This window comes from Pseudomonas sp. (genome assembly GCF_051660785.1).
Taxonomy (GTDB): domain Bacteria; phylum Pseudomonadota; class Gammaproteobacteria; order Pseudomonadales; family Pseudomonadaceae; genus Aquipseudomonas.
This window is the reverse complement of record NZ_JBOFQE010000043.1, coordinates 115,344-202,441: the sequence shown is the minus strand read 5'-3', so window position 1 is coordinate 202,441 and position 87,098 is coordinate 115,344. Positions and strand designations below refer to the sequence as shown.

The following is an 87,098-nucleotide window of genomic DNA, read 5'->3' as shown; positions in this document are numbered from 1 at the left end:
GGGCTTGCCCGCGATAGCAATCTGTCTGGCACATAAATGTTGAATGTGCCGACGCTATCGCGGGCAAGCCCGCTCCCACAAGTCTGTATTTGCGACCTGAAACCTATACATATCCGATGTCCAGCTAACACTGGGAGCCCCTTCCTACGCCTCCTCGCTGCAAACCCAGTGCAAAATAGTATCGATTCAAGTGCGACGGATGATTTGTCTCTTCCTCGATTGAAGGCTGTAATCAGTGCACATTCTTCCCTCAGCAGGAAGACACAAAAACAATAACTGTCCTTCTGTCCCCGTCGGGTGCAGAAAAGGAGTGCTCGATGCAACCTTCTGTAAAAGCTCTGCTTGCCTTCACCTGCATGACCCTCAGCAGCGTCAGCTTCGGCGCTCAAACCCTGACCATCGCCACCGTCAACAACAGCGACATGATCCGCATGCAAAAGCTCTCGAAAACCTTCGAGGCCGAGCACCCGGACATCAAGCTCAATTGGGTGGTGCTGGAAGAAAACGTCCTGCGCCAACGCCTGACCACCGACATCGCGACCCAGGGCGGGCAGTTCGACGTGCTGACCATCGGCATGTACGAAGCCGCACTCTGGGGGGCCAAGGGCTGGCTGGAGCCGATGAAGGATTTGCCGGCCACCTACGCCCTCGATGATGTATTCCCTTCAGTACGTGAAGGTCTTTCGGTCAAGGGTTCGCTCTACGCCCTGCCGTTTTACGCGGAAAGCTCCATCACTTATTACCGCACCGATTTGTTCAAGGACGCCGGGCTGACCATGCCCGAGCATCCGACCTGGACCCAGATCGGCGAATTCGCCAGCAAACTGACCAACAAGGACAAAGAACAGTACGGTATCTGCCTGCGTGGCAAGGCCGGCTGGGGCGAGAACATGGCCCTGATCACCACCGTCGCCAATGCCTACGGTGCGCGCTGGTTTGATGAGCAATGGAAGCCGGAATTCACCGGCCCCGAGTGGAAAAACGCCCTGAACTTCTACGTCGACACGATGAAGAAGTCCGGCCCGCCGGGGGCTTCCAGCAACGGCTTCAACGAAAACCTGGCGCTGTTCAACAGCGGCAAATGCGCGATCTGGGTGGATGCCAGCGTCGCCGGTTCCTTCGTCACCGACAAGACCCAAAGCAAGGTCAGCGAGCACGTCGGCTTCACTTATGCGCCGCATGAGACCACCGATAAAGGTTCAGCCTGGCTCTATTCCTGGGCCCTGGCGATCCCGACCAGTTCCAAGGCGAAGGACGCGGCGAAAACCTTCAGTGCCTGGGCCACGTCCAAGGAATACGGTGCGCTGGTCGCAGAAAAAGACGGCATCGCCAACGTGCCGCCCGGCACTCGGGCCTCGACTTACAGCGAGGCTTACATGAGCGCCGCGCCGTTTGCCAAGGTCACGCTTGAATCGCTGAAAGCGGCAGACCCGAGCAAGCCGACGCTCAAACCGGTGCCTTACATCGGCATTCAACTGGTGACCATTCCCGAGTTCCAGGGGATTGGCACTCAGGTGGGCAAGTCGTTCTCGGCGGCGCTGATCGGTCAGACCACGGTCGATCAGGCCTTGGCTGCCGCCCAGCAAACCACCGAACGTGAAATGAAGCGCGCGGGTTATCCCAAGTAACCCGCCATTTCATTGTGGGAACCGCTTGTGTGGCGAGGGAGCTTGCTCCCGCTCGGCTGCGAAGCAGTCGCAAAGCTTTTAGGGTCGCTTCGCAACCCAGCGGGAGCAAGCTCCCTCGCCACACAAGCCCGTTCCCACAGTTAGATCTTCATTTGTCTGTTCCCAATCGGTTTTAACGCCATGAATATTTCAACTGCCAAAGCTCATATGGACATTCCCCAACCGGTGCGTAAAAGCCGGCTGGCCAATCCCGGCTGGTTTCTGGTCAGCCCCTCGGTGGCGTTGTTGCTACTGTGGATGATCGTGCCGCTGGGCATGACGCTGTACTTCTCGATGATCCGCTACAACCTGCTCAATCCCGGTGAAAACGAGTTCGTGGGACTTGAGAACTTCACCTATTTCCTGACGGACTCCGGCTTCATGCCCGGCGCCACCAACACCCTGTTGCTGGTGGGCAGCGTGCTGCTGATCAGCGTGGTGCTGGGCGTGTTGATCAGCGCCTTGCTCGAGGCCAGTGAATTCCTCGGTCGCGGCATCGTGCGGGTGATGCTGATCTCGCCGTTTTTCATCATGCCCACCGTCGGTGCCTTGATCTGGAAGAACCTGATTTTCCACCCGGTGTCCGGAATCCTCGCCTACGTCTGGAAGCTGTTCGGCGCGCAACCGGTGGACTGGCTGGCGCACTACCCACTGCTGTCGATCATCATCATTGTGTCCTGGCAATGGCTGCCCTTCGCGATCCTGATTTTGATGACCGCCATGCAGTCCCTCGACCAGGAACAAAAAGAAGCCGCGCGTCTCGATGGTGCCGGTCCTGTCGCCATCTTCTGGCACCTGACCCTGCCGCACCTGGCGCGGCCGATTGCGGTGGTGGTGATGATTGAAACCATCTTCCTGCTCTCGGTGTTCGCTGAAATCTTCACCACCACCAACGGCGGCCCCGGCTACGCCTCGACCAACCTTGCGTACCTGATCTACAACCAGGCGCTGGTGCAGTTCGACGTCGGCATGGCCTCCGCCGGCGGGTTGATCGCGGTGGTGATCGCCAACATCGCGGCCATCGTGCTGGTGCGCATGATCGGCAAAAACCTGACAGACAAAGCCTGAGGCCTGCGCCATGACCCTTCAACAATCCCGCCGTCTGCAAAGCCTGCTGCTCGGCACCCTGGCCTGGGCCATCGCGATCCTGATTTTCTTCCCGATTTTCTGGATGGTGTTGACCAGTTTCAAAACCGAAATCGATGCCTTCGCCACGCCGCCGCAGTTCATCTTCACACCGACGCTGGAGAACTACCTGCACATCAACGAGCGCAGCGATTACTTCAGCTTCGCCTGGAACTCGGTGGTGATTTCGTTCAGTGCCACGGCCCTGTGTCTGCTGATCGCGGTGCCGGCGGCGTATTCGATGGCGTTCTACGAAACTCAGCGCACCAAAGGCACTTTGCTGTGGATGCTCTCGACCAAGATGCTGCCGCCGGTGGGCGTGCTGATGCCGATCTACCTGCTGGCCAAGAGCTTTGGCCTGCTCGACACGCGCATCGCGCTGATCGTGATCTACACGCTGATCAACCTGCCGATCGTGGTCTGGATGATTTACACCTACTTCAAGGACATTCCCAAGGACATCCTCGAAGCCGCGCGCCTCGACGGCGCCACGCTGTGGCAGGAAATGGTCCGGGTGCTGCTGCCGATCGCCAAGGGCGGCCTGGCTTCCACAGTATTGCTGTCGCTGATCCTGTGCTGGAACGAGGCGTTCTGGTCGCTGAACCTGACCTCGTCCAAAGCCGCGCCACTGACCGCGTTGATTGCTTCGTACTCAAGCCCCGAAGGGTTGTTCTGGGCCAAGTTGTCGGCGGTGTCGACCCTGGCTTGTGCGCCGATCCTGATCTTCGGCTGGATCAGCCAGAAACAATTGGTCCGCGGCCTGTCGTTTGGCGCCGTGAAATGAAGATCGCCAACCCAACGCGATCCACTGGGAGCGAGCCTGCTCGCGATAGCGGTAGATCAGTCAGCATCTTTGTTGAATGTGAAGCCGCCATCGCGAGCAGGCTCGCTCCCACAGGGATCAGTGTTGAGCCTGAAATTGCAGGCACAAAAATGCCCACCCGGCTCAACTGAATAACAACAAGCGGAGGCCCATCATCATGGCCAACCTGAAAATCAAGAATCTGCAAAAAGGCTTCGAAGGCTTTTCCATCATCAAAGGCATCGACCTGGAAGTGAACGACAAGGAATTCGTGGTTTTCGTCGGCCCGTCAGGCTGCGGCAAATCCACCCTGCTACGCCTGATCGCCGGGCTCGAAGAAGTCAGCGGCGGCACCATCGAGCTCGATGGCCGCGATATCACCGAAGTCAGCCCGGCCAAGCGCGACCTGGCGATGGTGTTTCAGACCTACGCCCTGTACCCGCACATGAGCGTGCGCAAAAACATGTCGTTCGCCCTCGACCTCGCCGGTGTGCCGAAAGCCGAAGTGGAAAAGAAAGTCGGCGAAGCGGCGCGCATCCTTGAGCTGGGGCCGATGCTGGAGCGCAAACCCAAGCAACTGTCCGGCGGACAGCGTCAACGGGTGGCCATCGGCCGCGCCATCGTGCGCAACCCGAAAATTTTCCTGTTCGACGAACCGCTGTCCAACCTCGACGCCGCGCTGCGGGTGCAGATGCGCCTGGAATTGTTGCGCCTGCACAAAGACCTGCAAGCGACGATGATTTACGTGACCCACGATCAGGTCGAAGCGATGACCATGGCCGACAAAGTGGTCGTCCTCAACGGCGGCAAAATCGAGCAAGTCGGCTCGCCGCTGGACTTGTACCACCAGCCGGCCAATCTGTTTGTCGCCGGGTTCCTCGGTACGCCGAAAATGGGCTTCCTCAAAGGTAAAGTCACCCGCGTCGAGGGCCAAAGCTGTGAAGTCCTGCTGGACGCCGGCACCCGTATCACCTTGCCGCTGACCGGCGCCAGTTTGAGCGTCGGCAGCGCGGTGACCCTGGGCATTCGACCGGAACATCTGGAACTGGCGCAAACCGGCGACTGCACCTTGCAGGTCACCGCCGACGTCAGTGAACGCCTCGGCAGCGACACTTTCTGCCACGTCGTGACCGCTTCCGGGGAAGCGCTGACCATGCGCGTTCGTGGCGACCTGGCCAGCCGTTACGGCGAAGCCTTGAGCCTGCACCTGGACGCCGAACACTGCCATTTATTCGATGCCGACGGCGTGGCGCTAACCCGCCCGTTGCGCGCAGCGGCCTGATTCGAGAACTTGCGATGAAACTCAACAAACAGAATCTGCATCACCTCGCCCCTGAGGTGAGCCTGCCCGCCTACGCCCTGAGCGATACACGCCACGGCATTGCCCACATCGGCGTCGGCGGTTTTCACCGCGCCCATCAGGCGTATTACACCGACGCCTTGATGAACACCGGCGAAGGCCTGGACTGGGCGATCTGCGGGGTCGGCCTGCGTGCCGAAGACCGCCGTGCCCGGGACGATCTGAAAGAGCAGGATTACCTGTTCACCCTGTTCGAGTTGGGTGACACCGACGACACCGAAGTGCGGGTCATCGGCGCCATCCGCGACATGCTGCTGGCCGAAGACGGCGCGGCGGCATTGATCGACAAGCTCGCCAGCCCCGAGATCCGCATCGTCTCGCTGACCATCACCGAAGGCGGTTACTGCATCGACGACAGCAACGGCGAGTTCATGGCCCACCTGCCACAGATCCAGCACGACCTGGCAAACCCGGACGCACCGAAAACCGTGTTTGGCTTTCTCTGCGCCGCACTGGCCAAACGTCGCGCCGCCGGCACGCCAGCCTTCACCTTGATGTCGTGCGATAACCTGCCGCACAACGGCGCGGTCACCCGTAAAGCCTTGTTGGCCTTCGCCGCTTTGCGCGATGCCGGTCTGCGCGACTGGATCGACAGCAACGTCAGCTTTCCCAACGCCATGGTCGATCGCATCACGCCGATGACCAGCACCGAACATCGCCTGCAACTGGCTGACAAACACGCGGTCGACGATGCCTGGCCAGTGGTCTGCGAACCGTTTGTGCAATGGGTGCTGGAAGACAAGTTCGTCAACGGGCGTCCGGCCTGGGAAAAGGTTGGCGTGCAGTTCACTGACGACGTCACGCCGTATGAAGAGATGAAGATCAAACTGCTCAACGGCAGTCATCTGGCCCTGACGTACCTGGGGTTCCTGAAGGGTTATCGCTTTGTCCACGAGACCATGAATGACCCGCTGTTTGTGCGGTACATGCGTGCCTATATGGACCTGGATGTCACCCCGCAGCTGTCGCCCGTGCCGGGGATTGATCTGGCGGAGTACAAGAACACGCTGGTCGCGCGTTTCTCCAACCAGGCGATTGCCGATCAGCTGGAGCGTGTGTGTTCGGACGGGTCGTCGAAGTTTCCCAAGTTCACCATTCCGACGATCAATCGCTTGATTGCCGATGGACAGGAGACCAAGCGTGCCGCATTGGTGGTCGCGGCCTGGGCGTTGTATTTGAAGGGGGTGGATGAGAATGGGGACACCTATTCGATTCCCGATCCGCGGGCGACGTTCTGCCAGGCCCTGGTGGCGGATGATGTGTTGATTACCCAGCGATTGCTGGAAGTCGAGGAGATTTTCGGGACTGCGATTCCGCGCTCGCCGGATTTTGTGGCGGCGTTTGAATGGTGCTGTAACAGCTTGCGGGATGTGGGTGTGACGCGGACGCTGGAGCGGGTGCTTGCGGATGTTAGTTGAGTGTCAGGGGGAACCACCCCTCACCCTAACCCTCCCGAAACGTCGGACCGCCCCAAGGGGTAGAGGGGACTGACCGAGTTGATTATTCGGAATACTGCGACCTGAAATTTCAGTAGTACTCAGGTTTAGAAAACAATCGAGATCGGCCCCCTTTCCCCCTCTCCCCACTGGGGAGAGGGCTGGGGTGAGGGGTGGTCTTCAGATTAATGTTACAAACCAGCAGGACCGCCCATGACAAACCAACAACTATTCCTCGGCATCGACTGCGGCACCCAAGGCACCAAAGCCATCATCCTCGACGCCGTCAGCGGTCAGGTGCTGGGCCAGGGTGCCGCCGCGCACAGCCTGATCAGTGGCGCCAATGGCCGCCGCGAGCAAGACACCGCCCAATGGCTGGAGGCCTTCGCGCTTGCCACCCGCCGCGCATTGCTCGCGGCGAAGGTCGACGGTCAAGACATCCTCGGCATCGGTGTATCCGGCCAGCAACACGGCCTGGTTCTGCTCGATGATCAGGGCCAGGTGCTGCGCCCGGCGAAATTGTGGTGCGACACCGAATCCACCCCGGAAAACGACCGTCTGCTGGCCCACCTCGGCGGCGAAAAGGGTTCGCTGGAGCGCCTCGGCGTGGTCATCGCACCGGGTTACACCGTTTCCAAACTGCTCTGGACCAAAGAACAGCACCCTGAAATATTCGCTCGAATCGCCCGCATCCTCCTGCCCCACGACTACCTCAACTACTGGCTCACCGGCCGCAGTTGCAGCGAGTATGGCGACGCGTCCGGCACTGGCTATTTCAACGTGCGCAGCCGCCAGTGGGATTTGCAGCTGCTGCGCCACATCGACTCCAGCGGACGCCTGCAAGCCGCGTTGCCGGAGTTGATCGAAGCACATCAAGCGGTCGGCACGATCCTTCCCGGCATCGCCGAACACCTGGGCATCAACCCTCAGGCGCGGGTCTCCAGCGGGGGCGGCGACAACATGATGGGCGCCATCGGCACCGGCAACATCAAGCCCGGCGCGATCACCATGAGCCTCGGTTCTTCGGGAACGGTGTACGCCTATTCCGACCAGCCGAAGGTCAGCCCGGATGCATCGGTCGCGACCTTCTGTTCTTCCATCGGCGGCTGGCTGCCGCTGATCTGCACCATGAACCTGACCAACGCCACGGGGGTCATCCGTGAGCTGTTCGACCTCGATATCGAGCAGTTCAACGACTTGGTCGCGCAAGCGCCCATCGGCGCCGAAGGCGTGTGCATGCTGCCGTTCCTCAACGGCGAGCGCGTCCCCGCCCTGCCCCACGCCACCGGCAGCCTGCTGGGGTTGAATATGACCAACCTGACCCAGGCCAACCTGTGCCGCGCGGTGGTGGAAGGCACGACCTTCGGTTTGCGTTATGGGCTGGACCTGCTGCGCCAGAATGGCTTACAAAGCCGCAGCATCTGCCTGATCGGCGGCGGCTCGAAAAGCGCGGTGTGGCGCCAGATCGTCGCCGACATCATGAACACCCCGGTCATTTGCACCGAACAAAGCGAAGCCGCGGCCCTCGGCGCGGCGATTCAGGCGGCGTGGTGCACGTCCTGGGCAAACGGCCACGAGGACAGTCTGGCGGACCTTTGCGAGCGCTGCGTAAAGCTCGATCCGGCCAGTGAAACCTTGCCGATTGCCGACAATGTGGCGGCCTGTCAGCAGGCCTATGAACGCTATCAACAGCATGTTGCAACCCTTTAAAGAGCGAACAATTATGTATCTGGTGTGTGGCGAAGCGCTGTTCGATTTTTTCAGTGAAGACGACGCCAGCGGCCTGGCTTCAAAAGTGAATTTCAAGGCAATTGCCGGCGGTTCGCCGTTCAACGTGGCAGTCGGCTTGCGCCGGTTGGGTGTCGAGTCGGCGTTGTTTGCCGGATTGTCAACCGACTACCTTGGCCGGCGTTTGCAGCAGGTGCTTTCAGATGAGGGCGTGCGTTCCGACTATCTGGTGGATTTCGCCGCACCGACCACGCTGGCGATGGTCGCCGTCGGTGCCAATGGCTCGCCGCACTACAGCTTTCGCGGCGAAGGTTGCGCGGATCGCCAGCTCAAACCTGAGCACTTGCCTGAGCTGGGGCCTGAAGTGCGCGGTTTGCACATCGGCTCGTTTTCCCTGGTGGTGCAGCCGATTGCCGACACGCTGCTGGCGTTGGTACAGCGGGAAAGCGGTAAACGCTTGATCAGCCTTGATCCGAATGTGCGACTCAATCCTGAGCCGAACATCGATTTGTGGCGTTCGCGGATTGCGACGCTGGTTGAGCTGGCGGACCTGATCAAGGTTAGCGACGAGGATTTGAGCCTGTTGTACCCCGAGCAGGATCCGCAACGAGTGATTGAACGCTGGCTGCAGCATCGCTGTCAGTTGGTGTTTTTGACCCGTGGTGGCGAGGGGGCGACGGTGTTCAGCCGCACTCATGGATCGTGGTCAGTGCCAGCCTGCTCGGTGAAAATCGCCGACACCGTGGGCGCGGGCGATACGTTCCAGGCGGCGTTGATTACCTGGTTGACGGAGCAGGTGCTGGATTCAGTTGAGGGTGTGCAATCGCTTGAGCGCGGGCAAATCGACGGGATGTTGAGGTTTGCGGTACAAGCAGCGGCGCTAACGTGCAGCAAGACCGGGCCGGATTTGCCGTATCGGCAGCAGTTGGAAATGCGCTGAAGCGGATGGCCTCATCGCGAGCAGGCTCGCTCCCACAGTTGATCTGCGGTGTACACAGGTACTGTGAATGACAACGATCCATTGTGGGAGTGAGCCTGCTCGCGATGGCGGTCTAACACACGCCGCCAATCCAACGGTCACACCACCGAAAGTCCGAAAAGACGTCGATTGCGCATCGCAGTAAAGGTATGTCGCTGTCATGTTCAGGAACAGATGACGAAGCATCCCCCGCAATCATTGGCCGAAACCCTGTTTCTAAGGGTTTTCCCGATGCCGCAAGGCATCCACCCATACGCCATTTGCGCCTTGAACGGGGCGGTTTAATGCTGCACCATCCGCACCAGCTTATTCAAAGGACGGAATTAAAGGCATGCTGGACGCGAACGCAACCCATATTTCCCTGACGCTGGAAGGCGTTTCCGTTGACCTGCAAGTGCTCAGCTTCGTCGGTCGCGAAACCCTCAATCAGCCGTTCTGTTTCGACATCGAACTGGTCAGCGCCCGCCCCGACCTGAAACTCGAAGAATTGCTGCACAAGCCTGGCTGCCTGACTTTCGGCGCCACCGGCAAGGGCATCATCCACGGTCTGGTCTATCGCATCGAGCAAGGCGACTCCGGTAAAAGCCTGACGCGCTACAGCATCAGCCTGGTGCCGCAACTCGCCTACCTGCGCCACAACCATGACCAGCAGATCTTCCAGCATCTAAGTGTGCCGAAGATCATCGCCCAGGTACTGGAGGCGCGCGGCATTCTGGCTGACGCCTACAGTTTCCAGCTTGGCGCGATCTACCCCGAGCGCGATTACTGCGTGCAGTACGACGAATCCGACCTGCACTTCATCCAGCGCCTGTGTGAAGAGGAAGGCATTCACTTCCACTTCCAGCACAGCGCCAGCGGCCACAAACTCGTCTTCGGCGATGACCAGACGGTGTTCCGCAAACTCGCCCCCGTGGCCTACCAGCAAGACTCCGGCATGGCTGCCACGAAACCGGTAATCAAGCGCTTCAATCTGCGCCTGGAAACCCGTACTTCTCGCGTCAGCCGCCGCGACTACGACTTCGAGAAACCGAGCATCCTGCCCGAAGGCGCCGCCAAGAACACCTTCACGCCGGACCTCGAAGACTACGACTACCCCGGCCGCTTCACCGACCGTGCACGCGGTAAACAACTGGCGACCCGCGCGCTGGAACGCCATCGCAGCGATTACCAACTGGCCGAAGGCAAAGGCGACGAGCCCACCCTGGTCAGCGGCCACTTCATGGCCCTGAGCGAACACCCGCGCGCCGAGTGGAACGACCTCTGGCTGTTGCTCGAAGTGGTGCACGAAGGCAAGCAGCCGCAAGTGCTCGGCAAAAACGTCACCAGCGACGTCACCCACAACAAAGACGATTTCCATCAGGGCTACCGCAACACCTTCCTCGCCACCCCGTGGGACGCGCACTTCCGCCCTGCCCTCGAACACCCGAAACCGAAAGTCCTGGGCAGCCAGACCGCCATCGTCACCGGCCCGCCGGGCGAAGAAATCCACTGCGACGAATACGGTCGCGTCAAAGTGCAATTCCACTGGGACCGCGACGGCCAGGCCAACGACAACACCAGTTGCTGGCTACGCGTCGCCACCGGCTGGGCCGGCAGTGCCTACGGCGGCATCGCCATTCCACGCGTCGGTATGGAAGTGCTCGTCACCTTCCTCGAAGGCGACCCCGACCAACCGCTGATCACCGGCTGCCTGTTCCACAAGGAAAACGTCGTCCCCTACGACCTGCCGGCGAACAAGACCCGCAGCACCTTCAAAACCCTCAGCTCACCGGGCGGCAAGGGTTACAACGAGTTCCGCATCGAAGACAAGAAAGGAGCAGAACAGATCTACCTGCACGCCCAGCGCGACTGGGATGAAAACATCGAGCACGACCAGAAAATCCGCATCGGCAATGAACGCCATGACACGGTCGAGGCCAATGTGTTCAGCGAGTTCATGGTTGAAGAACATCGGATTACGCAACTTGATCGCAAGACTGAGGCGCGGGCGGATGATCACCTGACGGTGGCGGTGACCCAGCATGTGAAAGTGGGGACAGCGCAGTTTGTCGAGGCGGGTCAGGAGATTCATTACCACGCTGGTGAGAAGGTGGTGATGGAAGGCGGGATGGAACTGACGGCCAAGGCTGGCGGGAGTTTCGTCAAGGTGGATGCGGGGGGTGTGACGATCAGTGGGGCTGAGGTGAAGGTGAATACCGGGGGCTCGCCCGGGGCGGGTTCAGGTATACAAGCGTTAATCCCTTCGATTCCGCTCGCTGCTGCAATCGCTAGTGCCGGCCAACTTTTAGAGCGAAAAATAGTCCCGGAGAAAACGGATCACGATCTGGATTTTTTGATTACTGATCAAACCTCAGGTTTGCCGTTGAAAAATTTCCCTTATGTGATCAAAACGTCTTCCGGTAAAAGCCTCACGGGACGCACCAACGATGAAGGTAGAACGGCAAAAATCAAAAGTACAGAAGCAGAAATGGCTGTAGTTGAGATTTATGACGACATTCCCCCAATCAACCCAGGATGGGATGCTTGATATGCCCAAACAAAAACCTCTGACCACAAGTCAAAAAGCGTTGACTCCGGCAGCTGACAAAAAACCAGCCTTAGTCATGGTCGATGATAGTAAGCGCCTGAAGGAAATCAGTGCGCTTGTTGAAGCCAATAACAAGTCAACGATCGATACAAACACTGTCATATGCCAGATTTATATGGAGTCGCGCTTCGATGCAAAAGCTGGCGCGGGCCATAATGCTCGTGGTCTGCTGCAGATGCAGCTGGAGGGAGTACAGCAAGTTTACAAATATCGAAAAAAGAAAGAACTTGGTCATATGCCGAGCGACCCTCTGACAAAAAAGGCTTTCGCTGATGGCGAGGCTTTTTACAAAAGCGGCGCTCTTTTCGATGAAGCCAAGAATATTCAAATAGGTACTGAGTACATGCAGTACTGGATAGATATTTCCAGCTCAATCGAGGAAGCCTATAAAAAATATCGCGGCCTTTCCAACGGCGTTTATTATAAAAAAATAAGTGCGTGCGCAGCAAAGCTCGCGGCCAAGCCTGATTCAATGCAAGTGCTTAGGGACAACTTAAAGTGAACAAAGCATGGTTTTTTTTAATCGCCGCATTGTCAGGGCCTACCGCCTATGCGGGACAAAGCAAGTCTATTCTCAACTGCCCCTTGTCTGACGGGACAAGCGTATCTTTACTGGCCGAGACAGACGCTGAAGGCCAGCGATTAAAAGTCAACGTCGATAAAAAAACACAAATTGCTTTCACCGACATGCCTGACTCCGATTTTGTCGGGGAAGTCGTCATGGCTAAGTGCGCGTCCTCGAGCTTGATATTTGTCATGAGCTACGGCTCTCCGTATTTGAAGGGCGTCGTTCTACGCAAAAATCCGGCCACCCATTCAATCGAGCGAATCGATTTTGCCGAGAAAGCCCTGCCCCGTTATCTCTACCTGGGACAGCAGCAGATGCGACTGATCATTCCAAATATCGGGAATGAAGTGTCTACGAAGTTTTTGGTTTATGACTATGTGTCAGGCAAAGGTCAGCCGGACGAGGCTGTCGGCAGTGACGTCATACCTAATGGCCGTGGATTCAAGGTCGTACGCCTCAAGTAGACATCAAATTCGGACATCACGCTTGATGCTCTGCGCCAAGCAGACTGGGTGCAGGTGTTGATTGATGCGGGCATTTTGTCGACGCAAAATCAAGCAAGCCTCTGAGAAGCTTCGCGCAGCTCCCAATTCGATGCAAATATTAAGAGACATGGTCAAATGAGAGCCTTTATTTTTGGCATCGGTCTTTTTACTTTTTGCATTCAGGCGCTTGCTGTTCAACCTCATTTGAGCACGGTGATCGATTGCGAATTAGAAGGTCCAAAAAATACGATTTCGCTGCTACGCGGATCACCAATAGTCGACACCTATATCTACAAAGTTCGCCACGCCCAAAAAGCCAGCTTCATGTATGAGGATGCAGAAGCATCGCGAGGCGGAAATGTGAAATGGCAATGTGCGTCCGACCAACAAAATCTAAACGTACTGGTGGTTTCCGGCGAGTTCAGCTCAAACTTTCTGCAGGGTGTTTTGTTTTATTTCGATTCAGGTGATGGACACATAGAGCGAATTAACTTCGCCGAAAGAAATCGCCCTCGATGGGTAAGAATCTCTGCACAGGGAGCTCAAGTGATTTTTGAGAATACGTGCAATGAAAGCTCGCACAAATATTTGAGCTATGGGAGAAACGGGGCTTTTTTGGAGTTAGACGAACTTCCCGTAATCTCAAGTTCAGACGGTGACAGATTAATAGAGCTCGACACCTCCAAACCGTGAAACGTTAAAAAATCCAGCACCGACGGGCCCTGGATTGTTTGTGATTTTCAGACGTCAGGCAGGCGCCTTCCATCCCATCATCCGCTGCTGAGCCACTTGCAACAGATCAGAACCGTCCTGAGTCAGCAGGTAAAGCGCGTGGGTAATGTGCGGGATATCTTGAACGTCGCCGTGCTTGAAGCATTGGCAATGTAGGGTTTCAAGTAGCTGACTGGAGGCCCGGACCCGCTGTAGGGCGGCTTCGAGAATGTCTTGGGGATTGGCTTCGGTGTCGATCACCAAAGGACTTGAATCGGTAACGCTGCTGTTGATTGAACGATATCGATCAGGAAACGGGTTTAGCGTTGGCATAGTAATTACTCGGGTATTAATTAGTAATCGCCAGCACCGTGACCAAACGGTGGGAGGCGGCTGTGTGCAGGCTTGGTCAACCGACAACACCCAATCGGCTCGCCCGAAGGCGTCCCGCACACAGCCACCATTACAGCGCACTACGAGGACGTAGAAGTCCGCAGCGCGAATGAGGGCACATATATGTGCGGTGTCATCAGGTGACCAAACCTGTCCGCTGATTTTGCAGCGAGCCCAAACAGTAAACGCCGCACCCCATCAGGCGAAAGTCGACAAGGCGTCTGACCTTGTAGGACCCAGCCGAAGATCCCGTAGATCGTTTCCCACATGAAACCTCTGACAGAAACGCCCCGCGACAGGCGGCGTTCAGCCGGGTTAACCAAACGTTAACCCCGCGGTCCAAAACTTTACTGGACCGCACGCCCTCAGGTTCTTCTGACGCCCAGTGCGGCAGGTTCGACGCCCAATCCGTCGAGCTGACTCTACGTCTGCACTGGAGATCGTCACATGAACATCCGCACGCTGCTGATCACTTCCGCCCTCGCCTGCACCGCGTTTACCGGTCTTGCGCAGGCCAACGACACGTCGTCCTCGCAAGCCGTGCCCTATCACTACGGCATGCCTTTGAATATCGGCAAGGTGGTCGCCCTGACCGAGCCGAAGACGCTGGATTGCAAAGTGATCACGGCCGACATGAAGTACATCGATACGTCAGGCAAACCTGAAGAAATCAGCTATCGGAAGCTTTCTGACGCCTGCAGTTATCAAAACTGACGGAAAGTTCTGATTTTGCACTTTGCGGTACTCCTGTGAGGGCTCAGGCGCTATGCTTTGGCGCCTCCCTCACTGCCGCAAGGATTCGCTATGCAGTTCTCGTTTCGCACCCTGTCGACCTTCACTTCCCTGCTGTGTGTTTTGCTGGCCCTGGTCTGGGGTCTGATGCCGGACCGGTTGTTGGCGATCTGGAGTATTGAGTATTCGTCTGCGGCAGGGTTTGTCGCGCGGCGCAGTGCGGTGCTGTTCGCAGCGTTGGCCGTGATGTTTTATCTGGTACGAAATGAAGCGCCGTCCGGAACCCGCAACGCGCTAAGCACCGGGTTTACGGTTGGGTGTTTCGGGCTGGCAGCACTCGGTTTCGGCGAATGGCTCAATGGCCATGCCGGACCAGGCATTTTGCTGGCGGTGATGGTCGAGTCGGCGCTGGGACTGGGGTTCGTCCAGACCCGGCGCGTGTCAGCAGAACTCGAAACTGCTGGTTAAAGCGCTTTCTTGTCGGGGTGCAGTGTCTGATTATCTTCCCGATGCTGCATCTCAGAGCGAAGACCTGCAATCAGGTCGTTGATTTCACGGCATCCGTTCAAGTGCTTGGCATTGATCCCGGTCACCATCAGATCGAGGTGATCGGTTTCACGGTTCGAATACACCTTCACGGTCATCGACAGGTCCGGCGACAGCGTGCACTGGCAGCGTTTTGGCAGAAAACTGCTTTCAACGATATTGCGAAGTTCCAAGGCAGAAAGAAACATGGCGACCCTCCTGAGATAGCCAAAATAATCAACGTCAGTCGGGGCTGAAATCTCCCGCTTTTCTTCCTTTTGCGGGGCTTCCACGTTTCAAACACCAGACCGCTTTCTAGTTCAGAGCTGACTCGAAAATGTCCCCGGTCAACTTAAGATCTGATTGAGCATAAAACATGCCGAAAATTTCGCCGTGCAGTTCATCGGCAAATCAATGATTTAATGAATTTGCCTCTAAACGGCCTCATGCAATTTGCAAGAAAGGCTCGCTTAAGCCCTGCAATTTGCACTCGTCCCCGAGCGAATTTGCATTGGCGGTTGACGGCGATAAGAATGCGTCCACTCTTTCGAGTATCCGCTTACCCCACATACACGCAAGGAGGCATCATGGGTTCTTTGACCTTTATCACTACCGTCGGGCTGATTGTTTGCGGCGTGTCGGGCGTCGCCCACGCAGCGAAACTCGACGAGGTCGCGCCGTTTCCCAAGCCTGAGAACGGGTTTATCCGCCAAGTCATTCATGTTGCGCCGCAACCGCAGGAAGGAAACTTCCAGGTTGAGGTGTTGGCCGGCAAGACCCTGACCGTGGACTGCAATCGCCAACGCCTGGGCGGTATCCTCGAAGAAAAAAACCTTGAAGGTTGGGGCTACCCTTTTTACCGCCTGGAAAAAGTCATCGGCCCAATGAGCACAATGATGGCCTGCCCCGACGGCCAGCGCAAAAATGAGTTCGTGCCGGTTGTCGGCGACGGTTTCATGCTTCGTTACAACAGCAAGTTGCCGATCGTGCTCTACGTACCCAAGGACATCGAAGTCCGTTATCGGATCTGGTCGGCGTCGAGCAAGGTCGAGAAAGCCGTTCAAGAATAAACAGTTCCTCACTCATGCCGGGACGCCACTCAACGCGGCGCGCTCGGCGACATGTCGCAGACTGTCAAAGTTGATATTGGCGCCCGAGTCGATCGCTACCAGGGTCTGACCACGGGTGCCGGTTTCGGCGATGTACTTCTTGATTCCGGCCACCGCCAAGGCACCGGAAGGTTCGGTGATCGAGCGGGTATCGTCGTAGATGTTCTTGATCGCAGCGCACAGTTCGTCGTTGCTGACGGTCAACACCTCATCGACGCAAAACCGACACACTTCAAATCCACAGGCACCGATCTGCGCTACTGCCACGCCATCGGCGAACGTTCCCACGTTAGGCAGCACTACCCGCTCGCCTGACTGTAATGCGGCGTACAGACAAGCGGAATGTTCTGACTCGACGCCAACGATGCGCACTTCCGGGCGCAGGTATTTGACGTATGCGGCGATGCCGGCGATGAGGCCTCCACCGCCCACCGGGACGAAGATAGCGTCCAGCGGACCTTGATGCTGGCGAAGAATCTCCATGGCCACGGTGCCCTGCCCCGCGATCACGTCCGGGTCGTCGAACGGGGAAACGAAGGTGCGACCGGTTTGCTCGGCCAGGCGCAGTGCGTAGTCAAGGGCGAACGGGAAACTCTCGCCGTGCAACACCGCGTCAGCACCGCGACTGCGCACCCCGTGCACCTTCAATTCCGGCGTCGTGCGGGGCATGACGATGGTGGCGACGATCCCCAATTCACGCGCCGCCAACGCCACGCCTTGGGCGTGATTGCCCGCTGAAGCCGTGATCACGCCGCGAGCTTTTTGCTCGTCACTCAATTGCACCAGCTTGTTGTACGCGCCACGGATCTTGAATGAAAAGGTCGGCTGCAAGTCTTCGCGCTTGAGCAGGATCCGGTTGCGCAAGGCTTCTGACAGCGCGGATGCGGGTTGCAACGGCGTGCGCACGGCCAGTTCATACACCGGCGCGGCGAGGATCTTTTTCACGTAGTGCTCAAGCAAAGCCTGCTGGGCGGGGGTGCTGCTCATGGTCGTCTCCTGACATTTATCGGGGCCCGGGAGACAGAAAGTAAAAACCCGCCTCTAGGGCGGGTTGGGTGCTGCAGTCGTGAGCTAGCCCGCCAGATAAGGAATGGCGGTAATAATGCTTGGCTGGCAGCGCAATACGGTGGAAGTCATGGCTGGAAATTAGCCGGGCGTTGCAGGCAAGTCAATGGCCAATTTTCTCCGGCCTCTGTAGGCTGGCGCCACCGCTCATTGTCCCAAGGAAGGAAACCATGAAGTCCGTCGCCCTGCCCCTCATTGCCCTGATTGCCTTTGCCGGTTACACCGTTTCAGTGATGCTGCAGGCCGAGCAGTCGTTGATCGACTTCGGCATCAGCCTGATGTCGCGCCCGGATACTGCGCAGGTGGTGATTGATCTTTATCTGTTGGCGACGCTGGTGGGAATCTGGATGTACAGGGATGCGCGCAAGCGTGGGCAGTCGGCGATTTCGGTAATGCCGTATTTGTTGATTACGGCGGTTTTTGTGTCTGTCGGGCCGTTGTTGTACCTCGTGGTTCGTGGGTTAAAGAACCGTAAAAGTTGCGTTGATGCAGGCCAGCAAGCCTGATCCAGAAGTTACTGTGATTCTGATAAAGCCATCGCGAGCAGGCTCGCTCCCACATTGGATCTTCACTGAATGGAGATTTCGTATTCAACACAGAACCCATGTGGGAGCGAGCCTGCTCGCGATAGCGGACTGAATGCCAACGCATCTACCTCGCCAGCCGCCTGAGCCCAAGCACCATCGCCCCCGCCCCAATCATCATCGCCGTCAGAAACAACGGATACGACACCCACCACGGCGTGTCCCCGGTCATCATGCTGAACTCGGACATGCCGCCAATACTCGCAATCAGGTTCAGCGGCAAAAACACTACGTTAATTAATGTCAGTTTGCGCAGCAGGTTGTTCATGCTGTTGTTCATCAGGTTGCCCCGGGCGTCGATCAGGCCGGAGAACACCGTGGAGTAGATTTCCGCCTGTTTGTAGCACTGGTTGTTTTCGATGATCAGGTCGTCGATCAGGCTGATGGCTTCAGCGCTGAAGTGTTCCTTGGCTGCGTGGTTGCGCAGCCGCGTCAGCACCGCGCCGTTGCTGTGAATCGCGTTGATGTAATAGATCAGGCTTTCACTGAGGTTGAACATCTGGATCAGGTGCTGATTCTGCATCGAGGCGTTGAATTTCTGCTGCAACTCCCGGGCGACCAGCTTGATCACCTTCAGGTGCCCCAAATAGTGATGGATGTTGTTGAACAGCAGGTCGAGCAATACATCCAGCGGCGTGTTCAACCGCTGCCGGGTGCCGAGCCCGTGCAGCGGCGCATCGTCGGTGGCGATCACCAGCAGGCGATCCGCCGAGAACAACAACCCACAGGACGACACTTCAAAGGCCAGGCTGCCAACGCCGGAGTAATTCTCCGGACGCTTCCAGATCAGGAAAAGATTGTCGGGGTGGAACTCGATGCGCGACACCTCGTCAGGGTCCAGGGCAGAGGCCAAGGCATGCTCATCGAGCTTGAAGTGGCTGTGCAGCAAATCTCGCTCGGCGGCATCGGGGTTGCTGAACAGCATCACTTCGGCGTCCAGTCGTTCGACTGATTGCAGGGCGCCACCGGCCAGTTGAAAGCATTTGATCATCGGCCGCTCACCAGGCCTGGCCGCGACGTTTCAGTTCCAGGCGTCGGACGAACTCCTCCAGCACCAGCGAATACAGATCGTCCTGCAAGTACGCGTCTTCGATGCCGGCGTCCATGTTCGGATTGTCGTTGACTTCAATCACCACCACCTTGTCGCCAGACTGCTTGAGGTCGACGCCGTAGAGACCGTCGCCGATCAGGTTGGCGGTTTTCACAGCGAGGTCGACCACGGCGCGCGGGGCTTCGTGGACCGCTAGGGTGCGGCATTCGCCGTTGATGTCCTGGCCCTTGGCCTTGTGGTTGTAGATCTGCCAATGGCCCTTGGACATGAAGTATTGGCAGGCGAAGATCGGTTTGCGGTTGAGTACGCCGATGCGCCAGTCGTATTCGGTGTAGAAGAATTCCTGAGCCAGCAGCAGCACCGAATGTTCGAACAGTTCGGCCGTGGCTTCGAGCAAAGCCTGCTGACTTTCGACCTTGATCACGCCACGGGAGAAACAGCCGTCGGGGATCTTCAGCACCAAGGGAAAGCCCAGGCGCTCACCGACCCGTTCGAAATCTTCCGGTCGATCCTTGTAGAGAATTTCGGTGGCGGGCATGCCGAGTTGATGGCTCTTGAGCAGATCGGTCAGGTACACCTTGTTGGTGCAGCGCAGGATCGACGCCGGATCGTCCATCACCACCAGCCCTTCGCTCTCGGCTTTTTTCGCGAAGCGATAGGTGTGGTTGTCGACGCTTGTCGTCTCGCGGATCAGCAGACCGTCGTATTCGGCAATCCGCGCGTAGTCCTTGCGCTCGATCAGCTCGACATCAATGCCCAAGGTCTTGCCGACGCGGACGAAATTATCCAGCGCCTTCGCGTTGGAAGGCGGTAATGCTTCCTGTGGGTCATGCAAGATGGCCAGGTCATAACGCGCCAGGCGTCGTGAGCGTGGCACACGCCAGATCTTTCGACTGAAACTGTCCAGAGAGTTGGCAAATTGATCTTCCTGGTCCTCGCGCAACTTATGCAAGGTGCCGGACTTTATCCCTTCGATGTGCCAGCCATTAGTTCGGCGAAATTCAACTAATAATATTGGGCAGGGAAACACTTCAAACAACTGACGCGCCAGATCCTGCAAAGGCTCAATATTGGTTTTTCCAAAATACAACGTCAGGGTAAAGCCTTCGGTGTCGCTATAAAGGTGATTGCTGAGGGCTTTTTCCAGGGGTTTGTCCAGGTCGTCCAGCGCCAGGCCGTACAGGGATTTTTTGGTCAGCTCACTGATGGTCCGCACCGACGGAATGACCTTGTGCCCCCGCGCTTCGGCCAGCAACGAGCAGTAATAGCCGTGCCCCAGGTACTTGTAGCTGCGGCACAGGTTGATCACCTGGACCCGTTTTCCCTGATCGTGGTCCCGGGTCTGCTCGAGGTATTCCTGGGCGCTGACAATGTCTTCGCTGGGGAAATACGAGGCCCAGTCTTCCTTGCGTTCGACGATGATAATCAACTGACTTGAAGTTCTGCCTGCGTCATTTAAATAAGTTGCTGCCGGCAAAGTTTGCTCGGATACTTCGCGCCAATGACCTTGTACCGCTGACATAGTGATTGATCCGTTGGAGAACAAGACCTTTCCTATTAAGCACGAACTTTTTCGAAAGTCCCGTTTCGTTACGCAACTTTTACGGCGGTCATATGCACACTGTCTTTCGCCTGGCGGTAGTTGAAGACTTACCCGAGCTGCTGGAACTCGAACAGCAATGTTTCACCACGGATCGGCTCAACAGTCGCAGCTTTCTGTGGATGATCACTCGGGCTCATGGCCAGCTGCTGGTGGCCCAACGTGGCGAGCAATTGGTCGGTTATGCGGTGGTGCTGTTTCACCGGGGCACTTCGCTGGCGCGGCTTTACTCGATTGCCATCGCAACCGGCGCGCGCGGCAGTGGACTGGGCAAGCAACTGCTCGAACGCAGCGAGTCCTGCGCCCTTGAACATGAGTGCGCCTACTTGCGGCTTGAAGTGCGTGTCGACAACCCGGCGGCGATTGCCTTGTATGAACGCAACGGCTACCGCCGTTTCGCGCTGATCCATGATTATTACCAGGACCATGCCGACGCGCTGCGCCTGGAAAAACGCATCCTTGAGCACCGCGATTCGCGCAATATCAAAGTCCCCTGGTATCAACAAACCACCGAGTTCACCTGCGGCCCGGCCTGCCTGCTGATGGCCATGGGCGCGCTGCACGCGGACCGGGTACTGGAACGCCGCGAGGAATTGCAGATCTGGCGTGAGGCGACGACGGTGTTCATGACCTCGGGCCATGGCGGTTGCAGCCCTCAAGGCCTGGCGCTGGCGGCATGGCGTCGGGGTTTTCGGGTGCGTCTGCAACTGAGCATGGAAGGGCCATTGTTCCTGGACGGCGTGCGCGATGAGCATAAAAAAGACGTAATGCGTTTGGTGCACGAGGAATTCACCGCACAGCTGGAAGAGACTGATGTGGAGCGAGTGATCGGTCGCCCGCTGGACCTTCCATGGTTACTGGGCGATGGCGGACAACCGCTGGTGCTGATCAGCAGCTATCGCCTGACCCGCTCCAAGGCGCCGCACTGGGTGATCGTCACCGATTGCGATGACGAATTCGTCTACCTGCACGACCCGGATGTGGACCACAGCCAGCATCGCCAACCGATGGATTGCCAGCATTTGCCGGTCAGCCATGGGGAGTTCGAGAGGATGTGCAGTTTTGGTCGGGGCAAGCTTCGGGCCGCGGTGATTATCTACCGCCGATAATAACCCTGTGGCGAGGGAGCTTGCTCCCGCTGGGCGCGTAGCGCCCCCAGACAGGCGAGTGCTTCGCACTCGAACGGGAGCAAGCTCCCTCGCCACAAAAACCCGGGGCAGGTCGAATCAAGTTACTTCAGGCCGATCTTGTACAGCCCGCCATCGTCCTCATCGGTCAGCACATACAGGTAGCCATCCGGCCCCTGGCGCACATCGCGAATGCGTTTGTTGAGTTCGCCAAGCAAGCGTTCTTCGTGAACCACTTTGTCGCCATCAAACTGCAGGCGGATCAACTCCTGGCTCACCAGCGCACCGATGAATACGTTGTGCTGCCAGACCTTGAAGCGATCCGCATCGTAGAAAGCCATGCCGCTGATGCCGGGGGATTTTTCCCAGACGTGGTGCGGGTCCACCGTGCCTTCAGCTGTCTTGCCCTTGGCTTCCGGGATCGGCTGGCCGGAGTAGTTGATTCCGTGGGTCGCCAGCGGCCAGCCGTAATTCTTGCCGCGTTCGATGATGTTGATTTCATCACCGCCCTGCGGGCCATGCTCGTTCTCCCAGAGCACGCCGGTCCACGGATTGAGCGCTGCGCCTTGCGGATTGCGCTGGCCATAGGACCAGATTTCCGGGCGCACACCGGCCTGACCGACGAATGGATTGTCGTCTGGCACTTTGCCGTCGGGGTAGATGCGCACAACCTTGCCTTGCAACTTGTCCAGGTCCTGTGCCGTAGCCCGGTCATTGTTTTCCCCCAGCGTGATGAACAGATAGCCGTCGCGATCAAACACCAGGCGTGAGCCGAAATGGTTGCCGACCGACAGCTTGGGCTCCTGGCGGAAGATCACTTTGAAATTCCTGAGGGTTTTCAGGTCCTCGGACAATTGCCCTCGCCCTACCGCCGTGCCGGCTTTGCCGCCCGCGCCACCGCCCTCGGCGTAAGACAGATACACCGTGCGGTCCTGCTTGAAGTCGGGCGACAGCACCACGTCGAGCAAGCCGCCCTGCCCCTTGGCCCAGACCTTTGGCACGCCATCGATCGGCGCCGACAGCTTGCCGTCGTAACCGACCACCCGCAGGTTGCCGGGCCGTTCGGTGACCAGCATGCCCTTGCGATCGGGCAGGAACGCCAGCGCCCACGGATGTTCCAGGCCCTTGGCAACATGCCAGACCTCAAGGGTGCCCTGCTCGCTTTTCATGTCCTGGGGCGGCGCCGCAAGAACGGGTGCCGTGGCGGTGATCAGTACGCTGGCGCAGAAGGTGGCCAAGAGGGTTTTACGCAACATGCACGATTCCTTTTGTCGTTCGAATGGCTGGCAAGAACGTTGTCCTGCCGTTCAACGGTTGCTGGTGTCTGCGTCTCGATGTGGCGGATTGGGTATGAATTTGGGAGGACTGGCGGGAACCGTTCGGTCCTGCGGATAGCGATTGCCGATGCCGCCGTTATCAAGCGTCGGCGGACGCGGAACTGGCACGGTGTTTGGCCCGCGAATGGCCGGGGCACTCGGTTGCGTGCCCTGCATGCTATTGGGATTGGCCCGGCGAATCGGGCTGTTGTAAGGGTTGTTATTGCCGGAGCCCGTCGGACTTTGGGCCAGCAGTAAAGAGGTAACGTCGGCTTGGGCCAGATTGCTCAATAGGCCACTGAATGCCAGTGCAGTGCAGACGAGCACGAATCGGTTCATGGGAGGCCTCCGGGCGTCAGCGTGGACAGGATCTTCGATAGCACGCTACGCCGGGGGTTCGGATTTGTTAACTAAAACCTCCTTCACAAGATGTAACACCAGTTGACGGCTCAACAGGACCGGGCCGCATCCCGCTGAAACTTTTGCGCCGCGCGGCGTGTCACCTGAACACATCACTTGCGAGTAGACGACCATGGCACGGGCAATCTGGAAAGGCGCAATCAGTTTCGGGCTGGTGCATATCCCTGTGGCGCTGGTCTCGGCGACCTCCTCGCAAGGCGTAGACTTCGACTGGCTCGACAGCCGCAGCATGGAGCCGGTGGGTTACAAGCGCGTCAACAAGGTCACCGGCAAGGAAGTCACGAAGGAAAATATCGTCAAAGGCGTGCAGTACGAAAAGGGTCGCTACGTGGTCCTCAGCGAGGAAGAAATCAAATCGGCGCACCCGTTGTCCACGCAGACCATCGACATCTTTTCCTTTGTCGACGCCGAACAGATCCCCCTGCAAAACATCGACACGCCCTATTACCTGGCGCCGGATAAACGGGGTGGCAAGGTCTATGCCCTACTGCGTGAAACCCTCAGCAAAACCAACAAGGTCGCCCTCGCCCACGTTGTCCTGCACACCCGTCAGCATCTGGCGGCGCTGATGCCGCTGGAATCGGCGATGGTGCTGGTGATGCTTCGCTGGCCCGCCGAGGTACGCAGCCTGGAGACGCTGGAGTTGGGCACCGAAGTGACCAAACCTGAACTGGCCAAGGGCGAACTCGACATGGCCAAGCGCCTGGTGCAAGACATGAGCGCGGACTGGAAACCTGAGGATTACCGCGACAGTTTTGAAGACAAGATCATGGCGCTGGTCGAGAAGAAAGCCAATGAAGGCAAGATTGAGGATGTGGAAACGGCGACGGGTGAAGAGGAACGCAAGACGGCGGATGTTATCGATTTGACCGAGTTGCTTAAACGCAGTTTGGGGGGCAAGGCTGGCGGGAAGACGGCTGCGAAACCGAAGGCTGCGCAGAAACCGGCAGCAGCGAAAAAAGCCACAAAGCGGTCGAGTGGTTGATCGATTACAGAGTGTCTGAGCGTTTTTCGGAGAATCTACCGGCCCCATCGCCAGCAGGCTGGCTCCCACAGTTGGAATGCATTTCATTGTGGGAGCCAGCCTGCTGGCGATGGCGTAATAAGCGGCGACGCAGAATTTAGATCCAGACAAAAAACGCCAGCAACCCACCAAAAATCGCCCACTTCTCAAGGTAATAAAGTTTGCGATTACGCTTCTTCAGCGCCTTGCCCCGCAGGCGAATCGTGTAGATTTTGGCAAACAGGCGGTTGATGCCGCCGGTCTTGTCCCCCGCATCGTTCGGAGCGCCCGCCGCCGACATCACGTTACGGCTGAACCAGCCGTTGAACGCCGCCGCCCAGCGATACTTCATCGGCCGCTCGACGTCGCAGAACAGAATGATGCGGTTCTGCTGAGTGGTGTTTTCGGCGTAGTGAATGAACGTCTCGTCGAACATCACCGCTTCACCGTCGCGCCAGTGGTAGTTCTCGCCATCGACGTTGATGTAGCAACCGGCATCGTTCGGCGTCTCCAGGCCCAGGTGATAACGGTAAGAGCCGGCGTAGGGATCGCGGTGGCGCACCAGCTTGGAACCCGGCGGCAACTCGGCGAACATCGCCGCCTTGATCGAGCCGATGCTTTGCACCAGTTCAGTGGTGCGCGGGCAGAGTTTCGTCGCCGAAGGATGGCTGTCGCCGTACCACTTCAGGTAGAAGCGCTTCCAGCCCGTCTTGAAGAACGAGTTAAACCCAACGTCATCGTACTGGTTCGAACGCTTGATCTCCCCGGCCCTGAGCAAGTTCTGCCCTTCGGCGCGAATTTCTTCCCAATGCTCCTGCAACGGACTCAGGTCCGGGAAATCGGCCGGATTGAGGTAAGGCTTGTTGGGGATTTTAGAGAACAGATAAAGGAAGCAATTGATCGGCGCGAGAAACGACGAGTGATCGCTCAGTTGGCGGCCCAGCTTGTGGCGCACCCGACCGCGCAGGTGGACGTAGGCAATGGATATTACATAAATAGCGGCAATGATCAGTTTCACAGAAATCGTCACACGTCAGAAGTGAACAAACTGCTTCCCCCGCCAGCTCAGCGGCCCAGGGGTCTTGTGCAGCGTCTGAATACGAAACAGCGGTCCGGGTGGCGCGTCCTTGAGCCTGCGCCGAGGTCGGCGTCTGATGAAAAGTGGCATTTTAGTCTCATTTTGTAACTAATAGTTAACCTTCAAATGTGAAAATCTGTCCGCTGGTGCCACCAAAGCGCCCGCGTGGCCTCAACGCCCTATCGTTTAAAGAGCCAGACCAGTACAATCGCCGCCAAACATTACGCGCCCCCCTTGGTTGATGACGGGAATGAACCCCGTCTCAGCGCACTTCGACTCGGGCCAAGCGCTCCACATGCTGCTGTCCACTTATTGCCAGATGGACCTTCCGCTTCTGACCGGGATGCATTTCCCGTGGTTTGAAAACCGGAAACGGGTACTGAATCGGTACTGCCGCAACCCTAGCTACTCTGAATGCTTCGCAGGAAAAACCTTTGATCTCTACAGCTAACATCACGATGCAGTTCGGCGCCAAGCCGCTATTCGAAAACGTTTCGGTCAAATTCGGCGCGGGCAACCGCTACGGTCTGATCGGCGCCAACGGCTGCGGCAAGTCGACCTTCATGAAAATCCTCGGCGGCGACCTCGAGCCGTCCGGCGGCCAGGTCATGCTCGAGCCGAACGTACGTCTGGGTAAATTGCGCCAGGACCAGTTCGCCTACGAAGAATTCACTGTCATCGACACCGTGATCATGGGTCACGAAGAGCTGTGGAAGGTCAAAGCCGAGCGCGACCGCATCTACTCGCTGCCGGAAATGACCGAAGAAGACGGCATGGCTGTGGCCGAGCTGGAAACCGAATTCGCCGAAATGGACGGCTATACCGCCGAATCCCGTGCTGGCGAACTGTTGCTGGGCCTGGGTATCGGCATAGAGCAGCACTTCGGCCCGATGAGCGAAGTGTCCCCAGGCTGGAAACTGCGCGTATTGCTGGCCCAGGCGCTGTTCTCCGATCCTGAAGTGCTGTTGCTCGACGAACCGACCAACCACCTGGACATCAACACCATCCGCTGGCTGGAAAACATCCTGACCCAGCGCTCCAGCCTGATGATCATCATCTCTCACGACCGTCACTTCCTGAACAGCGTGTGCACCCACATGGCTGACCTGGACTACGGCGAGCTGCGCCTGTTCCCGGGCAACTACGACGAGTACATGACCGTGGCGACCCAGTCCCGCGAGCAACTGCTGTCGGACAACGCCAAGAAGAAAGCACAGATTTCCGAGCTGCAATCGTTCGTCAGCCGCTTCTCGGCCAACGCCTCGAAAGCCAAGCAGGCCACTTCCCGCGCCAAGGCGATCGATAAGATCCAACTGGCCGAAGTCAAGCCTTCGAGCCGTGTGAGCCCGTTCATCCGTTTCGAACAAACCAAGAAGCTGCACCGTCAGGCGGTCATCGTCGAGCGCATGGCCAAAGGCTTCGACGGCAAGCCACTGTTCAAGGACTTCAGCTTTGTCGTTGAAGCTGGCGAGCGCGTCGCGATCATCGGCCCGAACGGTATCGGTAAAACCACCTTGCTGCGTACCCTGGTCAACGAACTGACCCCGGATGCCGGCACCGTGAAGTGGACCGACGCCGCGGAACTGGGCTACTACGCCCAGGACCACGCGCACGACTTCGAAGACGACTGCAACCTGTTCGACTGGATGGGCCAGTGGACCCAGGGCGGCGAGCAAATCGTTCGCGGCACCCTCGGCCGGATGCTGTTCTCCAACGACGAGATCCTCAAGTCGGTCAAGGTCATCTCCGGTGGTGAGCAAGGTCGCATGCTGTTCGGCAAGCTGATCCTGCAAAAGCCGAACGTGCTGATCATGGACGAACCGACCAACCACTTGGACATGGAATCCATCGAGGCGCTGAACCTGGCGCTGGAAAACTACCCGGGCACGCTGATCTTCGTCAGCCACGACCGTGAGTTCGTATCGTCGTTGGCCACCCGCATTATCGAACTCAGCCCAAGTGGTGTGATCGACTTCAGCGGTACTTATGATGACTACCTGCGTAGCCAGGGCGTTGTGTTCTAAGTAGGCCTGCTTCAATAGAAAGCCCTGTCCTTGTGATGGGGCTTTTTGCATTTCAGGGCCGAGGGATGTTTTGGTGCTGAAAAACCAATCGCGAGCAGGCTCGCTCCCACATTGGATCGCGGTCCCCTGTAGGAGCGAGCCTGCTCGCGATGAAGCCCTTGAGTGCAACGAATATAGTTAGCCTGCTTTCTTTTATTTCACGCCCAAGCCATGATGCAGCTCTCCCACCGCCGCCCGCGAACGAGCCCTCATGTCTGCGCAGCAACTGCCACCGCAAAGCTCCACGGCGATCACCCTGCAGATCGTCTCCATCGTTTTCTATACCTTTATTGCGTTCCTCTGCATCGGCCTGCCGATTGCGGTGTTGCCGGGCTATGTCCATGAGCAGCTGGGTTTCAGCGCGATCATCGCCGGGTTGACCATCGGCTCCCAATACTTGGCTACCCTGCTCAGCCGCCCCATGGCCGGGCGTATGTCGGACACCATTGGTACCAAACGGGCGATTGTTTACGGCTTGTCGGGGATCGTGCTCAGTGGCGTGCTGACGTTGATTTCAACCTTGCTGCAGAGCTTTCCATTGCTGAGCCTGATGATCCTGATTGCCGGCCGTTTGTTGCTCGGCATCGCTCAAGGCTTGATTGGCGTGGGCACGATCAGTTGGTGCATGGGCCAGGTCGGTGCGGAGCACACCGCGCGTTCGATTTCGTGGAACGGCATTGCCTCTTACGGCGCCATTGCGATTGGTGCACCGCTGGGCGTGGTGATGGTCGCCGAATACGGCTTTGCCAGCCTGGGGATCGCGCTGTCGCTGTTGGCGCTGGCTGCGCTGGTGCTGATCCGCAACAAGCCCTCGGTGCCGGTGATTCGCGGCGAACGCCTGCCGTTCTGGGCAGTATTCGGGCGCATTGCGCCGTTTGGCGCGAGCCTGAGCCTGGCCTCCATCGGCTACGGCACCCTGACAACCTTTATCACCTTGTATTACGTCAACCGTGGCTGGACCGGCGCCGCCTGGTGCCTGACGGTCTTCGGCATCTGCTTCATTTTGTCGCGATTGCTGTTTATCTCTGCGATCAGCCGCTTCGGCGGTTTCACCTCGGCGATTGCCTGCATGAGCATTGAAACCGTGGGCCTGGTGCTGCTGTGGCTCGCGCCCTCGACCGCTTATGCGCTGATCGGCGCCGGGCTGGCCGGGTTTGGCCTGTCGCTGGTGTACCCGGCACTGGGTGTGGAAGCGATCAAGCAAGTGCCCAACTCCAGTCGTGGCGCAGGCTTGAGTGCTTATGCGGTGTTTTTCGATCTGGCACTGGCGATTGCCGGGCCATTGATGGGCGCGGTGGCGTTGAATCTGGGGTATTCGTGGATTTTCTTCAGTGCGGCGATGTTGTCGGTGACCGGACTCGGTTTGACCCTTTTGCTGAAACGCCGCGCAACAACCTGACACCACAATCCACTGTGGGAGCGAGCTTGCTCGCGATAGCGGTCTGTCAGGCGACTGATGTATCGAATATCCTGCCGCAATCGCGAGCAAGCTCGCTCCCCCAGGGGAATGTGCATTTTGAGTGGGGACGTGGTTGCCCCCACTCGCCACACTTCCGTTAATTGACCGCTGGAAAATCAATATCCGTGTCATTGATGCGATTGAACGTATTGGTAAAAATCGTCATGGCGATAGCCAGCGAAATTTCAACCAACTGCGCGTCGGTGTAGCCAGCCGCCCGAATCGTTGTGTATTCATCCTCGCCGATCGTGCCACTGGTCTTTTGCAAGTTCAGTACAAAGTGCACCAGTGCGTCGCGCTTGGCATCTCCTGTACGTTGGCCACCCCGAATGCTTTTGGTTGCTTCAGCGGTCAAACCCACCATCTTGCCCAGCATCACGTGGGCGGCTACGCAGTAGTCACAACCGGTCTGCTCGCTGATCAATAACTTGATGGTTTCCAGATCCTGTTTGCTGAGGCTGCCGGCTGCCAGTGTGCCTTCGGCGTCCAGAACGGCGGTAAGGGTTGCCGGGGAAAGATGGCCGACAGCAGCGAACAGATTAGGAACGCTGCCCCCCGCGATTTTTTTGACTTCGGCATAGACGGTTGCCGTTGCGCCGGTGGCATTGGCGATCGCTGGAATGGTGATACGGCTCATGGCTTGAATCCTTTGACAATGGTTGGGAGTCACCACTCTAGGCCAGGACAATGAGCTTGTTCAGGTCGATAAATCTCAATACAGTGCTCAAAAGTATCAACAGAGAGCATCCATGCCGCCTCCATTAGATTGGCTCAGTCGCCTGCTGAGCATCATTACGGTCCAGGGTCAGCTGGAGATCCGATGCGCTTATGGCGCCCCCTGGCAAGTAGTCTATGAGGACTCCCGTCCCGGCGAGATGCCCTATCACGTCGTGCTTCGCGGAACGGCTGTGCTGGAGACACCTGGTAAAGGGATATCGCACCACCTGCGCGCGGGCGACATCGTTATGGTTGCGAACGGCTCCGGGCATGTGCTTCATGACGGTAGTGGTGTAACGCCGATGCCAGCCCACGTTCGTGACGGGCTCAACCTGACGTTCAGCGAGAACACCGGGACTGGCGAGCGTCTGGAAATGCTCTGTGGGCGCTTTGTCCTCGCGCCACCTCATGACCGGTTTATCCGCGACTACTTGCCTGCACACCTGATTGTCCAGACATCGACCCGTGACGATTCGACTCTTACAGAAACGTCAGCTCAGTTGAACGGTTTACTCGCGTTGATGCGCACGGAATCCAATGCAAACAGCTTGGGCGGCAATGCCATGCTCAATGCGCTCTCGGCGGCGCTCTTCACGCTGACGTTGCGCATGGCGAGCGAATCCGCCGAAGCGCCTGTTGGGTTGCTGGCGCTGGCGGGGCATCCGCGTCTGGCGCCTGCGCTGATGGCCATGTTCAATGAACCCGCGCGCCCCTGGACACTGCCTGAGTTGGCCACACTCTGTAACATGTCCCGCGCGACGCTGGTTCGCCACTTTCAGGAAAAGGTCGGACGCTCGGCCAATGACTTTTTAACCAGCGTCCGTATGGCACTGGCCGCCAATGAACTGAAAAAACCGAACCTCTCAACCGAAGTTGTGGCAGAAACAGTGGGCTATCAATCGGTCGCGGCGTTCCGGCGAGCCTTCTCCCAGCACATGGGCATGACTCCGGGAGATTGGCGCCGGTTAACACTTCAAAAATAAAAGTTAACCACCGGCACATGCCCTTCCAATGCTCATTTGAGACGAATGAGCATCAGTTTGAGCTGGAACGATCCTTATCAACTCAATGTTTCGGCATAAAGTAGCGCCGCCATTCCATGGCAACGCTCATCAAAAATATCCAGACATTTGAAGTAAACCAAGGAAGTGCACGCAATGAATTCGCTTTTTAAACAGCTCGCCGGTTCCAGCTTACTTAACAAAGACACTGACTATCATCTCGTCCGCACCTCCATGGTCATCATGTTCTTGTTCTTTGGTTATCAAAAGTGGTTCCAATACGAGGCTGACATACTGATTCCCTACATCAGCAACGGTCCATTGATTTCGTGGATGTACCCGGTCTTCGGAGTCCGCGGTGCAAGCTGGTTCCTGGGCGTGGCAGAGTGGTCATTCGGTCTATTGCTGTTTGCAGGCTTCTGGAACAAAAAACTCGGGGCACTCGGCGCGTTGGGCTCGGTCGCCACGTTCCTGGGCACAGTCACGATCATCCCGTTCATGCCCAATGGCTGGGCCGAATCCGCGGGCGGTTTTCCAGCCATGGTGGGTAACGTTCCGTTCCTCATGAAGGATGTCGTTCTGCTCGCTGTTTCTTTCTATTTATTGAAGGAAGACGTACAGCGAGTCGCCTGAACCGCGAGCAATGGTCGCTTCCAAAAGGGCCATCATTGATCCGCGGTTTGCATCCCGGCCCGGGTCGGCTTGCCCAGCGCACGGGAGAAAAACCGTCCGGCCTCGGAGACCATGTTGCGATGGATGTCCTCGCGGTCGACGCCGTCGGCATCGGTGCACAGCGCCGGCATGGCGGCGATCTGCTCTTCATTGCACGGCGCCATGAAGACGAAGTGCCCTGCCCCGGCCAGCAATTTGAAGTCTGGGGCAATCGGCAGTTTTCGCGCCAAGGCAGCCGCGTTTTTGTCGAATGCCACCAGTTTGTCGCCATCGCCGCTGTAGAGCAGCACCGGCACGTGCACGTCAGCCAGTGTGTGGCGACCGAACTTCAGGCTCAGCGGCGCCATCAGCAGCAACGCGTGCACGCGCGGGTCGGCCACGGGTTGCAAGTCATCACGGTCGACGATCAACTCGCCTTGGGTGTTGCAGGCATCACGGTCATCCGGACGTTCCTGGCAGTAGCGGCGCAGACGATCCAGGTCAGGCGTCGCGCCGGACAGGATCAGCGCCGTCTCGCCACCCGCCGAATAGCCGATCACGCCCACCTGATCGGCGTTGACAAAAGGCGCGAGCATCCGATCGCCCAGGGTCGCGGTGATGGCTTCGGAAATCTGGATGGGCCGGCCATAAAGGTTACTCAACGTACCGAGGCGGCTGTGGTCTTTGGAGTTGTCACCCGGATGAATCACCGCCACCACCACAAACCCTTTGCGCGCCAGCGAGGTGGCAAGATCGTGCAGCGCCAGCGGGGTTCCGGTGTTGCCGTGGGACAGCATCAGCATCGGGAAACGCCCCATCGCTACACGGGTGTCCTCGCCTGCTTCGACGTTGTAACCCTCGATTTTGCTGGTGTGTTCCCGGTCGCTGGAGGGATAGAACGCGATGGCGCGCATCGGCTGCAAATCCAGCGGGTCGAGAAAACTCATCTCGTGGAAGCCGACGCTCCAGTGAGGATGCGGCGCAGGCGCGGCGTGCACTGAATTCAGGCTGCTGAGCAGGCAAATCAGAAACGTTGCACAAAGACGCACCATGGGATGCCCCACCTTGTTACTGGACCGGAGTCGGTAACCCTCGACTGCATAACCCGGGCCACAATCTGTAATGACCAGAAACAAAAAACTCCGCATCTGGCACTTGCGTGATCAGAATACAGAGTTTTTTAGGTGGTGCCTGAGCTGTTTGAGCTCTTTACGCAAGTCTTACGCAGCGGCGAACAACTGCTCACTGATTTGCGTGTGAGCGTCGCTCATGGCTTTGGTGCGCACTTCGTCACCGTAGGCCAGGCCATGGGCGCGAACAAACTCAATGTCGGTAATGCCAATGAAGCCGAACAGCACCTTCAAATACTCTTCGTGGGCAACACCCGTGGCCTGACCGGCATGCAGACCGCCGGAAGTCGAGACGATCACCACTTTCTTGCCACCGCACAGGCCTTCTGGACCGGCTTCGGTGTAGCGGAAGGTCTGGCCGGCAACGGCAATGCGGTCGATCCAGGCCTTGAGTTGAGTCGGGATGGTGAAGTTGTACATCGGCGCTGCGATCACAACAGCATCGGCAGCGAGGAATTCGGCCAGGGTGGTGGCGCTCAGCTCGGCTTCGTGCTGCTGTGCGGCGTTGCGCAATTCAGCAGTGGTGCCGGCGGCAACCAGTGTGGTGGCGGAGAAATGGCTGATGGCATCGGCGGCCAGGTCGCGGTATGTCACGACGGCGGTTGGCTCGGCGGCTTGCCAGGCTGTGACGACTTCGCTGCTCAGCAGACGGGAAGCCGAGTTGTCACCAAGAATGCTCGAATCGATATGCAACAGTTTCATAAGGGATCTCCAGGTGAGGATCGCCACCGGGCGATCTGATGGGGAGGATCCTACAGATGAAACCAATAGCTGATTAGCCCGCAACAATGCGATAGTTCGTCCCACTGATAGAACAATCGGATCCCCCCCTCATGCAAGACCTCAACGACCTCTATTATTTCGCCAAGGTGGTCGAAGCCGGCGGCTTCGCAGCGGCCGGGCGTTTGCTGGGGATTCCCAAGTCCCGGCTGTCGCGACGCATTGCCGAGCTGGAAGAACGCCTCGGCGCACGCCTGCTGCAACGCACCACCCGCCAGCTCAAGTTGACAGCGGTGGGCGAACGCTACCTGCGGCACTGCCAGGCAATGCTGCTGGAAGCCGAGATGGCCGATGAAGCCGTGGCCAGCATGTCCAGCGAACCCCGGGGGCGCTTGCGGGTGTCCTGCCCCGTGGGCCTGGCCCACGAAATGCTGCCAACGGTGATCAGCAAATTCCTGGAAAAATACCCTCAGGTTCAACTGGAAGTCATGCTGCTCAATCGCCGGGTCGATCTGGTCACTGAAGGTGTCGATGTCGCGCTGCGGGTCCGTGATTTGGGCGATGAGGATCCGCTGCTGGTGACCCGCCGCTTGCGCCAGGCACAGATGGCGATGGTCGCCAGTCCGGCGTTCCTGCACGAACGTGAGATCAACCACCCCGAAGACCTTAAAGCCTTGCCGGTGCTCGGCGCGCTGGAAGCCGACCGCATGGTGCACATTCGTATGCTCGATCAGCAGGGTAAAAGCTATGACTTGAGCCTGGAGGCACGACTGGGCATCGATGATTTCATCGTACGCAAGGCCTGCACCCTCGCCGGCCAAGGCTTTACGATGCTGCCGATGATGTATTGCGAACAGGAACTGGAAAATGGCTCGCTGGTGCAGTTGCTGCCCGACTGGTCATTGCCTGGCGGCTGGCTGCAAGCGGTCTACCCTCATCGGCGCGGGGTGATGCCGGCCGTGCGGGCCTGGATCGACCATCTGATCGAATCATTCAATGCCTGCGGGGACCGATTGATATGAAGGCTGGACGCATGAGCGAAGAGGACGTCGCGCAATTCTGCCTCGCCCTGCCGGGCGCGCGGGAAGACTATAAATGGGGAGGCGTTCGGGTGTTTTCGATCGCCGGGAACAAGATGTTCGCCTTGCAGAACCTGCGCGGCGACTCCCTGGCGTTCAAGGTCGACAAGGACCTGTTCCTCGGGCATTGCGACCGCCCGGGCATCCACCCGGCGCCGTATCTGGCGCGGGCCCAGTGGATCATCATGCAGACGCCCTACCCGCTGGGATCCGAAGAGCTGCAGCAATTGTTGAAGCGTTCCCACCAACTGGTGGTGAGCAAGCTGCCCAAGCGTACCCAGGTCAGCCTGCTGCTTTAAAACAGCGCAAACAGATGGGCGCCGAGGAACAACTGGTCGATCCAGAACACCTGGTGCATCAGCACGATGATCCAGAACACCAGCTGGAACGAAACCTTGCGGGTCTTGTGCCGAAACACTTGTTGGGCCAGCAAGGCCCCCGGCCAGCCACCCGCCAACTCGACGGCGTGCAAGATGTTCTCCGGAGTGCGCCAGCTGTCGGCGCGAGCCTTGCGCTTGTCGCTCCAGTACAGAAAGAACGCCAGCAGGCTGACGACGCCATAAGCCGCCAGCGGAATCAGCGAAACCCCGCGCAACCACAGCGACACCGAGCCAATCAGCGGCAGCGCGCACAGGATCGCCAATACCAGAAGCTTCAACCGTGGATGCTGGACCCGCTCTCCCCCGGACCGGCGTCCGGGGTTATTGCGCGCGCTGGCGTCACTCATGGCTGGACTGCGGTCCAGTCAACCCAGCCAAACTGCCAGGTAGCCAGGATCACCAGGCCGAATGCGATGCGATACCACGCGAATGCCGCGTAGCTGTGACTGCCGATGAACACCAGCAAGGCTCTGACGGCAATCATCGCGAAGATGAAGGCCGTGACGAAGCCGATCGCAAACACCGGAAAGTCAGACGGCACGAACAGATCGCGGTACTTGTAACCTGAGTACACCGCTGCCGCGACCATGGTCGGCATCGCCAGGAAGAACGAGAATTCCGTGGCCGTCTTGCGCGACAACCCGAACAGCAAGCCGCCAATGATGGTCGAGCCGGAACGCGAAGTCCCGGGAATCATGGCCAGGCATTGGGCAAAGCCGACTTTCAGGGCGTCTTTCCAGGTGATTTCATCGACGGTGTGGGCGTGCACTTCGTGCTGGCGCCGTTCAGCCCAGAGCATGATGATGCCGCCCACAACCAATGCCGTGGCCACGGTGATCGGGTTGAACAGGTAGTGGTGAATCAAATCGGAAAAAATCACCCCCAGCACCACGGCGGGCATGAAGGCAATCAGCAGGTTCGCGGTAAAGCGTCGAGCGCTCGGCTGTGACCGCAGGCCGGTGACCACATCGAATATCTTGCGGCGAAACTCCCACACCACGGCCAGGATCGCCCCCAGCTGGATAATGATGTTGAAAGCGATGGCCCGCTCGCCACCGAAGTTGAGCAAGTCCGCCACAATGATTTGGTGCCCGGTACTGGAAATGGGCAAAAACTCCGTCAGCCCTTCCACAACTCCTAGAATCAGCGCCTGAAAGGCGGTCCAAAGATCCATCAATCCCCCAAAGGCGATGCGCCAAGGCATGCCCCGTCAGTTTTTTTAAGTTTCACCGCGCCAAGCGTAGCTGAAGTCCCGCGCGCACAGGATCCAGACGAAACCGTAAAAATTCCGTGAAAAATCGACTTGGATTCAGGTTTTTCCGCGCGGGGCCGAAATCCTATCAGACAAGCCCCGATAACGCTGCCGCGGAATAGGACTTGGGTCGCATAGGCCCCGACCGGCAAAGCGTGGTTGGATGCTGGCAATCGTTTATTACAAGAAAAAGAAAATCGGAGTGACAGCGTTATGAACAGCTTGCGCAGTGTGTCGATCAGCCGACGCTTGTGGCTCATCTTGATCGTGTCGGTGGTGATGTTATTGACGTTGGGCGTGTTGATGCTCAAACAGATCCATGAAGACCTTTACCAGGCGAAGGCCCAAAAAACCCAGCACGTGGTGCAGACCGCCAGCGGCATTCTGACTTACTACCATGGCCTGGAAACCGCCGGCACGCTGACCCGCGATGCTGCGCAAAAGCAGGCACTGACGGCCGTGCGCGGGCTGCGTTATGACCAGAACGACTATTTTTGGATCAACGACCTGACGCCGGTGATGGTGATGCACCCGGCCAACCCTAAACTCGATGGCCAGAACCTCTCGGCGATCCGTGACCCGGACGGTTTTGCGCTGTTCAACGAGATGGTGGCCGTCGCCAAAGCCAAGGGCGCCGGCACGGTGAATTACCGCTGGCCTAAACCGGGCGCCAGCGCTCCGGTCGAAAAAACCTCCTACGTCAAATTGTTCGAGCCTTGGGGCTGGGTGATTGGTTCGGGCGTGTACATCGATGACATGCAGGCCGAGTTCTATGGCCAGGTCTGGAAGGCTTCTTTTGTTGGTCTGGTCATTGCGATGATCATGGCGTTACTGGTGATCATGATCGCGCGCAGCATCGTGCGTCCGCTGCAGGCCACTGTGAATGCCATGGCCAATATCGCCAGCGGTGAAAGCGACCTGACTCGCAGCCTCGACACCCATGGTCAGGATGAAGTGACCCAGCTGGCCCGGCACTTCAATGCCTTCACCGCCAAACTGCGTGGGGTGATCAGCGAGCTGCAAGTGTCCGCCAGCGCCTTGGGCCAATCGTCCAGCGAACTGGGCAACGACGCGGCCCAGGCCCAGCAACGCAGCCAGCAACAGTCCCAGCAAATGGAGCTGGTGGCGACCGCGATCAACGAAGTGACTTACGGTGTGCAGGACGTGGCCAAGAATGCCGAGCATGCAGCCAGCGAGATGCGCGATGCCGAATCCCAGGCGCAACAGGGGCAGGTCAACATTGATGGCAGCTTGCAACAGATCGACAAACTGTCCGGCACCATCGATCAAGCGGTTGGAGTGATTCGTACCCTGGCAGCTGAAAGCACCCAGATTGGCAGCGTGCTGGAGGTGATCCGCTCCATCGCCGAGCAAACCAACCTGCTGGCCCTTAACGCGGCTATCGAAGCGGCCCGGGCCGGTGAACAAGGTCGGGGTTTTGCGGTGGTCGCTGATGAAGTGCGGCTATTGGCGCAGCGTACGCAGAAGTCCACGGCGGAGATCCAGTCAATGATCGAACGCCTGCAAACCCATTCCGAAGCGGCGGTCAAGGTGATCGGTGACAGCAGCCGGGCCTCGCAACTGACCATCGAACAGGCCGGTCTGGCCGGCGCCAGCCTGAATGCGATCGGCCAGGCGTTGCGCAACCTCAACGGGCTGAACGCGTCGATTGCCAGTGCGACCCTGCAGCAAGCCCATGTGGTGGAAGACATCAATCAGAACGTCACCCAGGCCGCGGGGTTGTCCCACAGCACTGCCCTGGCGGCGGAGCAATCGAGTGTGGCCAGTGTTCGGCTCAAGGACTTGAGCGAACAGTTGAACGGCCTTCTCAAACAGTTCCGCGTGTAAAAGTAAACACAGAACCTTATGGCGAGGGAGCTTGCTCCCGCTGGGCCGCGAAGCGGCCCTGAAAGCGGTACCCCGTTTTTCAGGTAAACCGCGATAGCGCCTTTTCGACTGCTTCGCAGCCGGGCGGGAGCAAGCTCCCTCGCCACAATGGTGTTTCAAATTCCAGCCTCAGGTCGCCAATGGTGTTTCAAATTCCAGCCTCAGGTCGCACCTTGCCTTCCCTCTGGGTACAATCCAGCCCCTCTCTCGTCTTCCCCAAGGAACCCCCATGTCCGGGCTTGAACTGTTTGCCGCCACCCTCGGCGTGATTGCCGTCTGGTTGACGGTCAAACAGAACCCCTGGTGCTGGCCGATTGGCCTGGTCATGGTGATGCTTTATAGCTGGATCTTTTTTGAAGTGAAGCTGTATTCGGACATGCTCCTGCAAGTGATCTACGCCGCACTGCAGCTTTACGGCTGGTGGCAATGGACCCGTGCGGGAGAAAAGAATACCGGCCGACAGGTCAGCAGGCTTGAGGGGAAATCGATAGTCGCGGGACTTGCGGCCGGCGCCATCGGCAGTCTGCTGCTGGGTGCCGCCATGGCGCACTGGACCGATGCCGCCCAGCCATGGCTCGACGCTGCACTGACCGGGTTCAGCCTGGTCGCGCAACTATGGATGGCACAAAAACGCGTGCAATGCTGGCCGCTGTGGATCGCCGTCGATGTGGTTTTTGTCGGGCTGTTCATCTACAAAGGCATGTACCTGACTGCCACCCTCTATGCCCTGTTCTTGTTGCTCGCCATACAAGGCTGGCGTGAATGGCGTGACGATCCGGCGTTGCGCGCATGAAAGTTCTGGTGCTTACAGGCCCGGAATCCAGCGGCAAAAGCTGGCTTTCGAATGAGATTCACGCCAACTTTGGCGGCATATTGGTCAATGAGTACGTTCGGCACTTTATCGACAGCGAAGCTCGAGAAACCCGCTACGATGACATCACATCCATAGCGAATGGCCAGCTGACTTGGGAGGATGAAGCACGCGCCAGACAACCGTCACTGTTGATTCTCGATACGCACCTTTTAAGCAATATCCTTTGGAGTCGCTATTTGTTCGGCGCTTGCCCGATGTGGATCGAGCAAGCATTGCTGGCACGGCACTACGACCTGCATTTGCTGCTGAGCCCGGAGACCGTGGCCTGGCATGACGACGGGCAGCGTTGCCAACCGCAACTGGTAGAACGCCAGGCGTTTTTCCAGGCCAGTCGCCAATGGCTTGACCTGCACCACCAGCCTTATCAGGTGCTGCAAGGTGACTGGATACATCGCAAGGACGCAGCCTTCGAGGCAGTGACTCGCTTGCTCACCGCCTGACAGGGGTATTGCGCTCCTGTCACAACTGTCCATTCCTGAAACACCCGACTTTGCGCAAAGCCGCGAGCTAAAGCGGCGCGAGCACGCCAGCAAGAAAATGTTAAGCCACTGATACAACCTGCCTTAAGCGCCCATAACGAGCACTGCTGCCCGCATGGACGGCGCTTTTGCGTGGCTCTGTCTCGGCGGTGTTACACAATTTTTTTGACTACCCCGACAAATAAAGCCAACCCACTGGTTTCAAAAGAAAAACAAATTCCGGCACACCTTCTGCTCTCTACCTCGCAACGCTGATAAGGGCCAGCGTTCCAACTACAGAAGGAATTGCCGCCGTGGGGAAATTTGATCGAAGTATTTATAGCCTCCTGCTGATCGGATGCGCACTGGCCTCAAGTGTTTGCCTGCCCGTACAGGCTGACAACGGCATCATTACTATCAAACGTGACGTCCAGACGCGCAACGCAACGATTGCGCCGCTAGCCCCCGACCCGAACCCCACCACCGTCAGTGCCAACCCGTCCCGACAAATCCTCCAGCAAACGAACGAGTTGAGCGATGGCGACTTTGCCAATGTCGCCAGTGGTGCAGGCATCAACCGCCTGGTCACTCAAAACACCAACAACCTGGGCGGCAATATCAGCAACCAGACCCAACTGTCCAACCTCCCCGCCGGACGCTCGGGAAACTCGGGCAACGGTATTGCCAACATGGTCAATTCAAACATCCAGCAAGGCCTGGGTGCTCTGAAAATCATAACGGGAGACCGTTAAGATGAATCGTACGCTGCTGATGATCGCCATGTTTTGCAGTGCATCGACCTTTGCCCAATCTCCCGTCATCAATAACGCCGACATCGACGGTTCGGGCTCGCAATACCAAGGCAACCTCGCGGTCAACCAGGCGGCCGGCGACCTGCAGCAACAGGCTAACGCCCGGGCTTTCGCCAATGGCCATGGCGCCAGCGCGACCACCGAGATTCGCCAACGGTTGCGTACCATTGTCGACCCCAGGATGGATGCCCGCTCCAGCATTCAAGGCGACTCCTTCAGCCATGGCAATGGTGTGCTGGGCGTCAACCAGAGCGCGGGCGCCAGCACCCAGCAGGCCAATGCGCTGCGAATCAGCACCAGTACACAGCCGCAAAGTATCGACGACAGCGTCCTCAGGCAACAGAACGTGACGCTGCTCAACAACTCCGATCCGACTGACTCTGCACCAGGCTATCGCCAGGTTACTACCAGTGACCAGGCATTCACCGGTAGCCGTGGGGTGATCCAGTTGAATCAGAGCGCCGGGGTGGGAAACCGCATGGCCAACACCCTCAGCGTACGGGTCGTGGATTGACCCAAAAAGGTAGGAAACAACACTTAACCTAAAATAAGTACGGAGAATCACCATGAAACCTTCGATGGCACTAAAGCCTCTGGTTTTCGCAATTGCTGCGGTCATGGCTGTTGCTGTACAAGCTGGGCAAAACGATCGGCGTGGCAACCATCACAACGGTGGTAACAACACCCCTCCTCCAAAAATGGTCCCTATCAGTGCGACTGCCAATGCTAACGACAGACAGAGCAGCACTAACAACCGCATCTGGAATGAAGGGGTAGAAAACTCGGCCGAGATGAGCAGTTCGGCCGCAGGCGCAAGCGGCAACGTCGGCGTCAACGTGGCGGCAGGTAACGGCAACCAGCAAGATAACGCCGCCGCCATCGCCAACGCAGCCTCCGACAACGCCGCGATCGATAACAGCTTCGTGTTCGGCACTGCCACTGCCACCGCCGACGTGAGGCAAACCAGCAACCGAAACGTCGTCAATAACTTCGGCGTAACCAACTCTGCCGTGATGAGTGGATCCGCCGACGGCAGCAGCGGTAATGTGGGTGTCAACATTGCTGGCGGCGATCTGAACCAGCAGAAAAACACCATGGCAATTGCCAACACCAATGCTCCGCTGGGTAGCGCAAGAGCCACCGCCTCCGCCAATCAAGACGGTCCTGGCCTGATTGTGAACAACACCGCCGACCGGACCTATCGCGTCGATACCATTACGGTTACCAAAACCGCTAGCGGTAGTGCCTCTCGCGAGAAGTCCTTCGAGGCCAGCGGCAGTCAAAGCGCTTCTTCGAGCTGGGCTAAAGCCGGTTCCAGAAGCTCTGATGCCAGCGGTTCTTTGAGCATTGATGTAAGCGGCTCCAACAGCAGCAGTGCAAGCGGTTCCAACAGCAGCAGTGCTAGCGGTTCCAACAGCGTTGCTGCAAGCGGTTCCAACAGCAGCAGTGCAAGCGGTTCCAATAGCAGCAGTGCAAGCGGTTCATCGAGTGCTTCTTTGGATGCTTCCTTGGGCGCTACCCTGGACGCTACGGCGGCGTCTTCCAGCTCCACTACCGTCAACAACGGTTTTGGCGATCGCACCCGCAGCAGAGAGTCCGACGCATCGCTTAACGCTTCGCTTGACGCAACGCTGAACGTGTCGGTAGACAAATCGTTCGACAAATCGCGCGAATCCTCGTTCGACAGAACTCGCGATTCCTCGTTCGACAAGTCTTACGACTCCTCGTACGAAAAATCCCGTGAATCCGCGTACGACAAATCGCGCGAATCGGAGTTCGCGAAAGCGTTCGATGCTTCGTTCGAAAAATCGTCCTCGTCCTCGTACGATAAATCGGGCAGCAAGTCGTCCGAATCTGAGTACGCAAAAGCGAAAAGCTGGAGTGAAAGCAGCTCGTATGATTTGAGTAACACCTACTCTTATCAAGTGCTGACTCCAACTGGCTGGGCCAACCCTGTGACCAACACTGCAACCCTGAGCGGTTCGGTGAATGGCGGCAGTGGCAACCTGGGCGTCAACGTGGCGGCTGGTGTAGGCAACCAACAAAGCAACTCGTTGGCCATCTCCAACCAATCGTTCTAAATGCTGTCTCTGGAGGCCCCCTCACGGGGGCCTTTTTCAACACCACCAGAGGGCGTCCCACCATGCGCATCATCGTCCTGGTAATTTTGCTTTGCGTGGCCAGTGTGATCGAGGCTGCACAAATGCCGCTGTCCATCCTGCCGGGCGGTGCCGTGGTGTATAAGCCGATCCAGAGCGTGCGCGAGCGTAAATTTGCCGACCTGGTGCAACAAAAAACCGACTTCAGTTGCGGCGCAGCTGCGCTGGCGACCATCTTGCGCCAAGCCTATTGGCTGGACGTGAATGAAGAACAGATCATCGAAGGCATGCTGGCTCACTCCGATCAAGACCTTGTCCGCGTCCAGGGCTTCTCCATGCTCGACATGAAGCGTTACGTGGAAAGTATCGGCATGCGGGCCCGTGGCTATCGGGTAGCGCCGGAAACGTTGAGCGAGATCAGAATTCCGGTCGTGGTACTGATGGATATCCGCGGCTACAAACATTTTGTGGTCATGCAAAGAGTCCATCAAGGCTGGGTCTATATCGGCGATCCGGTACTCGGACATAAACGTTACAAAGTCGACGACTTCATTAAAGGCTGGAACGGCATCATCTTTGCCGTCATCGGCCAGGGCTACGACAAAAACAACGTACTGCTCGAGCCGCCCATGCCCCTGACCGCCAGGAACCGCATCAACGCCTTCAGCCCGGTACAAGACGCAGAGTTGATGGATTTCGGATTCATCCAAAGCGACTTCTTCTAATAACAAAAGGAGCACGACGCTCCGGGAGCATCCCATGAAGACTCCAATCTGGCTGGCCATGCTTTGCCTGGCCGCCAGCCTGCCGACCGAGGCACAGACGTTCAAACCCATCGAACTGAAAGAACAGGAATTGGCGACCCTGCGAGGCCGGTATGTCATGCCCGGACGGATCATCAGTTTCGGCATTGCCATGACCAGCACCTGGCAAAATGCCAACGGTGAAGTGATCGGCGCAACCTCTACGATGCAAATTCAACAATCGACCATCAAGCCACAGTTCTATGTGTCGATGATCGACGAAAAAGGTAACGGTTCGACGCGCGCGCAAGGCACGGGCTCGGGCACCGTCACTGGCGGCAGCGGCCTCAACACCACCGAAGGTGTCACTCAGGTCGTGCGGGCTGCCGGCGACAATAATGCGGCCTACAACAACGTCGATATCAACGTCACAAAAGCCGACCAGGCACCAGTCACCCAGCAGCAGGGCCAGGCACTGGCCGCCGGCACGACATTGGTCGGCAACAATGGCGCGGGCTCAATGAGCGTTTCCTCGACCGGTACGGGTGTGCAATTCAACATCGTGGCCAACAACAACCAGGGCAATACCATGCAACGCCTGGCCCAGGGTGGACTGATGCAGAACACGACTTTGCTCGGCAGTAGCAACCAGGTCCGCAACCTCACGACCTTCAATGTCGTGCTGCGTGACAACGTGCCGTCAGCTGGATCGGTGAGCGGCAATCTGGACCAGCTCAAAGGTCTTCGCACTCTCGGTTTCTGATCTACGCTCAGTCTCATCAGATGTAGTCAGAAGGGACGGCTAACCCATGCAACGATCTTTAACGTTCAGAGCTTTGGTATGTTTGAGTAGCCTGGCCCCGGCCTCAATGCTATACGCAGCACCGGACCCCCAGGTCGAAATCCTAAAACAAGAACTCATGGAGCTGAAACAGCGTTACGAAGCACAACAGAACGCGTTGATGGTACTCGAACAACGCGTTCGCCAGGTCGAAGAAGCACCGGCAACACCAGCTCCCAAACGCCTTACTAAATCCCCGGCCGAAACGACCAGGAACGGCCAGGCAGTGGCCGCCGGGGCACCGGGAACCACGGGCAGTTCCTATGGCCAATCGCTCAAGGACGATTCGGAACCTGCGCAAAGCGTGTCCAACCTGTATGACGAAGCCAGCGGCTTCTTCGGTGGCGGCAAGTTCAGCGTCGAAACCGGCCTGACCTACACGCACTACGATACCCGGGCGCTAACGCTCAACGGCTTCCTGGCACTGGACGCGATTTTTCTCGGCAACATCAACCTCGACCGCATCAAGGCCGACAACTGGACCCTGGACCTGACCGCCCGCTACAACGTGGCACAACGTTGGCAGTTCGACATTAACGTCCCCGTGGTCTACCGCGAATCCACGTATTCCTCCGGTGGCGCTGGTGGCGCAGGCCCGGTAACGTCGGACGCAACTGTGACCCGCGACCCGACCATCGGCGATGTAAACGTCGGTATTGCTTACAAGTTTCTGGATGAGTCGGCCAACCTGCCCGACGCGGTCGCTACACTGCGCGTCAAGGCCCCGACCGGCAAGGACCCTTACGGCATCAAACTGGTCAGTGACCCGAACAACGATAACCTCTCCGTCCCCGAGGACTTGCCGACCGGCAACGGTGTCTGGGCGATCACTCCGGGCATTTCGCTGGTCAAGACCTTCGACCCTGCCGTGCTGTTCGGCAGCCTGTCTTACACCTACAACGTGCAGGACTCTTTCAGCGACATCAGCCCTCAGGTCGACTCGAAGGTGAAAGGGGACGTGAAGCTGGGCGATTCCTGGCAGATCGGTGCCGGCATTGCATTCGCCTTGAACGAGAAGATGAGTATGTCGTTCTCGTTCACCGATCAGTTCGCTCGCAAGAGCAAGATCAGGCCGGACGGTGGTGATTGGCAGTCGATTTCCAACAGCGACTACAACTCGGCCAACTTCAACATCGGCATGACCCTGGCCGCCAGCGACAACCTGACGATCGTTCCCAACCTGGCCATCGGCCTGACCGACGACTCGCCAGACTTTTCCTTCAGCCTGAAATTCCCTTACTACTTCTGATACACAACAACAAAGCCCCGCCGGGACTTCAATCCCGGCGGGGCTTTGTGTGTGTGTGTGTAGAAGATAAAGAGCTCGCAGCCTCGTTTAACTCGACAGCTGCTACATTGGAATGCATTCATCCTGTAGCAGCTGTCGAGTGAAACGAGGCTGCGAGCTTCTGATCTTGCGTCTAACGGATCTGATGCTTGTGCAACAAACGGTAGAAGGTAGGCCTGGAGATCCCCAACACCTTGGCGGCGATACTCAAATTGTCGCTGTGGCGGTTAAGCACATCGCACAGTGCCTGGCGTTCAGCGCGGGTCTTGTAGTCTTCCAGGGTGCCCATCGGCGCGGCAATGGTCTGTTGGCTCATCAGCCCCAGGTCTCGCGCTTCGATCTGACGGCCCTCGGCCAGTACCAATCCGCGACGTACCCGGTTGGCCAGCTCGCGAACATTGCCCGGCCAGTCATGCTTGCCCATGGCAATCAAGGCATCTTCGCTGAAGCTGCGGGGGCGGCGGCCGGTTTCATGGCTGTAGAAGTGAGAAAAGTGATTCGCCAGCATCGATAAGTCGCCATGGCGCTCGCGCAGTGGCGCGGTGACGACTTGCAGTACGTTGAGGCGGTAGTACAAATCCTCACGAAAGCGTTTCTTCTCGATCGCCGCCTCAAGGTCAACGTGAGTCGCCGCCAATACCCGCACATCCACCGGAATCTGCTGGCTGCCGCCGACATGCTCGATGTGTTTTTCCTGCAGGAAGCGCAGCAGATTGGCTTGCAACTCCAGTGGCAGGTCACCGATCTCATCAAGAAACAGTGTCCCGCCATTCGCCGCTTCAATACGACCGACCTTGCGTTGGTGCGCACCGGTGAAGGCGCCTTTCTCGTGGCCAAACAGCTCGGACTGGATCAGGTGTTCGGGAATGGCCCCGCAATTGATTGCCACGAAAGGCTTGCTGTGACGCTGGGATTGTCGATGAAGCGTGCGGGCGACCAGTTCTTTACCGGTACCGCTTTCGCCACGAATCAATACCGGAGACTCGGTGGGCGCCAGCTTGCTGAGTAATTTACGCAGTTCGCGAATCGGTTTGCTGTCGCCCAGCAGTTCGTGCTCAGGCTGATCGATATGAACCGTGCCCTGCCCCCGCAGGCGTGCCATGCCGAACGCCCGGCCCAGCGTGACTTGCACCCGGGAGACGTCAAACGGCAAGGTATGAAAGTCAAAAAACCATTCACAAACAAAGTCGCCGACATTTTGCAGGCGCAGGACTTCCTGGTTGAGCACGGCAATCCACTCAGTGCCGCTGCGGCTGATCAGTTCTTTGACGGCATCCGGGCGTTCCAGATGAAAGGGTTGTAATCGCAGCAGGCCTACGTCGCACGTTCGGTCGGCGGCGTTCTCCAGGGAACAGCTGTCAACATCCCAACCCACAGAGCGTAGACCCGGCAATAGACGATGGCAGTCGTCACAGGGGTCAACCACCAACAGACGTCGTAACGCAGGCGTTTCGATCATGACTGTTCCTTGACGCCAAACTTTAGGAAATATTATTAAAAAACAGTCGTTTGGCGGATCTGGCTGTAACATTAGCAAGAATTTGACGCGGCCTTGTACCGTTTGACTATAGGGACCGCGTTTTATTAGTTATAAGAACGACTTTGTTAGTTACCTAACGAGTTCAACCTTTCATTAAGCTTTCAAACACTGCCCCTTCATTGAGTATATGAAAGAAAGTTGAAAATTCTTTTGATTGTGTGTGACCTGACCCCCGGTTGCGGGCATCAGTACAAGTAACCAGCCGAACGGTAAGCCCAACCGACGGCCTGTCACTTGATTGGGCATAATAGAGAGAAGATCCCATGACCGCCCCGCTCCGTATCAACGAAGCTCTTTTGATTGCCAACCGCGCATTCCAACCTTTTCAATGCGTGGCCTGGGCCCCACAAGACGGCAATGGCGAACTCAGCCTGACCATTATCGACCGCACCAATACCCACATCGGCCGTACGCAAATCCCTTGCAGTACGTATTCCGACCCGGCGCAACTTGAACACCTTCTGGAAGAAGCTCGCGCTGAACTGAGCGAGGAAGGTTACACGCTGCAATCGTGGTCCATGCCGCACTAAGGCGCCTTGGCGGATTACTTACGGGTAATCCGCCCCCTCGCCTTTCATTGTGTCGACTATTTTCGGTAGTCACTGCCCTTGCATTCCAACTTGCCTGCCACGAATTAATTGGCAGGCTTGCCAGTGGTTCGAAAAGACACTGTTCTGGCACACAGCGACCCTCCACCTGTAAGTTGTGACAGTTGTGCAATTGTCCATTCAGGGATTGAATGTTTTGCACACGCAGTTGCCCCCCGGTATCCGGATTTCGGTCAGCTCGCAAGGAGATGCGCGCATGCCAGATCAGACTGCTTTTGCCCGCCCTGCAGCGCAACACACGGCAGGCCACCTCGATAAAAACTTCGCCTCCAGTGGCAAAACCCAAGTGTATTTTGCCGGCAGCACATCGAGCATCGCCAACAGCGTGGCGATCGACTCGGACGGTCGTGTGCTGGTGGCGGCGAAAGTCGGCACGCGCGATGGCCATTGCTTTGGCCTGGCGCGCTTGCTTGAAGACGGTTCGGCGGACCTGGCATTCGGCGCTCGGGGCAGCGTCATCGGTCAATTCCAGCGCGGTTATGAGGCCATGGCGGGTAAAGTCCTTGTCCTGGCCGACGGAAACATTCTGGTCGCCGGCCTGCATTATGAAAACGCTCACCAGACGTTACCGGCCCTGGCGCTGTTCGACTCGCAAGGTCACCCGGTCAGGGATTTTGGCGACAATGGAAGTTGCGTCATTCGCCTGCCGGGCAATCTGTCCCTGGGCATGCGCGACGCCTGGCTCCCTCCCGGTGTGCCGGGGGCAGAAGCCTGCGATGTCCAGGTTCAGTCTGACGGCCGCATACTGCTGCTGGCCAACCACCATTTTGAACTGGCCGATCACGTTGGCCTGCTGATTCGCCTCACCCGTCATGGCGCGCTGGACACCTCTTTCAATGGTCGCGGCTTTGTCATGGTCAGGCATTTGCTGATGAATTCCTGGCTCAGCTGCCTGATGGTGCAGCGGGACGGTCGAATCATGGTCGGCGGCTCGATCAATTTCCCTGAAGAAGGCTTGCTGGCGCGCTACCTCCCCGACGGCAGCCTGGATGATCACTTCGCCGTGGATGGTTTCATGACCTTCAGTGTTGAGGGACGCAGCGCTCAGGTCAGCCAGATCCTCCAGCAGGAAAATGGAGATTTGCAGTGCTTTGGCAGCAGTCGCGATCCGATGCAATGCCTGGCGCTGAAACTGCACAGCAACGGTCGCCCGGACGTTCATTGCAACGGTGGCAAGCCCCACTTGCTGAAAATCGGTCGTAGCGGCTGCCAATGGACCGCCGCCCAGCTTCAGCCTGACGGCCGGGTGCTGACGGTAGGCGCCACGATTGGCGGGGTCGAAGCCGACTTCCTGCTGGCCCGGTATTTACCTGGCGGACAGCTGGATCCCGGCTTCGCCGAGGGCACCTGCTGGGTTCGCACCCGGTTGGGTCGCAGCCTCGACACGGCCACATCGGTGGCCGTTCAGGCGGACGGGGGCATCGTCGCAGGCGGTTATTCGCTGGATGGCAACTACCGGGCGGTTGTGGTGCGCTATCTCGGGCAAGCCAACAAATTTTCCCGCGCTTGATCTTCCCTTCGGCTTACGGCAAGTTGCGCGCTTCTTAATACAAGGAGTAGCCAATGTCCGGCTCAATGGCCCACGCCTTCGCGCACAATTTTCTCGGCCAATCACCTCGCTGGTACAAGGCGAGTATCGTCGGTTTCCTGATCCTCAATGCCCTGGTGTTGTGGACGGTCGGTCCGGTCGCGGCCGGTTGGCTACTGGTGCTGGAGTTCATTTTCACCCTGGCCATGGCGCTCAAGTGTTATCCGCTGATGCCCGGCGGATTGCTGCTGGTTGAAGCGCTGCTGCTGAAAATGACCACGCCTCAGGCGCTCTATGACGAACTGGTGCACAACTTCCCGGTGATCCTGCTGCTGATGTTCATGGTGGCGGGCATCTACTTCATGAAAGACCTGCTGTTGTTTCTGTTCTCGCGCCTGTTGCTGGGGGTTCGTTCCAAGGCCCTGCTGGCCTTGATGTTCTGCTTTCTCTCGGCGTTCCTGTCGGCGTTCCTCGATGCCTTGACGGTGACGGCCGTGATCATCAGTGCAACCGTGGGGTTTTACTCGGTCTATCACCGCGTCGCCTCGGGCAACGATCCGCGCCAGGACAGCGCCTTCAGCGATGATCAGCTCCTGCCCAAACTGCATCATGACGACTTGGATCAATTTCGTGCATTCCTGCGCAGCCTGCTGATGCACGGCGCCGTGGGCACGGCATTGGGCGGTGTTTGCACGCTGGTCGGCGAGCCGCAGAACCTGTTGATCGGCCATGAAATGGGCTGGCACTTCTCCGAATTCTTTCTGAAAGTCGCGCCCGTTTCATTGCCGGTATTGGTCGCAGGCCTGGTGACCTGCGTCTTGCTGGAGAAACTGCGCTGGTTCGGTTACGGCACGCTTTTGCCGGACAACGTGCGCGCGGTCCTGGCCAACTACGCCGCCGAAGACAACGCCGAACGCACCTCGCGCCAGCGCGCAGCCCTGATCGTTCAAGGGCTGGCGGCGCTGATTCTGATTGGCTGCCTGGGGTTTCACGTGGCCGAAGTGGGCCTGATCGGCTTGATGGTGATCGTGTTGATCACCGCCTTCACTGGCATCACCGACGAGCACCGCCTCGGCAACGCGTTCAAGGACGCCATGCCGTTCACGGCACTGCTGGTGGTGTTCTTCGCAGTGGTCGCAGTGATCCACGATCAGCAGTTGTTCACGCCGCTGATCCAGTGGGTGCTGACGCTGCCGGCCGATCAGCAACCCGGCATGTTGTACATAGCCAACGGTCTGCTGTCGGCGATCAGCGATAACGTGTTTGTCGCGACCATTTACATCACCGAAGTGAAACAGGCGTTCATCTCCGGCCACATGAGCCGTGAGCATTTTGAAACGCTGGCGATTGCGATCAATACCGGCACCAACCTGCCGAGCGTGGCGACGCCTAACGGCCAGGCGGCGTTTCTGTTCTTGCTGACGTCGGCGATTGCGCCGCTGATACGGTTGTCGTATGGACGGATGGTGTGGATGGCGTTGCCGTATACGGTGGTGATGGGCGTGTTGGGTTGGTACGCCGTCAGTTACTGGCTGTAAACACCGAACAAATGTGGGAGCGAGCCTGCTCCCACATTAGATTTAGGTGAACTGGCGAGGGAGGATGTATTGCTCGATCGCCTGGGCCGCACCGTCTTCGGTATTGGCGCCTGTCACCACATCGGCCTGGCGCTTCACTGCCTCTTCCGCCTGCCCCATGGCAATCGACAGCCCGGCGCGATGGAACATCGCCGGGTCATTGCCGCCATCGCCCATCGCCGCTGTCTGTTCCAGCGGCACACCGAGAAACTCGGCCAGTGTCGCCAGTGCCGCGCCCTTGTTGGCCTGCATCGCCGTCACGTCCAGGTACACCGGTTGCGAGCGCGAGACCTGTGCCTGGCCTTGCACTTTCGGCAACAGCTGCGCTTCCAGCTCGATCAACAGTTGCGTGTTGTGGCTGGTGGCGACGATCTTGTCGATGCGCGTCAGAAACGGCTCGAAGCTCTCGACCACCACCGGCGGATAGCCGAGGCCGTGCTGTTCGCGCGGGACCATCGGCCCGTTCGGGTCTTTCAGCAACCAGTCGCCGCCACTGAACACCCAGACTTCAACGTCCGGCTGATCGGCAAACAGTGCCAACGCGGTCAGCGCCGCCGTGGCTGGCAGATAGTGGGCGACCAGCAAGCTGCCGTCCGGATTGACGATCGTGCCGCCATTGAACGCCGCCGTCGGCAGGTCGACGCCGAGGGCTTCGATCTGCTGCAGCATGGCTTTCGGTGGACGCCCGGTGGCCAGGCTGAACAGCACGCCGGCCTCGCGCAAGGAACGGACTGCCTCGATCGTGCGCTGGCTTAGGCTGTGATCGGGCAGCAGCAACGTGCCGTCCATGTCACTGAGCAGAAAACGGATGGGCTGTTGCCGGACGTCACTCATCCGAGGCCGTGCCAGACGCGACCGTCGCGAGCCAGCAGTTCATCAGCCGCCTCGGGGCCGTTCTCGCCGGCCGGATAGCGCTGCACGCTCGCGTCCTGCTGCCAGGCATCGAGGAATGGCTGCACGGCGCGCCAGCCGTTTTCGATGTTGTCGGCACGCTGGAACAGCGTCTGATCGCCGGTGAGGCAATCGTAGATCAGTGTTTCGTAGCCGGTAGACGGCTGCATTTCAAAGAAATCCTTGTAGGCAAATCCGAGCTCAATGTTAGCCATTTTCAGCGCCGGCCCGGGCCGTTTGGCCAGCAGGTCGAACCACATGCCTTCGTTGGGTTGAATCTGAATTCGCAGGTAGGTCGGTTGCAGCTCATCGACCTCGGTATCGCGGAACTGCGCGTACGGCGCAGGCTTGAAGCAGATGACGATCTCGGTGTCACGCACGCTCATGCGCTTGCCGGTGCGCAGGTAGAACGGCACGCCGACCCAGCGCCAGTTGTCGATCATGACTTTCAGCGCAACGTAGGTTTCAGTGTTGCTGTCGGGCGCTACGTTGCCTTCCTCGCGATAACCGGCCAAGGCTTTGCCATCGAGTTCGCCGGCCGCGTATTGGCCACGCACCGAGTTGGCCCGCGCTTCTTCCGTGGACCACGGACGAATCGCGCCGACAACCTTGGCTTTCTCGCCACGAACCGCATCGGCGCCAAACGCTGCCGGCGGTTCCATCGCCACCATCGCCAGCAACTGGAACAGGTGGTTGGGCACCATGTCCCGCAGGGCGCCGGTGTGTTCATAAAAACTGCCACGGGTTTCCACGCCGACGGTTTCGGCGGCGGTGATCTGTACGTGGTCGATGTAATGGTTGTTCCAGAATGCTTCGAACAGGCTGTTGGAGAACCGGCTGATCAGAATGTTCTGCACGGTTTCCTTGCCCAGGTAGTGATCGATCCGGTAGATCTGGTTTTCCGACATTACCTTGAGCAAGCACGCGTTCAAGGCTTCAGCCGTGTGCAGATCGGAACCGAACGGTTTTTCGATCACCACCCTTCTGAACGCTTCAGGCGACTCTTGCAGCAAGCCGGCGGAGCCGAGACGGCGCACCACTTCACTGAAGAAACGCGGCGCGGTGGCCAGGTAGAACACCGCGTTGCCCGTGCCGCTGGCGGCGATTTTTGCCGCCAGCGCTTGATAAGTGCTGTCGTCCAGGAAGTCGCCCTGAACGTAGCTGATGCCTTTGGCCAGTTTGGCCCACAGCGCCGGATCAAGGGCTTCATCGCCCTTGCCGACTTTGGTGGCCGCTTCGGTCCGAATGAAATCTTCGAGCTTCTGCGCAAAGGCTTCATCAGTGATGGCGTTGTGGTCAACGCCGATGATCCGCAGTCCATCGCCAAGCAGACCGTCGCGACTCAGGTTGTACAGCGCCGGCATCAGCAAGCGCTTGACCAGGTCACCATGGGCACCGAACAAAAACAGCGTGGTCGGTGGTGCGGGTTCTGCCTTGGATTTATTGCGGATCAGACGAGTCATTTTTTCGAAGTCTCCACATGGCCGCCGAAGCCGAAGCGCTGGGCCGAGAGAATCTTGTCGCCAAAAGTGCCTTGGCCGCGTGAACGGTAGCGGGAGAACAACGAGTTCGACAGCACCGGGACGGGCACCGATTGCTCCATGGCGGCTTCGATGGTCCAGCGGCCTTCACCGCTGTCGGCCACGGAGCCGGAGTAACCGTCGAGTTTCGGATCGCTGGCCAACGCGTCGGCGGTCAGGTCGAGCAACCAGGACGACACCACGCTGCCGCGGCGCCAGACTTCAGCGATGTCGGCCACGTTCAGGTCGAAGCGCTGGTCTTCCGGCAGGTTGGTGCTGGCCTTGGTCTTGAGGATGTCGAAGCCTTCGGCGAAGGCCTGCATCATCCCGTACTCGATGCCGTTGTGGATCATCTTCACGAAATGGCCAGAGCCTGCGGGACCGGCGTGGATGTAACCACGCTCGGCGCGATCGTCTTCCGACTTGCGGTCCTTGGTGCGAGGGATGTCGCCCATGCCTGGTGCCAGGCTGTCGAACAGCGGATCAAGGCGTTTCACCACCTCGGCTTCGCCGCCGATCATCATGCAGTAACCGCGCTCCAGGCCCCAGACGCCGCCGGAGGTGCCGACGTCGATGTAGTGCAGGCCTTTCTCCGAGAGGGTTTTCGCCCGGCGGATGTCGTCCTTATAGAAGGTGTTGCCACCGTCGATGATGGTATCGCCGGCTTCGAGCAAGGTGCTCAGGGTGTCGATGGTGTCTTCGGTCGGCGCGCCGGCCGGCAGCATGACCCACACCGCACGTGGCTTGGCCAGGCCTGAAACCAGCGCCGGCAGGTCGATGACGCCCTTGGCGCCTTCTGCGGCCAGGGTGTCGACAAAAGCGGTATTGCGGTCGTAAACAACGGTGGTATGCCCGTTGAGCATCAAGCGACGCGCAATATTACCGCCCATGCGGCCCAGTCCAATAATCCCGAGTTGCATGTGCTGATGCTCCCTACTACAAATAATGTGTGTCAAAGGTTATAGCCCAACGCGACTAATGTGGGTTAGTCCAGAGCGTTGGCGTGAAGTTTCCGGGCATTGTGCCCGATCCTGACTGATAACGTCAGAAATCGAACTGAAGACACACCGACCATGAAAAATAAAAAAGTTCCCTTCAGGGGCAAAAGAAATCAAAATTGGCGCCGATAGTAAATAAGCACCGATGTCGGGGCGGATTTACAGTTGAGACAGCCATTTGCGAGGTGAGCAATGGGCACAGTACAAGCAGCACGGCCAGCACAAACCCTTTACGTCACGATCCGTCGTGATGAATTGCGCCAGTTGAAAGAAGAGCGCGACCTGTTGAAACAGGAGCTCGCGCAGCTGCGCTTACTCACACAAAGCTCTTCGGCTCAGCCCTTGCCCGTCACTCAGCGCGCTCCTCACGCCTGATCCCCTCGCTTGATTCGGAGACAGCGCTCTGCTGTTTCCGATACCGCTTCCCTGCCTTGCCGTTTACGGCAACTCACAAAGTTTTCACATCCGACTGTTGATACTCCGGCTCATTATGGCCGCTCGGTATCCGCGCGGTTTCCGTTCGTCGGCTACATGGAAGGCTCCCGACGGGTCGACGTGATTACCTGGCGGGAGCGCTGAATGACTGGTTTCAAACGCAGCACTACGACTGCGAAAGGTTTCGATTGGGCAGGATTTCTCTGGTTGTTCCTGTTCTTCTGGTATTTTTCCGGCATTACCCAACTGCTGATTCAACTGACGGGCACCTCGGGTTTCACCGGGTTCCGCCAGGCTTTTGTGATGAGCGCCATCTGGCTCGCGCCGATGTTGCTGTTCCCAAGACAGACACGGGTGTTGGCTGCGCTGATCGGCCTGGTGCTGTGGGCCTGTTCGATGGCCAGCCTGGGTTACTTCTTCATCTATCAGCAGGAATTCTCCCAGAGCGTCATCTTCATCATGTTCGAATCGAACATCTCTGAAGCTGGCGAGTACATGACCCAGTATTTTGCCTGGTGGATGGTGGCGGCGTTCCTCGCCCACACGCTGTTCGCGTATTTCCTGTGGACTCGCTTGCGCCCGGTGTACATGCCCCGCGGTCGCGCGCTGGTGGCCGCGACCGCGATTCTGGTGGCCGTGGTCGGTTACCCGCTGATCAAGCAAACCGCACGCACCGGCAGCCTGGCTGGTGGCTTCGAGAAATTCGAAACCCGTATCGAGCCGGCCGTGCCCTGGCAAATGGCGGTGGCGTATCACCGCTACCTCGACACCCTGGCCGGCATGCAGGACATGCTCGACAGCGCCAGCAAGATTGCGCCGCTGAAAAACCTCAAGGACACCATGGCAAACCAGCCAGCGACCCTGGTGCTGGTGATCGGCGAGTCCACCAACCGCCAACGCATGAGTCTCTACGGCTACCCGCGTGAAACCACGCCGGAACTGGACAAGCTCAAGGATCAGATGGCGGTCTTCGACAACGTCATCACCCCGCGCCCGTACACCATCGAGGCGCTGCAGCAGGTGCTGACCTTCGCCGACGAAGAGAACCCGGACCTATACCTGTCCACACCGTCGCTGGTCAGCATGATGAAACAGGCGGGTTACAAGACCTTCTGGATCACCAACCAGCAAACCATGACCAAACGCAACACCATGCTCACGACGTTCTCCGAACAGGCCGACGAGCAGGTGTACCTGAACAACAACCGCAACCAGAACGCCGCGCAGTACGATGGCGACGTGATCGCCCCGTTCAACAAGGCCCTGGCGGACGCCGCGCCGCGCAAGCTGATCGTGGTGCACTTGCTCGGTACTCACATGAGCTATCAGTACCGTTATCCGCCGACCTTCAACAAGTTCACCGATCGCAAGGGTGTGCCGGACGGCGTGCGTGACGATCAGGTGCCGACGTACAACAGCTATGACAACGCAGTGCTGTACAACGATTTCGTGGTGTCGAGCCTGATCAAGGACTACGCCAAGTCCGATCCGAACGGCTTCCTGATGTACCTCTCCGACCACGGCGAAGACGTCTTCGATTCTCCGGGCCACAACACGCTGGGGCGTAATGAGGCCAAGCCGACGGCGCCGATGTACACCATTCCGTTCATGGCCTGGGCTTCGCCGAAATGGCGTGAAACCCACGACTGGAGTTTTGCCGGTGACCTGGGGCGGCCTTACAGCAGTTCGCACCTGATCCACACCTGGGCGGATCTGGCCGGGCTGAGTTTCGATGAACTGGACCGCAGCAAAAGCGTGGTCAGTGACAGCTTCAAGCCGCGTCCGTTGATGATCGGCAATCCTTACGAGCGGCAGTCGCGTCCGTTGATAGACTTCAGCCTGATGAAGCCCAAGGCCAAGCCTGGGGATCCGGAAGTCGCGCATAACTAAAGATCTTAAGGACTGATTCCGATCTTTTCGTATGGCGAGAAACCTGTGGGAGCGAGCCTGCTCGCGATGAGCCCCTATCAGTCAACATAAGTGTTGAATGTCAGACCGCTATCGCGAGCGGGCTCGCTCCCACATGGGATTGCGCCAGCCCTTTTTTCCTGCGCGTCAACGCCTTCCGAAACACCTTAAAATAACAATAATTCTCGTTTAGACCTAAATCCCCTCTCCCCCCTTCGTCTTTGAACAAACGGAATTTTTCCATCGAAGACAAGGAGTCGGCTGCGATGTTCGCGCCTATCACCCGTTCCATGACCTTTACCCTGGGCCTGTGCAGTGCCGCTCTGAGCCCCGATCTATTGGCCGAAACCGCCCCGGATCAAGCACCCAGTCGCACCCTCGAACTGGGTGCCACCAATGTGACCGCCCAGGGCCTGGGCACTACCACCGAAAACACCGAGTCCTACACCACCGGCGCCATGAGCACCGCGACGCGGCTGAACCTGTCGATCAAGGAAACGCCGCAATCGGTGTCCGTGGTCACGCGCCAGCAAATGGACGATTTCAAACTCGGCACGCTCTCCGAAGCCATGAGCCAGACCACCGGCGTGGTGGTTCAGCACAACGACTCGGACCGCGTCAGCTATTCGTCCCGTGGTTACTCGATCAACAATTTCCAGATCGACGGGATGCTCAACACCTTCAGCTACATGAAGTCCGATTCCGACACCATCATCTACGACCGCATCGAAGTGGTCCGCGGCGCGACCGGCCTGACCACAGGCGCCGGCGACCCTTCGGCGACGATCAACATGGTGCGCAAACGCCCGACTGCGCAATGGGAAGCCCAGACTGGTGTCAGCGGCGGCAGCTATGACGATTACTACAGCTACGTCGACGTTGGCGGACCGCTGGCCTTCGACGGTCGCCTGCGCGGTCGCGGTGTGCTGGCCTACCGCGACAGCGGCTCCTACCGTGACAAGTACCAGCAGCAAAGGGAAGTCGGCTACGGCATTCTCGAAGCCGACCTGACCGATGACACCGTGCTGGCCGTGGGTTACGACTACCAGGACAAACAGGTGCAAGGCACTTCCTGGGGCACCGTGCCGTACTGGAACGCAGATGGCAGCAAAGCCAACCTCGGACGTTCCACCAACATGGCCACACCTTGGAGTTCCTGGCCGCTGAAGGACAAGACCGCGTTCACCACGCTGGATCAGCAACTAGGTGCCGGCTGGCACCTCAAGGCAGCCTACACCCACCGCGAGAGCGACACCGACGGCAAGATTTACTACGGCGGTGGCGGTTTCCCCGAGGCGGATCGCAGCGGCATGTTCGCCAACGTCAGCCACATGATCGGCACGCAAAAAATGAAGGCCTATGACTTCAACGTCTCCGGCCCTTATTCGCTGTTCGGTCGTGAGCACGAAATGATGATCGGCTATGGCGAAGCCGAACGCAGCGAAGACAACCCTTACACGGTAGACAGCCCACGGTCGGCGGATTACGAGAAAGTCCCCGACTGGAAGTACATGGGCGGCATTCCCAAATTCCCCGACACCGTCACCGGCCTGAAAGGCTCCGACGAAAGCACCCGGCAAAAGGCCGGTTATCTGGCCACGCGCCTGACGTTGACCGACGATCTGCACGCGGTGCTCGGCAGTCGCTACGGCACTTGGGAGATTTCGAAAAACACTTACAAATACGACAGCAACCTGCAACTGACCGGGGTCGAAAACACCCGCCAACAGCACAACGACATGTGGACGCCGTACGCCGGGCTGCTCTACGACATCACGCCTGAATACACCGCATACATCAGCTACACCGACATTTTCAAACCGCAGGACGACCGCGACAGCCATCACAAGTACCTGGAACCGGTGGTCGGCAGCAACTATGAACTGGGGCTCAAGGGCAGCCTGCTGGAGGAACGACTTAACCTCGCCACTGCGCTGTTCTGGAGCAAGCAGGACAACGTCGCCGAACTCGATGATTCGGTGCCACCGGACCCGGTCACCGGTGAGGAATTCTTCAAGTCGGGGGGCAAGGGCAACAAGGTTCAAGGCTTTGAAGCCGAGGTTTCCGGCGAGGTCATGGCAGGCTGGAACATGACGGCCGGCTACACCTACACCCACTCGGCCAATGGCGAGAAGCAGCGCAACAACACCAACCAGCCATTGAACATGTTCCGCTTCTCCACGGCTTATCGCCTGCCCGGCGATTGGCAGGCGCTGACCGTGGGCGGTGCGGTGAACTGGCAGAGCGACGTCTACCGCGCCGCCAGACGCCCGGTCGGACGTGGTGCCGATGGCGAGATCATCACCGCCAGTACCAACATCCGCCAGCAGGCTTACACCGTGGTCAAGCTGATGTCGCGTTACGAATTCGACAAGCACCTGTCGGCTTCGCTGAACGTCGACAACCTGTTCGACAAAAAGTATTACGACAACGTCGGCTTCTACAACGGCGTCTATTGGGGCGACCCGCGCACGGTCACCTTGAGCCTGGACTGGAAGCTCTGACGCGGTTAATTCCCAATTCACGGAATCGGCGGATAATGTCCCGGCAACATTGCTTCATGGATGGAAGGCACCCGATATCCGTAGTGGGAGGCAAACCATGAAACGTACTGCGTTGATCCTCGCCAGTCTGATGATGTTCGGTTCGACCGCGGCCTTTGCCGAAGGCGGCGCCGAGCGCATGCGGTATTACTTCGAAACCCTGCATCTCAAACAACAGCAGGCAAACGGCATCGAAATCAGGTCTATAGAACTGAGGGTTCCGAACGATCAAACCGCACAGGTGACCGAAACCTATCGGCCGAAATAAACGATGGTAAACGGGCGTCCGGATGGACGCCCTTTTTTGTGCCCGCTCGAAAGGTTTCAAGCACTCAGCAGCACCCCAAAAATCCCGCCCAACAGCACCAGCAACCACGGCGGGCATCGCCAGAACAGCAGCGCCATCAATCCCAGCGCCGCCAACAGCACATCCAGCGGGCTGAGGATCGAGGTGGTCCACAACGGCTGATACAACGCGGCCAGCAACAACCCGACCACCCCGGCATTCACCCCGGCCAGCGCCGCTTGCACCCGGCCATTGCCACGCAAGCGCTGCCAGAACGGCAGCACGCCGATCACCAGCAGCAGCGACGGCAGGAATACTGCCACGACACACACCAGCGCACCGCTCCAGCCGCTGATGGAGGCGCCGAGAAACGCTGCGAAGGTGAACAGCGGGCCCGGCATCGCTTGTGCGGCGGCGTAACCGGCGAGAAATACGTCATTGTTCAGCAGTCCTGTGCCCACCACCTGACTTTGCAGCAGCGGCAACACGACGTGACCGCCACCGAACACCAGCGCCCCGGTGCGGTAGAAGCCGTCGAACAAGCTGAGCAGCGAGTCCGGCGAGCGGTGCGCGATCAGCGGTAAACCCAGCAACAAGACCAAGAACAGAGCCATCGCCAGCCAGCCTGCCAGGCGCCTGACCGGAATAGACAGGCCGTCCCGTTGCACGGCATTTGTGTTGTGCAGCAACGCCAGGCCGAACACCGCCGCCACGGCCATAACCGCCATCTGCCCGACTGACGTTGGCCAGAGCAACACCCCGACAGTCGCCATCAGCATGATGCCTACACGCACCGGACCTCGACATAACGTGCGGGCCATTCCCCACACGGCGTGGGCCACCACGGCGACGGCGACGATTTTCAGCCCGTGAATCAGACCCGCTGGCAGAGCCCAGCCACTTTGGGTGATACCGAACGCCAACAACGTGAGGATCAGCGCCGAAGGCAAGGTGAAACCGGCCCAAGCCGCCAACGCCCCCGAATAGCCGCCACGGGACAAGCCCAATGCCATGCCCACCTGACTGCTCGCCGGGCCCGGCAGAAACTGGCACAGGGCAATCAATTCGGCGTAAGCGGCTTCACTCAGCCAGTGCCGACGCGCCACAAACTCGCTACGAAAATAGCCCAGATGCGCGACAGGTCCGCCAAACGAGGTCAGCCCCAGACGCAGGAAGATCAGGAAAATCGCCCACGGCTTGTCTGCCTCGGGTGCCCTGCCCTGCGCGTCATCGAGGCTGTCCATGGGTGTTAAAGATCCTTGATCCAGAACAGCATTCGGCCATGGGCGGGATCGAACATGCCGGGCGCAAATCCGAATTTGCCATAAGACGCCTGCGCGACGGCATTGCCTTCGAGAACTTCCAGGGTGATCTTGCAGCAGCCGCGTTGACGGGCGATGTCTTCAACCTTTTGCAGCATCTTCTGGCTCAGCCCCAGACCGCGAAACCGCGGCACCACCGACACATCGTGCACGTTGACCAGCGGCCGACAGGCAAACGTCGAGAAGCCTTCGAAGCAATTGACCAGACCGGCAGGCTCGCCGCGGACAAACGCCAGTACGCTGAACGCATGGGGACGCTTGGCCAGTTCCCCCGGCAGTTGCTGCAGAATGTCTTCGGGCAACGGTTGACCGCCACCCATCGGGTCCTGGGCGTAGGCGTTGAGCACCACACCGATGGCCTCGGCATGCAGCGGATTGGTGTAGCTGGCCTGCAGTACCAGAATTTCTGCGGATTCCATTTCCATTGTCACATCCCTTCAAATTGTCCCGGCGCGTCTCTCGCGCCGGGAGGTCGACGGACATTATCGCGAGGCGCAGTTGTCGACAACCCGAACCTGCCTCAAACGCCCCAAATCAGCGTTTCGGTCCAGCCCAGTTCGGCAAAATCCCCGGCCCGCAGGCGCGATTCACCGGCACAGAAAAATTCGTCCAGCTGCGGCGGTTTGACCGAGGTGCCGCTGAGCATCGCGTGGACCTGGCCGCGATGATGAATCTGGTGTTCGAACAGGTGGGACAGCAGACGCAAACGGCTGTCATGTTGCGGTGTGTCCCGGGCGATGGTCACTATTCGCCCGAGGTCGGCGTCGCGCAATTGTTCGCAGTAGGCAATCAGGCGACGGTCGACGTGCGCTTGTTCACGCTGCAGATTGGCGCCCACCGCAAACGGTTCGTCCACGGTGAAGAACACCAGGCAATCAGGATGCGGGTCGTCACCGCGCAACTCCCGCTCCAGTGCATCCACGTAAAACCAGTCGCAGGTCAGAATGTGGTTGAGCGTGGCCATGAGGCTGGGGAAGAAGCTGACGCGCGGCGCCGCCAGTTCGGTCGGACTCAACTGACTCCAGGCCTTGGCGAGTCGGTGATTGGCCCAGGCATTCTGGTAAGCCATGGTCAGCAAATGATGAGACAGGGGCTGATTCATGTTCGCGACTCCCGGTCATTAGGCTTCGGCGAAACGTTGCAGCTGCATTTCCTGTAAACGGCTTAACGTGCGTCGAAACGGAAACTCCAGATAACCTTCGGTGTACAACGCCGCCATCGGCACCTGCGCTTCGAGGTACAGCGGCACCTTGCGGTCGTAACACTCGTCCACCAGGGCGATGAAACGCCGGACACCGTCATCATGCACCGACAATTGCGGCAGCTCGCGATCACCGGCCACGACTCGCTCGGCGCCGTCTTCTGTGCCTCGGGCGATGCGACCTTCGCGTTTCTGCGCGCTGAGATTGGGCACGTCACTCAACAGAATAGCGCTGAAGGTGTCGCACAGCGCCATGAAGTCCATGGCGGCGAACGGTTGTTCGCACAGCTCGGCAAAACGGCACCAAAGCACGGTGGCACTGGCCTGCACCACGTTGACTGAACGGTAACCGACCGTGATCGGCGCGTCGGACAGCGACTGGCCGACGGTCAACGCCTTGAACACCTCACCGAGCGCGCTGGGCTGCCCGGGAGCCGTCACCCAGAACCGTTGCAGCGCGGTGCCGGGATGCAGGCGATGGTCTTCGCCGCCGTCCACAGCGATCACCTGCATGTGCTGTTTGATCGCCTCGATGGCAGGCACGAAACGGTCGCGGTTGAATCCATCGGCGTACAGCTGATCCGGTGGCTGATTGGAGGTGCAAACCACCACCACGCCCTGCTCGAACATCACCTGAAACAAACGCCCGAGAATGATTGCGTCACCAATGTCGTTGACGAACAGCTCATCGAAACACAACACCCGCACTTCCTGGCTCAACTCACGGGCCAGCGCCTTCAGCGGGTCGGCGGTGCCGGTCAGCTGGAACGAGCGCTGATGCACCCAACCCATGAAATGGTGAAAGTGCTGGCGCCGGGCCGGGACTTTCAGGGTTTGGTAGAACTGATCCATCAGCCAGGTCTTGCCGCGTCCGACCGGGCCCCAGAGGTAAACCCCCGTGATCGGCGTGCGCCCTTCATGCAAGGCCTCGTGGCATTTTTGCAGCGCCCACACGGCATGTTCCTGGGCTTCGTCCTGGACGAAGCCCTTCTGTTCGATGGCCTGTTGCCAAGCGCTTAGGGGAGAGTCGACATTCATGCGCGGGAGTATGCCACGCGTGTGGAGTTACAGAGAGATGTCTAGCCGGGCGATCTTGCCCTGTTCGTTGAGGCGAAACATGTAGCGCAGCTCCAAGGGGCTGCCGGGAAAGGTCCCGGAGATCAGGTTGTGCACCAGCACTTTGCCGGTACGCTGCTGAACGTCGAGCACTTCGACCCGGGGTTCATAGCGTTGCGCGGTGTCTTGCATCCATTGGGCGATGGCTTGCGTGCCGATCCGGTGCTGGCCTTCATCGAACACGTTGGCATCCTCAGCGAAAAAACTGCCGACCCGCGAGGTGTCGCGGGCATTGGCGGCAGCAATGTAGGCGGCGATGGCGGGCGCCAGTGAATTGGCTGGATTGGACATGGGTGCGGCTCCTTGTTGATTGATTCTGGAGCCATGCTAGAACAGGTCTGTGTCAGTTCTTGTCAGGAGTGAAACGCCCGGCTTCATCCAGTTGCATCTGCTTGCGCCATGTACGCAACAGATCGCTGCGCCGCCCCGGATAACGCTCGTCCTGTGCATGGGCGGCCGAAATCCGGTCCGTACGAAAGGTGCGGTAGGCACCGCGTAATTCACACCAGGCGACAATAATCCGCACTTCATTGAGAAAGCCCAGCGCCAGTGGCCAGATCAACCGCTGACTGGGCACTTGATGAGCGTCCGCATAATCGATGTTCAGTTTGGACTGATCACGGATAGCCTGGCGAAACACATTCAGGGGCACGGCATTTTGCGGATAACCATAGCCGCGCGGACCCGGCAGCACCGTCGGATTGCGCAATGCATCTTGTGCTTCAGGCGCCAACACCGCAGCAATCTTCGCCAGGGCGTCGGCCGCGGCTTTGCTCAATACCTCGTCGCCACGCTGATCGACATAGCGCAAACCGAGCACGATGGCTTCGGTTTCGTCGGCATTGAGCATCAAGGGCGGCAGGAACAGACCGCTGCGCAACACGTAGCCGACCCCTGCTTCGCCGAAAATCGGTGCACCCAGCGCCGTCAGCTCGGCGATGTCGCGGTACAGCGTGCGTTCGGAAATCTCCAGCTCGCCGGCCAGCATCGCAGCCGTGGCCGGACGACTTTTACCTCGCAGCACTTGCAGCAACGTGAGTAAACGAGTGGTACGCGACACGGTCTGTAGGCTCTTTCCTGAAAAGTCGCCGGAGCTTAGCAGAGGCTGCTGTCAGAAACTGGCAGTAGAAAATCGCCAGATAACGACATGTGTGGGGAGGTCTTTTGTGGCGAGGGGATTTATCCCCGTTCGGCTGCGAAGCAGTCGTAATTCCGATCACTCGGTTTGTCTGGAAGGACGCCGGGGCCGCTTCGCAGCCCAACGGGGATAAATCCCCTCGCCACAGTTTTTGGTCGACTGAAGGAGCATTGCGCCGGTGGTCAGCCTTTTTGCCCCGAATGAAAATGCGCCTTGACGGCTCATATTACTCGCATCATATTAAATACATGTTGCCAGTCATTTAAACTCATCCCGGCGTCGTTCTTCAGGAGTTACCTCATGCATTACAAAGTCTTCGGCCGTAAAACCGGCCTGCGGGTCTCTGAACTGGCGCTGGGCGCCGGCAACTTCGGCACCGGTTGGGGGCATGGCGCCGAGCGTGACGAAGCCAAGCGCATTTTCGATGGCTACCTGGAAGCCGGCGGCAACTTCATCGACACCGCCAACGGTTATCAGGGCGGCCAGTCGGAAGCCATGCTCAGCGAGTTCATCGCTGCGGAACGAGATCGCCTGGTCATTGCTACCAAATACACCTTGGGGACTACGCCAGCCGCGGGCATTTCCCACACCGGCAATAACCGCAAGAACATGGTTCGCGCCGTGGAAGAAAGCCTGAAACGGCTCAACACCGATCACATCGACCTGTTCTGGGCGCACATGAGCGACGGCGTCACGCCGATGGAAGAAATCCTGCGCGGCTTCGACGATCTGGTGCGTGCCGGCAAGATTCACTACGCCGGGCTATCCAACTTCCCGGCCTGGCGCATCGCACGTGCGGATTTGTTGGCCGAAGTGCGCGGTTACTCGCCCATTGCCGCGATTCAGGTCGAGTACAGCCTTGTCGAGCGCACGGCTGAACGTGAACAACTGCCGATGGCCGAGGCACTGGGCCTGGCCGCGACGTTATGGTCGCCGTTGGGTGGCGGCTTTCTTACCGGCAAGTACCGCAGCAATGAAGGTGACAACCGCGCCGCCAAACTCGGCATGCTGATTCATGCTGAAAAAAGTGCCCGGGAAACCGCCCTGCTCGATGCCTTGCTCGCGGTGGCGACTGAACTTGGAGCCACGCCGACCCACGTCGCCATTGCCTGGCTTCGGGAAAAGGCCAAGCGTTCGACGACGGCGCTGATTCCGATCCTGGGTTCGCGCACCCGTGAACAACTGGATGCGACGTTGGGCGCACTGAACGTGCAATTGAGTGCCGAGCAGTTGTCGCGGCTGGATGGGGTGAGTGAGGTGGCAAAAGGTGTGCCCCACGAGTCCATTGCCGGGTCGTTTGCACGGTTTACCGGAGCCGTAACCCTCGACCTGCCCATCATTCCAGTGGCCTGATACCAATCAAAATGTGGGAGCGAGCCTGCTCGCGATGGGGCCATAACATTCAACATTAATGCTGAATGTCAGACCGCTATCGCGAGCAGGCTCGCTCCCACATTTCGTACTGCGTTTTACCGGTCGACCTTATGTTTGGCCGCGAATAAACACAGCATCTCCATCGCCAACGTCGCCGCCGCCAGCGAAGTAATGTCCGCATGGTCGTAGGCCGGCGCCACTTCTACCACGTCCATTCCCACCAGATTGATCCCGCGCAATCCGCCCAGAATCTCCAGTGCCTGCACGGTGCTCAAACCGCCGCACACTGGCGTTCCGGTACCGGGGGCGAACGCCGGGTCGAGACAATCGATGTCGAACGTCAGGTACACCGGGTTATCCCCCACCCGCGCACGGATCGCCTCGACAATCGCCTCACACCCTTGCCGATGCACTTGCCGCGCATCCAGCACCTGAAAGCCCTGGTGATCATCGTTAGTGGTGCGCAAACCGATCTGTACCGAGCGCGACGGATCCACCAGACCTTCCTTGGCCGCGTGCCAGAACATCGTGCCGTGATCGACGCGCTTGCCCTCCTCGTCCGGCCAGGTGTCGCTGTGCGCATCGAAGTGAATCAACGACAGCGGACCATGTTTGCGCGCATGGGCCTTGAGCAGCGGATAACTGATGAAGTGGTCACCGCCGAACGTCAGCATCGCGCAACCGCCGTTCAGGATGTGCTCAGCGTGGGCCTCGATGCTTTCCGGCACTGAGTGCGGCGAGCCGTAATCGAAGTCGCAATCGCCGTAGTCAATGACTGCCAGATGATCGAACGGATCAAAGGTCCACGGCCAGTGGCGCTCCCAGGCAATCCCGGTCGATGCGGCACGAATGCCACGCGGTCCGAAGCGCGCACCGGGACGGTTGCTGGTGGCGGTGTCGAAAGGCACGCCGCTGACCACCACATCGACGCCGCGCAAATCACGGCTGTAGCGACGACGCATGAAACTGGTGATACCGGCGTAGGTACTTTCGGCGGCAGTTCCATAGAGGCTGTCGCGAGTCATGGCCTGATCGTTTTGCATAGGGACGTCCATGGTGATCTCCTTTTTATTTATTGGCGGCTACGGAAAGTGGTCCACAGGCGAGTGCGCGAGCGCATGTCCTTGAGGCTCATGCTGCGGTCGGCGTACAGCCGTTCGCGGGTGTCGGCCAGTGGGTAGATGTCCGGGTCGGTGCGCACGGCTTCGTCCACCAGCGGGGTCGCCGCCTGGTTGGCCGTGGCGAAGAACAGCGTGTTGGTCAGCGCGGCGACGGACTCGGGGCGCAGCATGAATTCGATGAATGCCCGTGCCGCTTCGGGGTGCGGCGCGTCCTTGGGAATCGCCAGATTGTCCTGCCACACCAGCGTGCCTTCCTTCGGAATCCGGTAGGCCACCTCAAACGGTTTGCCGGCCTTGCGCGCCTGGTCGGCGGCCATGCTGGCATCGCCGTTGTAGGTCAAGGCCAGGCACACGCTGCCATTGGCCAGATCGCTGATCTGCCGCCCGGTGGCGACGTACAGCACATTGGGCTGCAACTGATGCAACAACGCCTCGGCGGCTGTCAGATCGGCCTTGTCGGTGCTGTAGGGATCTTTACCGAGATAGTGCAACGCCAGTCCGATCACCTCTTGCGGCGAATCGAGAATCGCGATGCCGCAGTCCTTCAGCTTGCTGGCGTATTGCGGCTTGAACAGCAGGTCTAGGCTGTTGAGCGGCACACCCGGCAAGCGCTGTTGAACTGCTTGGACGTTCATTCCCAAACCCAGCGTGCCCCAGGTATACGGCACGCCATAACGATTGCCGGGGTCGACGGCCGCAAGTTTTTCCAGCAGATCGGGATCGAGGTTGGCGTAACCCTTGAGCCCTTCGTGAGAAATCTCCTTCAGCGCACCAGCCGCCAGACCTCGGGCCAGCACGCTGGATGACGGCACCACCACGTCATAGCCGCTGCCGCCGGTGAGCAGTTTGGTTTCCAGCACCTCCGACGAATCGAACGTGTCGTAACGCACGTGAATGCCGGTTTCCTTTTCGAAACGCTGCAAGGTTTCCGGCGCCACGTAATCGGCCCAACTGTAGAGATTGAGGGTCTTTTCCTCAGCCTGGGCCGACGCGGCCATGGCGAGGAACAGCGCGGATAAACACAGCTTGAAGACGGGAGCCATGACGAACACCTGACCAGAGGAAGTGGTTGCAGCGTGCGCGCTCGGATACATTGGCGAAATATCAAGTTTGTTAACCTGACTTTATTGCGGAGTAATGTTTGATGCTCGGTCAACTACACGACCTCGACCTGCAACTGCTGCGCTTGTTTGTTCGCGTGGTGGAGTGTGGCGGTTTCAGTGCAGCGCAAGGCGAACTGGGTTTGAGCCAATCAAGCATCAGTCAGCAAATGGCCAAACTCGAAACCCGGCTTGGCTATCGCTTGTGCAGTCGCGGCAAGGGTGGATTCAGGATCACGCCCAAGGGCGAACAGTTGCTGAGCGCGACACGCGGGCTGTTTGAATCCATCGAAGCGTTCCGGCATCAATCCAATGGCGTGGCCGGTCGCTTGATCGGCGAAGTGCGACTGGGTTTGTCCGAAGCCCTCGATCAATCGGTGCTGCAAAAAGTCGCCGATGCGATCCGGCGGTTTCGTGAGCGGGACGAATCGGTGCGCATCGAGTTGATGAGCGCCATGCCCGGGGAAATGGAACGCCTGCTGCTGCAACAACGACTGGACCTGGCGATCGGCTACTTCTCCCAGGTGCAAAGCGCGTTTGACTACCGCGAACTGTTCAGCGAAACCCAACACCTGTATTGCGCCCCCGGGCATCCGCTGTTCACCGACGATGCGCCAGACGATCTGGCGTTGCAGGCGTGTGACCGGGTCGATCACCCCTATCGTTTTCTGCGTAGCGATGAGCCCTTTCAAGGCAAATTATGTTCGGCAAGGTCTGAGCAGGTCGAAGGCACCCTCGCCTTCATACTTTCCGGCAAACACGTCGGGTATTTGCCCAGCCACTTTGCCCGTGGCTGGGAAGACAAGGGTTTGCTGCGCGCCGTGCGGCGGGATGACCTGACTTTTGATGTGGCGTTTCACCTGGCGCGCCATCGCGCTCAAGTGCCGGGGGATGCGCAGAAAGCTTTTGAAGAGGATTTGCTCGCCGCGTTCGCCTGAGGCCAACGATTTTCCTGTGGTAGCGACCTGTGGCGAGGGGATTTAGCGAAACGTCGCACCGCCCCGTTGGGCTGCGAAGCGGCCCCCGCGTTCGTTCAGACAGACCGGTTTGTCCGGATTGACGACTGCTTCGCAGCCGAACGGGGCGGTGCGACGTTTCGCTAAATCCCCTCGCCACAGGTCGCTCCCAGAGGGTTGGTGCGAGTACGGAGGTCATCGCTCGCCACAAAATAGTCTTTCTGGCATCCTGCGCCTCCATTTTTTGACCTGGCCCCTGGCGCTTTCCTCGTGACCTCTTCCGAACACGCAAAACCCCAGTCCCGTTCCGACCTGATTTACGGTCTCAACGATCGCCCGCATCTCACGGCCACGGTCTTCGCCGCCCTGCAACATGTCCTGGCGAGTTTTGTCGGCATCATCACCCCGACCCTGATCATGGGCGGCGCCCTCGGCCTGCAAAGCGAAGTGCCGTACCTGATCAGCATGGCGTTGTTTGTTTCGGGCCTGGGCACCTTTGTTCAAGCAAGACGGTTCGGCCCGATCGGCTCCGGCCTGCTGTGCCTGCAAGGCACCAGTTTTTCGTTCATCAGCGTGATCCTGAGCGCCGGGTTCATGGTCAAGGCCCGGGGTGGCGGCACCGATGAAATTCTCTCGACAATCTTCGGCGTGTGCTTTTTCGCCGCGTTCATCGAAGTGGTATTGAGCCAGTTCATTGGCAAGCTGCGCATGCTGATTACACCCGTGGTGACCGGCACCATCATTACCCTGATGGGCCTGTCGCTGATCAAGGTCGCCATGACCGACATCGCCGGCGGCTTCGGTGCGGCGGATCTTGGCGCAGCCAGTCATCTGGCGCTGGCGGCGCTGGTGCTTGGCACGATCGTGGTGCTGAACCGGGTCGATGTGCCGTTCCTGCGCCTGGGTGCGATTGTCATTGGCCTGACCCTCGGCTATGTCGTCGCCTGGCTGATGGGCGATGTCAATTTCGCCAGCCTGCCCGACGTGCCGCTGATGAGCGTGCCGGTGCCGTTCAAGTACGGTTTCAATTTCGATTGGGTGGCGTTCGTGCCGGTGGCGGTGATTTTTCTGGTGTCACCGCTGGAAGCCGCCGGAGACCTCACCGCCAACTCGATGATTTCCCGGCAACCGGTCAAAGGCCCGATCTACATCCGCCGGATCAAGTCCGGCCTGCTCGCCGACGGCCTCAACTCGGCCATGGCGGCGGTGTTCAACAGCATGCCGATGGTGACCTTCGCGCAGAACAATGGCGTGATCCAGCTCACTGGGGTGGCCAGCCGTTACGTGGCGTTTTTCATCGCCGGTCTGTTGGTGCTGCTGGGGCTGTTCCCGATGATTGGCGCGGTGTTGCAATTGATGCCCAAACCGGTGCTCGGCGGCGCAGAACTGGTGATGTTCGGCACCGTGGCGGTGGCCGGGATCAAGATCCTCGCCGAAGCCGGTTTGCATCGGCGCAACATGCTGATCGTGGCGATTTCCATCGGCATGGGCCTTGGGGTTGCGGCGGTGCCGGAAGTGTTGCGCGAGCTGCCGAAGGCGCTGCACAACATCTTCGAATCGCCGATCACCGTCGGGGCGTTGTGCGCTATCGTGCTGAATATCTTCCTGCCCGAGGAGTTCATGGAGCTGGAAGAGGACGATTTCGACCCGGAAGCTTCGATTCTTCAGGTCATGGAAAACCCCGATGTTCCGGCCAAGGGTGAACCCGCGCGGACCGCGGCGGTCGCACAGTTGAACCGCTAGAAAGGCTCGAGGGCTGAGTTGCTGGCGGCTCAGCCCTTTTCTACTCGAGAGCCCGTTCATGCGCAGCGTCCACGCCGTCATCCTTTCCCTGCTGTTGCTCTCCCTGAGCGCCTGCGCCCTCTTCCCCCATCGCGACCCGTTGAACATCAACGTGGTCGGCATCGAGCCGCTGCAAAGCCAGGACATGGAAGTGCGCTTTGCCGTGAAGATTCGCGTGCAGAACCCCAACGAAACGTCGATCGACTACAACGGCGTGGCGCTGGACCTGGAGGTCAATGGCCAGCCGCTGGCTTCCGGTGTCAGCGATCAGTCGGGCTCGATTGCACGCTTTTCCGAAACCGTGTTGACGGTTCCGGTGAGCGTTTCGGCGTTCTCGGTGATACGCCAGACGCTGGGTCTGGGCCAGACGCAAACCTTGAACAACCTGCCTTACGTGCTGCGCGGCAAACTGGCCGGCGGTTTGTTTGGCACGATGCGCTTTGTGGACACTGGCAAACTGAGCTTGCCGGGGGCGACTGCCGGAACCTGGTAATAACGAAGGATCAGCAACGCTGAAGATCCCTTTGTGGGAGTGAGCCTGCTCCGGGCGGCGTTCCGACGATGACGGGTTATCACTCAGCATTGGAGTTGCCTGACACACCGCTATCGCCAGCAGGCTAGCTCCCACAGGAGGGGTTATGTGGTGAAGCGGACGCCGGGTCTGGCGCGTTCGTCGACGGTCAGCTCAAACACATCCGGGCGCGCGTAGTGGCCGACGACGTCGAAGTCGTAACGCGCGCGGATCAGGTCGTCGGTGTCGATTTCAGCGGTGAGCAACCCCGGCCCGTCGCGCAACGGCCCCGCCAGAATCTCGCCCATAGGCCCAACGATCACGCTGCCGCCTGCAATCAGCGGTCGATCCGCCGCCCAGTTGGCGATTTCCAAACCCAAGGCTTGCGGTGAATCCTGAACCTGACAAGCGCTAACGACGAAGCAGCGTCCTTCATGGGCGATGTGGCGCATGCTGACCTGCCACATTTCCCGCTCATCCACCGTCGGAGCGCACCAGACCTCAATCCCTTTGGCATACATCGCGGTGCGCAGCAGCGGCATCATGTTTTCCCAGCACACCACCGCGCCAATCCGCCCAACCTGGCTGTCGATCACCGGCAGCGTCGAGCCGTCGCCCTTGCCCCAGATCAATCGCTCAGTGCCGGTCGGCATCAGCTTGCGGTGTTTGGCAACCAGCCCGGCCTGCGGATCGAACAGCAATGCCGTGCAATGCAAGGTGCTGCCGGCGCGCTCGATGGCGCCGATCACCAGATTGGCGCCAGTGCGCGCCGACAATCCGGCCAGCGCTTCAGTCTCGGCACCGGGCACGTCGATGGCGTTGGCAAAATACCGCGCAAAGGCTTCACGACCTTCCGGCAACCGGTAGCCCAGCTGAGTGCCAAAGCCCTCGCCTTTGGGGTAGCCGCCCAGCAACGCTTCAGGCATGACCACCAGCGCGGCGCCAGATTCGATAATCGCGCTTTCCCAGGCAAGAATCTGTTCGAGGGTTTCAGCCTTGCCGCCGGGCAAGGCGCCGATCTGTAGGGCTGCAACGATGGACTTGGGCATGGCGGTCACTCCGAAACGCATTGAGATGTTGCTCATTCTCATGCGCCGCCGGATCATGAATAAAGCCCGATTCACTGCTGAATGATATGAGCCAAATGAATATCGCCACCGTTGATCTTAACTTGCTCAAAGTCTTCGAAGCGCTGCATGAAGAGTCCAGCGCCAGCCGCGCGGCACTGCGCCTGGGCGTGACGCAATCGGCCGTCAGCGCGGCGCTGCGACGGCTGCGCGAGCTGTATGGCGATCAGTTGTTCGTGCGCACCGGCCGTGGCCTGGCGCCAACGCTCCGGGCCAACCAGTTGAAACCAGTGGTGAGCGATGCGCTGAACAAATGCCGCCAGAGTCTGGCGATGGTCGATCCGGCGGCCAATCATTACGACGGGCGTTCAGTCATGGTGGGATTGTCGGATGATTTCGAGATCGCCTACGGGCGGCGGTTGATCGAGGCCATTGCGTGCAGCGCGCCGAAGTTGCGCCTGATCTTCCGGCAGACTCACAGCCAGATCGTCGCTCAGGCGTTGATGGAGCGCAGTCTTGATCTGGCGATCACCGCGGGCGGGTTCACCGAGCGGTTGCTCAGCCGTCAGGTACTGGGTGAAGGCGGTTATCTGTGCCTGGTGGATCCACTCAGCCTGGCGCCGGGGCAATCGGAAATCAGTCTTGAAGAGTTTGTTGCCCGCGAGCACATTCTGGTGTCGTCGGGTGGCTTTATCGGGATCACCGACGAGGGGCTGGCGGCGCTGGGGCTGAACCGGCGGGTGTGCGCGTCGACGACACACTTTGCGGCGTTGCCGCACTTGCTCAAGGGCAGTCAGGCGGTGGCGACCATTCCGGCCCACGCCGCTGAAAGTATTGCGGCGCTCTGCGGGCTGGCGCTGCTGCCCTGCCCTTTGGCCTTGCCGCGCTACCCGATCGAACTGGGCTGGCGCACCAGCGCGCAGCTCGATCCGGTGGTGTTGAAGGTGCGCGAGGCGATTGTCGCGAGTTTTGCCTGAGGGCTGGCCTTACTTGGCAGCCATCAAGCGATTCACTTCACTGCGCACCATGTTCGCGAATTCCGGGGGCGACATGGTGTCAAGTTCTGCACGAACCCATTCCGCCCACTTGCCTTTGCGCTTGGCGCGCTCGCCAAACAACCGCGCGGCCTCGCCCTTGGATTTGCCAAGGTTGCTTTGCCAGAGGTCGAACAGACGGGATTTCTCATCTTCAAGCGCGGCGCGCTCAGCCAGGGGTTTGTCGGCCAGATTGAAGCTCATGGGAAGTACCTGCTGCGTAAAATAGGCGACATCTTACACTGTAGGACGAAATGTCTGACTCCGGATTTTCAGGCGGCGGCCCGTCAATGCGCAAATCCGCTGCAACTTTTTCGGTCGCCGCAGACTCCATTGTTCACTGCCCACTTACCTGCAAGGAGTACCCAATGGCTCGGAAAACCGCCGCACAAGTTGCCGAAGACCAGATCAAGGATCAGGCATTCAGTGAACTTCAGACGCTGATCGAAGAATCAGAGAAGTTGCTCAAAAGCAGCGCTTCACTGGTCGGTGAGGAAGCAGAGACCCTTCGCGGGCAAATTGCTCAGAAATTGCAGCAGGCTCGGGACTCGGTCACCAGTGTTCGTGACCGGACAAAACCGGTGGTAGACGCGACCGAGACCTACATCGGTGGTCATCCATGGCAAACCGTGGCAATTTCCGCCGGTTTCGGCCTGGTGGTCGGGTTGCTGCTGGGCCGCCGTTAATCGGTTCCGCTTCAAGGGCAACACAGCAAAAGACCAGACAAACAGTTAGGACGTAACGCGGTCTATGTAGCAGCTGGCGAAGCCTGCTGCTACATGGTCCCCGCTAATGCTCGCCTTTTTCATGCCCGCGGTTTGTGCAGGTCTCAGAGCCCTGCCAGTTCTCGCAGGTTCGCCAGCGTCTGAGTATCCAGCTGAATGCCTTGCGCGTTCGACCTGGTTCGCTGGTGATGACGTCGATCACCCGGCAGGCGCTTGAGCCCCACACTGTGCATCTGACGGACCAGTTCCTGGCTGCGTTCGGCGAAATTCTGCCCGGCGGCCTTGCTGGGATCGATCACGATCAGCAGTTGCCCGGTCCAGGGCGTCTTGGCTCCCGGATGGTTCTTCCAATCGAACTCGAAGGAGAAATTGCCGCCGGTCAGCGCCGCCGCCAACAGTTCGACCATCATCGACAACGCTGACCCCTTGTGCCCCCCAAACGGCAGCAACGCGCCACCCTCCAGAATCGCTTTCGGGTCCTGGGTCGGCTGGCCCAGGCCGTCCACGCCCATTCCAGCCGGCAAGCGCTCACCTTTTTGGGCGGCAATCTGCACATCGCCATGGGCAATGGCGCTGGTGGCCAGGTCAAACACAATCGGTTCACCGTCAGCCCGAGGCGCAGCGAAGGCGATCGGGTTGGTGCCGAACAACGGCCGGTCGGCGCCGTGTGGCACTACGCACGTCATGCTGTTGACCACACTCAACGCCACCAGCCCTTCATAGGCAAACGGTTCGACATCCGGCCACAGTGCCGCGAAATGGTGGGAATTGCGGATCGCCAGCACCGCAATCCCGGCATTGCGGGCTTTTTCCACCAGCAGCGAACGAGCGGCCGCCAATGCGGGCTGGGCAAAACCATTGCCGGCATCGACCCGGACAAAACCCGAGGCAATGTCTTCGACGACCGGCACGGCCTTGCCGTTGACCCAGCCGCTCTTGAGAGTCGAGACGTATCCTGGAATACGAAACACACCATGGCTGTGCGCGCCATCGCGTTCGGCGCCCGCACAGTTCAGTGCGAGGGTCTTGGCGACATCGGCGGAGGTGCCATGGCGCAGGAAAATTTGCTCAAGCAATTGAACGAGCGCGTCGAAATCGATCGATGAGAGGGTCGAACTGACGGCCACTTCGGGCGTTGCGGTCATCTGAAGCTCCAGTTTTATTATTGAATACGGGCACCAGGGAAACGAGGTTGCAAGGCAACCAACAGCTAACGTCGATTAAGCGCTGTTTTACCGGCGTCCTGTCAAGTCTCGACCGCCTGTTCAGGGCAAGCAATATGTACCGCACCGAAGTCCGTCCATGACCCTACTGTTTTTCCTCAACCAACAGCCTGCGAGAGCGGCTGATTGCAACGAATGAGGAAAAACCATGACTGATCCCGTACAACCCTATTTTTTTGACGAGGCAGAACGTGCGTCCAATGCCAGACAACCCGGGGACCGCGAAAAAGCACTGGGTTTCACGCTTGATGATCTGAAGTGGCTGAAGAACGTTTATATAGCTACCCAAACTGCCCGTACCGTGCAAAAAGATTCCATGTTCGTCTATCAATTGATGCTCAGCGTGACGGGAGCGCCGGATATCCCCTTGGCCGGTGCTTTTGCGATGAGCCGGCCCGACGATGGAGAAGTCACGCTCTACACACCGTGGAAAGGTCTGATCAAGTTCGCGGACATGACCGACCTCGAGAATCAGCTCAAGGAATGGCTTGCGCAGACCATTGGAAAGCGTGAACTGCTGCGCTTTCTCGCCATTGAACAGCGCAGCATTTTAGCCGCCACTACGACACCCGGTATTTCTACCCAGGCAATCGACGGCGCGACATTCCAGGAACAACAAAGGATCCTCGATCACAATCAGGCACAGAACATCAAGGCAATGATCGGCGAGCTGATCAAAATGCCAACTTTGCAATCGATGCTGGACGACACCCTGAAGCATGCGTTGCACAAGCCGTTTCCCAAACTCGACCAGCGCCTGACCGAGCTCAAGAGCTTCGTCAGGACAGTGTCGGCATTTGACGGCAGCGACTATCAGCACACCCTTTCCACGCTGTCGCTGAGCGATGCGCTGCTGCACTTTTACCTGAACAATCACTGGCCCATCGGCGACTCCAGGATTTTTGCCAATCCCGAGCATGGTGTGAGCAGCGACGCCGATAACCAGGCATGGGAAAGCGCGATCAAAGAGATTGCGCAAAGCTTTACGCCTCACCTGAACAGCCTGCTCAAGACGTTCTGGAACACACCCATGAGCATCGGCCAGCCTCGATCGGAGTTCTTCACCGAGTGCATGCGCGACACCTTTCACACCAAACTTCTACTCCAGCGTCAGCAAGGCATCCTGACGACGCAGGAATACTTGCTGCTGATGAATGTCAGCGCTGAGCCGGCCACTAACAATCCTCTTCGCATCGAAAAACTGCGCGTGACCGCCCCCCTCAACCATTACGCAGAGCTGGCCTCGACGTTAATGATCGGAGGGGCCGACACCCTGGGTTTCCTGTACACCCAATCCAGGGGTATCGAGGCCACGAGCAATCTGCCCGCCGTCAAGAACATCGTCCTGCAAATGATGAAAAGTGAAGGTCATGAAGACACATTGCTCAACTTCATGTCGCTGGACGAGCGCGCCACCTTTCTTGCGTTGAAACCTGATGAGCGTCTGATAGAAGCCAGCCCGGTCATCGGTCCGGTATTTAAGCAGTTAATGACCGACATCCTTGGCAAGCAACGGCAAAATCTGAGCCATGCCTTGAGCCGCTACCGTGAAAGCGAAGGTACGCTGGACCCTCATGCCCTACTCGACAACGCGCTGGATGTCCGGGGGCTGATTGATGATCGGCTGCTGGCTGCAGAATCGGCAGGACGCTGGAGTACTCGAGTGGATCACCGCTTTAGTGCACAACCGGCGACCGTGCGCGCCGAGTCGGCCAAAGAAGAGCTGGCGCTGCTCGATTCTGTCGCGGAGGCGCTCGATCAACTCCTCGAAAAACATCCGGCTATTCCCGCAACCACCAGCACGCTCAATGAGGCGCTCAACCTCGTCAGTTCATCCGTGACGAGCTTGCAATCGAGTTTTACTCATACCCTGGAAACGGCACTGCGCAGCGAACTCAAGCTGCGCACCGTCACGCGCACCTTGAGTACAACGGAACAAGCGATCATCAAGACCGTGCTCGATACACCTACGCACTTGCTGCGAGCCTCTTTGAACGGATTTTTGCCGGGGGTATTTTCCCTGGCGTTGAACGCAGGTGCCGCTACCAACCTGGTGAAAGTGGCCAGCTGTTTTGTACTGACTGAACGCGGAGGACTGGACCCGGTGCATTCGGGCAAAGCGATTTTGTGGACACCCGCTTGCGGGTTCGAGGTCTTCAAGGCGTTGCAACCGTTGCTGACCGAGCTCGATCGACGCCTCAAGGATGTTGACCATCGCACAAGTCTCCTGGAGAACCTTGGTCGCAGCGACCGCTTGCCCGGCAAGGCTTACACCTTGGCGCCGCTGCAAAAGGAATATGGTCATTTTCTCGATTACCTGCAAAAGCCCTTCGTCCATCTGGACCAGGATTGTGTCAACGATGCGCTGGCAACGAAGCTCTCTCCGGCGCCGTTGGCCCGTCTTCTGAATCTGGTGGCGTTGCGTGTGCCGCTGACCGGATTACGCCACGCAGCGGATATTGCCCGGTCCCTGATGACCCAGCAAAAGCTTCCGGTATGGCTGGCCAAAGCGCCCGTTGAAGATCTGATTCTGCATGGCGAACTGCTTCAGCAATACCTCGATAACGTCAAAGACGATCAGGATTACCTGACTGGCATACGCTCATTGCGGCGCACGGCTCACCATGAGCTTGAAAAACAACTCAAGGCGGACAAGTACCCGGTCGATCCTGGCAAGGTCCAAATCCGGATCAAAGCGCGTCCGACGATTGCGGCCAGCAGCCAGCTCCTGACTGATTTTGCGTTGAATCATTTGAAGGATCTGGACCAGCTCCACTTGACACTGGCGTCGCTTGATTCCACCGCGATTCCCGACGGGATGGATGAACGCTACGTCAAAGACCTGGTACGAAATCTGAACCCTGGTGAACATCATCAGAAAATACTGAGCGACGCCCTTGCCGACACCCCGGCTAACGCAGATCGCAGGAAGCGGTTTTACACACAACTGCCCTGGCAATTGATGCACTATGCCCACACCGAAAAACTGCAGGAGCGCCTGAGCGACACGGGGTTTGATCTGGTCCGGCAAGTCATGGACATGCCTGACGCTATTGCCCGCGCGGCCGTCGACGGTGCCCACGCGCTTATTCGCCCGCTTGAGTTTCTGGGGATCACGGCCACACAGTCGATCAAAGTACCCGGTGTCTATCTGATCGGCTCCAGCGCCGACAACGCAGCGCCACAAGTGCTTATTGCGCCTCACAGTCCCCGACACGGGGTGAAGGAATACGAAAACGAAGCACAACTGTTGGCAGAACTGAAGACCCGCGGCCCTTTGCTCGACTGGGTACTCATGAATCTGCCGCAGCCAGACCGGACACAGCTGGAGTACCGGATGGCACCCAGCGGCAGTCGAACGCCACGAACCTCGTCGGCGACGCACGATAACCGCGCCACCGCGGTCACGCTGGCATCCAATCCGCTCAAGGGTCACCTGTTCGGGCATTTGTTCAATGACAATGCCGCGCTGTTGTCCCGATTGCTCGGTTGCCAGTCCGATGACAGAAAACAGGGTGAGTGGGCAACCATCAAACAGGTGCTCGGCGAAGATGTGCAGGCGGCCTATTCGTTTTGCATGGGCAAGCTCGCGTACCCCGTCACGGTGTGGCGCAGCTACCGCGACATCAAGCAGTCCGCCGAGGACCTTCAGACGCACAAATGGGGCGCGGCGCTAAGAGGGTTCATCAGCGGCATTGCCCAACTGGCCACGTTGCGCCAATCGTTGGGAGCTCCTGCCCAGCCGTCTGCGGCGACGGCCATGCCTGCGCCGCAAACACCCGGCAGCCGATTCAACTGGCATGACGTCGATGTCACCGCCCCAGAACGCACACGCTTGAAGCGTCATGAAAGCCTAGATGTCGATCTGGGCTCCTTGACCCACGATTCCGCACTTGGGCTTTACACCCATCCGACAACAAAAAAACACTACGGGCCGATTGAGGGAAAGGTGTATCCCGTCGCCAAACGTGGCACTCATTGGCGCATCGCCAGCACCCTCGCCCGTGGTCCCCGCGTGCATCAAAACGCGTCAAGGCAATGGATGGTGGACGGGGCGCGGCGGCCTCGATTCAGCCTCGCAAACCGTTTCGATACCGCGATCACAGTGTGGGAGAACATGAATGTCGACGCCCGAGGAATGCTACAAATCCGTCGACTGTTTCCACAAATGGCGCGTCAGATTGATCAAGCGCTGGACCTGGCGACGACCTACGTCTGGAACAGCTTTCGAAATCTGCAACTGCTGAAGGCCCCGGGCGACACGATAACGCCCGTGCATCAGCTGATCATGGACTTTATAGGCGTGCCAGAGGTGCTCCCCGCCCATGTCGACAAAATTGAAAAAGTCGTGGGTGACATTTTTGCAGCCGTGCTGGACCCTACCCTGAGAAAATACAGTTCCCATCGTTTTGTGGTCGGCAGGCTCATCGAGGATTCTGAGACTACCTTCGCATTCACTGTACCAACGGACATAAAGCGCAGAATTTACCTGGCAGAAAAGTTTTTCAAACCCGACTTCAATCATTACCGTGCACATCTTTCCGACAGGGCCTTCCCTATCGCACCCCACGCACGAGCCGCGACCCTTATTCATGAGCTTTCGCACCTTGCCTGCAAAACCGAGGACATTGCTTACCTCGACTCCAGTAGACCGTTTGCCGACCTGATTGAGGCGACCAACCCACTTGCCACCCTGCAAAAGCAAGCCTTGACCGAGGTTCAGGACACCGCACTTTCGCTCAAGACCCCCTATACCCGGTTGTTCATGCTCCGCGATTCTGATACCGGGGCGTGGGAAGATCTGGGAAGCACCTCTTCTGAAGACACCGACCAGATAAAGCGGCGCATCTTGACGATGACCGGAGCTGAAAACCTGAGCGGTGCCCGGCACACCTTCAAGAGAGATCCACTGATCAGGCTGGACGTGCAACTTGCAAACGCCGACAGCGTGACCTGGCTGATCACTCAGCTGGGGCGCCGACTGCATGTCAGCACGCCCTGATTGTCAAAAATAATTCTCAATTGATGGTTAATTGCCATGACGGCTGTTCTCGCCTGCTTGCCCACAAGGTTAGAATGCGGGAAATCAGGATGAGTCAATGACAGACAATTCTCTCTCGCAAGCCGAATATGACGCCATAACCGATGCCGCTGCGCACTGGTGCATGCGTCTGCACGCCGTCGACTGCACCGCTCAAGAGCGGGTTGCCTTCGAACGGTGGCGCGAAGCTCATCCGCTGCATGCGTTCGAGTACGAGGCCATGCTGGAGATCTGGGAAGTCGCGGGGGATTTGCCGCGTCCCGAAGCTGCTGCATCGGTTGCTCGCTTCAAACCTGCCACGCCCTGGCGCACGGTCGGTATCGCCGCTGCCGTTTGCGCCCTGGCGTTGCCGCTGGCGGCGTACAGCGGTTGGAACATGGGCTGGCTACCCAATTCGTATCAGCATTTTGAAGCGAGTGACACGGTCCGCCAGGTCACTTTGAGCGATGGCAGTCAGGTGGAACTGAACCTGGGCAGCGAGCTGACGTTCAGCAACTACAAGGATCAGCGCCGGGTCACGCTGGAAAAAGGCGAGGCCTTCTTCAGCGTCAGCCACGACCTGGCTCATCCATTTGTTGTCAGGGCCGCGGACGGCCGGATTCGGGTCACCGGGACCAAATTCAACGTCTGGATGTACGAAGATCAGGTCCGTGTGAACCTCATTGAGGGGTCGGTGCTGGTCAGCAGCAACGATGACCTTCCGGGCGACGGCTTGCGTCTCGGTCCGGCAATGCAGGCGCGCTATAAACACGGTGACTTCACCCCGCAGATCAATCAGACCTACCCCAACGACAACTCCCTGGCCTGGCGCAGCGGCAAACTGGTGCTCGATGATCTGGCGCTGAATGAAGCACTGCCGTTGATCAACCGTTATCTGAGCAAACCGGTCATGGTCGCTGACCACGGCACTGGCACCATTCGTCTGGGTGGCATCTACAACATCAAGGAATTGAACAACCTGGTGGCGTCCCTGCCCAAGGTGCTGCCGGTTTACCTGACTCGTAACAAGGAAGGTAATCCGGTGCTCAATTCGATTCCGCAACAAACCCCGAAAAGCTGAAAAGGCCGCAACCCTCAACGGGGTGCGGCCTTTTTTTCTGCTTGAACCACCCTCTTCTTACTGAGCGGCCACCTTCCCGGCTTTCTCATCCTGCTCGCGGATCGTCTGCACCTGATACTGCGGATCAGCGCTGATCTGTTGCTCGGTGAACGGCAACGGGCTCAGTTGCTTCTTCGAAAAGGCCAGGGTCTGGTCCCGTGAATACTTCGACGTCGGGTCGCTGGACAACGAGAAGGCCAGCAGGCCCTGGGCGTGCGGCCCTTTGTCATCAAAGGTCACCACCTGCAAATAGCTGGTGCCACTGACGACTTCGAGTTTGCCATCGGTTCTCGGCACACTCTGGATGGCGTTGTACACGCCCAGCGTGCCCGGCCCACCGTGGATTGGCGTCTGTTGTGCGCCGCTGCTAACCACCTGAATGTCGCCCCAGCGGCTGTCATCCTTGAGCCCCTGTTTTTTGACCTGTGCCACCGACGCCAGCATTGCCTCGCGAAGCGCCTGGGTGACCTGCGGATTATCCAGCGCCAGCCCGCGTGGAGTGTGTTGCGGGTCTTTCGGGTCGAACGCCACGCGCCAGATGTCCGGGACTTGCTGCAACGGTTCCATCACATTCTGGAAGTGAACAAAGCCGAGCCCGCTGTCCAGATTCGCGCTGCGGTCCCATGCTTTCAGGCTCGCACACAACGGAGCGAGCGTTGTCGCGTCGGCGCCCAGATCACCGGCGCAGAACTGCAGCAGGTCCGGCATCACTTGCCCGGCCTGATACACCTGATCGTCCATCACCATCCGTTGCAAATCCGCCGCCGACAACGGGCCGGCCTTGCTCAGCGTGCTCAATCGGTCCAGAGCGAAACGCGAGCGCAGTCCCAACGGTTGGCCTTCCTGGCTGATCAGGGGCGAAAAACCGGTGAGCGGTTGCGCCGGGTTGGCCATCCACGCCGAATCGTTGGAGTGTTGCACGTAGTCCTTGCGCAGCAGTTGCGGCAACTTGTCCGCCGCATAAATACCTTTCTGTGCCGCATTCGGGTCGATGTCCCAGGCACAGGCGCTGTTGCTGCCATCGAGCACGATCATTTGCAAGCCGATGCGCGGGTCGCTGCACTTGGCCAGTTTGTCGGCACTGACGTTCGGCACCACCGAGAGGTTCATGTACAGCGTCTGCCCCTGACTATCCACCGCCACGGTGTTGACCCACGGGATGCCCTGAATCTTGTGCACCGAAGCCTGCAAATCCGTGAGACTGGTGGCCTGGTTCATCGCATACCATTGCTGCAACACCCGGTCGTTTTCCAGGTTGGCATCGCGCAGGCTGTAGGCGTACTGCTTGTCCCAGTCGAGTTTTCCGGGCCACTGCACGATCGGACCGAACTGCGAGCTGTAGACCACATGGGATACCGCCCGGGTCTGGCCATCGGGCTGTTTGACGTTCACCGTCACGTTCTGCCGGTTCATCGGCAGCGACTTGCCGTCGAGCAGATAACGGGTCGGATCCTTGGGATCAAGTTGCAGGCGATACAGGGTGAAGTGCTTGGACGTGTCCACGGTGTGGGTCCACGCCAGGTGCTGATTGAAACCGATGTTGATCATCGGCAGCCCCGGCAACGCCGCGCCCATCACATCCAGCTTGCCGGGAATGGTCAGGTGCATCTGATAGAAGCGCATCCCGCCGATCCATGGGAAGTGCGGGTTGGCCAGCAACATTCCACGGCCATTGAACGAACGCTCGCTGCCGACCGCCACCGCGTTGCTGCCGCGGTCCAGGGCAAAACGCTGCATGCGCGAGTCCGCCATCTGGAATGACGGAGCGTCGCCCGACACTTGGGCGACGGCTTGTGGGGGAGTTGCGCCGGCCAGCGCTTCGGCGAACTGCCCTACTCCGCCTTCGACCAACAGACGACGAGTCAGCTTGACCAGGTCCTGCGAGGTGATATCCCGTACCCATTCACCCTGGCACTGCTGCGGCAAACCCTGTGCACGACGTTCGGTGAGCGAGCGGTTGTACCCCGCGACATAACCTTCCACCAGTTCACGAACTTGCGGGGTTTGCGCCTTCCAGAATCCGGCAACGGCTTCAGGGGTATTGAGCCAGGTGAAGAACAGGTCGCTGACCTGGTTCTCGCGCTCCTCGACCGTCAGCTGATCCGGTCCGAAATAGCGCGAACGTTCGCCATTGACCGTGACAATCTCGTTGGCCAGCAAGCACAGGTTGTCCTGGGCGTAGGCGTAACCGATGCCATAACCGAGACCACGCTCGTCTGCGGCACGAATATGCGGCACGCCAAAACTGGTGCGGCGTATGTCGGCGCTGGCCTGCTCGGGCTGACTGCCCGCGCTCGCTGCAAGACTCAGCCCCATCCACATGCCCGCAAGGCTCAACCTGGTTAATTGCCTGGAAATAATCACGCTCGCTCCTGATCGAAAAGACAAACACCCTGCGTCAAACACGCACTGCGCCTCCCCTAGGAACGAAACTCACGACAAAAATTTAGCCCCGCAAGGGTGCTTTATCCGGCCATCTCACAGGCCTGTGACGTGACGGTGACGAATTTTCTACATTTGAGCCTTCATGATTTGGCGTGCTCATACGTCTTATTGAATGAGAGCACCCATCACATTTCCTGGCCGGCTCGGAAAAGGAGTTTTTGCATGTACAACTCGCAACTGCCAACGGACGGTAGTCACGCGCCAAAGGGCTCAGGCATGGGCTCCGGTGTCTTCAGCCAACGGGGCGAGCGCAATGGCAACGAGCGGATCAGGCTGCTGCTCAAAAGCTTTGGTCTGCGAACCAGCCTTATTCGCCTCAAGGTCATCGACGCCTTGCTGACCGCCGCCGAAAGCGAGCGCAGCCTGGGTGTGCGCGGCGTGCACGGCCATTTGCTGGACCTGGATATCCCCCTGTCCTTTCTCAGTGTGCGCGAAGTGTTGAAACGCTTGTGCAGCGAAGGCGTGATCACGCTCAACGCGGACAAGAGCTACAGCCTGCATCCGCACGCTGTAGCCCTGCTTAATCGCGACTGATCAGCTCAAGGCGCGTCGTTCAAGGCTTGACCTTGCGACGCATCACGCCATTGATCACCACCACGATCACCGCCACGCCGATGGCAATGTACTGAAACAGCTTCTCGCTGATGACGCCTGTGTTTTGCAGATACGAAAGGCCGAACATGATCCCCAACACCACCAGGGAGATCAGAATCGAGTATTTCAAACGTTGCGACTGAGTCATTGCGAGTTCCTGAACCTGAAAAAATGTATCCGGTTTGTATCCGAAGGCATGCCAAGCCCCTACCTTTGTGCGGGAATAGCACGCTGCAAACGGGGTCTCATGTTACAGCCGATAAAGAGATTTGGCTTTATTGCGGCGATAACCATGAGGATTTTCAAATGTTCCGTCGAATCACCCTGCTGATTCCCCTGCTCGCTCTGCTGACCCTGAGCGGCTGCATCGTTTTCCCCCACGGCGGCTGGCACGGCGACCACCATTACGATCGCGGTGGACCGGGTTATTACCAGCATCGATAACGATTGTTCAGGTAATGGCGCGTAATTAACTGAGCATCCCCTTGTAAGAAAATAAACACATCCAATAACTGTTGAGCAAATGCCCGCCCTGTTGCGGGCATTTTCGTACGCGCACTTTCACTTCTGTTTTTTTCCCTTCCTAACATTGAAACCTGGCGAAAACTATTGAAGCTTTCAGTCTTAATAGTCTGTTTGAGGTATTCATCCTCATTTGATTATCGTAGTGCATCGCAATAAGACCCGTTATTTAACTTCAGGAAGAAGAACAGGGATGCCATGCACAAACCTCAAATAAACATCAGCCCCTATCATGTGTTCGGCTTTTGCCTTGCCATTACGCTGTTTGAACTTCTGACTTACATGGCCAGCGACATGATCATGCCCGCCATGTTGACCGTCACCGATGAACTGAATGCCAGCGCACACCATGTTCCCTACGCCTTCAATCTCTATCTGGCGGGCGGCATTCTCCTGCAATGGCTGATAGGTCCGCTGTCGGATCACTTCGGCCGCCGGCCGATGTTGCTCATCGGTTGTGCGGTATTCGCCCTGGCCTGTACCGCAGCGTTCAGTGTGAACAGCATTTATGCATTCAACGGCTTGCGACTGATTCAGGGCATGGGGTTGGGATTTGTCATCGCGGTCAGTTATCCGGCGTTGCAAGAAGTGTTCTGCGAAGCCGACGCGGTAAAAATCATGGCGTTGCTGGGGAACGTTGCACTGCTCTCTCCGTTGTTGGGGCCGTTGCTCGGTAGCCTGCTACTGGAATGGCTCTCCTGGCGGGAGCTGTTTTTACTGCTCGGTATCGCCGGCTTGTTGGTCTGGCTTGGGCTTTACGCATTCATGCCGGAAACCGTGGGGACCTTGCGCCATGACGGTCAACGCCTGACAGCGGTGCCGTTTGAATGGCGCGGCATTGTGCGCCGTTATGCCGCGTTGCTCGGCAACCCGCGATTCCTCAGCGCCGCTGTCGCGCTGGGGCTCATGAGCCTGCCCTTGATTGCCTGGATCGGGTTGGCGCCACTCCTGCTGATCCACAATCAGGGACTTTCACCGCTGCACTACGGCCTGTGGCAAATCCCGGTGTTTGCGGCGGTCATTCTCGGCAACCTGTTACTCAACCGACTGATTGCCAACACTGAGCTGCCGCAACTGATTCGATATGCGCTGTGGCCGTTTTGCGGCGGGCTCATCACCTTGCTTGTCATCGGTTTCTACGGTGCGCCGACACCCGTGCTGATCAGCGTTCTGGCGCTTTACGCCGTCGGCCTTGGCATGAGCAATGCCGCACTGTACCGGCTCGCACTGTTTTCAACCGACGACAGCAAAGGCCTGGTCTCGGCCATGATCGGCATGATTTCGATCGCGGTCATGGGTGGCGGCGGCTCGATGATGGCGGCAGCTGGTGCCGGCGACAGCCACGAATCCTTCGCCCTGATGGCGGGCATCGCAGGGCTCGCGTGCCTGCTGCCATTGCGCCTGTTTCTGCGGCGTTCCCACCTCCCGCTTGCTGCCTGATCCCACCCGATAGGTCCATTGATGATCCATTTGCCCCACACCGATGCGCTTTGCGCGTTAACGCAACCCTATTGCCTGGATTCCGTGCCTGAAGGCCTGTTCGAGCGGGCCATGGGCGAAATCAGCCTGTTCCATTGTCACCACACGCCTGGCTATGAGCGCTGGCTCAACAGCAACGGCCTCGCTGCGCAGGACCTGGAAACACTGGATGACTGGTCACGGCTGCCGCCGATTTTCGCCAATTATTTCAAGCGTCACCTGTTGTTCAGTCCAACGGGCGAAGGCGCGCTGGAGCTGACATCGTCCGGCACCAGCGGCCAGAAAAGCCGCCTGCGTTATGACCAGCGCAGCATGGCCGCTGCCCAAGGCATGGTGAGCCACATTTTTCGCCATTACGGTTGGGACACTCCGGGCAGTCCCTGCAATTACTTGTTACTGAGCTATGAACCCAAGGCTGCGATCACTTTGGGCACCGCCTATACCGACCAGTTCCTGTGCAGCTATGCGCCGGTCAATCGCGTCGCCTATGGATTGCGCCTGACCGGCAACGGTCATGAGTTCGATCTGTTCGGGATGATCCGCGCCTTGCAGGCATTTGCCGAGGAAGGCTTGCCTGTGCGCATTCTCGGCTTCCCGGCCTTTCTTTCCCATGCGTTGCAGCACATGGAAGACACGGGTGTAACGGACCTGAAGCTACCGGCCGAGTCACTGGTGTTTCTCGGTGGCGGCTGGAAAACCCAAACAGCGCAGGAAATTCCCCTGTCGCAATTGTATGAGCGGATCAATCGCCAACTGGGCATCGACCTGTCCCGCTGCCGGGACGGTTACGGCGCCGTCGAGCATGCCGTGCCTTACATCCAGTGCGATCACCAACATTTTCATGTGCCGGTTTATTCAAAGGTCTTCGTGCGCAACCCAGCCGATTTCACCGTCCAGCCTTACGGCCGACGCGGCTTGCTGGAGTTCGTGTCGCCCTACATTACGTCCAGCCCCGCGCACGCTGTGGTCATGGGGGATCTGGCGACCCTGCACCCCGGAGCAAGCTGCGGGTGTGGCTTGAAGACCGACTGGTTCGAGCTGCATGGACGCGCCGGCACGACCGCCAGCCGAAGCTGCGCAATGGCTGCGTCTGAACTGATTGGAGGAATCTGACATGTACTTGATCAATGGCGAATTGCGTGGCGATATCACCCTGGATGCAGCACTCGAAGCGCTGCACCCACAACTTCCACGGCTGCTGAGTGAGCCGATCGACAGCGACACCGTGATCGAAGCCGCAGCCCGGTTCATCCTGCAATTGCAGGCTGGCAGGCTGGATGTCCCCCTCGACAATGACCAACAACTGGGGCTTGTCGACTTCTGCCAACGCAGCAACCTCACCACCAAGCTTGAGCGGGAACTGGGTGTGCAACCGCGGTCGCTGCGCCGTATCGATTACCGACAAGCACGTTTTGAAAGCTGGCATCCACTCGGGCTGGTAGTGCACGTGACGCCGGGCAATGCGCCGATGCTGGCGTTCTGCGCGGTCCTGGAAAGCCTGTTGGCCGG

81 protein-coding genes and 2 pseudogenes (1 of these 83 only partly in view) are annotated in these 87,098 nt (G+C 58.6%); 53 read left to right on the top strand and 30 right to left on the bottom strand.

Annotated features, from left to right (window positions below; translation table 11 throughout):
- Positions 1–317: 317 nt before the first annotated feature.
- The 11 genes from ACRC4F_RS10690 to ACRC4F_RS10640 all read left to right on the top strand — a co-directional run bounded on the left by ACRC4F_RS10690 (position 318) and on the right by ACRC4F_RS10640 (position 13,430).
- Positions 318–1,628, top strand: a complete 1,311-nt coding sequence (locus ACRC4F_RS10690) for an ABC transporter substrate-binding protein (protein WP_438659281.1) — start codon at positions 318–320, stop codon at positions 1,626–1,628.
- Between the two features lie 180 nt (positions 1,629–1,808).
- A complete protein-coding gene (locus ACRC4F_RS10685) occupies positions 1,809–2,735 on the top strand; it encodes a carbohydrate ABC transporter permease (RefSeq protein WP_214383230.1) in 927 nt (308 codons plus the stop codon).
- 10 nt (positions 2,736–2,745) lie between these two features.
- Positions 2,746–3,576 (top strand): carbohydrate ABC transporter permease, encoded by an 831-nt coding sequence (locus ACRC4F_RS10680; RefSeq protein WP_007936731.1) that lies wholly within the window; start codon positions 2,746–2,748, stop codon positions 3,574–3,576.
- Between the two features lie 196 nt (positions 3,577–3,772).
- Complete coding sequence (locus ACRC4F_RS10675; RefSeq protein WP_438659280.1) at positions 3,773–4,876, top strand: ABC transporter ATP-binding protein; 1,104 nt, start codon at positions 3,773–3,775, stop codon at positions 4,874–4,876.
- 14 nt (positions 4,877–4,890) lie between these two features.
- A complete protein-coding gene (locus ACRC4F_RS10670; protein ID WP_438659279.1) occupies positions 4,891–6,372 on the top strand; it encodes a mannitol dehydrogenase family protein in 1,482 nt (493 codons plus the stop codon).
- 231 nt (positions 6,373–6,603) lie between these two features.
- A complete protein-coding gene (gene xylB, locus ACRC4F_RS10665; protein WP_438659278.1) occupies positions 6,604–8,100 on the top strand; it encodes a xylulokinase in 1,497 nt (498 codons plus the stop codon).
- 13 nt (positions 8,101–8,113) lie between these two features.
- On the top strand, positions 8,114–9,058 hold the full coding sequence (locus ACRC4F_RS10660; RefSeq protein WP_438659277.1) for a carbohydrate kinase family protein: 945 nt from the start codon (positions 8,114–8,116) through the stop codon (positions 9,056–9,058).
- Between the two features lie 370 nt (positions 9,059–9,428).
- On the top strand, positions 9,429–11,624 hold the full coding sequence (tssI, locus tag ACRC4F_RS10655; protein ID WP_438659276.1) for a type VI secretion system tip protein TssI/VgrG: 2,196 nt from the start codon (positions 9,429–9,431) through the stop codon (positions 11,622–11,624).
- Between the two features lies 1 nt (position 11,625).
- Positions 11,626–12,186 (top strand): transglycosylase SLT domain-containing protein, encoded by a 561-nt coding sequence (locus ACRC4F_RS10650; RefSeq protein ID WP_438659275.1) that lies wholly within the window; start codon positions 11,626–11,628, stop codon positions 12,184–12,186.
- On the top strand, positions 12,183–12,716 hold the full coding sequence (locus ACRC4F_RS10645) for a hypothetical protein (RefSeq protein WP_438659274.1): 534 nt from the start codon (positions 12,183–12,185) through the stop codon (positions 12,714–12,716). Before ACRC4F_RS10650 ends, ACRC4F_RS10645 begins: the two co-directional genes overlap by 4 nt.
- A 156-nt stretch (positions 12,717–12,872) precedes the next feature.
- Entirely contained in the window at positions 12,873–13,430 is a 558-nt protein-coding gene (locus ACRC4F_RS10640; RefSeq protein WP_438659273.1) for a hypothetical protein, read from the top strand.
- Positions 13,431–13,484: 54 nt separating this feature from the next.
- Here the strand turns inward: ACRC4F_RS10640 and ACRC4F_RS10635 are convergent, their stop codons facing one another.
- A complete protein-coding gene (locus ACRC4F_RS10635) occupies positions 13,485–13,781 on the bottom strand; it encodes a hypothetical protein (RefSeq protein WP_438659272.1) in 297 nt (98 codons plus the stop codon).
- A gap of 507 nt (positions 13,782–14,288) precedes the next feature.
- Here ACRC4F_RS10635 and ACRC4F_RS10630 point away from each other — a divergent pair.
- Positions 14,289–14,555: a DUF2790 domain-containing protein gene (locus tag ACRC4F_RS10630; RefSeq protein WP_438659271.1), complete on the top strand. Its 267-nt coding sequence runs from the start codon at positions 14,289–14,291 to the stop codon at positions 14,553–14,555.
- Positions 14,556–14,645: 90 nt separating this feature from the next.
- Positions 14,646–15,041, top strand: a complete 396-nt coding sequence (locus ACRC4F_RS10625) for a hypothetical protein (protein WP_438659270.1) — start codon at positions 14,646–14,648, stop codon at positions 15,039–15,041.
- Here the strand turns inward: ACRC4F_RS10625 and ACRC4F_RS10620 are convergent.
- On the bottom strand, positions 15,038–15,307 hold the full coding sequence (locus tag ACRC4F_RS10620; RefSeq protein WP_438659286.1) for a DUF1652 domain-containing protein: 270 nt from the start codon (positions 15,305–15,307) through the stop codon (positions 15,038–15,040). The two genes, ACRC4F_RS10625 and ACRC4F_RS10620, sit on opposite strands and share 4 nt — an antisense overlap.
- Before the next feature lie 378 nt (positions 15,308–15,685).
- Between ACRC4F_RS10620 and eco the strand changes: the two genes are divergently transcribed.
- A complete protein-coding gene (gene eco, locus ACRC4F_RS10615) occupies positions 15,686–16,168 on the top strand; it encodes a serine protease inhibitor ecotin (RefSeq protein WP_438659269.1) in 483 nt (160 codons plus the stop codon).
- A gap of 30 nt (positions 16,169–16,198) precedes the next feature.
- Here eco and ilvA read toward each other — a convergent pair.
- A pseudogene (gene ilvA / locus ACRC4F_RS10610) lies at positions 16,199–17,194 on the bottom strand (threonine ammonia-lyase, biosynthetic); the annotation flags it as partial.
- A gap of 248 nt (positions 17,195–17,442) precedes the next feature.
- On the opposite strand from ilvA, the gene ACRC4F_RS10605 reads away from it, so the two are divergent.
- Positions 17,443–17,778, top strand: coding sequence for a DUF2834 domain-containing protein (locus ACRC4F_RS10605; protein WP_438659268.1), 336 nt, complete (start codon positions 17,443–17,445; stop codon positions 17,776–17,778).
- Between the two features lie 145 nt (positions 17,779–17,923).
- Here ACRC4F_RS10605 and ACRC4F_RS10600 read toward each other — a convergent pair whose 3' ends face one another.
- Together ACRC4F_RS10600 and ACRC4F_RS10595 are read right to left on the bottom strand one after the other, a co-directional pair.
- Entirely contained in the window at positions 17,924–18,847 is a 924-nt protein-coding gene (locus ACRC4F_RS10600) for a magnesium transporter CorA family protein (protein WP_438659267.1), read from the bottom strand.
- A 7-nt stretch (positions 18,848–18,854) separates the two neighbouring features.
- Positions 18,855–20,429: a RimK family protein gene (locus ACRC4F_RS10595; protein ID WP_438659266.1), complete on the bottom strand. Its 1,575-nt coding sequence runs from the start codon at positions 20,427–20,429 to the stop codon at positions 18,855–18,857.
- Positions 20,430–20,521: 92 nt separating this feature from the next.
- On the opposite strand from ACRC4F_RS10595, the gene rimI reads away from it, so the two are divergent.
- The gene (gene rimI / locus ACRC4F_RS10590; RefSeq protein ID WP_438659265.1) at positions 20,522–21,616 is read left to right on the top strand and encodes a ribosomal protein S18-alanine N-acetyltransferase; all 1,095 of its coding nucleotides are present in this window, start codon (positions 20,522–20,524) and stop codon (positions 21,614–21,616) included.
- Between the two features lie 122 nt (positions 21,617–21,738).
- Here the strand turns inward: rimI and ACRC4F_RS10585 are convergent, their stop codons facing one another.
- Together ACRC4F_RS10585 and ACRC4F_RS10580 are read right to left on the bottom strand one after the other, a co-directional pair.
- Positions 21,739–22,890, bottom strand: a complete 1,152-nt coding sequence (locus tag ACRC4F_RS10585) for a PQQ-dependent sugar dehydrogenase (RefSeq protein ID WP_438659264.1) — start codon at positions 22,888–22,890, stop codon at positions 21,739–21,741.
- 51 nt (positions 22,891–22,941) lie between these two features.
- Positions 22,942–23,289, bottom strand: coding sequence for a hypothetical protein (locus tag ACRC4F_RS10580; RefSeq protein WP_438659263.1), 348 nt, complete (start codon positions 23,287–23,289; stop codon positions 22,942–22,944).
- Positions 23,290–23,482: 193 nt separating this feature from the next.
- Here ACRC4F_RS10580 and ACRC4F_RS10575 point away from each other — a divergent pair, with 193 nt between their 5' ends.
- Positions 23,483–24,355: a non-homologous end joining protein Ku gene (locus ACRC4F_RS10575; protein ID WP_438659262.1), complete on the top strand. Its 873-nt coding sequence runs from the start codon at positions 23,483–23,485 to the stop codon at positions 24,353–24,355.
- A 136-nt stretch (positions 24,356–24,491) separates the two neighbouring features.
- Here ACRC4F_RS10575 and lpxO read toward each other — a convergent pair whose 3' ends face one another.
- Positions 24,492–25,391: a lipid A hydroxylase LpxO gene (gene lpxO / locus ACRC4F_RS10570; protein WP_438659261.1), complete on the bottom strand. Its 900-nt coding sequence runs from the start codon at positions 25,389–25,391 to the stop codon at positions 24,492–24,494.
- 494 nt (positions 25,392–25,885) lie between these two features.
- Here lpxO and ACRC4F_RS10565 point away from each other — a divergent pair, with 494 nt between their 5' ends.
- Together ACRC4F_RS10565 and ACRC4F_RS10560 are read left to right on the top strand one after the other, a co-directional pair.
- Positions 25,886–27,475 (top strand): ABC-F family ATPase, encoded by a 1,590-nt coding sequence (locus ACRC4F_RS10565; RefSeq protein ID WP_109630940.1) that lies wholly within the window; start codon positions 25,886–25,888, stop codon positions 27,473–27,475.
- 250 nt (positions 27,476–27,725) lie between these two features.
- The gene (locus ACRC4F_RS10560; RefSeq protein WP_438659260.1) at positions 27,726–28,913 is read left to right on the top strand and encodes an MFS transporter; all 1,188 of its coding nucleotides are present in this window, start codon (positions 27,726–27,728) and stop codon (positions 28,911–28,913) included.
- 157 nt (positions 28,914–29,070) lie between these two features.
- On the opposite strand, the gene ACRC4F_RS10555 is transcribed toward ACRC4F_RS10560, so the two are convergent.
- Positions 29,071–29,610 (bottom strand): carboxymuconolactone decarboxylase family protein, encoded by a 540-nt coding sequence (locus ACRC4F_RS10555; protein WP_438659259.1) that lies wholly within the window; start codon positions 29,608–29,610, stop codon positions 29,071–29,073.
- A gap of 112 nt (positions 29,611–29,722) precedes the next feature.
- Between ACRC4F_RS10555 and ACRC4F_RS10550 the strand changes: the two genes are divergently transcribed.
- Together ACRC4F_RS10550 and ACRC4F_RS10545 are read left to right on the top strand one after the other, a co-directional pair.
- Positions 29,723–30,673: a cupin domain-containing protein gene (locus ACRC4F_RS10550; RefSeq protein WP_438659258.1), complete on the top strand. Its 951-nt coding sequence runs from the start codon at positions 29,723–29,725 to the stop codon at positions 30,671–30,673.
- Between the two features lie 174 nt (positions 30,674–30,847).
- Positions 30,848–31,324, top strand: a complete 477-nt coding sequence (locus tag ACRC4F_RS10545; RefSeq protein ID WP_438659257.1) for a YkgB family protein — start codon at positions 30,848–30,850, stop codon at positions 31,322–31,324.
- A 32-nt stretch (positions 31,325–31,356) separates the two neighbouring features.
- Here the strand turns inward: ACRC4F_RS10545 and ACRC4F_RS10540 are convergent, their stop codons facing one another.
- Both ACRC4F_RS10540 and ACRC4F_RS10535 read right to left on the bottom strand, forming a co-directional pair.
- On the bottom strand, positions 31,357–32,394 hold the full coding sequence (locus tag ACRC4F_RS10540) for an alpha/beta hydrolase family protein (protein ID WP_438659256.1): 1,038 nt from the start codon (positions 32,392–32,394) through the stop codon (positions 31,357–31,359).
- 168 nt (positions 32,395–32,562) lie between these two features.
- Positions 32,563–33,174, bottom strand: a complete 612-nt coding sequence (locus ACRC4F_RS10535) for an FMN-dependent NADH-azoreductase (RefSeq protein ID WP_438659255.1) — start codon at positions 33,172–33,174, stop codon at positions 32,563–32,565.
- A 131-nt stretch (positions 33,175–33,305) separates the two neighbouring features.
- Here ACRC4F_RS10535 and ACRC4F_RS10530 point away from each other — a divergent pair, with 131 nt between their 5' ends.
- Both ACRC4F_RS10530 and ACRC4F_RS10525 read left to right on the top strand, forming a co-directional pair.
- Entirely contained in the window at positions 33,306–34,214 is a 909-nt protein-coding gene (locus tag ACRC4F_RS10530) for a LysR substrate-binding domain-containing protein (RefSeq protein ID WP_438659254.1), read from the top strand.
- Positions 34,211–34,570, top strand: coding sequence for an MmcQ/YjbR family DNA-binding protein (locus ACRC4F_RS10525; RefSeq protein WP_438659253.1), 360 nt, complete (start codon positions 34,211–34,213; stop codon positions 34,568–34,570). Before ACRC4F_RS10530 ends, ACRC4F_RS10525 begins: the two co-directional genes overlap by 4 nt.
- Here the strand turns inward: ACRC4F_RS10525 and ACRC4F_RS10520 are convergent.
- Positions 34,567–34,998, bottom strand: a complete 432-nt coding sequence (locus ACRC4F_RS10520) for a DUF1294 domain-containing protein (protein WP_438659252.1) — start codon at positions 34,996–34,998, stop codon at positions 34,567–34,569. The two genes, ACRC4F_RS10525 and ACRC4F_RS10520, sit on opposite strands and share 4 nt — an antisense overlap.
- The gene (locus ACRC4F_RS10515) at positions 34,995–35,825 is read right to left on the bottom strand and encodes an undecaprenyl-diphosphate phosphatase (protein WP_438659251.1); all 831 of its coding nucleotides are present in this window, start codon (positions 35,823–35,825) and stop codon (positions 34,995–34,997) included. The genes ACRC4F_RS10520 and ACRC4F_RS10515 overlap by 4 nt, the downstream gene beginning before the upstream one ends.
- Before the next feature lie 291 nt (positions 35,826–36,116).
- On the opposite strand from ACRC4F_RS10515, the pseudogene ACRC4F_RS10510 reads away from it, so the two are divergent.
- The 10 genes and pseudogenes from ACRC4F_RS10510 to ACRC4F_RS10465 form a co-directional block, all read left to right on the top strand.
- Positions 36,117–36,845 (top strand): annotated as a pseudogene (locus ACRC4F_RS10510) (cache domain-containing protein); the annotation flags it as partial.
- A 171-nt stretch (positions 36,846–37,016) separates the two neighbouring features.
- Positions 37,017–37,751, top strand: a complete 735-nt coding sequence (locus ACRC4F_RS10505; protein ID WP_438659285.1) for a methyl-accepting chemotaxis protein — start codon at positions 37,017–37,019, stop codon at positions 37,749–37,751.
- A 268-nt stretch (positions 37,752–38,019) separates the two neighbouring features.
- Positions 38,020–38,583, top strand: a complete 564-nt coding sequence (gene pnuC, locus ACRC4F_RS10500) for a nicotinamide riboside transporter PnuC (RefSeq protein WP_438659250.1) — start codon at positions 38,020–38,022, stop codon at positions 38,581–38,583.
- Positions 38,580–39,104 carry an AAA family ATPase gene (locus ACRC4F_RS10495; protein WP_438659249.1) on the top strand — a complete coding sequence of 175 codons (525 nt, stop codon included), beginning with the start codon at positions 38,580–38,582 and terminating at the stop codon, positions 39,102–39,104. The genes pnuC and ACRC4F_RS10495 overlap by 4 nt, the downstream gene beginning before the upstream one ends.
- A 332-nt stretch (positions 39,105–39,436) precedes the next feature.
- Positions 39,437–39,874 (top strand): hypothetical protein, encoded by a 438-nt coding sequence (locus ACRC4F_RS10490; protein WP_438659248.1) that lies wholly within the window; start codon positions 39,437–39,439, stop codon positions 39,872–39,874.
- A gap of 1 nt (position 39,875) precedes the next feature.
- Positions 39,876–40,448: an adhesin gene (locus ACRC4F_RS10485; protein ID WP_438659247.1), complete on the top strand. Its 573-nt coding sequence runs from the start codon at positions 39,876–39,878 to the stop codon at positions 40,446–40,448.
- A 52-nt stretch (positions 40,449–40,500) separates the two neighbouring features.
- Positions 40,501–42,015: a heme utilization protein gene (locus tag ACRC4F_RS10480; protein WP_438659246.1), complete on the top strand. Its 1,515-nt coding sequence runs from the start codon at positions 40,501–40,503 to the stop codon at positions 42,013–42,015.
- A 62-nt stretch (positions 42,016–42,077) separates the two neighbouring features.
- Positions 42,078–42,758 carry a C39 family peptidase gene (locus ACRC4F_RS10475; protein WP_438659245.1) on the top strand — a complete coding sequence of 227 codons (681 nt, stop codon included), beginning with the start codon at positions 42,078–42,080 and terminating at the stop codon, positions 42,756–42,758.
- Between the two features lie 34 nt (positions 42,759–42,792).
- Positions 42,793–43,539 carry a hypothetical protein gene (locus ACRC4F_RS10470; protein WP_438659244.1) on the top strand — a complete coding sequence of 249 codons (747 nt, stop codon included), beginning with the start codon at positions 42,793–42,795 and terminating at the stop codon, positions 43,537–43,539.
- Positions 43,540–43,585: 46 nt separating this feature from the next.
- Positions 43,586–44,866 (top strand): hypothetical protein, encoded by a 1,281-nt coding sequence (locus ACRC4F_RS10465; RefSeq protein ID WP_438659243.1) that lies wholly within the window; start codon positions 43,586–43,588, stop codon positions 44,864–44,866.
- 172 nt (positions 44,867–45,038) lie between these two features.
- On the opposite strand, the gene ACRC4F_RS10460 is transcribed toward ACRC4F_RS10465, so the two are convergent.
- Positions 45,039–46,364, bottom strand: a complete 1,326-nt coding sequence (locus ACRC4F_RS10460; protein WP_438659242.1) for a sigma 54-interacting transcriptional regulator — start codon at positions 46,362–46,364, stop codon at positions 45,039–45,041.
- Positions 46,365–46,708: 344 nt separating this feature from the next.
- Here ACRC4F_RS10460 and ACRC4F_RS10455 point away from each other — a divergent pair, with 344 nt between their 5' ends.
- The 3 genes from ACRC4F_RS10455 to nhaB all read left to right on the top strand — a co-directional run bounded on the left by ACRC4F_RS10455 (position 46,709) and on the right by nhaB (position 50,119).
- Positions 46,709–46,975 carry a hypothetical protein gene (locus ACRC4F_RS10455; protein WP_403097907.1) on the top strand — a complete coding sequence of 89 codons (267 nt, stop codon included), beginning with the start codon at positions 46,709–46,711 and terminating at the stop codon, positions 46,973–46,975.
- A gap of 274 nt (positions 46,976–47,249) precedes the next feature.
- On the top strand, positions 47,250–48,563 hold the full coding sequence (locus tag ACRC4F_RS10450) for a hypothetical protein (protein WP_438659241.1): 1,314 nt from the start codon (positions 47,250–47,252) through the stop codon (positions 48,561–48,563).
- Between the two features lie 53 nt (positions 48,564–48,616).
- On the top strand, positions 48,617–50,119 hold the full coding sequence (gene nhaB, locus ACRC4F_RS10445) for a sodium/proton antiporter NhaB (protein ID WP_438659240.1): 1,503 nt from the start codon (positions 48,617–48,619) through the stop codon (positions 50,117–50,119).
- Positions 50,120–50,161: 42 nt separating this feature from the next.
- Here the strand turns inward: nhaB and ACRC4F_RS10440 are convergent, their stop codons facing one another.
- The 3 genes from ACRC4F_RS10440 to gnd are packed head-to-tail and all read right to left on the bottom strand — an operon-like array spanning position 50,162 to position 53,489.
- Positions 50,162–50,992 (bottom strand): HAD family hydrolase, encoded by an 831-nt coding sequence (locus ACRC4F_RS10440; protein ID WP_438659239.1) that lies wholly within the window; start codon positions 50,990–50,992, stop codon positions 50,162–50,164.
- Positions 50,989–52,512: a glucose-6-phosphate dehydrogenase gene (gene zwf / locus ACRC4F_RS10435; protein ID WP_438659238.1), complete on the bottom strand. Its 1,524-nt coding sequence runs from the start codon at positions 52,510–52,512 to the stop codon at positions 50,989–50,991. The genes ACRC4F_RS10440 and zwf overlap by 4 nt, the downstream gene beginning before the upstream one ends.
- The gene (gene gnd, locus ACRC4F_RS10430) at positions 52,509–53,489 is read right to left on the bottom strand and encodes a phosphogluconate dehydrogenase (NAD(+)-dependent, decarboxylating) (protein WP_438659237.1); all 981 of its coding nucleotides are present in this window, start codon (positions 53,487–53,489) and stop codon (positions 52,509–52,511) included. The genes zwf and gnd overlap by 4 nt, the downstream gene beginning before the upstream one ends.
- 270 nt (positions 53,490–53,759) lie before the next feature.
- Between gnd and ACRC4F_RS10425 the strand changes: the two genes are divergently transcribed.
- The 4 genes from ACRC4F_RS10425 (at position 53,760) to ACRC4F_RS10410 (ending at position 58,721) form a co-directional block, all read left to right on the top strand.
- Positions 53,760–53,942, top strand: coding sequence for a DUF6026 family protein (locus tag ACRC4F_RS10425; protein WP_109630878.1), 183 nt, complete (start codon positions 53,760–53,762; stop codon positions 53,940–53,942).
- A gap of 204 nt (positions 53,943–54,146) precedes the next feature.
- Positions 54,147–55,892 (top strand): phosphoethanolamine transferase CptA, encoded by a 1,746-nt coding sequence (locus tag ACRC4F_RS10420; protein WP_438659236.1) that lies wholly within the window; start codon positions 54,147–54,149, stop codon positions 55,890–55,892.
- 284 nt (positions 55,893–56,176) lie between these two features.
- Positions 56,177–58,414: a TonB-dependent siderophore receptor gene (locus tag ACRC4F_RS10415; protein WP_438659235.1), complete on the top strand. Its 2,238-nt coding sequence runs from the start codon at positions 56,177–56,179 to the stop codon at positions 58,412–58,414.
- Between the two features lie 97 nt (positions 58,415–58,511).
- Positions 58,512–58,721, top strand: a complete 210-nt coding sequence (locus tag ACRC4F_RS10410; protein ID WP_438659234.1) for a hypothetical protein — start codon at positions 58,512–58,514, stop codon at positions 58,719–58,721.
- Between the two features lie 56 nt (positions 58,722–58,777).
- Here the strand turns inward: ACRC4F_RS10410 and chrA are convergent, their stop codons facing one another.
- From chrA to ACRC4F_RS10380, 6 genes are all read right to left on the bottom strand, one after another.
- Positions 58,778–59,983 (bottom strand): chromate efflux transporter, encoded by a 1,206-nt coding sequence (gene chrA, locus ACRC4F_RS10405; protein WP_438659233.1) that lies wholly within the window; start codon positions 59,981–59,983, stop codon positions 58,778–58,780.
- Between the two features lie 5 nt (positions 59,984–59,988).
- Entirely contained in the window at positions 59,989–60,480 is a 492-nt protein-coding gene (locus ACRC4F_RS10400) for a GNAT family N-acetyltransferase (protein WP_438659284.1), read from the bottom strand.
- 101 nt (positions 60,481–60,581) lie between these two features.
- Positions 60,582–61,163, bottom strand: a complete 582-nt coding sequence (locus ACRC4F_RS10395) for a DinB family protein (protein ID WP_438659232.1) — start codon at positions 61,161–61,163, stop codon at positions 60,582–60,584.
- Positions 61,164–61,181: 18 nt separating this feature from the next.
- Positions 61,182–62,300 (bottom strand): cell division protein ZapE, encoded by a 1,119-nt coding sequence (zapE, locus tag ACRC4F_RS10390; RefSeq protein WP_438659231.1) that lies wholly within the window; start codon positions 62,298–62,300, stop codon positions 61,182–61,184.
- 27 nt (positions 62,301–62,327) lie between these two features.
- The gene (locus ACRC4F_RS10385; RefSeq protein ID WP_438659230.1) at positions 62,328–62,669 is read right to left on the bottom strand and encodes a nuclear transport factor 2 family protein; all 342 of its coding nucleotides are present in this window, start codon (positions 62,667–62,669) and stop codon (positions 62,328–62,330) included.
- Between the two features lie 52 nt (positions 62,670–62,721).
- Positions 62,722–63,438, bottom strand: a complete 717-nt coding sequence (locus ACRC4F_RS10380; RefSeq protein ID WP_438659229.1) for a helix-turn-helix transcriptional regulator — start codon at positions 63,436–63,438, stop codon at positions 62,722–62,724.
- A gap of 378 nt (positions 63,439–63,816) precedes the next feature.
- Here ACRC4F_RS10380 and ACRC4F_RS10375 point away from each other — a divergent pair, with 378 nt between their 5' ends.
- Positions 63,817–64,869, top strand: a complete 1,053-nt coding sequence (locus tag ACRC4F_RS10375) for an aldo/keto reductase (RefSeq protein ID WP_438659228.1) — start codon at positions 63,817–63,819, stop codon at positions 64,867–64,869.
- Positions 64,870–64,985: 116 nt separating this feature from the next.
- On the opposite strand, the gene speB is transcribed toward ACRC4F_RS10375, so the two are convergent.
- Both speB and ACRC4F_RS10365 read right to left on the bottom strand, forming a co-directional pair.
- Positions 64,986–65,945 carry an agmatinase gene (gene speB, locus ACRC4F_RS10370; protein WP_438659227.1) on the bottom strand — a complete coding sequence of 320 codons (960 nt, stop codon included), beginning with the start codon at positions 65,943–65,945 and terminating at the stop codon, positions 64,986–64,988.
- Positions 65,946–65,962: 17 nt separating this feature from the next.
- Positions 65,963–67,054, bottom strand: a complete 1,092-nt coding sequence (locus tag ACRC4F_RS10365; protein WP_438659226.1) for a polyamine ABC transporter substrate-binding protein — start codon at positions 67,052–67,054, stop codon at positions 65,963–65,965.
- A 101-nt stretch (positions 67,055–67,155) separates the two neighbouring features.
- Between ACRC4F_RS10365 and ACRC4F_RS10360 the strand changes: the two genes are divergently transcribed.
- From ACRC4F_RS10360 to ACRC4F_RS10350, 3 genes are all read left to right on the top strand, one after another.
- Positions 67,156–68,049: a LysR family transcriptional regulator gene (locus tag ACRC4F_RS10360; protein ID WP_438659225.1), complete on the top strand. Its 894-nt coding sequence runs from the start codon at positions 67,156–67,158 to the stop codon at positions 68,047–68,049.
- A gap of 288 nt (positions 68,050–68,337) precedes the next feature.
- Complete coding sequence (locus ACRC4F_RS10355) at positions 68,338–69,810, top strand: nucleobase:cation symporter-2 family protein (RefSeq protein WP_438659224.1); 1,473 nt, start codon at positions 68,338–68,340, stop codon at positions 69,808–69,810.
- 58 nt (positions 69,811–69,868) lie between these two features.
- Positions 69,869–70,342, top strand: coding sequence for an LEA type 2 family protein (locus tag ACRC4F_RS10350; RefSeq protein ID WP_438659223.1), 474 nt, complete (start codon positions 69,869–69,871; stop codon positions 70,340–70,342).
- Between the two features lie 143 nt (positions 70,343–70,485).
- On the opposite strand, the gene ACRC4F_RS10345 is transcribed toward ACRC4F_RS10350, so the two are convergent.
- Positions 70,486–71,409 carry a carbon-nitrogen hydrolase family protein gene (locus ACRC4F_RS10345; RefSeq protein ID WP_438659283.1) on the bottom strand — a complete coding sequence of 308 codons (924 nt, stop codon included), beginning with the start codon at positions 71,407–71,409 and terminating at the stop codon, positions 70,486–70,488.
- Positions 71,410–71,495: 86 nt separating this feature from the next.
- Here ACRC4F_RS10345 and ACRC4F_RS10340 point away from each other — a divergent pair, with 86 nt between their 5' ends.
- A complete protein-coding gene (locus tag ACRC4F_RS10340) occupies positions 71,496–72,404 on the top strand; it encodes a LysR family transcriptional regulator (RefSeq protein ID WP_438659222.1) in 909 nt (302 codons plus the stop codon).
- A gap of 9 nt (positions 72,405–72,413) precedes the next feature.
- Here the strand turns inward: ACRC4F_RS10340 and ACRC4F_RS10335 are convergent, their stop codons facing one another.
- On the bottom strand, positions 72,414–72,665 hold the full coding sequence (locus ACRC4F_RS10335) for a hypothetical protein (protein WP_438659221.1): 252 nt from the start codon (positions 72,663–72,665) through the stop codon (positions 72,414–72,416).
- 164 nt (positions 72,666–72,829) lie between these two features.
- On the opposite strand from ACRC4F_RS10335, the gene ACRC4F_RS10330 reads away from it, so the two are divergent.
- The gene (locus tag ACRC4F_RS10330; RefSeq protein ID WP_438659220.1) at positions 72,830–73,147 is read left to right on the top strand and encodes a DUF883 family protein; all 318 of its coding nucleotides are present in this window, start codon (positions 72,830–72,832) and stop codon (positions 73,145–73,147) included.
- A 143-nt stretch (positions 73,148–73,290) separates the two neighbouring features.
- Here ACRC4F_RS10330 and ACRC4F_RS10325 read toward each other — a convergent pair whose 3' ends face one another.
- The gene (locus tag ACRC4F_RS10325; protein WP_438659219.1) at positions 73,291–74,331 is read right to left on the bottom strand and encodes an Ldh family oxidoreductase; all 1,041 of its coding nucleotides are present in this window, start codon (positions 74,329–74,331) and stop codon (positions 73,291–73,293) included.
- 226 nt (positions 74,332–74,557) lie between these two features.
- On the opposite strand from ACRC4F_RS10325, the gene ACRC4F_RS10320 reads away from it, so the two are divergent.
- Both ACRC4F_RS10320 and ACRC4F_RS10315 read left to right on the top strand, forming a co-directional pair.
- A complete protein-coding gene (locus ACRC4F_RS10320) occupies positions 74,558–79,411 on the top strand; it encodes a dermonecrotic toxin domain-containing protein (protein WP_438659218.1) in 4,854 nt (1,617 codons plus the stop codon).
- Between the two features lie 97 nt (positions 79,412–79,508).
- Positions 79,509–80,510 carry a FecR family protein gene (locus ACRC4F_RS10315; RefSeq protein WP_438659217.1) on the top strand — a complete coding sequence of 334 codons (1,002 nt, stop codon included), beginning with the start codon at positions 79,509–79,511 and terminating at the stop codon, positions 80,508–80,510.
- A gap of 57 nt (positions 80,511–80,567) precedes the next feature.
- Here the strand turns inward: ACRC4F_RS10315 and pvdQ are convergent, their stop codons facing one another.
- The gene (gene pvdQ, locus ACRC4F_RS10310) at positions 80,568–82,913 is read right to left on the bottom strand and encodes a bifunctional acylase PvdQ (RefSeq protein ID WP_438659216.1); all 2,346 of its coding nucleotides are present in this window, start codon (positions 82,911–82,913) and stop codon (positions 80,568–80,570) included.
- Positions 82,914–83,156: 243 nt separating this feature from the next.
- On the opposite strand from pvdQ, the gene ACRC4F_RS10305 reads away from it, so the two are divergent.
- Complete coding sequence (locus ACRC4F_RS10305; RefSeq protein WP_438659215.1) at positions 83,157–83,528, top strand: fe2+ zn2+ uptake regulation protein; 372 nt, start codon at positions 83,157–83,159, stop codon at positions 83,526–83,528.
- Between the two features lie 19 nt (positions 83,529–83,547).
- Here ACRC4F_RS10305 and ACRC4F_RS10300 read toward each other — a convergent pair whose 3' ends face one another.
- On the bottom strand, positions 83,548–83,736 hold the full coding sequence (locus tag ACRC4F_RS10300; RefSeq protein ID WP_028620074.1) for a hypothetical protein: 189 nt from the start codon (positions 83,734–83,736) through the stop codon (positions 83,548–83,550).
- 158 nt (positions 83,737–83,894) lie between these two features.
- On the opposite strand from ACRC4F_RS10300, the gene ACRC4F_RS10295 reads away from it, so the two are divergent.
- From ACRC4F_RS10295 to ACRC4F_RS10280, 4 genes are all read left to right on the top strand, one after another.
- A complete protein-coding gene (locus ACRC4F_RS10295; protein ID WP_165557409.1) occupies positions 83,895–84,032 on the top strand; it encodes a hypothetical protein in 138 nt (45 codons plus the stop codon).
- Between the two features lie 276 nt (positions 84,033–84,308).
- Positions 84,309–85,550: an MFS transporter gene (locus tag ACRC4F_RS10290; RefSeq protein WP_438659214.1), complete on the top strand. Its 1,242-nt coding sequence runs from the start codon at positions 84,309–84,311 to the stop codon at positions 85,548–85,550.
- 21 nt (positions 85,551–85,571) lie between these two features.
- Positions 85,572–86,702: a LuxE/PaaK family acyltransferase gene (locus tag ACRC4F_RS10285; protein ID WP_438659213.1), complete on the top strand. Its 1,131-nt coding sequence runs from the start codon at positions 85,572–85,574 to the stop codon at positions 86,700–86,702.
- 1 nt (position 86,703) lies between these two features.
- Positions 86,704–87,098 carry the beginning of an acyl-CoA reductase gene (locus ACRC4F_RS10280; RefSeq protein WP_438659212.1) on the top strand. 2,008 nt of this gene lie beyond the right edge of the window, so only the first 395 of its 2,403 coding nucleotides appear in the window; it begins with the start codon at positions 86,704–86,706; the stop codon falls past the right edge of the window.

What these genes read in the sequence shown, in the direction of transcription:
- ACRC4F_RS10690 (WP_438659281.1), top strand. Translation starts at nt 318, where the DNA reads ATGCAACCTTCTGTAAAAGCTCTGCTTGCCTTCACCTGCATGACCCTC.
- ACRC4F_RS10685 (WP_214383230.1), top strand. Translation starts at nt 1,809, where the DNA reads ATGAATATTTCAACTGCCAAAGCTCATATGGACATTCCCCAACCGGTG.
- ACRC4F_RS10680 (WP_007936731.1), top strand. Translation starts at nt 2,746, where the DNA reads ATGACCCTTCAACAATCCCGCCGTCTGCAAAGCCTGCTGCTCGGCACC.
- ACRC4F_RS10675 (WP_438659280.1), top strand. Translation starts at nt 3,773, where the DNA reads ATGGCCAACCTGAAAATCAAGAATCTGCAAAAAGGCTTCGAAGGCTTT.
- ACRC4F_RS10670 (WP_438659279.1), top strand. Translation starts at nt 4,891, where the DNA reads ATGAAACTCAACAAACAGAATCTGCATCACCTCGCCCCTGAGGTGAGC.
- xylB (WP_438659278.1), top strand. Translation starts at nt 6,604, where the DNA reads ATGACAAACCAACAACTATTCCTCGGCATCGACTGCGGCACCCAAGGC.
- ACRC4F_RS10660 (WP_438659277.1), top strand. Translation starts at nt 8,114, where the DNA reads ATGTATCTGGTGTGTGGCGAAGCGCTGTTCGATTTTTTCAGTGAAGAC.
- tssI (WP_438659276.1), top strand. Translation starts at nt 9,429, where the DNA reads ATGCTGGACGCGAACGCAACCCATATTTCCCTGACGCTGGAAGGCGTT.
- ACRC4F_RS10650 (WP_438659275.1), top strand. Translation starts at nt 11,626, where the DNA reads ATGCCCAAACAAAAACCTCTGACCACAAGTCAAAAAGCGTTGACTCCG.
- ACRC4F_RS10640 (WP_438659273.1), top strand. Translation starts at nt 12,873, where the DNA reads ATGAGAGCCTTTATTTTTGGCATCGGTCTTTTTACTTTTTGCATTCAG.
- ACRC4F_RS10635 (WP_438659272.1), bottom strand. Translation starts at nt 13,781, where the DNA reads ATGCCAACGCTAAACCCGTTTCCTGATCGATATCGTTCAATCAACAGC.
- ACRC4F_RS10630 (WP_438659271.1), top strand. Translation starts at nt 14,289, where the DNA reads ATGAACATCCGCACGCTGCTGATCACTTCCGCCCTCGCCTGCACCGCG.
- ACRC4F_RS10625 (WP_438659270.1), top strand. Translation starts at nt 14,646, where the DNA reads ATGCAGTTCTCGTTTCGCACCCTGTCGACCTTCACTTCCCTGCTGTGT.
- ACRC4F_RS10620 (WP_438659286.1), bottom strand. Translation starts at nt 15,307, where the DNA reads ATGTTTCTTTCTGCCTTGGAACTTCGCAATATCGTTGAAAGCAGTTTT.
- eco (WP_438659269.1), top strand. Translation starts at nt 15,686, where the DNA reads ATGGGTTCTTTGACCTTTATCACTACCGTCGGGCTGATTGTTTGCGGC.
- ACRC4F_RS10605 (WP_438659268.1), top strand. Translation starts at nt 17,443, where the DNA reads ATGAAGTCCGTCGCCCTGCCCCTCATTGCCCTGATTGCCTTTGCCGGT.
- ACRC4F_RS10600 (WP_438659267.1), bottom strand. Translation starts at nt 18,847, where the DNA reads ATGATCAAATGCTTTCAACTGGCCGGTGGCGCCCTGCAATCAGTCGAA.
- ACRC4F_RS10595 (WP_438659266.1), bottom strand. Translation starts at nt 20,429, where the DNA reads ATGTCAGCGGTACAAGGTCATTGGCGCGAAGTATCCGAGCAAACTTTG.
- rimI (WP_438659265.1), top strand. Translation starts at nt 20,522, where the DNA reads ATGCACACTGTCTTTCGCCTGGCGGTAGTTGAAGACTTACCCGAGCTG.
- ACRC4F_RS10585 (WP_438659264.1), bottom strand. Translation starts at nt 22,890, where the DNA reads ATGTTGCGTAAAACCCTCTTGGCCACCTTCTGCGCCAGCGTACTGATC.
- ACRC4F_RS10580 (WP_438659263.1), bottom strand. Translation starts at nt 23,289, where the DNA reads ATGAACCGATTCGTGCTCGTCTGCACTGCACTGGCATTCAGTGGCCTA.
- ACRC4F_RS10575 (WP_438659262.1), top strand. Translation starts at nt 23,483, where the DNA reads ATGGCACGGGCAATCTGGAAAGGCGCAATCAGTTTCGGGCTGGTGCAT.
- ACRC4F_RS10560 (WP_438659260.1), top strand. Translation starts at nt 27,726, where the DNA reads ATGTCTGCGCAGCAACTGCCACCGCAAAGCTCCACGGCGATCACCCTG.
- ACRC4F_RS10555 (WP_438659259.1), bottom strand. Translation starts at nt 29,610, where the DNA reads ATGAGCCGTATCACCATTCCAGCGATCGCCAATGCCACCGGCGCAACG.
- ACRC4F_RS10550 (WP_438659258.1), top strand. Translation starts at nt 29,723, where the DNA reads ATGCCGCCTCCATTAGATTGGCTCAGTCGCCTGCTGAGCATCATTACG.
- ACRC4F_RS10545 (WP_438659257.1), top strand. Translation starts at nt 30,848, where the DNA reads ATGAATTCGCTTTTTAAACAGCTCGCCGGTTCCAGCTTACTTAACAAA.
- ACRC4F_RS10540 (WP_438659256.1), bottom strand. Translation starts at nt 32,394, where the DNA reads ATGGTGCGTCTTTGTGCAACGTTTCTGATTTGCCTGCTCAGCAGCCTG.
- ACRC4F_RS10535 (WP_438659255.1), bottom strand. Translation starts at nt 33,174, where the DNA reads ATGAAACTGTTGCATATCGATTCGAGCATTCTTGGTGACAACTCGGCT.
- ACRC4F_RS10530 (WP_438659254.1), top strand. Translation starts at nt 33,306, where the DNA reads ATGCAAGACCTCAACGACCTCTATTATTTCGCCAAGGTGGTCGAAGCC.
- ACRC4F_RS10525 (WP_438659253.1), top strand. Translation starts at nt 34,211, where the DNA reads ATGAAGGCTGGACGCATGAGCGAAGAGGACGTCGCGCAATTCTGCCTC.
- ACRC4F_RS10520 (WP_438659252.1), bottom strand. Translation starts at nt 34,998, where the DNA reads ATGAGTGACGCCAGCGCGCGCAATAACCCCGGACGCCGGTCCGGGGGA.
- ACRC4F_RS10515 (WP_438659251.1), bottom strand. Translation starts at nt 35,825, where the DNA reads ATGGATCTTTGGACCGCCTTTCAGGCGCTGATTCTAGGAGTTGTGGAA.
- ACRC4F_RS10505 (WP_438659285.1), top strand. Translation starts at nt 37,017, where the DNA reads ATGGAGCTGGTGGCGACCGCGATCAACGAAGTGACTTACGGTGTGCAG.
- pnuC (WP_438659250.1), top strand. Translation starts at nt 38,020, where the DNA reads ATGTCCGGGCTTGAACTGTTTGCCGCCACCCTCGGCGTGATTGCCGTC.
- ACRC4F_RS10495 (WP_438659249.1), top strand. Translation starts at nt 38,580, where the DNA reads ATGAAAGTTCTGGTGCTTACAGGCCCGGAATCCAGCGGCAAAAGCTGG.
- ACRC4F_RS10485 (WP_438659247.1), top strand. Translation starts at nt 39,876, where the DNA reads ATGAATCGTACGCTGCTGATGATCGCCATGTTTTGCAGTGCATCGACC.
- ACRC4F_RS10480 (WP_438659246.1), top strand. Translation starts at nt 40,501, where the DNA reads ATGAAACCTTCGATGGCACTAAAGCCTCTGGTTTTCGCAATTGCTGCG.
- ACRC4F_RS10475 (WP_438659245.1), top strand. Translation starts at nt 42,078, where the DNA reads ATGCGCATCATCGTCCTGGTAATTTTGCTTTGCGTGGCCAGTGTGATC.
- ACRC4F_RS10470 (WP_438659244.1), top strand. Translation starts at nt 42,793, where the DNA reads ATGAAGACTCCAATCTGGCTGGCCATGCTTTGCCTGGCCGCCAGCCTG.
- ACRC4F_RS10465 (WP_438659243.1), top strand. Translation starts at nt 43,586, where the DNA reads ATGCAACGATCTTTAACGTTCAGAGCTTTGGTATGTTTGAGTAGCCTG.
- ACRC4F_RS10460 (WP_438659242.1), bottom strand. Translation starts at nt 46,364, where the DNA reads ATGATCGAAACGCCTGCGTTACGACGTCTGTTGGTGGTTGACCCCTGT.
- ACRC4F_RS10455 (WP_403097907.1), top strand. Translation starts at nt 46,709, where the DNA reads ATGACCGCCCCGCTCCGTATCAACGAAGCTCTTTTGATTGCCAACCGC.
- ACRC4F_RS10450 (WP_438659241.1), top strand. Translation starts at nt 47,250, where the DNA reads ATGCCAGATCAGACTGCTTTTGCCCGCCCTGCAGCGCAACACACGGCA.
- nhaB (WP_438659240.1), top strand. Translation starts at nt 48,617, where the DNA reads ATGTCCGGCTCAATGGCCCACGCCTTCGCGCACAATTTTCTCGGCCAA.
- ACRC4F_RS10440 (WP_438659239.1), bottom strand. Translation starts at nt 50,992, where the DNA reads ATGAGTGACGTCCGGCAACAGCCCATCCGTTTTCTGCTCAGTGACATG.
- zwf (WP_438659238.1), bottom strand. Translation starts at nt 52,512, where the DNA reads ATGACTCGTCTGATCCGCAATAAATCCAAGGCAGAACCCGCACCACCG.
- gnd (WP_438659237.1), bottom strand. Translation starts at nt 53,489, where the DNA reads ATGCAACTCGGGATTATTGGACTGGGCCGCATGGGCGGTAATATTGCG.
- ACRC4F_RS10425 (WP_109630878.1), top strand. Translation starts at nt 53,760, where the DNA reads ATGGGCACAGTACAAGCAGCACGGCCAGCACAAACCCTTTACGTCACG.
- ACRC4F_RS10420 (WP_438659236.1), top strand. Translation starts at nt 54,147, where the DNA reads ATGACTGGTTTCAAACGCAGCACTACGACTGCGAAAGGTTTCGATTGG.
- ACRC4F_RS10415 (WP_438659235.1), top strand. Translation starts at nt 56,177, where the DNA reads ATGTTCGCGCCTATCACCCGTTCCATGACCTTTACCCTGGGCCTGTGC.
- ACRC4F_RS10410 (WP_438659234.1), top strand. Translation starts at nt 58,512, where the DNA reads ATGAAACGTACTGCGTTGATCCTCGCCAGTCTGATGATGTTCGGTTCG.
- chrA (WP_438659233.1), bottom strand. Translation starts at nt 59,983, where the DNA reads ATGGACAGCCTCGATGACGCGCAGGGCAGGGCACCCGAGGCAGACAAG.
- ACRC4F_RS10400 (WP_438659284.1), bottom strand. Translation starts at nt 60,480, where the DNA reads ATGGAATCCGCAGAAATTCTGGTACTGCAGGCCAGCTACACCAATCCG.
- ACRC4F_RS10395 (WP_438659232.1), bottom strand. Translation starts at nt 61,163, where the DNA reads ATGAATCAGCCCCTGTCTCATCATTTGCTGACCATGGCTTACCAGAAT.
- zapE (WP_438659231.1), bottom strand. Translation starts at nt 62,300, where the DNA reads ATGAATGTCGACTCTCCCCTAAGCGCTTGGCAACAGGCCATCGAACAG.
- ACRC4F_RS10385 (WP_438659230.1), bottom strand. Translation starts at nt 62,669, where the DNA reads ATGTCCAATCCAGCCAATTCACTGGCGCCCGCCATCGCCGCCTACATT.
- ACRC4F_RS10375 (WP_438659228.1), top strand. Translation starts at nt 63,817, where the DNA reads ATGCATTACAAAGTCTTCGGCCGTAAAACCGGCCTGCGGGTCTCTGAA.
- speB (WP_438659227.1), bottom strand. Translation starts at nt 65,945, where the DNA reads ATGGACGTCCCTATGCAAAACGATCAGGCCATGACTCGCGACAGCCTC.
- ACRC4F_RS10365 (WP_438659226.1), bottom strand. Translation starts at nt 67,054, where the DNA reads ATGGCTCCCGTCTTCAAGCTGTGTTTATCCGCGCTGTTCCTCGCCATG.
- ACRC4F_RS10360 (WP_438659225.1), top strand. Translation starts at nt 67,156, where the DNA reads ATGCTCGGTCAACTACACGACCTCGACCTGCAACTGCTGCGCTTGTTT.
- ACRC4F_RS10350 (WP_438659223.1), top strand. Translation starts at nt 69,869, where the DNA reads ATGCGCAGCGTCCACGCCGTCATCCTTTCCCTGCTGTTGCTCTCCCTG.
- ACRC4F_RS10345 (WP_438659283.1), bottom strand. Translation starts at nt 71,409, where the DNA reads ATGCCCAAGTCCATCGTTGCAGCCCTACAGATCGGCGCCTTGCCCGGC.
- ACRC4F_RS10340 (WP_438659222.1), top strand. Translation starts at nt 71,496, where the DNA reads ATGAGCCAAATGAATATCGCCACCGTTGATCTTAACTTGCTCAAAGTC.
- ACRC4F_RS10335 (WP_438659221.1), bottom strand. Translation starts at nt 72,665, where the DNA reads ATGAGCTTCAATCTGGCCGACAAACCCCTGGCTGAGCGCGCCGCGCTT.
- ACRC4F_RS10330 (WP_438659220.1), top strand. Translation starts at nt 72,830, where the DNA reads ATGGCTCGGAAAACCGCCGCACAAGTTGCCGAAGACCAGATCAAGGAT.
- ACRC4F_RS10325 (WP_438659219.1), bottom strand. Translation starts at nt 74,331, where the DNA reads ATGACCGCAACGCCCGAAGTGGCCGTCAGTTCGACCCTCTCATCGATC.
- ACRC4F_RS10320 (WP_438659218.1), top strand. Translation starts at nt 74,558, where the DNA reads ATGACTGATCCCGTACAACCCTATTTTTTTGACGAGGCAGAACGTGCG.
- ACRC4F_RS10315 (WP_438659217.1), top strand. Translation starts at nt 79,509, where the DNA reads ATGACAGACAATTCTCTCTCGCAAGCCGAATATGACGCCATAACCGAT.
- ACRC4F_RS10305 (WP_438659215.1), top strand. Translation starts at nt 83,157, where the DNA reads ATGTACAACTCGCAACTGCCAACGGACGGTAGTCACGCGCCAAAGGGC.
- ACRC4F_RS10300 (WP_028620074.1), bottom strand. Translation starts at nt 83,736, where the DNA reads ATGACTCAGTCGCAACGTTTGAAATACTCGATTCTGATCTCCCTGGTG.
- ACRC4F_RS10295 (WP_165557409.1), top strand. Translation starts at nt 83,895, where the DNA reads ATGTTCCGTCGAATCACCCTGCTGATTCCCCTGCTCGCTCTGCTGACC.
- ACRC4F_RS10290 (WP_438659214.1), top strand. Translation starts at nt 84,309, where the DNA reads ATGCACAAACCTCAAATAAACATCAGCCCCTATCATGTGTTCGGCTTT.
- ACRC4F_RS10285 (WP_438659213.1), top strand. Translation starts at nt 85,572, where the DNA reads ATGATCCATTTGCCCCACACCGATGCGCTTTGCGCGTTAACGCAACCC.